Here is a 113,258-nt window from a genome sequence, read left to right on the forward strand (position 1 = left end):
CCGCGGCCGCGCTGTCGAAAACACTGAGCTGCGTGCGAATTCGTTGCAGCCGTTGCGGATCGGACTTCACGCGTTGCCTCATCCGGGAGGCCAGGATGGCGATGAGGACGGCCGCGACCCGCGCGGCGAGCCAACCCAGCGCCATCATCAGCAGGACGTTGAGTCCCATCCCGACCCAGCGCCCGAGGTGCAGGACCGATTCCAGCACCGCGTCATAGGCGCGTGCCATCGCCACGACGACTACCGCCACGGCGGGTGGCCTGCAGGCGTTGAGCCGGTCCAGGACATCGGAATCGGCCTTGCCGGCCGCGACCCGCCGTGCAATGAGCCGGTTGAGCACCCAGCCCAGTACCGAGGTCGCCACCACGATCGCTACTGCCGCGAGCGCCAATCCGAGCATGAGACCTCCGTGGGAGAGGGCAGAGTCGGTCCTCAGCATTCTTAATGCGAATCGTTCAGTTTTCATGGATTTCCGGGGCGCGCCCACCTCGCGCATCAACCGGCCGGGATCACCGCCGGGCGGGAAGAGTCAGCAGGGCAAGGGCGCCGGCCAGGATCAACATGCCGGCCCAGGAGGTGAGGGGGAGGCGTTCACCGACGACTATTACGCCGAGCATGGCCGCGACAGCGGGTTCGACGAGGGTGAGTGTGGTGGCCGTTTCCACGCTGGCGCGGCGCAGGCCGTACCCGAACAGGCGGTAGGCGAGGAAGGTGGTGACGACCGCCAGATGCAGGGCGACAGCTGCGCCGCGAGGCGTGGCGAGCCAACCGGTCCCGGCGGTGAGGACCACCGGCAGGACCAGGACGGCGGCAAGGCCGAACATGGTGCCCATCACGGTGTTCGAGGGGTGGTCGCGGACGATCAAGGTGCTGCCGATCAGGGAGTAGACGGCATAGGTCAGGCCACCGGCGGTGGCGAGCGCGACACCGAGCAGGTCGATCGAGGTCGCCGAGTCCCCGAGCTGCGGGCCGAGTACCAGCAGAGTGCAACCGATTACGGCGAGCAAGGTGGCCAGGCACCACCTCCGACCGGGCCTGCCGCGCCCCGTCAACCAGGCCAACAAGCCCGCGAAGACGGGAGCACTGCCGAGCGCGACGACGGTGGCCACGGCCACACCGGTCCGCGCCACCGCCGGATAGAAGGTCACCGGATACCCGGCCACCGCGCAGGCCCCCAGCACCAGTAGCCAACGTTCGGACATACTGGGCCGCAATCGATTTCCGCGCCCGGCCAGGTAGAGCAACGAACCGCCGAGAACGAGCCCCGCCGAACCGATGGCGGCGGCGGGAGTTCCGGCGGGAGCCAGGGACGCCGCGGTACCGGTGGTACCCCAGCACACCGAGGCGATCAGAATGGGCGCGCTACCGCGCCACGAGGTGAAATGAGCGCGCGCAGCGGCGCGAGAGGTCGTGCGATTGGACACTGTCGAGAACTCCGTCGTCGAATTCCGGTGGGGAGGAATCGAAACGGGCGCACGACGAGAACCTGACTGCCGAGAAGGTCAGCCGGAGATTGAAGCGAAGCTCAGCCGATGCGCCCGATCAGGCGGCCGGCGGCGGCGTGACAGTGTGCCAGAAAGTACCCACGCCACGAGCGTACAAGAAGGGAGGCCGAGCATGATGCCCTGACCTCCCTGCGAAGAGCGTCTCCGACGATCAGTCCAGATCGAACCAACCGCCTTGCACCGCACTCGTGAACCGATCCCAGTCGACAGAAGCGAAGACGAGCACCGGACTCGTATCGCCCAACTTCGAATCCCTGACCGCGACCCGGCCGCCGCCCAGATGCGCAGCCTCCACACAGTCCCCACCCGAACTGCTGCTGTACGTGCTCTTGAACCAGCGTGCCCCGGACAGGTCAATGTTCACGCTCTGAACTCCTCGACTATGGACAGGATGAGTTGCCTGGTTGTGTCCTGGTCCAACGCTACTCGCGCGATCTCCCCGAAGGCGTTGCGATATCGGTCCACTTCACCTTCGCGTTCCAGATACAGATCTCCGGCATAGCCCTCCACAAAGACCATGGGCGGTTCGACCAACCCGGTGACCGGAAGCTTCGGAAACTCCAGCAGGGCAAACGATCCCACGAGGGAACCGAGGTGGCCGGGAGTCCTGAACCTCACCGCCCGGATCGAGACATGGTCGAGTTGCGAGAGGTCGACGAGCCGCTGCAGCTGATCGACCATCACGGCCGCGCCGCCGATGTCGTCGCGAAGCACCATCTCCGACAGCACAACGTCGACGGCGAATTCCTTGTCTTCCAGGCGGGTCTGTCGCCGGATCGCCATTTCGATGCGCTTTTCCAGCTGGTCGGTCGGCATCGCCGGATTTTCCGTCCAGGCCATGGCGCGGCGATACTCAGGCGTTTGCAGCAGGCCGGGGATCATCGCGAGCCGCCAGATGGCGAGCCGCCGAGCCGCCCGCTCCAGGACCACGTAGTGGTCGAATCCGGGGTTCATTTCGTCGGCGTAGGCACGCCACCAACCACCGCCGCGTTCTCGGGACGACCGGACCTCCTGGAGCAACCCGAGCAAGAGCTTCCGCTCAGAGTCGCTGGCACCGTACACATTGCAGAGCGCATTGATCTGGAAGGACGTCAATCGGGTGGACTGACCTTCCTCGGTGCGCGATATCGACTGCGGCGAGGTCTCAGCGGCCCTGGCGGCTTCGGCCTGGTTCATCCCCCGAGTGATCCGTAGCCGGCGCAGCTCTCGCCCCAAGGCCCGACGCGCGAGAGTGCTGCCAGAAACACCCATTTCGTTCGCCTCTCTTACGAGTGACACGATTTCTGGAGCCTGCCAGTTGGCAGCATCCAATTGATTCCTGCCGTACTGAAAGTACGCCGGAAACCGGTGGCGACGGAGGCATTGGCAATTCCGGATCATCTTGCTGGCGTGTCTACTTGGGGCATGTCGCACCTTCCGATCACGGATCATCGCGAATTGCCGGTCATGACAATCGAATACGCGCATTTGATTATGCAAAGGCACCGGAATTGTCTGGTTTCGGTGTGCGCGGTGAAGAACCAGGCCAAGCGGCGGCTGGTCGAGTGTGGCGCGCTCGTGCCTGCCGACGCTCCTCATGTTGGGAGTTGAGTTATGAAGCGAGCTTTCGGGCATGACATGCCGGATCATCCCGTGCTGAATCTCGAAGTGGCGCAGCGGGCTCTGGGGGAGCATGCCGAATGTGGTGATGAGTGCGAGGCGAAGCGGTACTTCGCGCGGCAGGTGCCCTATCTGGAAGGAGCTGCTCAGCCGGAGCGGACACGCGGCGGGACCAGCTGGAATATCTGGGGAGGGCAGTGATGGCGGGCCGGGGCGGCCCTGTGAATCTGCTGAAATCTGTTGTTCGGGTGCCTGATTCGATATTGGTTGTCGGTGGTGGGGCGTACCGTCGTCCGGAGAATCAGGACTGCTGATCCGCACGTCGGAGGGAGCGGGGCATGAAGGCCATTCGCACGCATGATTCGTCCGCGGGTATCGCGGGGCTCGTCTATGAGGATGTGCCCGATGCCAAGGCGGGGTTGTGTGAGGTGTTGATCAAGGTTGTCGCGTGCGGGATTACGCACAACGAGCTTGATTGGCCGATTTGGACGTGCCGGGCGGGGCATCGGCGGGAGGCGATCATTCCCGGTAACGAGGTGTCGGGGGTGGTGGCCGCGGTCGGGTTCGGGACGGCCGGGTTCGCCATCGGAGATGAGGTCTACGGGCTGAACGATCAGTTGCGGGACGGGGCGGCCGCCGAATTCGTCGCTATCGAGGCACGCAATCTGGCTCGGAAACCGGTGTCGCTGGACCATATTCACGCTGCGGCGGTGCCGCGCGCGGGATTGACGGCCTGGAAGGCGCTCTTCGATCACGGGAAGCTCGAGAAGGGGCAGACCGTGGTCATCCACGGTGCCGGCGGGGCGGTCGGGTCGGTGGCGGCGCAGTTGGCGCATTGGGCCGGTGCGGAGGTGATCGGGACCGGGCGGGAACACTCACGGGAACTGGCCGCCGGACTCGGGGTCGATCGCTACTTGGCGCTGGACAACGGTGAAAAGTTGGAAGACGTTGCCGGACAGGCCGATCTGGTGGTCGACACGGTCGGCGGTGAGGTGCTCACCGGGTCGTCGGTGCTGCTGCGGCCCGGTGGCATCCTGATCACCATCAAGGCCGCCAGTGAGTTCCCGACCGATCGCGACGATATCGCCAAGATCGTTTTCGTGCAGCTGCCCAACCGCGATCAGCTCGCCGAACTAGCCCGCCTGATCGATGAGGGCGTACTGAAACCCCAGGTCGGCGCGGTGTATCCGCTTGCCGAGGCAACCGCAGCGTTCACGACGAAAGCCGCGGGCGGTGTCCCGGGGCGGATGATCCTGCAACCCTGACCCGACCGGTGAAGATTTGTCCGATCTCGCCCTGAAGGGTGAAGGATCTTCTGTACAGTTCGATCATGAAGAAGGTTCCTTCGACACCGAATGGGTCGGGTGGGACGGCGCGACCGGTGCCGTTGGATGCCATCGACCGGCTACTGCTCGACGAACTCGCCCGCGACGGCCGCATGACCAACAATGCCCTGGCCGCGGCAGCGGGCATCGCACCCTCCACCTGCTTGGGCCGGGTGCGGGCGCTGGTGGAGCGCGGGGTGATTCGCGGGTTCCACGCCGATATCGATCCGGCGGCGCTGGGCCGGGATCTGCAGGCGATGATCGCGGTCCGCGTGCACGCCACCGCGCGCAGCCACCTGGCCGAATTCGGGGACCAGATGGCGGCGCTGCCGGAGGTCGAGAACGTGTATTTCATTGCCGGAGCGGATGATTACCTGGTTCATGTCGCCACGGCCGATTCCGGCGGGTTACGGACGTTCGTGCTGGAGCATCTCAGCGCGCACCCGGCCGTCGCGTCGACGGAGACCATTCTGATCTTCGAACATGTGCGGCCGGGGCATCACGGCGTGTCCTGAACTCAGGCGGCGAGCGGATGCGCGGCGTAACCGTGCGCTGCCGCAACCGATTCCGAGAGCAGCTCACCCTTGTGGGTGCTGAGCCCGGCGGCCAGGCCCGCGTCCGCCGCGACGGCGGCGCGCCAGCCCTTATCGGCCAGGGCGACCGCGTACGGGAGGGTGGCGTTGGTCAGGGCGACGGTCGAGGTGTGGGGGACAGCGCCGGGCATATTGGCCACGCAGTAGAAGATCGAATCGTGCACCCGGTAGGTGGGGTCGGCGTGCGTGGTGGCGTGCGAGTCGGCGAAGCAGCCGCCCTGGTCGATGGCGATATCGACGAGCACCGAACCCGACTTCATCTGGGCGACGAGCTCGTTCGACACCAGGGTGGGCGCCTTCGCGCCGGGCACCAGGACCGCGCCGATCACCAGGTCGGCCTCGCGAACCAGGTTCTCCACCTCGAGCCGGTTGGACATGACCGTGCGGACCTGACCGTGGTACAGGTCGTCGATCTCGCGCAGGCGGGCGATGTTCAGATCCAGGACGGTGACGTCGGCGTGCATGCCGTGCGCCACGGCGATCGCATTGCGGCCGGACACACCCGCACCGAGCACGACCACGCGAGCGGGACGCACCCCGGGGACGCCACCCATGAGCACGCCACGGCCACCGCCGCTGCGCATCAGATGGTAGGCACCGGCCTGCGGGGCGAGCCGCCCGGCGACCTCGCTCATGGGGGCCAGCAGCGGCAGGGAACCGTCTGCGGCAGTGACGGTTTCGTAGGCGATCGAAGTGATGCCTGAGGCCAGCAGCGCGTCGGTGCAGTCGCGGGAGGCGGCCAGGTGCAGGTAGGTGAACAGCACCTGATCCGCGCGCAGGCGCGAATACTCCTCGGCCACCGGCTCTTTCACCTTGAGCACCAGATCGGCGGTACCCCAGACCTCGTCGGGGGTGTCGAGCACCTGCGCGCCGGCGAAGCGGTAGGCGTCATCCTCGAAGGTGGAACCGACGCCCGCGCCGGTTTCGAGGAATACCTCGTGTCCGCGCGCGACGAGTTCGTGTACACCGGCGGGCGTGCAGGCCACCCGGTACTCGTGGTTCTTCACCTCGCGGGGAATGCCGATCTTCATGCCACTCTCCTGATCTCTCGACTGGTCGGGCGGGATCGCCACCCGGGAGAAATCATGAAGATAGTGCGAGATCATGTCCAGAGACCTGAAGATAATTCTCGCATTGACGATAGAGATAGCTAGATATTCAGAACTTCCGAATGCGAGCTGGGTCACACCGAAGCATCTTCGGCAGCCGAGCATCGACGCGGGCTGCTCGTCGCGGCCCGGCGTCAGTTGCGGAGCCGAATCAGGCCGACGGGATCGCTGCTCCGAGGGCGAGATGGCTGGCCCACTGGGAGACGGATCGCTGGCCGGCTCGAGCCGACGCTCGCTCTATTGCGCGGATTCCGGCCAGGTGTCGTCGACGGGCCAGCCGCCCGCGCGAAGTTGCGCGCGCACGCGGTCCAGGTCGGAGTCGCGGGGCATCTCGTCGGTGAGCTTGGTGATGAGGACGCCGACGTCGGCACGGTCGGCGGGTAGCGCGCCGAGCAGTATCAGCTCGGCGGCCACCTCCCGCACCTGGTCCTCGGTCAGCCGCCGGGCCAGTACGGCCAGCAGCGGCAGATAGTCGGTGTCGGGCACGCCCTGCGGATAGCCGGCGCGCAGCCACGCGACAATCCTGGCGAGCAGTTCGGACAGTGCCATGCGTTCGGAATTCCCCGTCTACCAGGGGTTCACGCCTCGGACGGGTGGGCCAGTGGCCACCCGCCCGCGGCCAACCGGGCCGCGACCCGGTTCACGTCGTCGGCGCCGGGCTTCTCGTGGGCGAGGCCCTGAATAGCGGTTTCGATAGCGGCGCGATCGAGCACGCCGTCGGAGGCGAGCAGTTGTTCGATCACCTCGTCGACTTCCTGATCGGTGAGTTTGCGGTGCAATACCGCGAACAGGGCCACGTAGTCCTCGCGGGGGACGCCGTGCGGATAGCCGGCGCGCAGCCATTCCAGGACGGCCGCCAGAATCGAACGATTGGTCGTCATGGCTCCTACTTCTTGGGAGGCTTCGCGCCGAACAGCTGGATGTCGAAGGTGTGGCTGATGAAATCCTTGGCGATGTAGAGGATTCCGGCCAGCACCACGATCGCCGCGGCCACGAAGCACACGTAGGCGAGCGTGGTGGTGATCGTATTGCGCTGCGAGGTCTGCGGACCGTCGGCGGCGGGTTCCAGTGCCCAGAACCGGATTCCGGCCGCGAAGATCACCGGGACCCCGACCCCGAGGACCAGTGCGATCAGCGTGACCTCGCCCAGGGACTTGGCGATGGCGTTGAAGGTGTGCACTTCGATTCCGCTCCTCAGGCCGCGGTCTTCTCACGCGGCTGCGACGGCGGGGTGAGCCCACTCTCCCAGTCGTCGTTGACGTTTCGGGTGTCGACGGGGTTGCGACGCGAACGCAGGTACATGTAGGCAGAGGCCGCGATCAGGATGGCCGCGACGATGACCACGCCCAGCAGGCCGCCACCGAGATCGGCCAGCCACCAGCAGAACGCGCCCACCAGACCGGCCAGCGGCAGGGTGAACACCCAGGCCACCGCCATGCGGCCCATCACGCCCCAGCGCACCTCCGCGCCCGGCTTGCCCAGGCCGGTGCCCAGGATGGAACCGGTGGCGGTCTGGGTGGTCGAGAGCGGCAGGCCGAACTGAGCCGAGGTGAGAATGATGGCGGCGGAAGAGGTTTCGGCGGCGAAGCCCTGCGGGGAATCGATCTCCACCAGGCCCTTGCCCAAGGTGCGGATGATGCGCCAGCCGCCCAGGTAGGTGCCCAGGGCGATGGCCAGCGCGCAGCAGACCTTCACCCACAGCGGGATGTCGTCGTTGTTGGTGTAGGTGCCGTGCGCGACGAGGGCCATGAAAATCACGCCCATGGTCTTCTGCGCGTCATTGGTGCCGTGGGCCAGCGAGACCAGCGACGCCGAACCGATCTGGCCCCAGCGGAAACCGGTGCTCACCTTGTCCTTCGGCGAGCGCTTGGTCAGCCGGTAGACGGCGTAGGTGCCGAGACCGGCCACCAGGCAGGCGACGAAGGGGGCCAGCAGGGCGGGAAGGATGATCTTGTTGATCAGGCCGGTCTTCTGATCCCCGGTCCAGATCACGCCGCTGGCGCCGAGGGCGGCCACCGCGGCCCCGATCAGACCACCGAACAGGGCATGCGAGGAACTCGAGGGAATTCCGAACAGCCAGGTGAACAAATTCCATAGAATTCCGCCGACCAAGCCCGCGAAAACTATGTGCAGCAAGGCCATATGGTGCACGCCGCTGATATTCAGCAGCCCACCCGAGACCGTCTTGGCAACCTCCACCGACAGGAACGCGCCCAACAGGTTCAGCGCGGCCGACAAGGCCACCGCCACCCGAGGGGAAAGCGCACCGGTCGCAATGGATGTCGCCATCGCATTTGCGGTGTCATGGAATCCGTTGGTGAAATCGAAGGCCAACGCAGTGAAAACCACGATCAACAGAACGAGAAGCTCAGCGCTCACACCCTCAGTGTCACAACGAGATCGCGCGGTTTGAATGGCTCTCGAGCGGAGTTCATCCGAAATTCAGGTGCATACCCCGGGACCGTCGCCCCGGGGTACCGCCGCTTACATGCCCGGACAGCAACCGGACATCATCGTGCACATCCAGCTGCAGAACATCGACCACGGGTCCATCGGCGATCACCTCCTCCCGCGTGATTCGGAGCCGACTCGCGGCGGGATGTTCAGCCGGGTGACGCGGTGCCGCCGAGGGCGCTACGCCGATAGTGAAATGAACGCGCGGGGATGGTGTTTCGTGGCGAGAATGGGGCGGTAGTTGAGGCTTCGATGTTTGTGGGAGGCGCTGGGAGATGGATGAGGTGCTGCTCACGCCGCCGGATGCCGCCGAGGTGCGGTTCGTGGCGCGGGGCGTGGTGAGTGCGGCGATCGGCGAGAACGGGCTGACGCCGTTGCAGGAGATGCTGATTCCGGCGATGTTCCTGTCGATGACAGGGCATTCGGTGGAACTGGCCGAAGTTAAGCCGATCGGGGCCGCGGAGTTCGCGCACGGGATGGCACGGCGCAATCGGATCTTCCGCGAGCGGGTGGTGCAGACCATGCTGCTGGCGGCGCTGGTGGTGCGGCCGCTGCCGGAGACGGTGGCGGATCGGCTGCGGGAGTTCGCCGACGCGCTGGACGTCGACGACGACATGATCGCGGTGGCGCAGCTGTATGCCGACGGCGCGGTGGATCTGGCGGCAGTCGACTTCTCCCGCAACGGGTATCTGGGCAATATGGACCACCTCCGGCTGGATGCGCTGCACTGCGAGGGGCTCGACAGTTCCTGGAGTGCGGTCACCGACGATCCGGCGCTGGCCGGGCGCTGGGGCGAGCTGTGGGAATTGCCGGTCGGCACCCTCGGCCGGGGCGTGGCCGACTTCTATCGCGACCGCGGGTTCGTCACCCCGGGTCTGGCCGGGTCCGCGCCGCCGCTGCTGGCCCAGCACGATTGGGTGCATGTGCTCGCCGGATACGGCACCACCCTGGAGAACGAGATCGAGGTGTTCGCGTTCATGGCGCGCGCCAATGACGATCCGCGCGCGTTCAGCCTGCTGGCCATGGTCATTTCACTGTTCGAGACCGGGTATCTGAAGGCCGGTGCGGGGCTCTTCGAGGCAGACGCAGGGCATCTGCGCACCAAGGGCATGGCCGAACGTCTCGGGGACGCGATGCGGCGCGGCGCACTCACCCAGGGCAGCCACGACTTCCTGGACCTGGACTGGTTCTCACTCGCCGATCGGCCGATCACGGTGGTGCGCAACGAGATCGGGCTGGTTTCGAAGGCAGACTCGGCGGTCGCGGCCGGTTCGGCGGGGCCGTGGCAGCCCGGCGGGATCACGGCCTACCAGCTGAATTCGTCGAAGGTGGCCGCCGAATCCGAAGGCCGCACACACATTCCCTGGCAACCGGACCCGAACCGGGACTGAACTGGCCTGCCCACGGCCGAGTTGGCCCGGGACCGAGATGGGCCGTTCCAACTCAGCGGGGACCGTGTCGGCACCAGCCGGGTCTCATCAGGCCGAGCCGAGCCACCGCGCAGTCGAACCCCGGCAACCACCCGCCTAGCCGAGTCCCACCCGCCTAGCCGAATCCCACCCGGCTAGGCCGCGCCATGTGCAACTCGGCCGCGCCACGTGTTACTCGGCCGGGCTATGCGCGGCCCGGGCGGGGCCGTGGGTGTGTCGGGCGAGTCGTGGCCGATCGAGCCACGTGAGGTCAGGCCGAGCCGAGTAGGCCGAGCATGCCGGAAACGGCTGCGGGCCAGGTGAATTGCTCGGCTCGGCTGCGGGCCGCAAGGCGGCGTTCCACCGGCGGGCGGGCCAGGACGTCGGTTACCGCCTCGGCGAAGGCACGGGGGTGGTCGGCGGCCACCGCGCCCGCCTCGGCGGTGACGATGTCGGCCAGTGCCGAGGAGCGGCTGGCCACCACCGGGGTGCCGGCGGCGAGGGCTTCCAGAGCGGCCAGGCCGAAGGTTTCGTGCGGGCCCGGCGCGAGGGAGACGTCGGCGGTGGCCAGCAGGGTGGCCAAAGCCGTTCTGTCGCTTATGAATCCAGCGAAGTGCACGGTGGGTCGACCGTCCGACAGCGGCGGGATCAGCCGGGCTTGGCGTTCGAGGGCGTCGCGGCGGGGGCCGTCACCGGCGACGATCAGTCGGGTGTCGAGGCCGCGGCGGCGCAGGGCACTCACCGCGGCAATGCTGCGGTCGACGCGCTTCTCCAGCGACAGGCGGCCGCAGTGGACGAGCAGTGGGTAGTCGTCGGCACCGAGGTCGGTGCGCAGGCGGTGATCGTGGCGGTCGGGGCGGAACATGTCGAGATCCACGCCGAGCGGGACCAGTTCGACGTTCTCGACATCGATGCGCTGGAATTCCTCGCGGGCGAAAGCGGTGGTGCACACGACGACGTCGTAGCTCTCCGCAGTACGGCGGTTGGCCACATCGGCGGCGCGGCGCGCCAACGGGCCGGGCAGGACCTGGCCGAGCAGGCGATCCAGACGCTCGTGGGAGATCATCACGCCCGCGATATCGCGGCGGCGCGCCCAACGGCCGAAACCACGCAACGTCAACCGATCCGACACCTCCAGGACATCCGGGCGCAGGCCCGCCAAGGTGTCGGCGACGCGCCGCGGGTCCGCCGCCCGATAGCCACCCGTCCACGGAATCTCCGGCGCGGGCAGCGTAATCCGCAGCACCCCACTCCCGAGCAACTCCTCGGACCGCTGCGTACCGGGCACGATGAGAACCACCTCATGTCCGGCGGCCACGTACCCCGCGCCGAGATGATGCAGCGCCGTGCGCAGCCCACCCGAGCGGGGACCGTAGAAGTTCGCCAACTGAACGATGCGCACGTGGCCGATCGTTCAGGGCAACGGGTTACCTCCGGGACCCCCGGCCCCAACGTCACATGAACACCCGCGAAAGAACCAGCGAACCCGACGTACCCGACACCCCGCAGCCACCGACCCGAACCTCACACCCCGAACCGTGCAGCCGAACATAACCAAGATCAAGGTGTAATCAGCGTGGGAAATCGGACAAATTTCCGCAGTGAGTACACCCTGATGTTGGTCACGCCCGGGGTCTTACGACGCCGACGGTCGAAATTGCGGCGACCGCTCATCCGGGCCCAAGCGCCCGCCTCGGAAGGATCGAGGCGCTACACGGTCGGTGGCACTATCTCCGAGCTGCTCGCCAGGATCGTCATGTGGCTGCGCACTTACCGCAGGGCGTGCCCCGACACCGACTGTCTGCCGCTACTGGCCGTACTGGCCAAGCTGACCGGAAGACCGGGTACGGCAGGTGGCCGCCGGGCTGAGACTGCGGGGGACAAGCGGTGCATCGGTCAGCAGCGTCCGCTCGACGAATCGTGCGTTCTGTCTGCTGCCGGTGCTGCGGGGATCAGATCTTGCCGGCGTAGCTTTCGGCGACTTCGCGGTCCTTCTTGAAGCCGCTGATTACGTTGGCGGCCTTGACCTGGTCGAGGTCGATCTCCGTGACGAGGAGGTCGTCGGTTTTGCCGGCGCGGGCGACGATCTTGCCGAAGGGGTCGATCACCATGCTGTTGCCGTAGAGCTCGAGGGCCTCCTGGTGGCCGCGGTTGTTGGCGGCGAGGACGTAGACCGAGTTCTCCAGGGCTCGGGTCTGCGGGAGCAGGTCCCAGGCGTGGGCGTATTCGGTGGGCCAGGCGGCCGAGAGGAGCAGGACGTCCGCGCCCAGCTCGACCAGGGCGCGTTGCTGTTCGCCGTAGGTGATGTCGGCGCAGGTGTTGAAGCCGAAGGTGACCTCGCGGCCGCTGTGCGGGAGGGTCACGGTCTGCACGACGAGGGTGCTGCCGTTGGTCTGCGGTTCGGCCTTGTGCACGGCGCTCGCACCGCCCAGGTATCGGTCCTTATCCGCTTGCGAGACAAAGGCATACGACTTGCCGTGCAAGTGGATCTTGTCGTAGCGGGTGAGGATGCGGCCGTCGGGGGCGAAGAAGACCGCGGTGTTGAACGGGAGGCCGCCGTCCGGGTTCTCCACCTGGAAGGTTCCGGCGTGCACGTACGCGCCGACCTTGCGGACGGATTCGCCGATGCGGGTGAAGGCCCAGCCGTCGAGGGTGTGCTGTTCGGCGAACTGGATGTCGTCCATGAACGCGCCGTCGAGCCATTCCTCGGGGAGCATGACCAGGTCGATGCCCTGGCCGGCCAGGGATTCGAGGCGCTCGCAGGCGCGCTCGAGCCGCTCCTTGATCGGGTAGTCGAGCTCGGGCAGGTGCTGGATGATGGCGATCTTCATGGTCTCTCGACCTTTCTGTCGGGGGATTGGTTCGAATCGGTTCTCCTCATCAGCGATCCACCAGCAACTTTACCGCGAACATCGGACAAATGTCCGATGTTCTTGGGTTGCGGTCATCACACCTCGGCGCGGGTAGCGAATCGAGGGGTGGTCAGGACTGGGGGAGGCCGCCGGTGATCAGGGTCCGGATGGCGCGGCGGAAGAAATCGACATCCTCGACGCCGCGGGGCCACGCCGAATTCTGCAGTGCCGCACCGTCGATGAAGGCCATGATCACTCGGGCCAGGAACTCGGCATCGTGCACGCCGAGGCGCTCGAGCAAGGAGGTGGTCGCCGCTTCGTAGGTGGTGATCAGCCTTTGCGCGATGGGGCGAAGCTGCGGGTCGTGGCGGCATTGCAGATACAGCGACAGCTGCGCGCGCTTGTCCGCGCCCGTCTCCCCGGTCTGCGCGGCATCGCCGATCAACAGCTCCAGATACCGGTCGATCACCTGGGACGGTGTGTCCTGCTCCGATACCGGGTCGAGAGCCAGGGCACGGATCTCGCCGATGAGCCGGGTCGCCGCCAGATCCATAGCCGCGGAGATCAATTCGTCGATCGAGGTGAAGAAGTAACTCGTCGACGAGAGTGGCACACCAGCCCGCGCGGCGATGGCCCGATGCGTCGCCGCCTTCACCCCGCCCTCGGCAATCACCTCCACCGCCGCATCCAGCACCTGCGCGCGGCGCGCGGCACCTGCGGCACGATGACTCTGCGGTCGCGGTGACATGCGGCGATGATAACCAGCCCGGGATACGCAACCGCCGCACCACGCGCGCCCCAACCCGCAAGGCGCACTGGTCTGGCCGCTTGACCTCCTGACCATCCGCCTTTAGCGTTCGAGCATGGCCTTCAAGCGGATCGACCGGCGGACGGTGCCCGATACCGTGTTCGAGCAGCTCGTGGGAGAGGTGCTCGACGGCGAGCTGCCGCCAGGCGCGGCCCTACCGGCCGAGCGCGCGCTGGCAGAGACGCTGGGAGTATCGCGGCCCACCGTACGGGAGGCATTGCAGCGCCTGGCCCACACCGGACTGGTGGAGGTACGCCAAGGCGGCTCGACCACAGTCCGGGACTTTCGACGCCACGCGGGCCTGGAGATGTTGCCCCGGTTGCTGATCCGACAGGGAGAACTGGACTACGACGTGGTCCGCTCGATCCTCGAAACCCGCCGCGTCCTGGGCCGCGAGGTAGCCGCACTCGCCGCGGAACGCGCCGCCGACGGCCTGGCGACAGCCCTGGACACGGCAGTGGAAACCCTTGGCGCGGAACGTGACCCGGTCGCCCGCCAGCTCCTGGCGATCACCTTCTGGGACCACCTCGTCGACGCCGCGAACTCCATCGTGTACCGACTGCTCTACAACGACCTGCGCGCAGTGTACGAACCCGCAGTCCACGCCCTCGCTACCTTGATGGCCAGCGAAGTCGGCAGCACCGACCGATACCGAGCGTTGGCCGCCGCCGTCATTGCCGGCGACGCCACCGAAGCGCGCACCACCGCAGACGCACTACTGGCAATCGCGGCCACAGAGTTCGAAGCCTTCAGCCAGCAACTGCGCCGGACCGGCAACTAAGAAGAACCGCCGCCAACAAGGATCCGATCGCCTATTGCCTTTCCTCGACTGCTCGCTATATTGGTCTGACCACTTGGCCATCAGGCCAAGATCATCGGGCGGATGAACGCCGCACGCAGGCATCGATCCACCGGGCCTGATCCACCAGGCATTGATCGAGACGGCATTCGAGAAGGCGGTACGGGCATGACGGACCTTCGGCAGAAACACCCCGACCAGGCCGGATCGCCGGGTGCACCGGCGGAGTCCGCGCAACCGCGGGTGGCGGCGGGGCCCGCGCAACCGGTCGCGACATCGCCCACCCGGACATTGGGCGCGAAGTCGCCGTCTGTGCAGCCCGGCGCGGGGTCACCAATCTCCCGCTCTGAGGCGAGATCGCAAGCAGGGCAACCAGACCCAGGGGCGGCATTCGGGCAACTAGACCCAGAGACGCCGGTCGGGAAACCAGCCCCGGGGACGCAAGTTGGGCAACTAGTCCTGGGGATGCCAGTCGGGGGTATGGAGGCGGCGGCGTTCGTGGATCGGGCGCGGGTGGCGCAGGTGGGGTGGGGTGCGCGGACTGTGGAGGAACGAGTGCTGGCGCTGGCGGGGTTGCCCGACCGGTTGTGTGAGCAGCTCGATCGGATCGTGCGGGTGATCGCCGAGGAGAACGGGAAGCCGGCGGCGGAGGCGCTGGCGCATGAGGTGGTTCCGGCCATTGCGTTGGCGCGCCATCACCTCGATTGCGCGGCCACCGTTTTGGGGCCGAGTCGGATTTCATCGGCGACCGCGCCGTATAGGCGGGGCATGCGGACGCATCGGCCCTACGGGGTGGTGGTCGCTATTGCGCCGTGGAATCTGCCGTTCTTGATTCCGTTCAGTCAGGTGTTGCCTGCCTTGATTGCGGGGAATGCGGTGGTGCTCAAGCCTTCCGAGCTGACGCCGGGGGTGGCGGAGGTGTTGGTCGAGGTGATCACCGCGGCTGGGCTGCCCGAGGGGGTGCTGCAGTTGGCGGTCGGGGACGGGGCGGTGGGGGCGGCGCTGGTCGAGGCGGGGCCGGACAAGGTGTTGTTCACCGGGTCGGTGGCTACCGGGCGCAAGGTGATGGCGGCTGCGGCGCGGTTTCCGATTCCGGTGGGGCTGGAGTTGGGTGGGGTCGATGTGGCGGTCGTGTTGGAGGACGCGGATCTGGAGTATGTGACCTCGGCGGTGGCGTGGGGGGCGAATTTCAATGGTGGGCAGGCCTGTTGCTCGATCGAGCGGGTACTGGTGCACGAATCGCTGCGTGCGGCGTTCCTCGTCCGGTTGCGGGACAAGGTGCGGCGCATCGATATCGAGCGGGATCTCGCGCCCGCCATCGACGAACGGCAGCAGCAGGTTTGGCGGCGGCACCTGGACGCGGCCCGGGACGCGGGGCTGGTGGTGAGTGGGGGAGAGCCGGTGCGGGGGCGGCATCTGATGCCCGCGGTGGTCAGCGGTGACGGCGTCACCGCGAGCGAGGTGTGGCGGGAGGAGACGTTCGGGCCGGTAGTGGCCGTGGCCGGATTCGCGAGCGACGACGAGGCGGTGGCGCTGCACAACGCGACCGACTACGGGCTGACCGCCAGTGTGTTCTCCGCCGACGTGACTCGCGCGCGGGCGCTGGCGGGGCGGCTGCGAGCCGGTTCGGTATCGGTCAATGATGTCGCGGCGACCATGTATTCGACTCCGGAGCTGCCGTGGGGCGGGGTCGGACGCTCGGGATTCGGGCGTTCACACGGGGTCGACGCGCTGCTGGACGCGAGCTGGGTGCAGGTGCTCGATCTGCCGCGCGGCCCGGCGTTCGGCCCCAAACGGCCCTGGTGGTTCCCCTACGACACGGGACTCGAGGACGCCATGCGCGCGCTGGCGACGAGCCTGGCCGCACCGCACACCACCGCGAAACTGCGCGGCTACGGGCAGGCCGGTCGATCCCTGCTCGGCATGCTCAGCCGTCGACCGAAACTCTGAGAGGGCGTGAATTGCTTTGCAGGACAATGCCATGACCGTTATCGCACAGAATGCTCCGCGCCTGCGAGCGGGCTCCGACCATGTCGAATCCTGGTTCGTGCGGGCCAATGACCCGCATTCGCCGCGCGCGGTGTGGATCAAGGCGACGGTGCTGACCGCACGCGACGGAACCGCGCTGGCGCAGGCGTGGTGCAGCGTGTTCGACGGGCAGCGCACGCACGCGTGGTGTCTGGATATTCCGTTGGCGGCGGCCCGGTTCGAGTCGCATCCGCTCGGGCAGGATATTGCCGTCGGCCCGCTGTCGATGCTGTTGAGCGGGCACGGCGGCAGTACCGGCGGCAAGCTGTCGGACGCGGCCCACAGCGGGGCGGCCGTGGCGCAGTCGCTCGAGGCGCAAACCGTGTCGTGGGACTTGAGTTTCACGCAGGTGGCGGGCCTGGGCGCTCCCATGTCCTTGCTGCCGACCGACCGGTTGCTCGATACCGCGTTGCCGAGCAACAAGCTGGTGACGCCGCTGCCGGTGCTCACGTGCACGGGCCGAATCGACTGGGACGGCGAGAGCTGGGATCTGACCGGCTGGCACGGCATGCAGGGCCACAACTGGGGCCGCGAGCACAGTCCCGAATACGCCTGGGGCCAGTGCGTATTCACCGACTCCCGCGACGGTGTGCCGTTCGCGGTGGTGGAGGCGGCCTCGGGACGTACCCGGCTGGCCGGGCGCACCTCACCGCTGCTGTCGATGCTGGTGGTGCGTCGCGGTGACGAGGAATACCGGTTCGACCGGGTGGTGGATCTGTGGCGGCAACGCCCGCACGTGCGATTCCCGGAGTGGACGTTGCGCATGCGCGGCCGGCACGGAACCGCGCAACTGCGCATGCAGGCCGCGCCCGAGCAGGTGGTGTGCCTGGCCTACCGCAATCCCGCGCGCGCCACCAGCTACTGCCTCAACTCCAAGACCGCCACGGTGTCGGTGCATGTCGCGCCGATCGACGGGAACGCCTTCGAACTGCGCAGCGAGCACGGCGGCGCGCTGGAATTCCTTGTCCCGCAACCGGTCGACACTGTGTCACCGATCGTGTGAGAGAGCCTTCGACATGCCTTTGACCTTCTTCGAAACCATGCGCGGCGAACTCTACGACGCCGACGGGCAGGCCCATCACGTGGCGATGGATCTGCGTTGCGAATCCGGGCATGCGCGCGGGTTCGTCACCAATGGCCGCGCCCGCATCACCGGCACGATTCGCGCCCTGCCGTGGGTGGACGGCGCGGCGGTGATCGGCACGCTAGTGGCGCTGCCGGTGACCAAGCGGCTGATGAGCTACGAGCTCGATTTCCGTGACGACGCGGGCCGCGCCTGGCATCTGCGCGGGCGCAAGGAAGTGCGCTGGGTGCGGCGTGCACACGCAAGCCTCACCAATCTCGACACCATGCTGTCGTGTGACGGCGAGCAGGTCGCGCAGGGGCGAATGCAGTTCTTCGCCAACGACTATCCGAGTTTCCTGCGCTCGTTCCAGCCGTGGGTGTCACTGCGCGGCGACCTGCCCGACGGCACCCGCCCGACCGGGGTGCTCGCGCCCGGACAGCTCGAGGCCCTGGCCGCGCTGGCGGAGGTGCTCATCGAACCGGGCGGCGCGGTGCCGCCGGTCGATGCCGCCACTCTCGAACGCCTGGATGGCTACCTGGGCAATATGACTCCGCTCATGCAGTCCGGATTGCGGGCGGCATTGCGTGGTCTCGACGCGGCGGCGCGGGCGCGCCACGGCCGCCGGATCGCGGCGCTGTCGCCGATGCAGCGCCGCGACCTGGTGACCTACGCACGCGGCACGACCGCGCTGGGTCATGCGGTGGAGGCGATCGACACTCCGTTGCGGATCGCGCATTTCGGTGGTCGTCGCTATCTCGACGCCATCGGTGCGCCCCGCTACGACGAACCGGTACTTGAGCAGCGGCCGGGTTGGATGGCCAATGTCAGCACCCCGGACCAGCTTTCGACCCGCGAGGTGCTCGACTGCGATGTGGTGGTGATCGGCACCGGCGCGGGCGGCGCGGCGGTGGCGGCCAGGCTCACCGAGCAGGGGCTGGGTGTGGTGATGGTCGAGGAGGGCGACTACGCCGGGCGTGACCGCTTCCGTGGCGATCCGGGCGAGCGCACCCAACGGTATTGGCGCGACGGCGGATACAACCTCGCGCTGGGCAACTCGGTGCTCGGGGTGAGCACCGGGCGGCTGGTGGGCGGCACCACCGCCATCAATTCCGGCACCGCGTTCCGCACGCCGGACACGGTATTGCGGGAATGGCTGGACGCGGGGTTCCCCAGCGATTTCACCCCCGAGGCGTTCGCGCCCTATCTCGATGAGGTGGCCGCCGAATTGGGTATCGCCACCGCCGATCCGCGCTACCTGGGCCGTGTCGCCGACATCATCGGCCGGGGCGCGGACGCGCTGGGCGTGACGCACGGGCCGCTACCGCGCAATGCGGTCGGCTGCGACGGGCAAGGGCAATGCGTGTACGGCTGCCCGACCGACGCGAAGCGCAGCAGCAATGTGAGCTGGGTGCCGCGCGCGTTGAAGGGCGGTGCGCAGCTCTACACGCGGTTGAGTGTCACCCGGATTCTGATGTCGGACAGTCGCGCGGTGGGGGTGCTGGCCGAGGGGCAGGACGAGCACGGTGCGCCGCGCACCGTGGAGATCCGGGCCCGGGCGGTGGTGGTGGCGACCGGGACACTCATGACGCCGTTGCTGTTGCGCCGCAACGGGATCAACCTGCCCGCGCTGGGCCGGAACCTGTCGGTGCATCCCTCGCTGGGCGCGGTGGCCATGATGCCGACGCCGGGAGCACCGTGGACGGGGATTCCGCAGGGCTATCAAGTCGAGGGCCTCGGCGATGAGCTGGTGACCTTCGAAGGTGTCGCCATCCCACCGCAATTCGCGGCCGGCGTGCTGCCCTTCCACGGAGCACGGCTGACCGAGTGGATGAACCGGTGGACGCATACCGAGCAGTTCGGGGCAATGGTCCGCGATACCGGGACCGGCAGTGTGCATCACGGCCCCGGCGGGCGCACCTTGATCCGCTATCACCTGACGCCGCGCGTGCAGGCCGCGCTGCAGCATGCGTGCGCGGGCCTGGCCGAATTGTTCCTGCGCGGCGGGGCCGAGGCGGTGGCGCTGCCGATTGCGGGGACTCCGCCGATCCGCACCCTGGATCAGGCGCGCACGGTCGCGGAGATCGCGTTGAGCCCGCGCCGGTTGCGCATGATGGGCCCGCATCCCTTGGGCACCGCCCGCATGGGCGCGGATGCCCGTGACGCGGTGGTGGACTTCGGGCATCGGGTGTTCGGCACCAGCGGGCTTTATGTGGCCGACGGTTCGGTGGTCCCGACCTCGCTGGGGGTCAATCCGCAGGTCACGATCATGGCGTTCGCGCTGCGCGCCGCGGATCTGATTGCAGCCGACCTCAATTGACCCGACCGGGCCTGTCGCAGGGCTGGCGCACCATCAGCGATCTTGGTAGAGATGGGTAGAGAACAAATGGGGTGATCCGGATCATTTCGGAGAATGGGGACGAATCAGTGGGTGCCAGAGCCGAACTCGAACAGCAATTGGGTGGCCCGCTGACCGCCCTGGACCTGTTGACCGACGCCGAGACCGCCGACCTGCTGGGCATCTTCCAGCAGGCCCAGCGCACCGAGACCACCGCCATGGTCGAGGCCGTCGACAAGACCGTCGGCGCGCTGCCGTGGCCGTTGCGCACGGCCGCCAAGAAGATCATGTTCGGCAACAAGCTCGGGTAGGGGCGATGAGCGATCTGGTGACCCGCGCGCAGATCACCCTGCTGTCGCGCACACTGCACGTGCCCGAGGAGCGGCTGGCGCACCTCGAGAAACTGGGCGCGGCCAACCTGCACGAACTGCAGGAGCGGATGGCGAAAGTGATCTTCGCCGAACACAATGCGGTCTTCTCGCGGCTGTCGCTGTTGGTGCCGATCATTCCGCTGTCCATCTCGCTGCCGATCGTGCAGCGCATGGTGCCGCCGATGATGGCCGGGCGTGCGGCCGGCGCGATCGGCGTGGACCATCCCAAGAAGGCCGCCGAAGCGGTCGGGATGCTCGATCCCGGGTATGCGGCCGAGGGCGCGCCCTACATGGATCCGCATGCCGTCGGGCAGCTGGCGGACATCGCGCCGCCGAAACCCGTCATGAAGATCATCAACGAGTTGCTGCGGCGCGGCGACTACATCACCGCGGGACCGTTCCTGGCCTACGCGACACCGGAACTGGTGCGCGCGGTCGAGGAAGACGTGCACGACGACGAAGGGCTGTTGCGCTCGGCGTCGTACTCGTACTCCGGGGAGAACATCAGCATCATCGTGCGGCATCTGCTGTCGGGTCCCGGCAAGCGGGTGCCGCGGTTGGTGCGCACCGTGCTGCAAGGCTCGAAGGATCTGCGGCTGGCTGCACTGTCGGTGTTCGCGCGCTGCGACGCGGATGTGGTGGTGGCGATCGGTGACATCCTGTTCGATCTGGGATCCGCCGATGAGATCGCGGACCTGGTCGAGACCTTCGTGACCGCCGGGGCGGTGCCGGAGACGCTGCAGTTCGCCGGGCAGTTGAGCCCGGCGGCGCTGGATCTGCTGGCCGCCAACCCGATCATCGTCGAACCGGACACCATCGCGGCGGTCACGGACGCGGTGAACGGGTGCACCCAGGACGCGGTGTGGCGGGGACTGCTGGAAGTGGCCGAACGCACCGAGGCGAGCGTGGCACGCCGATTCGCCGGGGCCATTTCGCATTTCGACACCGCGACCCTGACGCAACTGCCGACGATCGCCACCACGGCGCATCTGTGGCCGCCGCTGTTGAAGGTGCTGGCCACCGCCGAACCGGACGCGCAGTCACGGATCGGGGAGCTGTGGTCGGCGCTGCCTGTGCTCGAGCGCACCGAGATCGAGCAGCGCATCGCCGATCTGGGGTTGAGTGAGCCATTGACGGCATTTGCTGCCACCTTGCAGCTCACGCAATAACGCTCTGCCTGAAGTATTTTCGGCCCCCGCCATTGTCGATGGCGGGGGGCCGAACACATTTCGCGACGGTGCACGGCCCGGCCGCAGCGGGCCGTCAGTTGCCGCGCAGCGCCTCGATGGTGCGTGCGAAGGCGGCCGAACCGTGCCCGTCGGCGACTTGGTGATCCACCAGGTCGGCGAAACCGGCCAACGGTTCGGCGGTGATTCCGGCATCGGATGCGGACTGGCGCAACGTGTCCAGGGCGGTCTTGGTGAACACCAGGTCCTGCGACACCTCGCCGGTGTAGTCGCCGGAGTCGATGATGCGGCCGAAGGCGGGCAGCGATTGCGCCATGGCCGCCACCCAGTTCGATGCGCGCGCCGCGAACTCCGACGCCGACACACCCGCCGCGCCGACCAGTGCCGCGCCCTGGAAGAAGCCGCCGAACATGGTGTACATGACGGTCAGCAGCGAGAAGTCCCACTGAGCCGCCAAACCGGGGTCGCTGCCGAAGAATTCGGCCGAGCCGAGCAATTCCAAAGTCGGGCGGTGGGCGGTGAAGACGGTCTCGGAGCCGCTGTAGAGGATGCTCGAACCCTCCGCGCCGATCATCGCAGGGACCGCCATGATGCCGCCGTCGAGGAACTCGATGCCGTGCGCGGTCGCCCAGCCCGCCAACTCCCGCGACTGCTCGGGCGAGGTGCTGGTCAGATTGAGCAACTGCTTACCGGTCAGCTCTGCGGCAATCGGATCCAGCGTTTCGTGCACCGAAGCGTGATCGAGCAACACCACGACCACCAACTCCCCGCCACGCACCGCCGCCCCGGCCGTCGCCACCGAAACCGCCCCGGCCGCAACCAGTTCGGTGTCCTTACCAGGGCTGCGATTCCACACCGTCGTCACCACCCCGGCCTTGCGGAACGCCAGCGCCAGCGCACTACCCATGGCACCGAGTCCGAGCACCGTCACCGGGCCGTGCTGAGTGTTCGTCATTGCGGGACAACTCCTTCGCGATCAATGTCATTGCCGAGCGCGCGCTGCCAACGACATTGCCCCCACCCGATCCACCCCACAAGTACGCACTTCCCGGCCAGCGACTTACCCGAACGTTTGTCTCCAGCTACAGCCAGACATCCACCACGAAACCGATCGCCGAGTGGCACATTCCCGAGGGGATTTGCCCGAATTCGCCTCCAAAGTGTGCCACTCGGCGATCAGGCGAGGGCCGGCCAGCGGGTGAGGCTGTGGCGTAGCGGCGAGCCAGGTGGCACCCCGGCCGCAGGGGCAGGTCGGCCCATCCAGCGGGTCAGGCCGGGCCTAGCCAGCGGGTCAGGGCGACGTCCAGGCCGTGGGGGGTGGCGGAGGTCCAGGCGACGATGCCGTCGGGGCGGATCAGTAGGGACAGCGGGTCGCGGGGTTGGGCGGGCTTGGTGGTGAGGACGTCGAGGCGGTCGGACCAGGGGGCCGCGGTGGTGTGGAGGTCGGGGGAGTCGGTGAGGTCGAGGAGGACGGCCTTGCCTGCGGCGAAATGGTCGGAGAGGTGGGTGCCGTCGGCGAGGTCGAAGTCGGGGGTGGGTTTGCCGACCAGGGGGTCGGTGCTGTCGAGGTTGTAACGGTGTTGGACGCCGGCGAGTTTCTTGGCGACCTGGGTTGCGCCGTCGGGGGTGTCGAGGAGGTCGGTGACGACGGCGCGCAGGGCGCGGCTGCGGGGGTCGGTGCGCATCAGGGCGACCTGTGCGCGGGTCCAGTCCAGGACCCATTCGCCGACCGGGTGGCGTTCGCGGGAGTAGGTGTCCAGCAAGGATTCCGGGGAGCGGCCGCGGATGACGGCGGCCAGTTTCCAGCCGAGGTTGGCGGCGTCGCCGATGCCGAGGTTGAGGCCCTGGCCGCCGAAGGGGGAGTGCACGTGGGCGGCGTCGCCCGCGAGCAGGACACGGCCCTTGCGGTAGTCGGGGACCTGGCGAGTGTTGTCGGTGAAGCGGGTCGCCGAAATCACCTTGGAGATCTGGACTTTCACGCCGGTGACGCGTTCGAAGCTGTCCTCGAGCTCGGTGGCGGTGACGGGGTTGGTGCGGTCGGCGGGCGGGCCGTCGAGTTCGACGGTCAGGATGCGGCCGGGCACGGGGCCGTTGACGTAGGTGCCGGTGGGGGTCGTATTCCAGCCCAGCGGAACGTTTTCCGCGCCCGTCATCTCGACCAGGGCCTGGCGGCCGGTGATTTCGGGGTCCAGGCCGGGGAAGTCGAAGCCCGCGAGTTTGCGGACGGTGCTGCGGCCGCCGTCGCAGCCGATCAGCCAGCTCGCACGCACGGTGCGGTCGCCGACCTCGACCGTGACGCCGATGCCGTCGTCGGTGAAGGAGGTGACCTCGACGCCGCGGCGGACAGGGACGCCGAGTTCGGCAGCATGGTCGGCCAGCATGGCCTCGATCGCCTGCTGATCGACGAAGCGGTATTCGGCCGCCTCACCCAGATCGGCGAAGGCAGGATCCTCGGAGTCGACGTTGTCGCCGAACAGCATGATGCCGGCGAAGTGTCCGCCCGCGGGCTTGCGCTTCGGGGCGTTGCCGGGCTTGGCGTCACCGAACAAGCCGGCCATGCGGGCGATCGCCGCTTCGTGAGCCGCGCGCAGTTGCGGCAGCATGCCGCGCCGGGCCAGGGCCTGGGCGACGGGGGCGTTGATACCGCCCGCTTTGATCGTCATGTCCGGTTCGGTGAGTCGTTCCACCACGAGCACGTCCACGCCCGCCAGGCGCAGTTCGCACGCCAGCATGAGCCCGACCGGGCCGGCTCCGACCACCACCACATCTCGTGTCTCGTTCATGAGGACCACTGTGCCGAGCCTCGATTGCCGGGCGCTTGCGTGCGCTTACACACCGCTTGCGCGGGCGTTGGCGATCGCGCCGATCCCGCTCAGGGGTGGTTTCGAGGGCGGGCCGCGCGACCTCCCAGCCCGCCCAGCGTGGACCGGGGTCGCCGGCGGAGAGTGGCGCGGGCCCGGGTGAGCCGGGTTGCTGGCGAGCGGCGCAGGTTGCGCTTGGGGCCGTGTGTGTTCGGTCGGTCGGCTGCTGTCGTGCCGGCGCGACGGCGGGGATTCGGAAGTCTCCGGGAATCGACCGATGGGCCGAGCGGTGGACGCAGGCTGACGGTGTACAGGGACTCTGCACTTTTTGTACTTTTTGCCCCGTCGTCACCTCTATGATGGGCCCTCGACATCGGGAGGCCGAGCTCAGGTCGCCCGGGAATACGGGGAAAGCATGTCCGGCGCAGACCAATTCGCGGGTTGCCACGGGTGTACCACGCGGCCGGGCTTATGACCGACCTGGTGACGCGAGCCCAGCTGGTCCTGCTGGCACGCACGCTGCACGTGCCGGTCGAACGGCTCGCTCACCTCGACAAGCTCGGCCCGCACCGCCTGCACGAACTCCAACAGCGCATGGCGGGGCGACTGTTCGACCAGCACAATCCCGTCTTCGAGCGGATCGCCAAACTGGTGCCGCTCATTCCACTGAGCATTTCGCTGCCGATCGTGCAGAAACTGGTGCCGCCCAGCATGACCGGGCGCGCGGCCGGGGCCATCGGCGTGCAATATCCCGCCAAGGCGGTCGAAGCGCTGCTGCGGCTCGATGTCGGCTACGCCGCGGACTGCGCGCCGTATCTGGATCCGCGCACCGTCGGGCAGCTGGCCGACGACGCCCCGGCGGCACCGGTGGTGGCCATCGTCAACGAGCTGATGAACCGGCGCGACTACATCACCGCCGGGCCGTTTCTGGCCTACGCGACACCGGAACTCGTGCGTGCCGTCGAGGAAGGGGTGCCCGACGACGAGGGGCTGATCCGCTCGGCCGCCTACGCGTACTCGGGGGAATCGATCAGTGCGGTGGTGCGGCAGCTGCTCGCGGGCACCAGTCAGCGGCTGCCGCGGCTGCTGGGCACGGTTATCAACGGCTCCAAGGAATTACGGCTGGCCGCGCTGTCGGTGTTCGCGCGGTGCACGCCCGATGTGATCGCCGCGGTAGGCGACATCCTCTTCGAGGTGGCCCCGCCCTCGGCCATCGCGGACCTGCTCACCACCTATATCGCCGCTGACGCCACCACCGACATGCTGCGCTTCCTGGGGCATCTCAGTCCCAACGCGCTCACGCGGCTGGCGCTCAACCCGGTGCTGTCGGAGGTCGCCGAAACCCTCGTCGACGCCGTCGACGGCAGCAGCGATGTCGCCTCCTGGCGCGGCGTGCTGGAACCGCTGGCCCGCACCCCCGCCGAGGTCCGCCGCCGCGCGGGCCTGTGTCTGGCCCAACTCGACACCCCCACCCTCCTCACCCTGCCCGCCCTCGCCCAGGCCGCCCGCCTGTGGCCACCCCTGCTGTGGGTGCTGTCGGCCACCGACGTCGACGTCCAAGCCCACATCGGCGAACTCTGGGCCACCGCCACCCGCCTCGACCCCGAAGTCCTCGAACGCCGCATCGCCGACCAACGCCTCGAATCGTTGCTGACCACCCTCACCACCACCGTCCGCTTCCTGCGCTGACCACGCCCGGCGACGCACATGGATGAGCGCCGCAGCAGCGAATCCCATGAGGCCGTGGCGCTTCCGGCGGTCCGGCAGCTCGTCGGCGCCACCTCCGCAACTCCCTGTCCGACGGCCTGACCTGCCAAGGGCTCGACAACGTACAGCAACCACCGCGATGTCGTAGCGGGGACCTTGGCCGCCGCACCCGCAATGCGGACAGATCAGCGCTGCCGACCGCGTGCGTGGCGCTGGAACGATCGAGCTCGCCCGCCCATAGCCGCTGAGGGAGGCGCACAGATTGCTGGTTCGGAACCCTTGCGCGACGCCAGATTCCAATTGCCCGGTGTAGGGCGACCTGCGCTCGCTGGGCCGGGGTGGGCGGCGGCTGGGCGGGGTGGCGGCGGGAGGTGGTAGGAAAGGGGCGTGTCCGAAACCGCCGAAACCCACACCCCGCGTGCCGTGTCGGAAGTGGTGGACCTGGTCAGTGCGCTGATCCGGTTCGATACTTCCAATACCGGTGAATTGGAAACCACCAAGGGCGAGCGCGAGTGTGCGCTGTGGGTGGCCGAGCAGCTCGAGCAAGCCGGGTATGAGACCGAGTACGTCGAATCCGGCGCGCCGGGGCGGGGGAATGTGTTCGCGCGGTTGAAAGGCGCGGACTCCTCGCGGGGGGCGTTGATGATGCACGGGCATCTGGACGTGGTGCCCGCCGAGGCCGCGGACTGGAGTGTGCATCCGTTCTCCGGGGCGGTGCGTGACGGTTACGTGTGGGGGCGCGGGGCCATCGATATGAAGGACATGGTCGGCATGATGCTGGCCGTGGCCCGGCAGTTCAAGATCGAAGGCACGGTGCCGCCGCGCGACATCGTGTGGGCGTTCGTCGCCGATGAGGAGAACGGCGGGCGGTGGGGCTGCCAGTGGCTGGTGGAGAACCGGCCCGACCTGTTCGCCGGTGTCACCGAGGCGGTCGGGGAGGTCGGCGGGTTCTCGCTGACCGTGCCCAAACCCGACGGCAGCGAGCGGCGGCTGTACCTGGTCGAGACCGCGGAGAAGGGGCTGGGCTGGATGCGCTTGCGCGCCAAGGCCCGTGCCGGGCACGGCTCGTTCCTGCACGAGGACAATGCCGTCACCATCCTGGCGCAGGCCGTGGCGCGGTTGGGCACCCACACCTTCCCGCTGGTGGTCTCCGATTCGGTGGCCGAGTTCCTGGCGGCGGTGGCCGAGGAGTCCGGGCTCCAATTCGATCCGGCCTCACCGGATATCGAGGGCCAGCTCGCCAAGCTCGGCACCATCTCGCGCATCATCGGCGCGACCCTGCGCGACACCGCCAACCCGACCATGCTGAACGCGGGCTACAAGGCCAATGTGATTCCGCAAACCGCCGAGGCCGTCGTCGACTGCCGCGTCGTGCCCGGCCGGCAAGCTGAATTCGAGCGGGAGGTCGACGCGTTGATCGGGCCGGATGTGGAGCGTGAGTGGATCACCAAGCTCGACTCGTACGAGACCACCTTCGACGGGCACCTCGTCGACGCCATGAACGACGCCATCCTCGCCCACGATCCGGCCGGACGCACCGTGCCCTACATGCTCTCGGGCGGCACCGACGCGAAAGCCTTCGCCAAGCTGGGGATTCGCTGCTTCGGATTCGCGCCGCTGAAACTGCCGCCCGAACTGGACTTCACCGCCCTGTTCCACGGGGTCGACGAGCGGGTTCCGGTGGAATCACTCGAATTCGGCGCCCGCGTGCTGGAACACTTCCTGATGCACAGCTGACGAGTCGAAAGGACCTGACGTGCCGGATTATTCGTACAACCCGTACGCCGCGCTACCGCAGTTGCCCGAATTCACCCTCACCTCCGCCGATCTCAGCGACGGCAAGCCGCTGTCGCTCGACCAGGTCAGCGCTTTGGCCGGTGCGGGCGGGCGCGACATCTCCCCGCAGCTGAGCTGGTCCGGATTCCCCGCCGAGACCAAGAGTTTCGCGATCACCATGTACGACCCGGACGCACCGACCGCCTCGGGGTTCTGGCACTGGGTGCTGGCCAATGTGCCGGTCACGACCACGAGTCTGGAGACCGGGCAGGCCAGTGCGGGTGGTTCCCTGCCCGCCGGCGCGCTGCATCTGCGCAATGATGCGGGGCTGCACGAGTACACCGGAGCGTTCCCGCCCGCCGGGCACGGGGCGCACCGGTATTTCGTGGTCGTGCACGCGGTCGGGGTGGAACGCCTCGAGGTCGACGAGAACGCCTCACCCGCGTACCTGGGCTTCAACCTGTTCATGAACGCGATCGGCCGCGCCACCCTGATCGGCACGCACGAGCAGCTGTAGGCGTCCCACCCCCGAAACTCCTGTGGCCCCGAGCGATTCGCTCGGGGCCACACTCGTCACCCCTGCGTCCCATCAAGATCAAGGTGTACTCACTGCGGAAATTTGTCCGATTTCCCGCGCTGAGTACACCTTGATCTTGGTTACGACCTAGTGGAGGTCGGCGAGGGCGCGCAGGCCTGTGGTGAGGTCTTGGGGGGTGGGGGCGTGGTCGGGGTCGATGAGGTACTGGACCAGGAGGCCGCCGATGAGGGTTTGCAGGACTGCGCCGACGGCGGGGTTGTCGTTGCCGAGGTCGTGGGCCAGGCCGGAGCGCGCATCCTGTTGTGCCGCACCGATTTCGACGCGCAGGTCGGGAGAGTGTACGGCTTGGGCCAGGGCTTCGACATTGGCGATCCAGACTTCGCGGTCGGCGGCGAAGGAGTCGATGAGCCGGTGCCAGAAGGCGTCGAGGCGGGCGGCGGGGCCGGGGGCGGCGTCGCCGGGCAGGGAGTCGAGCATGCGGGTCACCGCGGCGGCGGTGGCTTCGATCATGGCCTGGTTGAGCAGCTTGTCGCGGGTGCCGAAGTGGTAGTTGATGGCGGCCAGGTTCGCACCGGAGGCGGCCACGATATCGCGGACGGTGGTGCGGGCGTAGCCGCGTTCGGCCAGGCACTGTTTGGCGGCTACGAGCAGGTCTTCACGGGTTCCCACGTGCCGAGGGTAGCAGCGGACCCTACGGACGTTTGTGACCGTTGTTTCAAACACTTGTTTTGAACGCTCGTATGAAACGTGTGTATGGTCGAGGGAGCATGATCCCTCACAGGAAGTACGAGCCATGACTCAGCAGCGGTTGTTGTCCCCCTTCGAAATCGGCTACTTCACCACCGACAGCCACCTGGGCAGCGTGCCCATCGGCGGGATGCCACTGTTCATCGGGAGTGTCGTGCGCGGTGAGCTCGACGCGGGCGTGCTGCGGCGGGTACTGGGCGAGCTCGCGGCCGGGCATGTGCTGCTGCGCAGCCGGGTGGCCACCGTGGACGGGGTGGCGCGGTTCGTGGCCGACGAGACGTATGTGCCGCCGCTCGAGGAGCGCGACGGGGAGACCGCGGACTACTGGACGCTGGTGAATACACGACCGGCGTTCGAGGACGGACTCTTCCACGCAGTACTGCTGCGTGGGGCGACCCAGTCACGGGTGGTGCTCGTCATTCATCACGGGATCAGTGACGGGCGTTCGGCATTCGCGTTGCTCGACGAGATGTGGCAGCGCTACAGCGCGCATGCGAGCGGAACCGCACTGCCGCTGCTGGATTCGGACCGCGAACTTGTCGGCGGGGTCGACGAACTACTCGCCCGGGTCACCAGCGACGCCGAAGTGGACGGCTTCCTGGCACAAGTGGAGGAGCTCGCAGCGAGCTTCGGAGCGGAGTCCGCAGCCTCGGGGGCAGAGTCCGCGAGCTTGGGGGCAGAGTCCGCGTCGCCCATGCTGCCCCGCGACGGTGACGGGGTGGGCGATCACAGCGGGCGATTCGCCTTGCGGCGCATCGAATTGACGGCGAGCCGGACCGCAGAGGTGGTCGATACCGCTCGCGCACAAGGGATCTCGGTCAACAGCCTGCTCGCCGGCGCGGCCCTGGCGGCAGTGCGCACCGAGGTCCCGGTGACCGGGCCGGTGCCGTTGATGTGCGGGCATGCCGCGGATCTACGCCCCGAGCTGTCGCCCCGCCTGCCGGCCTCGACCATCCTCAACTGTGCCTCCGGCGCAGGCACGCCAGCCGTGGTCGACCGGGACGCCGATCCGCTGGCGTTGGGCGCGATCGTGGACGCGAGTATGCGGGAATTGCTCGACACCCGCTTTCCGGCGCTGTTCATGCGCGCCTCGCATCGCCCGCTCGATCCCAGCGTGGCAGCGATGCTGTCGGCTCCGCCCGCGATCGCGCTGTCGAATATGGGCCGCATGGCCACGCATTCGCTGCCCCGGCACCTGGAGTTCGTCCGTGACGAGGTGTTCGCCATGGCCGCGGGGATGCCGCCGAAGATGACCATCTTCACGGTGGGGGACCGGCTCACGATCCAGGTCGAATACGACACCGCCGAACACAGCCACGCCCAGATGGGCCGCGTCGCCGAGGCGATGAGTGATCAGCTCGCCCGGGTGACACGCGTGAGCGTCGTCCGCGGCTAGCAACGAGCGGTTGCCGGGCGCCGCCGAGATTGGCGAACACTCCTGGCAGCGAGCCGGATTCGGCCACGGTGGCAACGTCGGTACCTAAGGGCCGTGTTCGCGCCGCGGGCAGCTCACCGGGCGCGCTCCGCCCGCCGACGTCGCCGCGGAGTCGACACCCGTTCGGCGAGGACTGTGGGGGGTTGCCTGCAGTCCGGCCGCGCTGTGGGCCGGGTATGAATGTGGGCCTGGACTGTCCGTCCAGGCCCACACTCGAGTGGATCGATACGGATCCGCTGCGGCGGCCATCTCCGCGCGGACCCGGCAGGTAGCCGGGGGTGGCCTACGGTCGGTGGCCCCGGGTGGCGACTACTTCATGTCGATGACGCCGTCCGGGGCCGGGGTCAGATACAGCGCGGCGATCTCGGTGGCGTACTTGGTGGCGATCGGGCTGCGCTTGAGCTTCAGGGTGGGGGTGAGTTCGTCGCCGCCGGGCTCCCAGCTCAGGTCGAGGATGGTGAAGCGTTTGATCTGCTCGACTCGGGCGAGTTTGGAGTTGGCGGTGGCGACGGCGGCCTTGATCTCGGCGACGATCTCCGGGTGCGCGGCAAGGGTTTTCAGTTCGGCGTCAGGGGTGCCGAGGGTCTTGGCGCGCACCACGGCGGTGTCGGGGTCCAGGACGATGAGCGCGGCGATGAACGGCTTGTTGTCGCCGATCGCAACCACCTGGCCGACCAGCGAGGACGCGGCCTTGACGGTGTTCTCGATATTGGTGGGAGACAGGTTCTTTCCCGCCTCGGTGATGATGAGTTCCTTCTTGCGGTCGACGATGCTGACGTAGCCGTCGCCGTCGATGGTGGCGACGTCGCCGGTGTGCAGCCAGCCGTCGGCGTCGATGGCCTCGGCGGTCTTGTCGGGCATCTTGCGGTAGCCGTGCGAGACGATGGCGCCGCGCACCAGCAGCTCCCCGTCCTCACCGAGACGGATCTCGAGGCCCTTCAACGGGACACCGACGGTGCCCGGCTTGGGCTTGGCCAGCGGGGTGTAGGTGCCGACGCCGGAGGTTTCCGACATGCCCCACACCTCGGTCACCGTGAAGCCCAGGCCCAGCAGGTATTCCAGGGTTTCCGGCGGGATCGCGGCGGCGCCGGAGGCGGCGACTCGCAGCTCGTCGAAGCCCAGCGCGTGGCGCAGCTTGCTCAAAACCAGTGCGTCGGCGAGCTTGTGCTGCACGTCCAGCAGTGCGCCGCGGCCGTTTCCGGCCAGATCGGCGCGGGCGGCCTGCGCGCCGACGTTGATCGCCCAGTTGGCGAGGGCCTTCTTGACCGGGCTGGCCTCGACGGCGAGTTTGGCGTCGATACCGGCCTTGATCTTCTGCCACACGCGCGGCACCCCGAAGAAGGCGGTGGGGCGGGCATCGGGCAGGGCGGCGGCGATCTCGCGCGCGTCGGGCACGCAGGTCATCTGCACGCCGGTGAACAGGTTGGCGCAGTGGCCCGAAATGCGGTCGGCCACATGGGCGGCCGGGAGGTAGGACACCGAGCGGTCGTCGAGGCCGACGGTCAGCGGGCCCTCGACCAGGCCCACGATCTGGGCGACCACATTGGCGTGCGTCAGCTCCACACCCTTGGACGGGCCGGTGGTGCCGGAGGTGTAGATCAGGGTCGCGATGTCCTCGGGCTGGACGGCCTGCCAGGCGGCGTCGAAGTCGAAGTCTTCCTTCGGCGCGGCCTCGACCTCTTCGAGAGTCAGCGTGCCCGCCGCCGAACCTTCCACCAGCACAATGTGTTCCAGCTCCACGCCGGCCCCGCGCACGGTGTCCAGGAACGCCGGCTCGGTGATCACGATCTTGTTCTCGGCATTGGTGAACAGATGCGCGATCTGCTCGGGCGAAGACGTGTTGTAGATCGAGAACGGCGTCGCCCCCAGATGCAGCGCCGCGGTATCGACCAGATTGAACTCCGGCCGATTGGTCAACATGATCCCGACCGTGTCCCCACGCCCCACCCCCAACCCCGCCAACCCGGCCGCGATGCTGCGCACCCGCTCCCCATACTCCCGCCAGGTGACCTGCCGAGTCCCCCCGACCGTCCGCAGTGCCACCTGCCCCGGCCGCAACGTCAACGTCTGCTGAAACGCCTGCGGAATCGTGTGAACAGTAGTGCCCGAAACATGCGCAAACCCGATGTCAGTCGTCATAACCCTTTTCCCGGTAGCCTCTCGCGGTACCCCGCCACCCGCGCGCCCACCGCGCGCCCCACCGTCGGACAGCCGACCAACCCCATCACGCGATAACCACGCGCCAGCTGTGGCGCGGCTCACTCATCGTAACCAGAATGTCTCGGTTGTGTCGCGGGCCGCAACGGTCAGGTTGATGGCCGAAATTACCGATTCGAGCGGGGGAGTTGCGAATAGGCGCTGCGGCGTTTGGCTTTCGCCGCCATATAGCGCGCGGCCCGCTCACTGCGGGGCTCGGTCTCGAGTGGCACCGCTTTGACGACCAACCCGGCGTTCTCCACCGCCCGGACCTTGTCGCCGTTGTTCGTCATCAGCCGGATCGACCGCAATCCCAGGTCGGCGAGCGCGGCCGCGGCATGGTCATAGGTGCGGGAGTCTTCGGGATGACCGAGAATCCGGTAGGCATCGAAGGTGTCAGCCCCGGTCTGCTCCCCGACGTGCAGGCCCATGGCCTTGAACTCCAGCCCCTCGCCGCGCCCCTCCTGCTCGAGGTAGATCATGACCCCTTGCCCGCCCTCGTCCTGGATCATGTCCATGGCCAGTGCGAGCTCGGGGCCGCAATCGCAGTCATCGGAACCGATGGCATCGCCGTAGAGGCAGCGCGAGTGAATACGCACCAGGCACCCGTCGCTCGGCTCCCCGAACACCAGCATGTGTCCGACCCCTGTTTCGTCGCGCAGTTCCTTCACCCACATCCGCAACTCGCGCCCTTTACGAAACAGCGAATGTGCAGTTGCCTGAAGCTCTTTCACGCGTACACCACCTGACCGCCCTGCCTCTGGCAATTATGGCCGAGCGGTCGATTTCAGGACACGAATTGTCCGAAGAGTCAGGACCCGAACAACCGATTCGAGACCAGGCGGGCGTGGGCGCGAAGGATGCGAGTGCGTTGCGGACCCCAGCGTCCAACCGCCAAACCCAAGATCGCCGCGACCGCCGCGATCAGGGGCACAGCCCACGCGACCCCGGATCCCGGATTGACCAAAACGGCTGCAGTAGCGCATATTCCGCCGAAGATCACCCCGAATCCCGCGCTGAAACCTGTGCGCACAACGCGCCGCGCGCCGTAGCTTTGTGGCAGCCGATGCCCTCGAAACTCTCGCTTGTCCCGAAGATACTGGTCTACCCAGGGATTGCGGGGCACGATGTGCAGTCGTACCGGTCGAACCGCAACGCCGGCGGCTCGCAACTCTGCCTCCTTGTCCGGGTTGTTGGTAAGCAGCCGGACCGACAGGAGACCGAGGTCCAGCAGCAGCTTCGCAGCGGCCGTGTAGGTGCGTGAATCGGCAGAAAAGCCGAGCCGCTCATAGCTGGCGAAAGTATTCAATCGTTCGCGCTGACTCAGCGAGTAGCCGCGAGCTTTGCCGACCAGTCCCGCACCCCGACCCTCTTGCTCGAGGTAGACCAGTACGCCACGCCCCTCGGCCTGGATCAGGTCCAGCGCAAGATCGAGCTCGGGTCCGCAGTCGCAGTCGTCGGAGTGCAGCGCGTCACCGTATAGGCACCGCGAATGGATTCGGACCAAGCAGTTCGGTCCGACATCGCCGAAAATCAGGGCGTGTCCGGGGATTCCGTCCGGATCGAGTGGAATCACCCGTACTCTGATACTGCGGCCGTGGCGTGTGAACACATGCTCGGTCTCGTCGTGCCGCAGCGGCACTTTCGCTGTCGTCAAGCGATCCTCCGGTCGGGGACGATAGGCACCGCATTTGCCCGCATCTATTGGTCACACGCCGGGCCGCGAGAATGCTATACCCAGGGGCCTCGCCATGAGTGGTTTCATGCCGTGTCATCCGATCTCGGCGCGTCAGCGTCCGGTTCACCGGCCACAATGGCGTCGATCCGGTCCGGTGAGGACAGCGTGTCCGCGACACTCCGGCCTCGGGGCGCCTGCGCAACTCGCCAGATCAGGTCCGCCATCGCCGCTGTTGCCCACTCGAAGTCATCGGTCTCCGCGTCACCGTCTCGGGTGACCACCCGATAGGTCAATGCGGCCAGGAACGCCGAGGCTGCGCCCGCGACCACGGGCAGCGGATTGGCGAAACGCGAAACCTCCTGGGTTCGGACATCAGCGCGATGGACTGTGCACCGAGATCGCTCCAGTACACAGACGGCACCGACGCCCCGCCGCAGCAGCCAGGAGACAACCGCATCAGGCGACAAGTCCGGACGCAGCGCGGCCAGTTCGTCCGGTGAGCCCACGAGATAGTCAATCGCGGACAGATAGACCTTCATCGCATGGGTCAGCGGACGCTGCGGGCGCACGTTCACGATCAACCAGGGCGCTTTCGACCGCGCCACGGCTTCCTTCTGCGTACCAACCACTTCCAGCGTCCGCTCGATGACCGGGACGCTCTGTTCGAAGGTCAGCAGGACCGCTTTGACATCGCTGATCGCTTGCAGGTTGGAGGCGCTGTCGAAATCAGCGGCGGTGAGCTGCGTCCGGCCCACCTTGGCTGCAATATAGGAAGAGTCGGTGCCGTCGTCGGTCTCGATCGCGATCGTCACCGGCGTACTCGCGCCCGGCATCATCTTGACCAGGCTGGTGTCGACACCCTGCTTCGCCAGATAGTCACGAATCTCTTTGCCTTCGCTGTCCTGGCCGATCGCGGTGAACAGACGCGTATCGAGACCCAATCCCGCTAGCGCCACAGCACGTTTGAGACCTTTTCCGCCAGGGCTTCGGCGGAAATCTCCCCACATATCCACCCCGGGGCGGGGGAATGCGTCGACTTCGACGATCATGTCCATGACGGCATCCCCGATGATGGTCACCGTCTGGCGGTCTGCCGCTTCCGGATCCGACTCGGAAGTGAGCAGGGTCGCGAGCGCGAGGAACGCTCTACGCTCCGGGGCATCACGAATAGCGCGCACGCTGCGCAGGGTAGGTATCTCTGTCGCACCCAGCGCCTCATGCAACGCACTCCAGTGCAATGTGAGGTAGCGACGTCGGTCCTGGAGATCCTTGTCGTACAACCGATCGAGATCGATTCCCGGCGGCGGATCCGCATCGAACAAACCGAGACACAGCTCGGAGTCGACGATCAGCCGGTCGGTGACATCCAGCTTGCAACCCGCATGCCGAAGCGCAACCAACAACGCTGCCTCCGGCGTGATGTCGTCCAGGTGTGCGTACCGCCTGACCACGCTGAGCCGCAACAGACTTCGGATGTCGATCGACGTCTTCTGAATCCGACCTGAGCGGAGGCCTGACCGTTTACGCAGGCTCATGAGGACCGTTGAGACAGCGATGACGTTGTCGGCTGGCGCCGCGATGTCGGAGTCAGCGCTGGAAGTAGTCTTGCCGGTTGTCATTTGCCTCAAGAATACCGCCGAACAGGTTTACTGAACAGCGAAAACGTCAAAACTGTTGGCGGAGCGACAAATGCCGTGGTCAATCGGCTAAAGACGATCAGCCCCGGCAAGTGCCATAATGGCATTGGCTTTTGCGCCCACCAGACGGTTTCAGGAGGTCCGGTGTCCGACGTGGTTCAGTTGATTCGACACATCCGCCGATGCAAGCGGTCGGTGGCGGCCAAGACCGAGGGCGAGCAGGAGATCGCGGTCGCCTAGCCGGGGCGGATCTTCAGTTCACCTCGACCGCTCAATCCCCCCGATGGCGTCACTGCGCCAGGGCGCGAACATCATTCGTTGACAGAGCCCACCGGCTGATCGGATATCGCGATCGGCCGGCAAGTGGCATCTCTCCGAAGAACACGCACTCCGACGGTGACGCCTCCGCTACTCCGGGAGGCCCTCCATGACCCTCTACCACGCACGACATTCCATCACCACGAGTCTCACCGGCGAGTGCGCCGAACATCTGCCCGGTCGTCCGGAACCGAACTGGCGGATCAGCTGGCTCGACGAGGAACTGCTGCTGACGCGTGAACAAGCCACGGCGGCAATGGAACTCACGGAGACACTGCTGAGCGTGCCGCTCGCTGTCGACGGGGCCTGGCGGCGGGCACTGGCCACTGCAGCCGAATTGGGAATCGATGCGGAACAGGCCCGCGCCGTGTTGGCGCGGCGACGGGCAGAACGGGGGGAGTCATGACGATATACACAACCGACGATTGGTGCATGACCAGCGATGTCACCGACGAGAGCGCGGTGCGGGTTGCCGATCGGTGGACGTTGGCTTGGCGCAGCAGCTGGTTGCCTGATCGGTTGCTCACGCGGGCACAGGCATTGGCGGCGATGGTGTTGGCCGAATGCGTCACCGACGGCTACCCCAGCGACGAGAAGGTGCAAGGCCGCATGATCGCCAGCGCCGGCGAGCTGGGGGTTCCGGTGGAACAGGCGGTATTCGTGCTGTTGAAGCGACGGTCGGCATGAGTACGCGAGGGGGTAGCCGGGGCCACGGCCTATTACTGCAGTGCCGAACGGGAGTCGGCGGCGAGAAGGAGAACAGGCAGCCCGGCAGTACGGGCGGTGGCGTGAGAGTCGATGAAATAGCTACCGTCCAGCATCCGATGAGGGAGCAGACAGCCCGGCGCGGGACATCGACCGCGACGAGCGCACCACAACGTGAGCGGGCAGCGATCCTGCCCGCCGCGCGCACCGCCCGAGGGAGGAACTTGCGATGATCGATATCACGGCGCGGGAGATGAAGAGTGACCTCAGTCCAGAGCGCGCAGTGCGGGTGAGCAGGCTCGGCCAAGAGGAGTGGCGGCTGAGTTGGCTACCACGCCAAGGTCTTTCGCGCGAGCAGGCGCAGGCCGGGATGGAGCTGGATGAGATCCTGTCCGATCCCAAGATCGTCTACGACGAGCAGGCACAGGCCAGGGCGGCAATCCATGCCGCCCGGTTGGGCATCGGGGTTGATCGGGCGGTCATTCTCCTTGCGGTGCGGCTGGCCGAACGACTGCATCTCGATCCGGCGCCGACGTACGGAGCGGATACTGCGGCGCCACAGCCCATTCCGCTGCCCGCCCAGGTCTCGGCCGAGCTGAGGACCGGCAGCCACCACATGGCGCACGCTGGCGCACGTCCACGGCACCGGTGGGCTTGAACACCTCCCTCGCGGCGAGTAATGGTCTCGGCGGCCACGATTCCGAGATCGTTCGACTGGATCGTGCCCAAGGGCGGATCGGCTTCGGGACTTCAGTCACGGCCGCCGAACTACGTTGTCCGACAGTCCATGTGAGAGCTCAGCGGTGCTAGGAGGCGTCCAACCGGCGATTGATCGCTTCGCGTGTGGGCATGGAGTCGGGGATGCTCTTCACCCCTGACTCACGAGCGGGAATCGCGGCGGCGGCCCACGCAAGGCAGTCGATACCGGCCCGGCGACGTGCGGACTGTTCAGTGGGACGGGGGTGAGTTATCAGGCGGGCTATGAAGGCTGAGACGAACGCCGACGACGCGCCGGGTGCAACGGGTCGATCGGATTGGGTGTAGGCACAAACGGGATCGGCTTCGGGTTGATCAGCCGAATACATCGCGCACCTCTGTTGGTCGAGAACCACGACGGAGCCGACACCGTGGCGCACCAACTGCCGTGCGCTCGTCGCCGGTTCGATACCCGGTCGCAGCCGTTCCAGTTCGCCGACCGACGCGATCAGGTAGTCCACGGTCCTCAGATATTCGGGTAGCTGCACCGGAAACGGTTTGGGCGGCGTGGCGCTCATGAACAGCCACGGCCGCTGCGGTCGATCAGCGATGGCGGCCGATACTGCCGCCAGCAGTTCCTCGTTCTGTTCGAAAGTCAGCAGAACCCCGTCGGCATCGAGGAGAGCACAGGTGATGGGAGCATCGGCGATGTCCCTGGGGGCGAACCGGATCCGGTCCTCTCCGGCGATCGAGGCGTTGCTGCCATCCACGCCGACGAGCACCGTCGCGGTCGGAGTCGGACCGCGCCGGGAGCGCACCAGGCTGGTGTCAACGCCTCGCTTTCGCAAGTACTCGACGATCTCACTACCCTGATCGTCGTCGCCCACGGCCGCGAACAGACGAGCGTCGACGCCCAGACGCGCCAAGGCCACAGCCCGGTTCAGGCCTTTACCACCGGCGTGGACGGAGAACATCCCGTACAGAGACTCACCGTCGCGCGGCAGCGCATCGACAAGCAAGATGCGATCCCATGCAGCGTCACCGACGACAACGACGGTCGGACGCGGTGTCGCCGAGGGAACTTCACTCATGGGAACAACTGATTCGAGGGTCATTTCACGCGCGAGCGCGGTGAAGGCGAGCTCTTCGAGCCGACCTCGCAACGCTCGCTCGCTGCGCACCTGACGGGTGACGGGTTCACCGAGCACCTCGTGTAGGTCCGTCCAGTGTTGGGCCAGGCTGTCTCGTCGCGAGCCCAGATCCGGTCCATAGAGGTGAGCGCCGATCTCGTCGGGCAGATCGGCGAGCATGCCGAGATTCAGTTCCGCGTCGACGATCAAGCGTTCCGCAGGAACGAGTTTGGTGGCGACATAGCGCAACGTGTGGAGTAGTGCTGTCTCGGGATCGTCGCCGCTGAGGTGGGCGTATCGCCGTACGACGACCAAGCCGAGCAGGGCATCGATATTGACCGGGCGCGGCTCGCCACCCATGCCGGTACGTTTGCGCAACTGCAGCAGGATATCGCGGACTGCCCGGACATCGTTGTCCTGCGAGGCCGAGTCGGCACCGCCGCTACCACCGAGGTTCTGCTGCATCGTCATTCGCACCAACCATAGAACCGGTCAGGTTGGTGCGTCCGACGAAACGGCAAGGCGATTCTCAGGGCGGCAGAATGCCAGGTGGACCCTCAGGCGCTGGTTTTGTGTTCTGCGCCTACGGCTTCGGAGAGGTTGGTGTAGCCGTGGGTGCGGAGCTTTTCGGCGAGGCCGCGGTGGATGTGTTTGGGCCACAGGGGGCCGCCGTAGATGAAGCCGGTGTAGCCCTGGAGGAGGGAGGCGCCGGCGAGGATGCGTTCCCAGGCTTGGTCGGCGGTTTCGATGCCGCCTACGGAGATCAGGACCAGTTGGTCTCCGACGCGGGAGTACAAGCGGCGCAGGACTTCCAGGGAGCGGTCGGCTACCGGGGGGCCCGACAGGCCGCCGGCGCCGATGGGTTCCACGGTGGTGGCGGGGGTGGCCAGGCCGTCGCGGCGGATGGTGGTGTTGGTGGCCACGATGCCGGCGAGGCCCAGTTCAACGGCCAGGTCGGCGACGGCGTCGATGTCCTCGTCCGACAGGTCGGGGGCGATCTTCACCAGGACCGGGACCGAGACCGTGTCCAGGACGGCCTGCAGGATCGGGCGCAGGGAGCTGACGGCTTGCAGGTCACGCAAGCCGGGGGTGTTGGGGGAGCTGACGTTGACGACCATGAAGTCGGCCAGCGGGCCCAGGAGTTTCGCGCTGATGGCGTAATCGCTTGCGGCGTCTTCGGGTTCGACGACCTTGGTCTTGCCGATGTTGGCGCCGATCGGGACGCCGCCGGGCAGCCGGGCGGCGAGGTGGCCGGCGGCTGCCGCGGCACCGAAGTTGTTGAAGCCCATGCGGTTGATGAGCGCCCGGTCGGCGGGCAGGCGGAACAGTCGCGGCGCGGGGTTGCCGGGCTGGGCCTGCGCGGTGACGGTGCCGATCTCGGCGTAGCCGAAACCCAGTGGCCCCCAGGCGTCGACGCCGTCGGCGTTCTTGTCGAAGCCGGCGGCCAGGCCCAGGGGCGCGGGGAAGTCCACGCCGAATACGCGGGTGCGCAGGATCGGGTCGTCGGTGCCGAGCAACGCGGCCGACAGCTTGCGGCCCGGGGTGAACCGGGTCGCCAGCCGCATGGCGGCGAAGGCCAGGTGGTGGATGGTTTCCGGCTGCAGCCGGAACATCACCTTGAGCAGCAGGGCGTACAGGCGCTCATACATAGGGGGTTACATCACCGCCTCGGGTGTCGGGGATAGCAGGGGAGTCTTGCGGCGGCGCAATAACACTCGGCGGGAACCGTCGGTGTAGGCGCGAACCCGCGACAGCTCCCAGCCGCCGTATTCCGCGTGGATGGACAGACGTAGGGCGGAGGTGACCCTGCTGACGCCGGGAGGCAGCCGCAGGGGCACGTATTCCCATTCGTCGCTGGATTCCTCCCAGCCGTCCGGTAAGGTGCGCGATTGGTGCGCCGATCGTGAGGCCCGAGGTGCCATCACTGCCCTCTCTTCCGCTGGTCCGCTCCGATCCGTTGCAGACCGTCGCCGGTCGCGGATCCCACGAACAGGTCACCGGTGCGGTCATCGACGGTGACCGAGTTGGGCTGGCGCACCGTCGGGTAGCGCCCCACCTCTACCGGTATACCCGTCGACAAGTCGTAGCCGACGACTTCGTTGCTGCCTGTCAGCGTCACCCACACGGTCTCGGACCGCTGATCGTAGGCGAGTGCGTAGGGAGAGGAGCCTACCGGGAAACGCTGGTGCAGGACCAAGGGATCAGCCGTGTAGACCAGCAGTTCCCCGCCGGCGGTGTCGGTAACCATCCGGCGGCCGAAATGGTCGCCGATCATGTTGGTCGCGCCGTCACCGGTGCGCAGGGAGAGGCCGAGTTTGCGGGTGCCGTCGAGTTGCACGAGGGCGGTCTGGCGGCGGTCGAGGACGACGACCGCGTCATCGGTGGTGTCGATCGCGTCGGCCGAGGACAGGCCCGAAATGGTGTGGCGCACAGTGCCGTCCGCGTCCGCCAGCAGGACTTTGCCGTTGGCCAGGCCCGCGACCAGCGAGCCGTCGGCGCGCAGTGCGGCCGAGCGGACATCGCCGTCGATCTTGACGGTGGTCATGGTGGCGGCCGCGACGTCGACGCGCACGATCGCGCCGGGCACCGCGACGAGGATCTCCCCGGGTTTGCCCGCGGCGAGGGCGGCGGCCTTGCCGGGCAGGGTGATCGGGCGGGTGACGCCCTTGTCGATGAGTTGCAGGGTGGTTCCGGAGTCGGTGACCGCGGCCAATACGCCGGTACCGGGCGCGTTCAGCAACATGCCGATCGGTGTGTGGGCGCTCACCTCACCGGCCGGGGAGACCGAGGCGGCCGGGGACACGGCCGCGACGGCCGGTTCGCGCGTGGCGTTGTCGGTGTTGCTCTCCTGCGAGGAACACCCGGCCAGCAGGGTCACCACCGCCGCCCCCGCGAGGGCCGACCGGATCCAGCCGCGACGGCGCATGCAGCGAACTCCTTAACCTGACCGAACTGACCGACGAAATCATGCGTGCTCTCTAATCTGACCATGGTCGCGTACGACGTGGCACAAGTGGGGGTCTTCCCGGCGGCGCGCCGCGATTGTGATCCGTGCATCGAATGCCGGTTTGCATGATGTGACATGGGGTTTCGGTGGCGGTGTCGGCGGGTGCGGTTACCGTGGAAGTCAAAAGCGGCTCGTATCAGGGAGATCTGTTGGTTGCCGACCACACTTCGGGCTTCACCGTCGAAGACGTCACCGTGGGCCGTTACGCGCACGGGTTCGGAATGACCGGTGACGGACGCTCCTTCGCGTTCCGCACCCATCGCGCGACGCTGCGGCTGGAGATCTATCGCGCGGATCTAGCCACGGCGGTACCTGCTCCCGAGGATGTCGACGCGGTCGCACTGGCCCCGGTCACCGATATCGATCTCGATGACGAACGCAGCGTGGTCGCCCTGGTGCGGGATCTGATTCCGCAGGCCACACCGGTGGCGGCGGCGGTGGCGCACGAGGCGACCACGGTGCGGGCGCTGCTGGGTCGCCTCGGCGCGGTACTGGAAGGACTGTGAGCAGCGACTCGCGGCCGTGCTGTCTGTGACACGGGAATCACTCGCGCGCAGCGTCCGTGACAGACTGGCGGCACACAACCGCAGTTCGAGCTGACGAGGATGTTGATGCGACTTCGACGACCGGCCGCCGCCACGCTGATATTGACCGTGCTGAGCGTGTCGATCGCCGCGTGCGGCGGGGGCGATGACGAGTCGAAGGTGGCCGCGGCCCGATCCTCGGCGTACGCGGCCTTGAGCGCGACTTCGGCGGCCGCGGCGGCGACCTCGAGCGCGAACAAGCCCGCGATCCCGACCGCGGCGCAGTTGGATGCGCAGCTCAAGTCGGCGCTGGATCCGAATCTGCCCGACAGTGATCGGACCGCGCTGATCCAGGACGGTGACGCGTTCAAGGACGCGATTCCGGACATGTACAAGGCGCTGCAGGATCATCCGCATGCGGTCTACGGGGTCAAGGATCCGGTGTTCGACAACCACGACGGCACCCTGACCGCGACGCTGAGCCTGGACAAGGACGGCAGCGGCTCGGATGTGCGCACGACCGTGGTGCATTTCGTGTTCGTCGACGGGCATTGGAAGATCTCGCGCACCGACCTGTGCGGCATTCTGCGTTCGGCCGACTACAAGACCGCGGCCTGCGGCTGATGGTCGAGGCCGGATCCCTACGGTGGGGGCGGCTGATCCACCGGTATCGATGGCTGGTGTTCGCCGGGTTCGGGCTGCTGGTGCTGGTGTCGGGATTCTATGGCCGCGACCTGGGCGATCACCTGACCCAGGAGGGTTGGTTCGATGATTCGAGCCAGTCGGTGGCGGCCTCGAAACTGGCCGATGACACCTTCGGGCGCGACCGCGACGGGGATCTGATCGCGATCTACACCGCCCCGGCGGGGATGACGGTCGATGACGAACCGGTGCGCAGCGCGGTGGCCGCGGAGTTGACGCGGTTGCGCAGCGCGTATCCGGATCGGATCGCGCGGATCAACTCGTATTTCGACGGCGCGCTCATGGGGCAGTTCGCCGACGCTTCACGCACGCACGCGTTCGCCAGTATCGGGTTGCGCGGGGACGGCGGTACCGCGACGGTCGCGGACTATATGGCGATCAAGAACGAATTCCACGCCGGCACACCGGGTTCGGGCCCGGGCGGGACGACGGTGCAGCTGGCGGGGATGCAGCCGGTGGTCGAAGGCATCAATACCGGGATGCAGGACGATATCCGGCGGGCGGAGCTGATCGCGTTGCCGCTGGTGGCGATCGTGCTGTATTTCGTGTTCGGCGGGGTGGTGGCGGCATTGCTGCCGGTGCTGATCGGCGGCATGACGATTCTGGGCAGCCAAGGCATCATGCGGCTGCTCACGAATCATCTGCAGGTCAACGTCTTCGCCTCGGCGGTGGTCACCTTGGTGAGCCTGGGGCTGGCCATCGACTACGGGCTGTTCGCGGTGACGCGCTTCCGCGAAGAGCTCGCTGCCGGGCGCAGCGTGGAGGAGGCGACGGCGCGCACGGTCGCGACGGCCGGGCGCACGGTGTTGTTCTCGGCGGCGATCATCGCGGTCAGTCTGGGCGCGTTGTTCATCTACCCCAACGGGGTGCTGCGCTCGGTGCCGTTGGGTGGCATCTCCTCGGTGCTGCTGGCGGCGGTGTTGTCGGTGACGGCATTGCCCGCGGTGCTGTCGATCGTGGGGCGGCGCATCGATCTGTGGGGTTGGCATCGGCTGGCCGGGATCCGCAGTGCCGAGCAGCTCGATGCCGGGTTCTTCTCGCGGCTGGCGGTCTTCGCGATGCGCAAGCCGTGGCTGGTGATCGTGCCGGTGCTGGTGCTGCTGCTGGGGTTGATCCTGCCGTTTCGGCATATCGAGTTCGGCGGGTTGAGTGAGCGTTATCTGGCCGCGGACAATCCGGCGCGGGTGGCGCAGCAGGATTTCGATCGCCTGTTCCCGACCTTCCGCACCGACCCGCTGAAACTGGTGGTGGTGGGCGCGAATTCGACCCAGCTGTCGGATCTGCGGTATGAGGCCGATCAGGCGGTGGGCGCGCAGATGACCGGGCCGTTCGATCCGGCCGCGCCGAGCAAGGATCAGGTGACGGTGCTGGCCAGCGGGTTACGCGACAAACGCGACGCGGACTCCGTGATCGCGGCGCTGCGTGCGCTGCCCGAACCGCCCGGCACGCATGTGATGGTGGCGGGAGTGCCCGCGCTGGAACGGGATTCGATCCAGGGTTTGATCAAGGGACTGCCGTTGCTGGCGGGCATCCTGATCGTGGCGGCGATCGCGTTGATGTACGCGGCGTTCCGGTCGCTGGTACTGGCGATCAAGGCGGTGGTGATGAGCGCGCTGAGCATGGGCGCGACGTTGGGGGTTTTGACCTGGATCTTCGTGGAGGGTCACGGGGCGGGGCTGTTCGACTTCACACCCGGACCGTTGATGTTCGCGGTGCTGGTGTTGATCGTGACGGTGCTGTTCGGGCTCTCCACCGACTACGAAGTGTTCCTGCAATCGCGCATGGCCGAGGCGCGCGCGGCGGGAGCGGACGCGCCGGAGGCCATCCGCTACGGCATCGCGCACACCGGTGGGGTGATCACCTCGGCGGCGGCGATCCTGATCGTGGTGACCGGGGCGTTCGGGTTCTCGGATCTGGTGCTGATGAAATACATTGCCTACGGCATGATCGCGGCACTGGTGTTGGACGCCACCGTGATTCGCATGCTGTTGACTCCTGCGGTGTTGAAGTTGGTGTGGCGATGAGCGTGCTCAAAGGCGCGAATCTGTTGGTGATGTTCCTGCTGGAACTGTGCGTGCTGGGTTCGGCCGTCTGGTGGGGTGCCACGGTGTCGGCGCCGGTGGTGATGCGGATCCTGCTGGCGATCGCCGCACCGGCGGTGTTCATCGTGGTGTGGGCGCTGTTCGGGGCGGCCAAGGATCCGCGCTTCCCCCAGAAGGGTTGGCGGCGAATCGCGTTGGAGGTGGCGTGGTTCGGAGCGGCCGCGCTGCTGCTAGGGCTGGCCTGGATGCCGATCGCGGGTGCGACGCTGTTCGCGATCTGGTTCGTCAACGGCGTCCTGCGGCTGGTGTGGGGTCAGCAGGAACTCTGATCGACGGCAATTCAGCGGTGGCGGGCCGGGTGAATATGTTCGGCCCGCAACGACTTCGGCGATATCCCCGTAGCTTCGGTGGTCGCGCAACGCTTTCGGTGTGTCAGCCGCGCACCGGCAGCACCAGTTGCGCGCCGGTCACCGGGTGGTCGAACACGTCGACGGGGTGCTGATACACGCGGGTGAGCAGCTCGGGGGTGAGAATCTCCCGTGGTGGGCCGTCGGCGGCGATGCGACCGGCTTCGAGGACGGCGACCCGGTCGGCGTAGGCGGCTGCCACCCCGAGATCGTGCAACACCACTACGACCGCGGTCCCGGCGTCGGCGCGCTCGCGCGCCAGTCGCAGGATCTGTTCCTGATGCCCAAGATCGAGTGCGGCGGTGGGCTCGTCGAGCAGCAGCGTGTGCGTGTCCTGGGCGAGCACGCGGGCCAGGGCGACGCGGGCGCGTTCACCACCCGACAGCGCGGGGAAGGGACGGGCGGCGAAGCGTTCGACGTCGGTGGCGGCCATGGCAGCGGCGATGACGGCGTCGTCGTCGAGCTGACGCGGGGTGCGCGCCCAGGGGGCCCGGCCCATGGCCACGACATCGCGGGCCATGAAGGGGAACCCGACGGTGTGGGACTGTGGCAGCACCGAGCGTCGGCGCGCCATGTCCAGGGGCGTCCAGTGGGTCAGGGAGTGCCCGTCGAGTTCGACACTGCCGCCGGAGAGTTCGAGTTCTCCGGCCAGTGCGGCGAGCAGGGTGGATTTGCCTGCGCCGTTGGGGCCGACCAAGGCCACGATCTGTCCGGCGCGTACGGGGAATTCGACACCGTCGAGGACGGTGCGGTCGCCGCGGCGCGCACTCACTCCGTGGGCGCGCAGGGTGATGGTGCCCGGTTCGGGGACCTCCGGCATGGCCGGGGTGCGCCGGAAGACGGTGGCCAGTCCGCGGACTCGGTTCATCCGGCGTGGTGCGCTCATGCCCAGCCTCCCGCGCGTGAGCGGGTGCGGCGCAGCAGCCAGAAGAAGAACGGGCCGCCGACCAGGGAGGTGATCATGCCCAGTGGCAGGTCGGCGTTGTGGACGAGGGCGCGTGCGCCGATGTCGGCGGCCACGAGCACGGCCGCGCCGAGGATGGCCGAGAGCGGGATGAGCACGCGATGTCCGGGACCGACGAGCATGCGCACCAGGTGCGGCACGATCAACCCGACGAACAGGATGATGCCGGTGAACGCGACACCGGCGGTGGCGAGGATGGCGACGACGACGATGATGTTGCGCCGCAACCGTTCCACGTCCACGCCCAGGTGTCGCGCGGCGGATTCGCCGAGGGCGAGCAGGTCCAGGCGCGGTGCCATCCAGATCGCGGCCGCGACACCGAGCAGGGTCAGCGGCCACACCACGTTGACCGCCTGCCAGGTGGCGCCGTTGAGCGAGCCCATCTGCCAGAACACCAGCTGGTCACGCGCGGCCGGGCTGGCTTTGAACAGTAGGAACGAGATCAGGCCACCGGCAAAGGCATTGATGGCGACACCGGTGAGGATCAAGGTGACCACTTCGGTGCGGCCACCCGAGCGCGAGAGCAGATACACCAGCGCAGTGGTACCGAGTCCGGCCACGAACGCACCCGCTGCCACCGACCAGGCAGCCGCGAACGCGCCACCGATCACGATGACGGTGCCCGCCCCGACCGCCGCACCCGCCGAGACGCCGATGACGCCGGGTTCGGCCAGAGGATTGGCGAACACACCCTGCAGCAGTGCGCCCGCCGTGGCCAACGCCGCACCCACGAGCACGGCCAGCACCACGCGCGGGAACCGGACTTCCCACAAGGTCACGTACCCGGCCGGGTGATGCGGCATCGGCCCCCAATCCAGGCCCATGCGGTGAAACACGCTGCCCGCGACCTCGGCGTAACTGGTGGGCACCTGTCCGATGGCCGCGGAGATCAACGCCAGCACTACCAGGCCCGCAAGCGCGCCCGCGAAGATCAGCGTGGTGCGCGAGCGCGTGCGCCGCGCCAGCGGAGCCGGATCCACGCTGGCCGGGAAATGTTGCGCGGCAGCCGATTCCAGCTCCGCTTCGGAGACCTCGACGACGGTGTCGCCCGCTTCCTCACGCCCGGTCGCAGGTGACTCCGACGGATGGGCCCGGCTGGTCGCTGCGGTGACCGCGGTCGTCCCGTTTCCGGTGGGCGAGTTGGCCGCCCGGACCGTCGACGGCGAGTTGGTGGCGGCGCTGGTGGTATCGGGCGTAGGTGGGTCGGGTTGCGGGGCTTGTGGATCGGTCATGCGTTGCTGGTTCCGTAGACGGCTTTGACGAGGGCGGTCAGGACGCGGCCGGTGTTGGGGCCGAAGGACAGTAGGACGGCGTCGGACATGTCGATGACGCGGCGGTCGCGGCCGGCGGGGGTTTGGGCGACGCCGGGGACTTTTTCGAGGCCGTCGACGCCGCCGACGGAGGCGAGGCCGTCGCTCATGACGAGCAGGACGTCCGGGGCGGCGGCGATCATGGCTTCGCTGGTGATGGGCAGGAAGTCCTGGGTGACGCCCGAGGCGGTGGCGGCGTCGATGCCGCCGATGGCGGCGATCAACGATTCGGCGCCGGAGCCGGGGCCGAAGATCATGGTGATGGCGGTGGAGCGCAGGTACAGGAACGCGATCTTGGGTTTGGTGTTCTGGTGCGGCACCGTGGCGGTGGCGGCGCTGATCTCGTCCTGGGTGCGTTTGGCCAGTGTCTTGCCCGCGTCGCTGACGCCGAGGGCGTCGGCGACCGCTTGGATCTGCGGGACGACGCCGTCGAGGGTGCGTTTGGAGTCGAAGTAGACGACCGTGATGCCGAGTGCTTTGAGCTGGTCACGCAGGGCGGGGGTGACGGCGGTGGTGTCGGTGAGGAACACCGTGGGCCGCAGTGCCGCAACCGCTTCCACGCTCAGGGTGCCCGAGCCGCTCGAGACGGTGGGCAGGTCGGTGACGGCGGGGAAGGCCGCGGAGTTGGAGCGGCCCACCAGGTTCGAACGCAAGCCGAGCGCGACGACGGTTTGGGCGAGGGTGCCGTAGCGGTCGGCGGCGATGATGCGGCTGGCGTCGGTGACGGTGACGTCGCTGCCGTCGAAGGATTTCACGGTGACCGGCAGCACCGGGGTGGGTGCGGGCGAGAGCGCGACGGGGTCGAGGTTGCCGACGGTGGCGGTGACCGGCCCCTTGGCGCCACTCGTGGAAGTGCTGCTGCCGCAGGCGGTGACGCCCGCGACCAGGCCGATCCCGAGCAGCATGATCAGCAGCGGGCGGACGGCCGAGCGGGCATTCACGAGACACCTCATGCGGGTAAGGTTAGCCTTGCTCATTCTGTGCGTGCGCTCACGTCTCCGAGGGCCGCGGCGATCGCCCGGGGCAGTTCCAGGGTTTCGGCGGCGAGGATTCCGGTCAGTTGCCCGATATCGCGCGCTCCCACCAGCATCGACGCCACCCCCGGTTGGTCGCGGATCCAGGCGAGCGCGACCGCGAGCGGGGAGGTGCCCAGTCCATCGGCGGCGGTGACGACCGCGTCCACCACGCGCAGCGCGCGTTCGTCGAGGTGTGCGGTGATCTCCGCGGCCGTCGCCTCGTCCGCGCCGCGGGAGTCGGCGGGCACGCCGTCGCGGTATTTGCCGGTGAGGATGCCCCCGGCCAGGGGTGCGGTGGCGACGATGCCGATGCCGTGATGCTGTGCGGCGGGCACGAATTCGTGTTCGACGCCGCGCGCGAGCAGTGAGTAGGGCAGATGCGTGGCCGTCAGCGGGGCGTGCGCGGCGAGGGTGGCCAGCTGCCAGCCGTCGTAGCCGCGGGCCCCGGCGTAGCGCACCCGACCCGAGCGGACCGCCCAGCTCAGGGTGTCGGCGATCTCCTCGAGGGGGGTGTGCGGGTCCCAGGCGGCGACCGACCAGATGTCGAGGTGGTCGGTGCCGAGTTGGGTGAGCGTGTGGTCGAGCTGGCGCATCATGGTGCGCCGGGAGGCGTCGACGGTCCAGCGCACGGCGGCGGGCGCTGCGGCGGTGGCGTCGCTGAGTATCGGTGTGTATCCGGCGTTTCCGCTCAGCACGAGGTCTTCGCGGCCGATCTCGGAGAGCAGTTCGCCCAGCATGTGTTGGGCGGCGCCGTCACCGTAGGCCGGGGAGGTGTCGATGAGGGTGCCGCCGGCTTCCACGAACGCCATCAGCTGGGCGGCGGCGTCCTCGGCGTCGGTTTCCCTGCCCCAGGTGTGGGTGGCCAGCCCGAGCCGCGACACCCGCAGTCCGCTGCGGCCGACCGTGCGTTGTTCCATCACCGCGCTTGCACTTTCGTCACAGGCGTCAGCCTAGGCGCAGCGGTGGCCGCTACCCGGCTACGGCCCGCCGGGTGCGCGGCGGGTCGGTGAATTCCGCGCGTGCATGTCCGAATTCGGACATTCCCCGGTAGGGTCGCTGCCGTGTTAGCGGCGCGGATGCGCCGCGCGCCCGTCCTCGGCGGCGGGCGTGGCCGGTGCGGTAGCGGCCGAATTATCTACCGGGCGTGCGTAATTCGGGAGTGGAGGGCGTGTTGGGCGAGTCGATGACGTGGGTGCAGGCGCTGATACTGGGTCTGGTGCAGGGTTTGACGGAGTTTCTGCCGATCTCCTCCTCGGCGCATCTGCGGATCACCTCGGCGGTGTTCTTCGGTGATGATGCGGGCGCGTCGTTCACCGCGGTCACCCAGCTGGGCACCGAGGCGGCGGTGCTGGTGTATTTCGCCCGCGACATCCGCCGCATCGTGGTCGCCTGGTGCACCACTTTGTGGTGGAAAGTCGCTGCGCCGCAGCGGGAATCGGTGCCGTTGGCCGAGCGGGCCACCACCCGGCTGCCGGTGCTCGACCGTGACGGGCGTTTCGCGCACGGCCCGGACCCCGATACGCAACGCGCCCTGGACTATCGGGTCGGCTGGTATGTGATCATCGCCACCGTCCCGATCGGGGTGCTGGGTCTGCTGTTCAAGGACCAGATCCGTACCGGCGCACGGAATCTGTGGCTGATCGCGACCATGCTGATCGTGTTCGCGCTCGTGATCGCAGCCGCGGAGTACTACTCGGGTAAGACCTACGGGCGTCGCCGGCGCCCGATCGAACTGCTCACCACCCGCGACGGCCTGATCATGGGCCTGGCACAGTGCCTGGCGCTCATCCCGGGCGTGTCGCGTTCGGGGGCGACGAGTTCGGCGGGCCTGTTCTGCGGGCTGACTCGTGAGGCGGCGGTGCGGTTCTCGTTCCTGCTGGCCATTCCCGCGGTGGTCGCCTCGGGGGTGTTCAGCCTGCCGGATGCGTTCGAACCCGCCGGTGAGGGCCTCAATGCGTCGGGCCCGCAACTGCTGGTGGCCACGATCGTGTCGTTCGTGGTCGGGTACGCGTCGGTGGCGTGGCTGCTGAAGTTCGTGGCACGGCATTCCCTGGACTGGTTCGTGGGCTACCGGATCGTGCTGGGTGTGACGGTGATGGTGCTGCTGGCGACCGACGTCGTCTCGGCGACGTGAGTCGGTAGGCTGTCCCGGTGACGGTGATCCTGTTGCGGCACGGCGTGTCCACGTCGAACATTGCCCGCACCCTGGCCGGCCGCAGCGCCGGTGTCGATCTGACCGACCGCGGTCGTGAACAGGCCCAGGGGTTGGTGCAACGACTCGGATCGCTGCCCATCGAGCACATCGTGTGCTCGCCGCTGCTGCGCTGTCAGCGCACCGTCGCGCCCCTCGCGGACAAGCTGGGCCTGGAACCCGAACCCGACGAACGCCTGCTGGAAGTCGACTACGGCGACTGGACGGGCAAGGCCCTCGCGGATCTGGTGAACGAGCCGCTGTGGAAGGTCGTACAACGGCACGCCTCGGCGGCGACGTTCCCGTCGGGAGAGTCCTTGGCGCAGGTCCAGTTTCGCGCGGTGTCCGCTGTCCGCGAACGAGATCGTCAATTCGCGGCCAAGCATGGTAGCGATGTGTTGTGGATTGCGTGCACGCATGGCGATGTCATCAAGTCGCTGCTGGCCGACGCGTTCGGTATTCACCTCGACGGCTTCCAGCGGATCGTGGTGGAACCGGCGTCGATCAGCGTCGTGCGCTACACCCCGACCGCCCCGTACGTGTGGCGGGTGAACGACACCGGCCCGGATCTGTCAGGGTTGGCGGCGATTTCACCGCGAACCGGCGGCGAATCGCGCTCGGGCCCGGTTCCCGGCGGTGAAACGGGTACCACCGACAGTACGGATAATGGGGTAGCGGAACGCCCCGATTCATCAGTGTGAGTGAACCGAATGGAGGTGCAATGGGCCGCGCAATCCATATCTTCCGCACCCCCGATCGTTTCGTCGCCGGCACCGTCGGCGAGCCGGGCGACCGCGCGTTCTATCTGCAGGCCGTGCAGGAGCCGCGGGTGGTCAGTGTGCTGCTGGAAAAGCAGCAGGTGAAGGTGCTGGCCGATCGGATGGGGTTGTTGCTGGACGAGGTGCAACGCCGTTTCGGCACCGAGGTGCCCCCGCAGGCCGCGGACGTGGCCGACACCGCACCGCTGCAAGCCCCCGTCGACGCCGAATTCCGGGTCGGCACCATGGGTTTGGGCTGGGACGCGGACGCGGGCGCGGTGGTGGTGGAGTTACTGGCGATCACCGAGACCGAGGTCGACGAATCGGTGGTGCTCGATGACACCGAGGAGGGCCCGGATGCGGTGCGGGTGTTCCTGACCCCGATCCAGGCGCGGGAGTTCGCGTTGCGTTCGGCGCGGGTGATCGCGGCCGGGCGGCCGCCGTGCCCGCTGTGCGGGGAACCGTTGTCGCCGGTCGGGCACATGTGTGTGCGCACCAACGGCTACAAGCGTGGTGACATCTTCGGCGCCACCACCGAGATCGACGACGAGGACGAGGACTGAGACGGTGAACGACCTGTTGCGCACCGCCGAGCTGACGGTGATCGGGCAGGTCACCACCGCCAGCAATGCCACGTTGGTGTGCGAGACCGACCCCGAGCAGACCGGTGAGCTGCTGCGGGTGGTGTACAAGCCGGTGCGCGGGGAGCGGCCGCTGTGGGATTTCCCCGACGGCACCCTCGCCGGCCGGGAGGTGGCGTCGTATCTGGTGTCGGAGGCGTTGGGCTGGGGGGTGATCCCGGAAACGGTGTTGCGCGACGGGCCTTTCGGGCCGGGCATGGTGCAACGCTGGATCGAGGTCGTCGAGGACGAGGCGGGCCCGGATCTGGTGGATCTGTGCCCGGTCGGGGAGATACCCGCCGGCTACCGGGAGGTGTTGCGCGCGTTGGATCCCGCCGGGCATCCGGTGTCGCTGGTGCATGCCGAGCATCCGCAGTTGGTGCGGATGGCGGTGCTCGATGTGCTGATCAACAATGCCGACCGCAAGGGCGGGCATGCGCTCGCGGGCATCGACGGACGCGTGTACGGGGTCGATCACGGGATCTGCCTGCACACCGAACCGAAGCTGCGCACGGTGTTGTGGGGGTGGGCCGGGGAGCCGGTATCCGACGAATTGCTCACCGACATCACGACTTTGGTCAAGGCGCTGCCCGGGGAGCTGGGTGGGCAGCTCGCGGCGCACCTCACCGACGCCGAGATCGAGGCCCTCGAAGCGCGCGGGCGGGCGCTGCTGCAAGCGCCGGTGATGCCGATGCCTCTCGGTCCGCGTCCGATCCCCTGGCCCGCGTTCTGAGTCCTGCTACGTCCCGCGTTGCGGGTCGTGCGCCCGGTGGCGGGCGGTGCGCGGGGCGACGTTCGCGTCGTCGTGATTGCAACCGTTGACACCGCCGCCGCAGTGACTAGGGTGCAGGTCGGCCCGTCCGGGGGCGTGTCGCGCGGCACACCGGTGCGGGGGCGGCGGGGGTGGGCTGCGATCTCGGCGTTAACCTCGATTCATGCAGTCCTGGTCCGATACCGCTGTCCCGACCGTCCCCGGATCCGGACCGGCGTTACGTTTGTTCGACACCGCCGACAAGCAGGTGCGCCCGGTGACCCCCGGCGCGACCGCGACGATGTACGTGTGCGGCATCACCCCCTATGACGCCACCCATCTCGGGCATGCCGCCACCTACCTGAGTTTCGATCTGGTCAACCGGATCTGGCGCGACGCCGGGCAGGACGTGCACTACGTGCAGAACACCACCGATGTCGACGATCCGCTCTTCGAGCGGGCGGCACGCGACGGGATCGACTGGCGTGAGCTCGGCACGCGCGAGATCAACCTGTTCCGCGAGGACATGGCGGCGTTGCGGGTGATTCCGCCGCGCGACTACATCGGCGCGATCGAATCCGTGCAGGAGGTGGTCGAGCTCGTCGACAAGCTGCTGGCGTCGGGGGCGGCGTATGTGGTGGATGATCCGGAATTCCCGGATGTCTACTTCCGCCACGACGCGACCGAGCAGTTCGGTTACGAGTCCGGTTACGACCGGGCGACCATGGAGCGGCTCTTCGCCGAACGCGGCGGCGACCCGGAACGGCCCGGCAAGCGCGACCCGATCGACGCGCTGCTGTGGCGGGCCGAGCGACCGGGCGAGCCGGCGTGGCCGGCACCGTTCGGGGCGGGACGGCCGGGCTGGCACATCGAATGCGCCGCGATCGCGCTCAACCGCATCGGCACCGAGTTCGACGTGCAGGGCGGCGGCAGCGATCTGATCTACCCGCACCACGAATACTCCTGTGCGCACGCCGAAGCACTCGTCAAGGGGCGGCGTTTCGCGCGGCACTACGTGCACGCCGGGCTGATCGGGCTCGACGGCGAGAAGATGTCGAAGTCGCGCGGCAACCTGGTGTTCGTGTCCAAGCTGCGCCGCGCCGGCACCGACCCGGCCGCCATCCGGCTCGGCTTGTTCGCCGGTCACTACCGTGCCGATCGGGAATGGTCGGATGCGGTACTGGCCGAAGCGCTTTCGCGGCTGGCCCGCTGGCGCGAGGCGACGGCCCTGGCCTCGGGCCCCGACGCCGCCGACACCGTGGCGCGGCTGCGCCGCCACCTCGCCGACGATCTCGACACTCCCAAGGCGCTGGCGGCGATCGATTCCTGGGCGCAGCAGGCGCTGGCCTACGGCGGCCCCGACGCGAGCGCGCCGGGGCTGATCCGCGACGCGGTCGACGCACTGCTGGGCATCCAGTTGTAAACCCCTCGCACCCGTGAGCTGATGCGCGCGAGCCCGATGCGGGCTCGCGCGTTCGCATTTCGGGCGTCGTCCGCGATGCGGGAGAGACTGCGTACGCCGGTGAAGGGGTGCGAAGTGCGGTAAAGCCGTGGCTGTGGGGGCGGGGTTCGCGCATGCTGGATGGCGGGTGTCGTGGGCTGTGAGGAGGAGTTGGCTGTGGGTGTTGCAGATTCCGGTGCGGTGTCCGGTGGTGTCGGGTTGCCTTTGACGGCGGCGCGGTTCGCGCGCGCGACCGACCGGTTGGTCGAGTGTGCGGTGTTCTATCGCGAGATTCTCGGGCTGGCACCGTTGTTCGAGTTCGCCGATCACGCCGAGTACAGCGGGTTCGTGTTCGGGTTGCCCGATGCCTCGGCGCAGTTGGAGTTGGTGCGGCTGGACGGGGCGGTGCCCGAGCGGGCGCCCGATGCCGAGGACGCGCTGGTGTTGTATCTGCGCGAGGACGCGGGCGCGTTGCGTCAACGGCTGGCCGATCATGGTGTGGCCGAGGTGGTTCCGGACAATCCGTGGTGGCCCGCGCTGGGGGCGTTCGCGGTGCTCGATCCCGATGGCTGGATGGTGATCATGGTGCCGCCCGCCGCCGCGGACGCGCCGCTGCTGGGGAATGTGGTGTGCGAGGAGTTCCTCGGCGATCGCGGGGAGATCGTGTTCTCCTTCCGGCTGGCCGAAGATTCCGAGCAGGTGCTCGCCTCCTATCTCGACCGGGGCCGGGTGTGGGTGGCGCGCACCGGGTCCGGGGCGGTCGTCGGGCACATCCAGGCCGCGCCGGAGTCGGATGCGGCGGTGTGGGAGATCGTCAATACCGCGGTCGCCGAGGCGTTCCGGGGTAGCGGGCTGGGGCGGCGGTTGATCGATGAGGTGGCGGCGGCGGCCACCGTGGCGGGGGTGACGCGGCTCGAGGTGGCCACCGCCACCGCCGATATCGGCAATCTGCGGTTCTATCAGCGGTGCGGGTTCCGCATGACGCGGGTGGTGGCGGACGTGTTCACCGAGGCCGCCGGGTATCCGCCGGGGCTGGAGGTGGACGGCGTGCCGCTGCGCGATCAGGTGTGGTTCTCCCGCGAGCTGTGAGGGATCGGGCGGTTCAGGCGGCGGCGGCGCGGGCGTAGGTGTCGGCGAGGGCGGGCCAGCCGCCGGGGCCGCTGACGGCTGCGCGCATGGATTCCCAGCCGGGGCCGTGGTTTTCGAAGCCGGAGTGTACGAGGGTGACGGTGGTGTGGGCGTCGTCGAGGGCGGTGAAGGTGACATCGACGCGGCTGGTGCGGGCCGGGTCGGTCTCGAGTTGCCAGTCGAGGGTGATGTCCCAGGAGAAGGCGAAGTGGGTGGGTGGGGTCCAGGCCAGCACGCGGCCCCACACGCATTCGGTGCCGTCGGCTTCGCGGCCGTAGAGGCGGCCGCCGAGGCGGGGTTCGACGACGGCTTCTTGCAGCGGCCCGGAGCCGATGTGGTGTTCGCGCGGCCACCAGCTGTCCATGCCGGTGGTGAAGACGCGGTAGGCCTGGTCGAGGGGTGCGTCGACGGTGAGTTCGAGGGTGACGGCGGGGATATCGGTGCGGCTGGTCATGGCTGCTCCTGGGAATGTTCGTGGCGAGCTGGATCTTGCTGGAGGGCTGGATCTTCTTGGCGGGCTTGGCGGTTGGCTTCCTCGCGAAAGGCCGACAGCGATGTCGACCAGAAGTGGGTGAAGTAGGTGCGCAGGGCGTCGATGCCGCGCGGGTCGAGCCGGTAGACGCGCCGGGTGCCGATGGCTTCGTCGCAGACCAGTCCGGCGGCCTTGAGCACCTTGAGGTGCTGGGAGACCGCGGGCCGGGAGACGGGCAGTTCACCGGCGAGTTCGCCGACCGCGCAGGGGCCCCGCCCGAGGCGTTCGAAGATGGCGCGCCGGGTCGGGTCGCCGAGGGCGTCGAGCGCGACGCTTTGGTAAGTACCCACGAACCGTAAGCCTACGCTTACGCGTTGGGGGTGGGTAGGGGTGACGTGAATTCGGTTGAAGGGGGTGCGAAGTCGGCCGATGAACGGTGTTCACCCTTTCGGTGGGCGGGTGGCGCCGATACCGTGAAGCGCGATGGTGTTTGGACCCTCAGCGAGGAGGTGGGCCGTGACCGCGGTGCCGGGAATGCAGCGTTTGCGTGCGGTGGTGGAGCAGGGGCTCGACAAGAGCGCCGCGGTGCGCAAGGGATTGCGTGCGGGCGGGGCGTTGCTGGGCAGTGTGCGCCGTGATCCCCGTATCGTGCGCGAGCTGATCGCCGGATTCACCGGGCAGGGCGGCGAATCGGTGGCGGTGGCGGCCGAACACGTGCTGCCCGAGGGTTTGTCGGCGTATCCGCGCACCGCGCACGCCCAGGCCGAGCTCGACACGGGCGCGGCGGCGACGCTGGCGTATCTGGTGCAGTTGCAGCGGCTTCCGGAGTGGGTGGTGTTCCATGCGGGCTGGCGGGGCGATCCGCCCGCGGTGGCCGCGGTGGGGGTGGAGTACACGCAGGTCGCGAAGTTCATGGGGATCCCCGCCGATGTGGCGTGGACGGTCACGCAGGTCGGTGACGGTGGTCTGGCGTTGCGCGGGGCCGGCCCGCAGGGTTTGGGGCTGGGGTTGTGGATCACGGTGGTGCCCAACGGGTCCGGGTCGATCGTGTATCTGGATGCGGGATTGTCGGGGCAGCCGATCGAGGGGCCGCTGGGGGCGACGGTGGCTCGCGCGCTGGGTGAGGCGTTGACCGAGTCCCTCGCCGCGCTGCCGCCGGTGCTGGCCGCCGCCCGCGCCACCGGGACACCGGAGGCGGGGCGGCCGCAGCGCAAGGCGGTGCGGCATCGGGCTTCCGGGGTGGTGCTGGCGCCGACGACGCCGGTGCTGATCGGGGTCGGTCAGGTGGTCGAACGCACTCCTGACGCCTCGTATGCCGATCCGGCGGCGCTGGCGGTGCGGGCGCTGCGCGCGGCCGCGGATGACGCGGGGGCCGGGCAGTCGTTGTTGGCGGGTGCGGACGCGGTGTTCGCGGTGGCGCCGACGTCGTGGCAGTACCGGGATCTGGGTGCGCTGGTGGCCGACGCGGTCGGTGCGCGCGGGGTGGACACGGTGCAGTCGAGTCCCTTCGGTGGTGACGGCGGGCAGTTGGTGCTCAACGAGGCGGCCGCGGCGATCGCGGCCGGGGACTACGAGCTGGTGCTGGTGACGGGCGCGGAGGCCGGGGCCACGCAGGCCGCCGCGCAGCGCGCCGGGATCGAATTGTCGTGGCCGGTGCAGGATTCGGCGGTGGCACCGACGCGCACGGTAGGGATCGACAAACCGGCCAACAATGCCGCGGAGTCCGCGGCCGGGTTGCAGGCCCCGATCAATATGTACGCGCTGCTGGAATCGGCGAACCGGGGCCGGCTGGGCCGGTCTGTCGGCGCGCACGCGGGCGCGGTCGCGCAGTTGTGGTCGCGTTTTTCGGCGGTGGCGGCGGGTAATCCGAATGCCTGGCAGCCGCAGGAGTTCTCGGCCGAGCAGATCGGGATCGTCACCGACGACAATCGGATGATCTCGACGCCCTACACCAAACTCGAGTGCGCGAATCTGAGTGTGGATATGGCCTCGGGCATCATCGTGGCCTCGGCGGCCGCGGCGGAGGCGGCGGGGATCCCGCAGGACAAGTGGGTGTTCCTGCATGCGGGCGCCTCGGGCACCGACGAGTGGTTCGTGAGTGAACGCACCGAATTGGCGGCCTCCCCGGCGATCCACGCCCTGGGGGCGGCGGTCTTCGATCATGCCGGGATCACCGCCGAGGACCTCACCCATGTGGACCTGTACGCGTGTTTCCCGGTGGCGGTGCAGATCGCGGCGCGCGAATTGGGTTTGCCGCTGGATGATCCCAAGCGGCCGCTGTCGGTGACCGGCGGGCTGACCTTCGGCGGCGGGCCGGGCAACAATTACGGCGGGCACGCGGTGGCGACGCTGGTGGGCCGGTTGCGGGCGGAACCGGACACCTTCGGGTTGGCGACCTCGCTGGGCTGGTATCTGACCAAACATGCCCTGGGCGTGTATTCCGCGACGCCGCCGCGGCACGGGTATCGGCATCTGACCCCGGTCATCGAGCATCCCCCGACCCGCCCGACCCGCACCGGCTACGAGGGTGAGGCGGTGGTGGAGGCCTACACGCTGCCGTATGACCGTGCCGGGAACCCCGAAGCCGCGATCCTGAGCCTGCTCACCCCCGACGGGGCGCGAGTACTGTTGCGCAGCAGCGATTCCGAGGTGTTGACGGCCTTGACCGAGAGTGACTGGCTGGGGCTGCCGGTCACGGTGTCGGGTGAATCGGTGAGTGTGCGCGGCAGCGAGGCGGTGGCATTGCCGCCCGCACCGCCCGCGCCGGTGCTCATCGAGCGCCGCGGCCACGTCATGATCATCACGATCAATCGGCCCAAGGCCCGCAACGCCATCGATCGGGCGACCGCGCTGGGTTTGGAGCGTGCGATCGACGCCTACGAGGCCGATCCGCACGCGCGCATCGCGATCCTGACCGGTGCGGGCGGATATTTCAGTGCCGGAATGGATCTCAAGGCTGCCGCGCGCGGCGAGGTCCCGGTCACCGAGAAACGCGGCATTCTGGGCGTGGTGTCGGTGCCGCCGCGCAAACCGTTGATCGCCGCGGTGGAGGGTCCGGCGCTGGCGGGCGGCTGTGAGCTGGCGTTGGCGGCTGATCTGATCGTCGCGGCCTCGAATTCCACGTTCGGGATCCCGGAGGTCAAACGCGGCCTGGTCGCGGTCGGTGGTGGCGTGCTGCGCCTGTCGCAGCGACTACCGCGCGCGATCGCGATGGAGTTGGCGTTGACCGGTGACCCGATCAGCGCGGCACGCGCCGCCGAGATCGGGCTGATCAACGAGGTCGCCGAACCGGGCAAGGCATTGGAGGCGGCCCTCGTGTTGGCCGAACGGATCGCGGTCAACGCACCGTTGAGCATCGACGCCAGCAAGCAGATCATCGAGCAGGCCCCGGACTGGTCGGTGGGTGAGGCGTTCGCCAAACAGGGGCAGGTCGCGGCGGCGGCGCTGTCGTCGCAGGACGCCGGGGAAGGCATGCGCGCGTTCGTGGAGAAGCGTCCCCCGGTGTGGAAGGGCCGCTGACCGAGATATTCCGCAGGACCCTACTTCCGGCAGGCACGTGTCCCCCTGGTCACGTGTTCCCGCAGGCGCGAAAGAGCGAGCATGACAGTCGATCTCACCGAATCCACGCTGACCCTCGACCGCGACGGATTGCGGTTGACCGCGCGCCGTTTCGGTGCCACCGACGCCCCGCTGGTGGTGCTCGTGCACGGGTTTCCCGACACCCCGCACACGTTCGACGGCGTGATCCCGGCACTGGTGGCGGCCGGGTATCAGGTGCTCGCGCCGTGGCTGCGCGGCTATACCGCCGGTTCGGCGAACCGTAGCGCCCGCTACGACCTGATGGCGGTGAGTGCGGATGTGGCGGCGTGGCAGGCGCAGATCGGTGCGCCGCACACGCATCTGGTGGGCCACGACTGGGGTGCGTTCGTGGCGATGATCCTGGCGCAGCAGGATCCGGGCCGGTGGGAGTCGTTGACGCTGTTGGCGATTCCCCCGTTCGGTGACGGCGTCGCGCCCGGCATGTGGCGGCAGTTGCCCCGGCAGATGTGGCTGTCGTCGTATATCCCGGTGATGGCCTCACCGTTCTCGCCCCGGTTGCTGGTGCGCGACAACGCGGCGTTCGTGCGCGCGTTGTGGCGGCGCTGGTCTCCGGGCTGGGCGTTCACCGAGGAGCAGTTCGCGCCGGTGGTTGCGGTGTTCGGTGATCCGGTGCGCGCGTGGGCGACGACGCGCTATTACCGGTCGCTGTTCGCGGTGGGCCACAGCGCAACTCGTGAGTTCAGCCGGATAGTGATGGCCGCCCCCGCCGCGTTGCCGACGCTCGCGCTCGCCGGGCAGCGCGACGGCTGTATGTCGCCTGCCCTGCAGCGGGTGCTGGCCGAGCATGCCGGGGTATCGCATGCGCAGCTCCCCGATTGCGGGCATTTCCTGCAGGCCGAGCGCCCGGATGCGGTGGCGGCCTTGCTGATCGCGCATCTGCGTGCGGCGGATCCGAGCAACCCCTCGGGTGCCGACAGCGGACACGACACGGCGTCGGGGCCCGACTCGGCCGGCTGACCCCGCACACGCTGCGTACGCGCAGGCGGCGGCCCCTGCCTACCACGGTGGTGGCGAACGCTGCGGCTCTGGTGCCACGTCGGTGGCCTGGTGGATTCGCTGTTCGCGGTGGGTGTCAGTGGCCGCCGTGTGTGCCGCCGCCCATCGGCATGTCACCCATGCCGGGGTCGCCGGTGCCCGCGTGATCCATCCCCGCGTGGTCCATACCCATCTCGCCCATGGGTGCGGGGACGTAGGCGGGTTGCTGGCCGGGGTCGAGGATCAGGAATTGGCCCATCATGCCCTGGTCTTCGTGGTGGAGCAGGTGGCAGTGGTACATGTAGGGGTGGGCGGGGTCGGCGGGGCCCGGGAAGTGCACGGCCAGTTCGTAGGTGCGGCCGGGTTCGAGGTAGACGGTGTCCTTCCAGCCCGCCAATTCCGGTGGGGGCGCGCCGTTGTCGATGGTGCGGACCTGGAATTGGGTGTCGTGGACGTGGAAGTTGTGTGGCCAGTTCTCGAGGTTGCGGACCGCCCAGATCTCGGTGGCGCCGGTGGTGAGGGTCATGTCGATGCGGTTCATGTCCATCTTGGCGCCGTTGATCATGAACCATTTGAGGTCGAAGCTGCGGGTGACGGGGAGCGCCGGGGCCAGGGGTGTGATCGTGGTGAGGGTGGCGGGCAGTGCGGGGGCGGATGCGGGACTACCGGTGGCGCGCAGGGTGAGGACGTCGAAGGTGTCGTCGAAGCCGAAGCGTTCGGGTCGGTCGATGCCGGTGCGGGTGGTGACCGGGTAGGCGCGCAGGGTCGTGCTCGTCGCGGGTGGCAGTTCGACGAGGATTTCGGCGCGTTCGCCGGGACTGAGTTGCAGCCGGGTCATTGGGACCGGGGTGGTGAGCAGGCCGCCGTCGGTGGCGATCAGGGTGAAGCCGTGGTCGTCGAAGCCGAGGTTGAACAGTCGGCTCGAGGAGCCGTTGAGCAGTCGCAGCCGGGCGCGGCGGGCGGGCAGGTCGTGATGGGCGGCGATCGCGCCGTTGACGGTGAGGGTGTCGCCGAGCAGTCCGTAACTGCTGGTGAGGGTTTCGTCGAGATGCCCGTCGGGGGTGAGACGGCGGTCCTGCAGCACGAGGGGGATGTCGTCGATGCCGTAGCGGCGCGGCAGGTCGAGGCGGTCGCTGTCGTCATCGTCGAGGTAGAACAGTCCGGCCAGCCCACGGTAGACGTGTTTCTCGGTGGCGCCGTGCGGGTGCGGGTGGTACCAGAGCGTGGCGGCGGGTTGATCGATGCACCATTGCGGTGTCCAGGTGCCGCCCGGGGCGATCATCTGATGCGGGCCGCCGTCACTGGCGGCGGGCACATGCATGCCGTGCCAGTGCACGCTGGTGGCTTCGGGCAGGGTGTTGGTGGCGGTGATCGACACGGTTTCCCCGCGTCGCGCGCGCAGGGTGGGGCCGAGGATGGATCCGTTGTATCCCCAAGTGGGCGTAGTGATTCCGGGCTTGATCTCGGTGCTGCCGGTTTGCGCGGTCAGGCTGAAGTGCCGGACCCCGGCGGTATCGACGTGCGAGTCGGCCAGTGGCGGGATCGGCAGCGGGCGCGGGCCGCTCGACCCGCTGGAGCGGGTGGGGCGGGTGCAGCCGGCGGCGGTCAGGGCCAGCGGGAGGGCGGCGGCGGTGACGAGCAGGCGTCGTCGCGAGATCACGGGTGCTCCTGGGGTCGGTGGCGCGGGCTCGGTCGGCGCGGGTCGCGGCAGGTTCGAGGCACGGCGGGTTCGAGTCGCGGCCGGGTTTCGGTCGCGGCAGGGTCGGTGTCCAGGCTTCCGGTTGTGCACGTGCCGCGATTCCTCCCCTGGGCCGCGTTCGGGGTGCGGATTGCGGCCACGGGAGTCTTGTGGCTGGGCAATTGTTGTGCTATCGCGACCCGTGTGCGGCGAGCGGGGTGCCGGTTCTCTACCGTGGAGGCGTGATCGACCTCCGCTCCCGGACCATCCGCTGGAAGGCCGCGCGTTTCCTGCCGCTGCTGCTGATCCCGGCGTTGTTGGCGGCGAGCACTTTTCCCGGCGAGTACCGCGTCCCGATCGTTTACTGGGTGCTTGCTGTGGTGGCGGGGGTGGTGTTCGCGATCGGTGATCGATGGCCGCCGGCGATGTCGGTGACACTGTCGGTGTTGGCGGTGCCGATGTTCGTGATCCCGGCGTGGGGTCCTTCGGAGTTGGTGCCGTATCTGGGTGCGCTGGCGGTGGTGGAGGCGGTGACGCGTGGGGGCCGCCGCGCGGCAGTCCTCGCGTCGGGGGTGTGGGCGTGCGCGTGGGTGGCCGGGCATTGGGGCGGGCACGCACCGGGGTTCTGGCGGGGCGCGACGTTCGTGGAGGCGGCCGCCTATGTCGGGTTGCCGGTGCTGCTGGGGTTGTATCTGCGCGGTCAGCGGGAGTTGACCGCGAGCCTGCGGGCGCGCGCCGCCGATGCGGAGATCCGTGCTCGCGCCGAGGAACGCGCCGCGCTGGCGCGCGAGCTGCACGATCTGGTGGCCCACCATATGGCCTCGATCGTGTTGCGCGTCAAGGTCGCTCGCCGGGTGCTGCGGGAGGTCGACCCGCGCGTGGGTGAGGTCCTCGACGATGTGGGTGATACCGCTTCGGGGGCGTTGACCGATATCCGGCGGCTGCTGGCGGCGTTGCGGGATCCGGGACTGGATGCGGTGCCCCTGCTGGACGCACATGTGGTGCGCGCCGAGATCGACGCGGCGGTGACGCGGGTGCGCCAGGGCGGTTTCGAGGTTCGTGCCGAGATCGACGCCGACCTCGACGGCCTGGACGCCGTCACCCGGTTGACGCTGTTGCGGCTGGTGCAGGAGTCGGCGACGAATGTGATGAAGCATGCCGACCGCACCGCCCCGGTCTCGATCGTGGTGGCGCGCAACGACTGCGGAGTGTGGCTGCGGGTGCGCAACCAGGTCGGCGCGGCGCGGGCGATCCACGGCCACGGGCTGGTCGGGATGCGTGAACGCGCCGAGCTCGCGGGCGGGCGACTCTCAGCCGCTGCCCGCCACCGTGAGTGGCTGGTCGAGGCGCAGTTGCCCGCCACCTCCGAGCCCGCCACCTCCGAGATGTCCGGAGGTGGGCGGTGATCCGGGTGTTGCTGGTGGATGATCAGCGGCTGGTGCGGGCGGGGTTGCGGATGCTGGTGGAGGCGGCCGCGGATCTCGAGGTGGTCGGGGAGGCCGCGGACGGGGTGGCCGCGTTGCGGGTGGCGGCGGAGGTGAGCCCGGATCTGGTGTTGATGGATCTGCGGATGCCGGGGATGGATGGGGTGGCCGCGACCCGGGAACTGCTGGGCCGGGGCGGGCCGGTGCCGAAGGTGCTGGTGTTGACCACCTTCGATGATGACGAGCATCTGTTCCCGGCGTTGGCGGCGGGGGCGAGCGGGTATCTGGTCAAGGACACCGATCCTGATCAGTTGCTCGCCGCGATTCGGCGGGTGATGGAGGGCGAGTTGTTGTTCTCCCCGCCGCTGTTGCGGCGTCTGGTCGCCCGCGCCGTGGCGTCCCCGGCCGAAATGCCTTCCCCGGCAGTCGATCTGACCGTGCGTGAGGTCGAGGTGCTGGAGTTGGTGGGTGCGGGTTTGAGCAATGGCGAGATCGCGGAGCGCCTGCATCTGGGGGTGACGACGGTCAAGAAGCATCTCGCCCATCTGATGGACAAGACCGGTGCCGACAATCGGGTGCGCCTGGCGGTGTTCGCGGTCCGCCGGGCGCGCTGAGGGTTTCGTTCAGGCGCCGGCCAGGGCTGCGGCGGCGTCGGCGAACATGACGGTCTTGATGGCGGCCAGGGTGGTGTGATCCTTGGCGCCGATCGGGGTGAGGATCGCAGTGGCGGCAGCGGTGAGGGTGTCGAGGTCGGCGGTGGCGTCGACGATGTCGTAGGCCAGCGCGTCCGCGCCGCCGAAGCGCCGCCCGGTGGTCATAGACGCGATCGCCGAGCGGGGGGTGAGTTTGGCTTGGATGAGCGCGGCCATGCCGCGGGAGAACGGGATGCGGATGTCGGCTTCGGGGAAGCAGAAGTAGCCGCGGTCGGCGCGCATGACGCGGTGGTCATGGGCCAGCGCGAGCATGGCGCCCGCGCCGAAGGCGTGCCCGTTGAGGGCGGCGGCGGTGGGCAGCGCGAAGGTGAGCATCCGCGCCAGCAGTGACTGCACCTGCGCCACATACCATTCGGCGCGCTCCGCGTTGGCCGAGAGCCAGTCCAGGTCCAGGCCGTTGGAGTAGAATTTGCCGGTGGCGGTGGTGAGCAGGGCTTGGCTGCCGTCGGTGAGCACGGTGTCGAGGTGGGTGTTGATCTCGGTGAGGGTCTCGGGGGTGAAACGGTTCTCGGTGTCGCCGAGGTCGAGTACGGCGATCTTGTCGAGGTGGGTCAGGGTGGGCATGGGTGGTCTCCTGGGGTGTTCAGGCGGATGCGGGGGGTGTTCAGGCGGGTGCGGGTCCGATGTCGAGGACCGCGCGGACGGCGGCGCGTAGTTGGTGGCGGGCAATCGGATTGGTGAGCCGGTCGCGGTCGAGCAGGATCGCGGTCGGCAGGTCGACCAGGCACAGGGTGAGGGTGTCGACGGCGGCGGCGTCCCCGCGATCCCACAGTCGCCGTGCGAGGGTTTTCATCAGGGCCACGAGGGTTTTCTGGGTGGCGGCCAGTTCGGCGCGCACGGCCTCGGGCAGGTCGTGCCCGAGCAGCTCGTCGCGGCGGACCCGGAAGAACAGCTGCGTGGAGGCGGGATAGACCGCGGCGAATGCGGCGGGTGCCTCGGCGGCGGCGATGACCGCCTCGATGCCGTCCCCGGCAGCCTCGACCAGTTCGGCCTGCAATGCCAGAAACCGGTGGGCGGCGCGAATCCAGGTGCGCCCCACCAGTTCCGCCCGGGAGCCGAAGCTGTGATACAGCGCCCCGTTGGAGACGCCGGTGGCGGTGGCGACCGCGCGGATGGTGACCGCGGCGGGGCCCGACGCCACGGCCAGGGCCTCGGCGGCGTCGAGCACGAGGTCCGGGTCGTGGATGCGGGGGCGGGGCACTCACCGACCATAACAGAGCAAGTGCTCTGTTATGAAGGGCCGGGATAAAGATAGGCCTTCGGTCACTGGTCTCGCCGCCGGGGTAGTACGCAGGCGATGATGCCCGCCACCACGGCGATGGTGATCGCGCTCGCCTGCCCGGGCGGCACGTGGAGTCCGATGAGCGCGCACACGAACCCGAAGCTCATCGCGACCAGTGCGAGCACGCTGATGCTCACCGGCCAGGTCCACGACGACGGCTCTCGCTGCGGCGGTTCATTGTCGGCACGATCGGCGTGGTCTGGTTGAGCGGTGTGGTCGGGGTCGGGGCCGGGGTGATGCGGCCCGGGGTTCGGCGGCGTCGGCGGGCCGGGCTGGATGGGCATGTGCGGCAGGCTTTCTCGTGTGTCGGGGTGTGTGGGCCAGTGGGTGTGTGGGTCAGTGGGTGTGTGCGCCGGTGGTGACGGTGTCGCGCGGGTGCAGGCCGTGCAGGCGGGCGGCGGTGCGGCCGGCGAGGGCGACGACGGCGTCGTGGACGTCGATGCCCAGGCCGGCGGCGGCGCCGAGGGCCAGGTCGTGGCTGGCGGTGTCGTGCACGAGGTCGAGGTTGGACAGCAGGTCGTCGAGCAGGACGCCGAGCAGGGCTTGGCGGTGGGTGAGGCGGCGGCCGGGCAGCCACGACAGCTGCCAGTCCTGGTTGTCGGCCGATCCTGGGGTGCGGTAGGCGAATTCGGGGGTGCGGTCCGAGGCGATGGCCTGGTCGCTGACGCGCAGCCGGTCGGCGTAGTGGTGGTGCAGGCGCGGGTCGGGGCCGTGGGCGAGGTTGTGGGCGCGTCGGGCCACGTGTTCGCCGTCGGGGGCGGGGGTCGCGGCGCGGACCGCGGTGGCGCCGGGTGTGCCGAAGGACGATTGCGCGAGGAGGTCCTCGATGCGGCGGCGGGGGCTGCCGCCGTGGCGGTGGTGGCTGTCGTAGAGCACGGTCTCTCCCGAGGTGCGGGGTTGTCGGTGGGTGGCCACGTCATCGTGGGGTGCGGCCCAGGCGCGCGATCCAGTCGTGCTGGGCCATGAGCGCCGACCAGCGGCGTTCGACGGTGCGGGGTCCGGATTCGCCGAAGATTTCGGCGATTTCGGCGTTGGTGTGTCCGGCGGCCTTGCCCCAGACGATGTTTCGGTCGCGTTCGTCGAGTTGGGCGAGTTGGTGGCGGAGGCGGTCGCGTCCGGTGAGTTCGCGCACGCTGTCGTGCACGGCGTAGTGGTCGGATTCGGGGCGGGCGGCTTCGTGGCGGGTGACGGCGTCGATGGTGCGCTGGTGGCGTTGCTGGGCGCGGCGGTGGATGCGCAGTTCGTCGAGGAAGGCGTAGAGGCAGCGCCGTGTCAGATAGGTGGTCATGGCGGCTTCGCCGGGCCGCCAGCCGTTGCCGAGCAGGGCGCGGCGGCGGAAGTCGTGCAGGGCGACCGCGACGGTGGCGTCGAGCAGGTCGTCGCGGAAGTGGTCGTCGATCGCGAGGCGGTGGATTTCGGCGGCGGTGAGGTCGGCGCCGCGGCCCACGGCACGCAGTTCGGCGCGGATGTGGCCGGTGGCCAGCCAGCCGCGCAGCACCCCGAGGCTGTAGCGGGCCATTTCGGTGCGGGCGAGCTCCCAGGCGGGTCCGGCGAAGCGTTCGGCGAGCAGCAGCGCGAACAGGGCGGCGTCACCGGCGGCGCGGCTGTCGGATTCGCTGGTGGCGTCGGGGATTTCGTCTGCCGGGCGGATGCGGTTCATGGTGGCCACCCCCTGGATGCGTCGCACCCGGCGGGTCCGCCTCGGGCACCGCGCCTACCGGTCCTCCGCCGGTGGGCGCCGTGCTGGTGCTGATATCCCGGTTATACGCACACCCGTCCCCGCGAATCCCGCACGGCGGCAGCGGGTAGCCCGATGTTACCGAGTCCGGTTGCGCGCCAGCATGTTCGGGGTGGCGAGGGCTCGGCTACCACCCCTGACACGGCACGCGGTGCCCCGGTGACCCGAGCAGGCCGGGTCAGGCGGTGGTGGTGTCGGGTTCGTGGACGCCCTCGCTGAGGGTGGGGGTGTACATGGCGTCGATCTGCTGGGCGTATTTGGTGGCGATGGGTTTGCGGCGCAGTTTCATGGTGAGGGTGACTTCGTCGCCGCCGGGTTCCCAGAAGACGGGCAGGATGGTGAAGCGTTTGATCTGTTCGACGCGCGAGAGTTTCGCGTTGCCCGCCGCGACCCCGCGCGCGATGTCGGCGATGAGGTCCTTGTCGGCGGCCAGCGCGGCCGCCGAGGAGTCGGGTAGCGCGTGTTGGGTGGCGTAGGGGGCGGCGGATTCGGCGTCCAGGACGATGAGTGCGGTGTTGTAGGGCCGGTTGTCGCCGATGGTGGCCAGTGCGCCGATGAGCGGGGTCGCGGCTTTGATGGTGTTTTCGATATTGGCCGGGGACATGTTCTTGCCGCCGGAGTTGATGATGAGTTCTTTCTTGCGGTCGATGACGCGCAGGTAGCCCTCGGCGTCCTCGGTGATGATGTCGCCGGTGGCCAGCCAGCCCTCGGCATCGAGGGTGGCGGCGGTCTTGTCGGGTTCCTTGCGGTATTCGCGCATGACGAGCGGGCCGCGCACGAAGTATTCGCCGTCCTCGCCGATGCGTGATTGCAGTCCGGGCAGCAGGCGTCCGACGGTGCCCAGGCGGGCTTGCCCGGGCGGGGCGACGCTGACGATGCAGGTCAGCTCCGACATCCCCCACACTTCGGAGATGGGGATGCCGAGGCCGAAGAAGAAGCCGAGGGTTTCCGGCGGGATGGGCGCGGCCCCGGAGAGCGCCCATTTGAGTTGATCCAGGCCGAGTTTGGCGCGCAATGCCCCCAGTACGGCGGCGTCGGCGCGGTCCCATTCGGCGGCTTGGACCTCGTCGAGGGGTACCCCCGCCAGTTGGGCGGCGGCTTTGCGGGCGGCGACCTCGAGGGCCCAGTCCAGGGCGGCGCGGCGGGCCGGGTCGGTTTCGGCGGCGACCGAATATTCCACGGCCGCTTTGAGTTTCTCCCACACCCGCGGCACCGCACCCCAGATGGTGGGGTGCACGTCGGCGAGGGCGGCCGGCAGTTGGGTGCGGTCGGGGACGACGGTGATCTGGGTGCCGAAGTATTGGTGCATGTAGAGGTTGGTGACGCGGTCGGCCATGTGCGCGGTCGGCAGGAACGAGGTGATGCGGTCGCCGTAGTCGACGGGCATGACCGAGGCGTAGGCGTGGCATTCGAAAGCCAGTGCGGCGTGGGTGATCTCGACGCCCTTGGGGTTGCCGGTGGTGCCGGAGGTGTAGCAGAGGGTGACGATGTCGTCGGGGGTGATCGCCTGCCAGGTGGCCTCGAAGTCGAAGTCGCGTCGCCCCAGTTGTTTGAGTTGGCCGACGGTCAGGGTGCCCGGGGCGGGGGCGTCGACGCACACGATGGTGCGCATCGGTACCCCGCTTGCGCGGATCTTGTCCACGTACTGGGCTTCGCAGATCACCACCTGGTTGCCGGCGTTGGCGAACACGTAGTGCAGTTGCTCCGCGGAAAGCGTGTTGTACACCGAGAACGAGGTCGCTCCGGTGTGTTGCGCCCCGACCTCGAGGGGGTAGAACTCGACGCGGTTGGCCATCATGAACGCCACCGTGTCCCCGCGTCCCACCCCGAGTGCGGCCAGCCCGGCGGCGATCTCCCGCACCTGGGCGGCGTACTGCCCCCAGGTGAGGCTCTCGCTGCCGCCGATATTGCGCACCGCGATCGCGTCGGGGTCGATCGCGACGGTCGCCTGGAAGGCGGCTGGGGACGTATCGGGTTGATTCATCACAGTTCTCGCTCCACTCACACCACTCGAGCCTTCTCAGACGGTAAGGCGCGCGGTGGGGTGCGCGGGCGGGATTGGCGTGGATCGCCGCGCACGGGGGTGATCGTCCTAAGGGAGCGTTAGGAATCGGGGTGAGGGGTTGGGGCGGGGGTGTGTCGGGCGACACAGTGGAGCCCGCGGAGGCGACGGCGCCACCGCGTCGCTGGTGAGGGAGAAGATCTGTGAGCAGGACCCACGCGTCCGGGGAAGCCCGGGTGGTCGCGAATGTGATGCGCGGTTCGATCGGCAATCTCGTCGAATGGTACGACTGGTACGTGTATGCGGCGTTCAGCGTGTACTTCGCGAAAACGTTCTTTCCCGACGGGGACGCGACCGCCCAATTGCTTTCCACCGCAGCGGTTTTCGCGGTCGGATTCTTGATGCGCCCGATCGGCGGGTGGGCGTTGGGTCGTTACGCCGACCGGTTCGGCCGCCGCAGCGCGCTCACGTTGTCGGTGACGGTGATGGCCGGTGGTTCACTGCTGATCGCGGTGACACCGTCGTATGCCTCGATCGGGTTGGCGGCGCCGGTGATCCTGCTGCTGGCGCGACTGTTGCAGGGGTTGTCGGTGGGTGGTGAATACGCCACCAGCGCAACGTATCTCTCGGAGGTGGCCTCGGCGGGGCGGCGCGGGTTCTATTCCAGTTTCCAGTACGTGACGCTGGTGGCCGGGCAGTTGATCGCACTCGGCGTGCAGATCGTGTTGCAGCAGGTGCTGAGCGCCGCGCAGCTCTCGGCGTGGGGGTGGCGGATCCCGTTCCTGATCGGGGCCGCGGCGGCGGTGATCGTGATGTGGTTGCGGCGCGGCATGGACGAATCCGAATCCTTCCGCGCCACCACGCAATCCGCGGGCACCGGTTCGGGTCAGGGGTCGTTGCGGGTGCTGGCACGGTATCCGCGCGAATGCCTGCTGGTGGTGGGGTTGACGCTGGGCGGCACGGTCGCGTTCTACACCTACACCACCTACATGCAGAAATACATGGTCAACACCTCCGGGATCGCGAAATCGACGGTGGCGTGGATCAATTTCGTGGCGTTGCTGGTGTTCGTGGTGCTGCAGCCGATCGCCGGGGCGCTGTCGGATCGGATCGGGCGGCGCAAGCTGCTGATCGGGTTCGGCATCGCGGGCACCCTCGGCACGGTGCCGATCATGACGCTGCTGGGTGACACCACCAATCCGTTCGCGGCGTTCGCGCTGATGCTCGGCGCACTCGTGGTGATCACCGGCTACACCTCGATCAACGCGATCGTGAAGGCCGAGTTGTTCCCGACGCGTATTCGCGCGCTGGGTGTCGGGTTGCCGTATGCGCTGACGGTCGCGATCTTCGGCGGCACCGCGGAGATGATCGCGCTGGCGCTCAAGAAGGCCGGGCACGAGTCGCTGTATTTCTGGTACGTGTCCGGGTGTGTGCTGATCTCGCTGGTGACGTATTTCTTCATGCGCGAGACCGCGACCGCCTCCACCATCGACGCCGAGGAAGCCGCCGCTGCCGCACCCGAGGCCGCGCAGGTCGCGCACCCGGCAGTCACCGAGCAGATCCCGGCGCGCTGAGAGTGGCTGGTACTGCCCGGGGTACGGGTCCGCGGGCAGCACACCCCCAGGGCGGGGACCGATCGGTTTGTCGTGGAGGAGAGAATCGGAGCCATGCGGTTGGCGGTGGTCGAGGACGATGACGGGGTCGGGGAGGCGCTCGTCGAGGCGTTCACCGTGCGCGGGCACCAGGCGGTACGGATGCGCCGGGGCGCGGATGTGCTGACCGCGCATCGCGGATTCGACGCCGTGGTGCTGGATCTGGGGTTGCCCGACGCGGACGGCCTGACGGTGTTGCGGCAGTTGCGGGAGGTCACCACGGTCCCGGTGGTGATCTTGACCGCGCGCAGTGACGAACGCTCGATCGTGCGCGGATTACGGGGCGGCGCCGATGATTACGTGATCAAACCGCCGCGCATCGCCGAACTGCTGGCCCGGCTCGAGAACGCGACCCGCCGCTCCCAGCCCGCCACCGCCGCCCCCGACGAGGCTCGCGTGGTGGAGTACGCGGATGTACGGGTGGATCTCACCGCGCGCCGCGTGCAGGTCGGCGGCGTCGAGATCGCGCTCACGGCCAAGGAATTCGCGCTGGTCGAAGTGTTGACGGCACGGCCGGGCACCGCGGTCAGCCGCCAGCAGCTGATGGACCGCATCTGGGGTGACGCGTTCGTGGCGGTGTCGCGGTCACTGGACGTGCACATGACCGGGTTGCGCGCCAAACTCGATCGGCCCGGCCTGATCACCACCATCCGCGGCTACGGCTACCGCTGGGGCGCGTGAGCCGATGCGCCGCCGTCTGCTGATCGCGTTGACCGGTTTCGCGGCGTTGGCGGTGCTGGCGTTCGCGGTACCGCTGTGCCTGACCACGGCCACCAGCCGCACCCAGGAACTGGTGTCGGGGCGCGGCGGTGACGCCGAACGGTTCGCGAGCCTGACACGCACCGCACAGGAACTCGGCGACCACCGCGCATTGAGCATGGAGGTGGCCGGGTTCCACGACCTCTACGGCGAAGCGGTCCTGATCGTGGACGCACGCGGGGCCACGGTGATCAACGCCGGGGTCGACGCGAGCGACCCACGGGTGGTGGCGGCGCTTGCGGCGGCACGCCGCAATCAACGGCCCGCCACCGTGACCCGGCTGCGGCCGTGGAGTCCCGACCCGCTGCTGATCGCGCGGCCGGTCGGCTCGGACATGCAGGTGGAGGGCGCGGTCCTGATCATCGCGTCGACGTCGACGGCCCGCGCCGACATCACCCGGGTGTGGCTGATCGTGGCGGCGGGCGCGCTGGCGGCGCTGGCGGTGTGCGGGGTGCTGGCATGGTGGCTGTCGCGGTGGGTATTGCGGCCGCTGGCCGGACTGTCGGTGGCGGTCGCCGAACTCACCGCTTCGCTGCCGCGACCGCGTGTGCGCGCCACCGTCACCCGCCGCCACGGCGGACCCCCGGAGTTGCGGGCGGTCGCGCAATCCTTCGATTCCATGGCCGCTGCCGTGCGTGATTCCGCGCACGCCCAACGCCGCCTGATCGACGACACCGCGCACGCGCTGCGAAATCCGCTGGCCGCGTTGACCATTCGACTTGATTCGCTGCAACCGGCGATCTCGGATGCGGCGGCGGCGACGTTTCGGGGCGCGACCCGCGAGGTGGAGCGGCTCACCGGGCTGCTGGATGGGCTGCTGAGTCTCGCGGTGGCCGAGGGCACCGATCTCGATCCGGTCACCACATCTGCCACCCAGCACTGTGACGCCATGGCGGTGGTCGAGGACCGTATCGACGCGTGGCGCACCGCCTTCGCCGAGGCGGGCATCGCTCTGACGGCCACCCCCACTCCAACCTCGGCCGTACACGCCTCGGCGGGCCCCACGACCGCCGAGCCTCTCACAGGTATGGCTACCGGCGCCGAGCCTACGGCGACCACATTCACGCATCCCGCGCCCGCGCCCGCTGCCCAAGTCGGCGCTGTTGCCGGTGCGACCCCGACCGACGCGCCTGCCACCCCGCAGACTTCGCCTGCGGCCGTGCGCGATTGCGTCGAGTCCACCTCCGGGCCGGGTGTCGCCGTGGCCGCGGTGAGCGCCGACATCCTGGCTCAGATCCTGGATGTGCCCCTGTCGAATGCCTGCCGCTATGCCGGGGCCGGCACCACGACGCGACTGACGGTGGCCGCGACCCCCGGTTGGGTGGGCATCACCGTGGCCGATAATGGGACCGGTGTTCCCGCTGCGGAACTCGATCAGCTCTCCACCCGTTTCTTCCGCGGCTCGAGCAGCAGCGGCCACACCGGGTCCGGGCTGGGCCTGCCGATCGCGGCCGCGCTGGCGAGCTCTCGGCACGGCAGTTTGTCGGTGCGAGCCGTCGACCCGCACGGTCTCGCGGTCGTCGTCCGCCTGCCCGCCGCGCCCGCGGAGAACGGGAGGATCGCATGATCACGCGGCGCCAGTTGCTCAGTGGCGCAACGGTACTGGCCGTGGCGGGGGTATCGGCCCTGTCGGCGGGGTGCGCGCGCGAGGGTGATGCGATGACGGTGCGATTGGCGGCCGGCGAGGAGGGCGGTTTCTATCATGCGTTCGCGGTGCTGCTGGCGCGGGAGGCTGCCGGGGCAGGGATCCGGGTGCACGTGCTCACGACGGCGGGGTCGCGGGAAAACTTGATGCTGCTGGCGGCAGGGAACGCCGATGTTGCGCTGGTGCTGGCGGATTCGCTGGCCGAGGACCCGCAGCGGCCACCCGCGATCGGGCGCGTGTATGAGAACTATCTGCAGTTGGCCGTCGCTCCCGACAGCACTTTTCGCGGGGTCGCGGATCTCCGAGGCGCACGGCTGAATTTGGGGGCGACCGGGTCGGGAGCGGCGGCGAGTGGGGTGAAGTTGCTGGCGGCGGCCGGAGTGGGAGTGGAGGAGGTGACGGTGACGCATCTGCCGTTGCCCGAAGCGGTATCGGCGCTCACACAGGGCCGTTCGGAGGCGTTGTTGTGGGCAGGTGGGGTGCCGACCGCGGCGTTGAACGGGTTGCGGCTGCTGGATCTCGGGCCGTTGGCCCCGGCGATGCGGGAACGGTTCGGCTACCTCTACGACCCGGTGCTGATCGCGGCGGGCACCTATCCGGGGATGCCTGCGGTGCACACGATCGGGGTGGCCAATCTGCTGGTCGCCTCGGCGAATCTGGCGGATTCGACGGTGGCGGCGTTGACCGAAGTGCTGCTCACACACGCGGATTCGCTGGTGCCCGCCGAGGCGGCGGGCACCCAGTTCCTGGACGCGCGCTCGTTGATCGGCACGGGCACGGTCGCGTTGCATCCGGGGGCGGCGGCGGTATATCGCCGCCACCACGGATGACGCTGCCGCCCCACGACCGCCGCCCCCACGACCGCACCCCACGAATGACGCCGCGCGGGTTGGATGACACTGTGCTGGTTGGGACTCCGGGTACCGGTTCAGGGGTTCGGGGTGTCGCGCACGGCGGCGACGATCTCCCGCAACTGGGTGACGAGACCGGCGAGGCCGGCCAGGCCGTTGCTGTCGCCGCCGATCTGCACCGATTTCAATTCGGTCGGGGTGGGCAGCGCTGCGACGATGACGGGCAGCGCTTCGATCAGTTGTGCCTGCACGGTGGCGGCGCTGCGCTGGTTGGTGTTGTCGATGCCGAGGCGGTCGCGTTCGAGCCCGAGCAGTGACGCTTCGTGCGCGGCGCGGGTCTTGGCGTGCGCGAGAGCGAGTTCGGCGTCGAGTCGCAGGCGCGCGAGTTCCTGCTGCAGCCGCGCATTCTCGAGCTGTTCGGCGTGTTTGTCGCGTTCGAGGCGCAGGGCGTGCAGGGCGGACTGCTGGGCGAGGTCGGCGACTTCGCGTTCCACATCGTGTTCGCGGCTGGTGCGGCGCAGGCGTTCCCCGGTGTCGCGGTCGAAGCGGGCAGCGTCGTTGCGGGCGCGCAGTTCGGCCAGTTCGCGTTCGTTCTCGATGCGGCGTTCCTCGCCGGTGCGGGCGGCCTCGGCTTCCCGGGTGGTGACGGCTTCCTGCGCGTCGAGTTCGGCCAGTCGCGCTACCCGGTTCTGCTGGCTGCGGTAGGGCTTCTGCAGGTTCTCCCACAGCGTGTTGGACGACACCACCGCCTCTTTGATCTGCACGGTCACGATCGCCAGCCCCAGCCCGCGATCCCCGCGCACCCCACCGTCCCCGCTGCCCTCGGCGACGGTGCGCAGCCGCGCGGTCAACTCCTCGATGATGGGCTGCTTGTCGGAGAGCACATCACGCACCGCCATCGTCGACACCTTGTCCTTGATGGCGGCCTCGGCCTGCTCACGCAACTGCACATTGACCAGACGCATCGGATCGGCGGGGTCGGCGAAGTCGAGTTTGCGGTAGGCGGTGGCGAAATCGTCGATGATCCACTGCACATACCCCTGCACCAGCACACCCTGCAGTTCCGAGCAGATGCAGTAGGCGTTGATCAGGATCGTCTGAATCGCGCCGGGCACCACCAGATACGAGTCGGTGGCCGGGTTGAACCGGAACGACACACCCAACCCGATATGCAGGGGCTCGGCGATGCCGCGGCGGGTGTGCACGACGAACGCGTTGGGCGGCACCAACACCGTGCGCCAACGCCAGAACCCGCTCACGCGCACCTCCACCGCGCCTTGCGGGGTGTGCTCGGGAGCCGGGCCGACCCGCCCGGCGCGTTTGGCCAGCGCGCCACCCGCCGGGGCGGTCGCCGACCGCGCCGGACCCGAACGCAGGTCCTCCTCGAGTTCTGCCTGCTGTGCCACGACCTGATCGAGATAGCTGTTGCTCTTCACCGCCATGGCGGGCACGCTACCGGCGAAACCCGGTTGCGCCCAGTGAAATTCGCGACCGGTCCAGGGATTGCGCCGGTGTCGGGGTCACTACTGCAGGCCGGGCCCGAAGGGGTTGGCAGCCTGCCCCGCCCCGCCCGGGTAGTCCGAGGCGCCAGGGTGGGTTCCGTAAGCCGAGTGACCCGGCGATCCCGGGTACCCGGGACTGCCCGAGTACCCGGGATCGCCCGAGTATCCAGGGTCGCTTGGGTATCCAGGGTCGCTTGGGTATCCAGGGTCGCTTGGGTGCCCGGGATCGCCGGGGTAAGCGACAGCGCCCGGGTAGGCGGGACTGTCGGGTGGTGCGGCAGTGCCGGGGTACGTGGGATTGCCAGGTTGTGCGGGATTGCCGGGGTATGCAGGGGTGCCGGAGTACGAGGGGACGGAGGGAACGGCGGGCTGCTGCTGCCAGGTCGGCGCTGTCCCGACTGTCCCGACTGTCCCGGCGGGCGCGGCGGGCGCGGCCAGCGAGAGGGCCTGCGAGGCGGAATACGGTTGTCCGGGTGCGGGATTCGTGCCGGTGGGGGAGCCGTATGGTGTCGCCGTGCGGCCGTCCGGGGTGGGGATGAGGACGGTGACGATGGCGATGAGTGCGCCCAGGGTCGCGGGGATGGTCAGCCAGTTGCCGTTGATGCCGAGGGAGTAGTAGCGGGCGTGTTCGAGGTGCAGCAGCAGGAAGCTGAGGTTGGTGATCAGCAGCAGTCCGGCCGCGACACCGGCGGCCGGGCGGGCGGCCCCGCCGCGCGCGACGAAGCAGGCGACGGCGGCACCCAGCCCGGACAGGATCTGCAGGGCGGGGATGACCGTCAAAAGACTGTAGGTGCCGCCGCCCCAGAAGAAGTGGACGGCAGTCGAGAGCGCGGCCAGTAGCAGCGCGAGGCCGGTGACGGCGGTGATCAGCGGTCGGGGTGCATGCGGCAGACCCGGATGCGACGGCCCGCGTGGAACTCCGGGCTGCGGTCGCCCGCCTACGACTCCTGCTTGTGGTGGACCGCCGATGTTTCCGGTTTGTGGTGGACCGCCGATGTTTCCGGGCTGTGGTGGCCCGCCCGCGGCTGCGGGCTGCTGCGGCCATGCGGGGGCCGGTGTATACCCGTGTGGCTGTGGAACGTTCATGTGATCAATCCCCTCCCTGGACGAACGACGCCGACCACCCTATGCCGGTTGCACGGCCTGTGCAGTGCGGGCGTTCGGCCGCCTGTGCCGCGGGTGCGGGGTTATCGTCGGGCCATGAGCGTTGACCCGAAAACCCTTGTGCGCACTTTCTATTCGATCACCGACGCCATCGCCGCGGGCACCGCGCCCGCCACGGCCCTCGACGAAGTGCTCGCCGAGTCGCTGGTGGTGCACCTGCCCGACGGCAGCAGTGTCGACCGGGAGGGATTCCGTGCGGTCGGTCGCGCCTTCGCCCAGGGCTTCCCGGGTTCGGTGCACACCGTCGAGGACCTGATCGCCGAGGGTGATCGGGTGGTGGCCCGGTTGAGTTGGCGGGGCACCCATTCCGGCGAGTTCCAGTCCGCGCCACCCACGGGCACGGTGATCACGCTGGCCGAGAGCGGCATCATGCGGGTAGAGGGGGACCGGATCGTCGAGTTCTGGCCGTTGTTCGATTCGCTGACACTGATGATGGGTGTCGGGATCGCGAAGATCTGAGCGCTGCGCGCGGATCCGAGGTCGGTTGGGGGTTCAGTCGGTGGGGCGTTGTCCGAGGATGCCGTAGAGCAGCAGGTCTTCCAGCGAGGCGGCGAAGCCGTCGAGGTCGTCGATATCGCGGATGCACATGGCGAAGAGGGCGGCACCGGCGATGGTGTCGAGCACGGTGTCGGGGTCGAGGCCGGGGCGGGTCTCGCCGGGCAGGTAGTCGCGCAGTTCCTCGCGGGTGGGGCTGTCGAGGCGGGCGGACAGTTTCTCGTAGAGGCCGGAGTCCTGGCGCATCTCGGCCATCAGGCCGGGCATGGCGGCGCGGGTCTCGGCGGAGCCGAAGAGTTGGATGGTGCCGCGGATGACCTTGCGGACCTCGCCGAGCAGATCCGGTGCCACGACCGCGGAGCCGACGTCGGGGAAGACGGCTTGCGCGATGAGGTGGGCTTTGGAGGGCCAGCGCCGGTAGATGGCGGGGCGGGAGACGCCGGCGCGGGCGGCGATGGCGTCGATGGAGGTGGCGGCGTACCCGATTTCGACGAGGAGTTCGCGGGCGGCGTCGAGGACCGCGGTGTCCACCGCGGGGTCGCGGTGCGGGCCCAGCCGGTGGCGTGTGGTCACGAAATCCGTCCTTGTCGCCGTGAATTCGAGTCGTTACAGTCTGTCACATCAAAGTCGTTACATTCTGTAACTGCTGAGGACTCGAGGAGGAGTCGTGTCAGCCGCATCCCATCCCACCCCCGCCGACACGTACACGCCGGTACCGCTGCTGGCGGGCAAGGTCATCGTCATCTCCGGCGTCGGTCCGGGCCTGGGCCATTCCCTCGCGATCGAGGCCGCCCGCATGGGCGCGACCCTGGTATTGGCCGGGCGCACCGAGAAACGGCTGCAGGAGTATGCCGACGAGATCGCCGCCCTCGGCACCACCGCCCTGGTGGTGCGCGCCGACATCACCGTCGAAGCCGACCGGGCCGCGCTCGCGCAGCGTGCGGTCGCCGAGCTCGGGCGCGTGGACTGCCTGATCAACAATGCCTTCGCCATCCCGCCCATGTACCCGATCACGCAGATCGACCTGGAGGCGTTGCGGGTGGCGAATGAAACCAATGTGTTCGCGCCGCTGCGGCTTTCGGCATTGTTCGCCGACGCTCTCGAAGCCAGCCGCGGCTCGGTGATCATGCTCAATTCGTGCGTGTCCTACAGCTCGCAACCGGAATACTCCGGCTACAAGCTCTCCAAAGGCACACTGCAACATCTGGCTTCGTCGCTGGCGACCGAGTTGGGGCCGCGCGGCATCCGGGTCAACTCGGTCGCGCCGTCGTATGTGTACGAGGACATCAACAAGGCCTACTTCGATTGGCTGGCCAGCCAGGCCGGGGTGACCCATGACGACATCTACCGGCAGAAGGCCGCACCCACGGATCTGGGCCGGCTCGCCGGACCCGATGAGGTCGCCCGCGCGACCCTGTTTTTGGCCAGCGACCTCGCCACCGCGGTCACCGGCCAGATGCTCACCGTCGATTGCGGGGAGTTCCACCGATGACATCAGGAGAGATCGTGACGAAGCGGATCGTGCTGTGGGGGACCGGTGTCGTCGGTTCCATGGTGCTGGCCGAGATCCTGCGCCACCCCGGGTATGAACTCGTCGGGGTCGGGGTCAGCAATCCCGCCAAGGTCGGCAAGGACGCCGGGGACCTGTGCGGTGCCGACGCGACCGGCATCCTGGCCACCGACTCGATCGAGGAGTTGATCGCCACCCGCCCCGACGCGGTCGTGCACTACGGGCCGACCGCTGCGTTCGCCGAGGAGAACATGCGGGTGATCGGTGCGTTCCTGCGTGCCGGGATCGACGTGTGTTCGACCGCGATGACGCCGTGGGTGTGGCCGGATACCGTGCCCGCGTTCTGGCGTGACCCGATCACCGCGGCGTGTGAGGCCGGGGGAGCGTCGTGCTTCACCACCGGTATCGATCCGGGTTTCGCCAACGACCTGTTCCCGATGACGTTGATGGGTTTGTGTGGTGAGGTGCGTTCGGTGCGCGCCTCGGAACTATTGGACTACACCGACTACGAGGGCGATTACGAATTCGAGATGGGCATCGGGCATCCGCCGGAGTTCACCGCCCTGCTCGAGCACCCCGACATGCTCGTGATGGCGTGGGGTGCAACGGTTCCCATGATCGCCAAGGCCGCCGGGATCGAACTCGACACCATCACCACCACCTGGGACAAGTGGGTCACCCCGGACGATCGGCCGACCGCCAAGGGTGTCGTCAAGGCGGGGACGGTCGCCGCGATCCGCTTCACCATCAACGGCGTGTATCGCGGCCGGGAGGTGATCGTGCTCGAGCATGTCAACCGGATCGGTCTCGACGCCGCCCCGGACTGGCCGGCCGGGACGAAGGATGACGTGTACCGGGTCGATATCGTCGGCAGCCCGTCGATCGCGCAGGAAACCTCCTTCCGGTTCACCGACGGGTCGGGCCGCACGCCGGCGGTGGCGGGCTGTCTGGCGACCGGGATGCGGGCGCTCAACGCGGTCGCGGCGGTCAACGCGCTGCCGGCGGGCTGGGTCACCGCGCTGGATCTGCCGTTGATCGGGGGCGTCGGCACCATCCGGTGAGGGTTGTCGGTTAGCGTGGTGCCCGGTTCACCCGATGCAGCTCGTCCATCCCAGGAGGAAGCCTTGCCCGCAGGTGTGAGTGGTGTCCGTGTCGTCGTGCTCGCCGCCGTGGCCTGCGCCGGGCTGCTGGGCGCCGCGCCGATCGCGGTGGCCGACAGTCCGATTCCGTTGGCGCCGGTGGTGCCGGTGAGTCCGGTGGATCCTGTCGTTCCGGGGGTTCCCGGTGCGGGGCAGATCATTCCGACCGGGAGTGCGAGTCAGACCTCCACGGAGACGACGACCGATTCCAAGACCGAGACGTTCACCGGCACCTGTACGACGACCGCCTCGGGCACGGTGACCACGACATGCACGGGCACCACGACGACCACGGAGACGTCGACGACGACTACGACGTCGACCACCACCAACTGGCTGTGAAATCACCCAAATCGGGCTGACGGCAACAACTTCCACCCTCCAGCCACCCCACCCCGATACGTCACTGTGACGCATCGGGGTGGGGTGTCCCGGAGTCGGGGGAGCGGACCCGGCGACGGCGATACTCGATCGATAAGCGCCGCTTATGGTGCGGCCGTTGAATTCTCGTTGATCCAGCGAGCCTCCGACATCGAAACTGTCTCGGTGACAAGTGAATTCCCGACCATGCCCGCCCGCGACGAACTCGACCGGCGCCTGGCCGCACTCCCGATCGGCTATCACGACCTGCATCCGGATGCCAGCGTCAACTATCAGATGAACCGCTTCTACAGCTGGGTCGGCGACCCCGCCATGCTGAGCGAGATGCGCGAAGCCGTCGCCGATGTCGCCGACTACCCGACCTTCGCGCAGATCTTCCTGGCCCTCGGCGAGAAGGCGCTGGCCGCGGGCAAATCCCTGCAGGGCGCCGCCTACATCCGGATCGCGGAGTTCTTCCTGCCCACCGGCGACGACCGCAAACTCCCCACCCGCACCCGTTTCCTCGACACCGTGCGCACGCACTACGAGGTGCCGCCCGAGAGCCACAGTCGCATCCCGTTCGGCGAGAGTTGGATGTCGGCCTACCGTTTCACCCCTGAGGCGCCGCTGGGCACCATCGTCGTGTTCGGCGGCTTCGACTCCTACATCGAGGAATGGTTCGCGGCCGGATTCGCCTTGCGCGACGCCGGGTACGACGTCGTCCTGTTCGAGGGCCCCGGCCAGGGCGCCACCCTCGAGGAAGCCCACATCCCGTTCCGCGCCGACTGGCAGCATCCCGTCGCCGCCGTCCTGGACTTCTACCACCTCGACGACGTCACGCTGATGGGCTTCTCCATGGGCGGCGGCCTGGTCCTGCGCGCCGCGGCCCACGAACCCCGCATCCGCCGCAGCATCAGCTACGGCGTCATGACCTCCTTCCTGGAGATCAACCTGCACGTCTTCCCGCACGAGGTGCGCACCCAACTGATGTCGTGGCTCGACACCGGTGACGCCACCGCGGTCGATGCCTTCATGACCCGCGCCGCCACCGGCAACCTGCTGCTGGAATGGGCGATCGAACAGGGCAAGCACACCACCGCCACCACCACCCCCTTCGCCATGTTCCAGACCTACCGCGAGTACGAAACCGCCTCCATCTCCGCCCAGGTCACCCAGGACGTCCTGCTCCTACACGGCAACGAAGACCACTACATCCCCAACCAGGTCCTCCTCGACCAACTGGCCCTCCTCACCGCCACCAATTCCCTCACCACCCGCGTCTTCACCCGCCACGAACAGGCCCAGAACCACTGCCAGGTAGGCAATTTCGGCCTGGCCCTGCACACCATCATCGACTGGCTCGACGCCCTCCGCCGCCGAGACGCCGCCCTGGCCTCCGCCTGACCCCCGAATTCACCCAAATAACCCTGACACCAACGACTTCCACCCTCCAGCCACCCCACCCTAATACGTCACTGTGACGTATTAGGGTGGGGAAACCCGGCGACAAGGGGAGTAGGGCGCAAGCCACGGAGGCCGAATCGGGCCAGATATCACCGATTCCGACCAACCGGCCGAAACAGGAAATTTTCCACCAAATAGCCAGTCCGGCAAAAGATTTCATTTCGACCGATGCGGCACCATCCAGGCGGCGAGTGTTCACGCGGCAGCCACCAAGAGCGAAGCCGAGCCGACCGGCCACCGCAGCAAGCGCAGTATGCGCGAACACCGCAGGTACACAACACCTTTCAAGATCAACTCCGATCTCGTAACCGCGCCGATAATCAACACTATGTAAAGTTGAAGTCGTGTCGGTGCCGTCTGACATCCTTTCGCTATGACGACTGCTTCCCCTACCCCGGACGAGCTCATTCGTTGTTCGCCATCCAAGGGTTGTGGTGAGTGGAAGCCCAGATCCGCGATGGCGCAGCCAGGTCCACGTGCCCCGTTGTGTTCGGCGTGCTATCAACGCGCGCGGAGGGCTCGGCAGGGTCCCGAGATCGCACGCCGCGCCAATCTCTGGTCCAAGTACCGAATCACAGTGGAGCAGTACGACTCGATGCGCACCAGCCAGGACTATCGGTGCGCGATCTGCGGGGTTCACGAGTCCGAGGTCGATATTTCCCGTGTCGGCGGGCGGCCTCGGAAGGACGGCCGGGCGCTGGAGAAGATGCCGCTCGCAGTCGATCACGACCATCGGACGGGTGAGGTCCGCGGCTTGTTGTGTCCTGGATGCAATGCGGGGCTCGGGAATTTCGCTGAGGACCCGAGCCGGCTGTGGTCCGCCGTCGCCTACCTGGAGAGGTTTCGCACAACGGGGTGAGCCGTTCTTCCGCTGTTCGGAGTGTGGTGTTCAGTGTTGGGGGTTCGGAAAGGTCGGGTCGGTACAAAGCTCCTGCATTGCAAACCACGGCGAACATCGTTGTGGTGGGAGGAGTTTCGGAAAATGCGGGTTTGGTCGGCTTTGGCCGGGATCGTGGCGATGGTGGGTGCGGTCATGGCCGCGCCTGCCGCGCAGGCGCAGACGAGTAGCGGCAATCTGATCGTCAATGGGGATGCGGAGGCCGGGTACTGCACGACGGACTGGAATGCCGCTACTACCCTGCCGGGCTGGAGCATCACGTCAGGGAGCCCGGATGTGATCTGCTCGTCGGCAGGGTCGTTCACGTATCCCTCGAGTCCGACACCGGGTAAGGCGTTCTTCGCGCCGGGTAATCAGGGTGATGGGGCGATCGCTCAGACGGTGAATGTGGCGTCGGCGGCGAGCGCTATCGATGGTGGTGGGGTCACCTACAACCTCGAGGGGTGGCTGGGTGGTTGGGGCAGCTATGCCGGGCAGGCGCAGGTGGCGGTGACGTTCCTCAACGGTTCGGGGCAGTCGGTGGGTAGTGGTGCGCTGCCGACGGTCAGTGCTTCGGATCGGAAGTCCAAGAACGCTTTTCTCGATCGTAAGACTTCGGCGGCGGTGCCGAAGGGGACGCGGTCGATCGCGGTGCAGGTGAAGTTCGTCAACAGTGCGCATGAGGCGGGGTATTTCGACAATCTGTCGTTGACGTTGTCGACGCCGGTGGCCGCGGCGGCGTTGACTCCCCCGGCCTCGACGGTGCCCGGTTACGACCACGTGTTCGTGATCATGATGGAGAACACCGATTATTCGGCGATCGCGCCTGACACCACCGATATGCCGTACTTCCACGGGTTGCTGGGCAAGGGTGCGTCGATGACGAACTATCACGCGGTGTATCACCCCAGCGACGAGAACTATATGGCGATCGCGGGTGGCGACACGTACGCGGTGGGTGCGACGTATTGGCCGAATATCAAGGACCCCAACCAGAATCTCGGTGATGAGCTCGAGGCGGCGGGTAAGGGCTGGAAGGCCTACGAGCAGGGCATGGGTGCGCCGTGCAATGCGAGCGCGGCGACCGAGCACAACAAGGATCAGTACTACGCGCCCGATGACGCGCCGTTCATCAACTTCACGAACATCTCCGGTAATGCGGCGCGTTGTGCGGCGCATCTGGTCGATACCGATCAGATGGCGACCGATCTCGCTTCGACGGCCACCACGCCCGCGTTCTCGTGGATCGGTGCCGATGACTATTACGACGGTGAGTCGGCGGGCAACGGTAATGCGGCGAGCCGCAAGGTTCAGGACGGCTGGTTGCAGCAGACGATCGATCCGATCCTGTCCTCGCCGGCGTGGACTCAGCAGCGTTCGCTGTTGATCGTCACCTGGGATGAGGATCTCAGCGAGGCCGACAATCATGTGGCGACGGTGTTGGTGGGTTCGCAGGGCACGGTTCCGGCGGCGATCACCAGTAATGCCCGCTATGACCACTACAGCACCGGTCGCACGATCGAGGCGGCGTTGGGTCTGGGTGCGTTGACGGCGAACGACAAGTACGCGACGCCGATGAACGACGCGTTCGCGCACTAGTCGATCGTTCCCGGTTCGGGGGTCCGCTCCCCCGGACCGGGATTGGCGGACTGCTAGGCCGGGGTGACGGCGCGGACGACGAGCATGCGTTGCGGGCTGGGGCAGATGAGGCTGTCCCAGGGCAGCCACATGGATTCGGTGTTGTCGGGCGGGTAGACGCGCAGGGTGTTGGTGCGTAGCGCGTTGCAGTCGTTGACCTGTTTGGGGTAGGTGATGAATTCGAACTGGGCGGCGGCACCCGGGGTGAGGGTGACGGGGCTGGGGGTGGGTGCTCCGGGGCCCTGGTCGCGTTGGGCGGGTTCGCCGACGGGGTCGCCGGTGGCTCCGTTGGTTTGTGAGACGCCTGGGAAGCCTTGGATGACACAGGTTTTGGAGCTGTTGTTGATGAAGCGCAGGAACCAGTCCCCGCCGACCGGTCCCCCGTGTCCCTTGTCCAGGATGATCTGACCGGTCACGCATTTGGGGGGTGTGCCGTCACCGGCGACGGTGGTGATCGGTGCCCCGGCTCCGGGCCCGTCATGGTCGATGCCGCCGGCCGCGGTGGTGGTGATGGGTGCTCCCGCGCCGGGTCCGTCGTGGTCGATGCCTCCGGGGCTGGAGGCTCCCGGTTGGGTGGTTGGTGCGGCCGGGGTCGTGGTGGCGGGTCCGGCGGAGGTGTTCGGGTCGCATCCGCTGACGGAGATGGCGACGCCCGCCGCGAACGCGATGACGGCCATGGACTTGATCCGCATGAGATCCCCTCGAAGTTCGGTACTGCCTACCGTTCGTGTGCAAGCTCCACATCGAACCCTGTGAATCCCCGTTACGGGCCAGCGTGCACACAACTTTGCGTAATCGCCTGCGCTACAGCGTCCTTCGCCGTACTGTTGCCCGAAACGCCCAGTTCCGGGCATCTTCGGGCAAAGCGTTAACACGCTGACCCTGTCCCCGGTGCCCCAGAAAGTGGGGGCGGGTTGAACCCGGGCGCGATCGTCGTCGTGAGGCTGACGGGAATGTCTCCGACCCGAGCGATCAAGACTTGATTCATTCCAGAAAAACGGGCAGAGTGTGGGTCGTGCCCACGCCTACGGATTTCGAGCGCATGTTGCGCGGGGCCGCTTTGCGTGTGACCGCACCGCGGCTCGCGGTGCTGACTGCGGTACATGAGCATCCCCACTCCGATACCGACTCGATTCTCGGCTTTGTGCGCCAGACCCTGAGCGGGGTTTCGCACCAGGCCGTCTACGACGTCCTGCGGGCCCTGACCACCGCCGGCTTGCTGCGGCGGATCCAGCCCATGGGGTCCGTCGCGCTGTATGAGACCCGCGTCGGCGACAACCATCACCACGTCGTGTGCCGGTCGTGCGGTCAGATCGCCGACGTCGACTGCGCCGTGGGCGACGCACCCTGCCTGACCGCGTCCGACAGCCACGGTTTCGCGCTCGACGAAGCCGAGGTCGTCTACTGGGGCCTGTGCCCCGAATGCTCGAAAACAGCAGCAACACAACAGAAGTAGCGATCACAGTTCGTGATCGACAGCCCCGATCACCTACCTGGAAGGACGACACACCGTGTCCGAAGCCCACATCGACGCACCCGCCGAGACCGGCGGCTGCCCCGTCGCGCACGGCCGACAGACCGACCCGGCCGAGGGTGGTAGCGCCAACCGTCAGTGGTGGCCCAACCAGCTCAACCTGAAGATCCTGCAGAAGAACCCGGCCGTGGCCAACCCCATGGATGCGGGTTACGACTACCGCGCCGAGTTCAAGAACCTGGATCTGGCGGCCGTCAAGGCCGACATTGTCGAGGTCATGCACTCCTCGCAGGACTGGTGGCCCGCCGACTTCGGTCACTACGGCCCGTTCTTCATCCGCATGTCCTGGCATGCCGCCGGCACCTACCGGGTGCAGGACGGCCGCGGTGGCGCCGGCGCCGGTATGCAGCGTTTCGCGCCGCTGAACTCCTGGCCCGACAACGCCTCCCTCGACAAGGCGCGTCGTCTGCTGTGGCCGGTGAAGAAGAAGTACGGCAAGCAGCTCTCGTGGGCCGACCTCATCGTCTACGCCGGTAACGTCGCCCTCGAGGACATGGGCTTCGAGACCTTCGGCTTCGCCGGTGGCCGCGTGGACCAGTGGGAGCCCGAAGAGGACGTGTACTGGGGCCCGGAGACCGAGTGGCTCGGCGATGCCCGCTACACCGGCAAGCGCGACCTCGAAAACCCGCTCGCGGCGGTCCAGATGGGTCTGATCTACGTCAACCCGGAAGGCCCCAACGCCAACCCGGACCCGCAGCTGGCCGCGGTCGACATCCGCGAGACCTTCGCGCGCATGGCCATGAACGACGAGGAGACCGCCGCGCTGATCGTCGGCGGCCACACCTTCGGCAAGACCCACGGTGCCGGCCCGGCCGACAATGTCGGTGCCGAGCCCGAAGCCGCCCCGCTCGAGGAGCAGGGCCTGGGCTGGGCCTCGACCTACGGCACCGGCGTCGGCAAGGACGCCATCACCTCCGGCCTCGAGGTCACCTGGACCCCCACCCCCACCCAGTGGGACAACTCGTTCCTGGAGACCCTCTACGGTTACGAGTGGGAGCTGTCGAAGTCCCCCGCCGGTGCGCACCAGTGGGTCGCCAAGAACGCCGAGGCGATCATCCCCGACGCCTTCGACGGCCCGGCCAAGCTGCCGACCATGCTCACCACCGACCTGTCGATGCGTATCGACCCGGTCTACGAGCAGATCACCCGCCGCTGGCTCGAGCACCCCGAGGAGCTTTCCGCGGCCTTCGCCAAGGCCTGGTACAAGCTCACCCACCGTGACATGGGCCCGAAGGTCCGTTACCTCGGTGCCGAGGTGCCCGCCGAGACCCTGCTGTGGCAGGACCCGATCCCGGCCGTGGATCACGCGCTGATCTCCGACGCCGACGCCAAGGCCCTCAAGGCCAAGATCGTCGAGTCGGGTCTGACTGTCGCGCAGCTGGTTTCGACCGCGTGGGCGGCCGCGTCCTCCTACCGTGGCTCGGATATGCGCGGTGGCGTCAACGGTGGCCGTATCCGCCTGCAGCCGCAGGCCGGGTGGGAGGTCAACCAGCCCGACGAGCTCGCCCAGGTCATCCGGGTGCTGGAAGGCATCCAGACCGGGTTCGGCAAGCCGGTCTCCTTCGCCGACGTGGTCGTGCTGGCCGGTAACGCCGGTGTCGAGCAGGCCGCCAAGGCCGCCGGTTTCGACATCGAGGTCCCCTTCCAGGCCGGTCGCGCCGATGCCACCCAGGAGCAGACCGACGTGGAGTCCTTCTCCGCGCTCGAGCCCGCCGCCGACGGCTTCCGTAACTGGATCGGCAAGGGCACCCGCATCCCCGCGGAGTACCTGCTCATCGACAAGGCCAACCTGCTGACCCTCTCCGCGCCGGAAATGACCGTCCTGCTCGGTGGTCTGCGTGTGCTGGGCGCCAACCACGGCGGCTCGCAGCTGGGTGTGCTGACCGACAAGCCGGGCGTGCTGAGCACCGACTTCTTCGTCAACCTGCTCGACATGTCCACCAAGTGGGGCCCGGCCACCGCCGAGGACGGCACCTACGAGGGCAAGGACCGCGCCACCGGCAAGACCGTGTGGACCGCCTCCCGCGTCGACCTGGCCATCGGCTCGAACTCGCAGCTGCGCGCACTCGCCGAGGTGTACGCCGAGGACGACTCGAAGGCGAAGTTCGTCAACGACTTCGTCGCCGCCTGGACCAAGGTCATGGAGCTCGACCGCTTCGACCTCACCGGCGCGTAGTCACCGCGTGAGCTAGACCCTGCATGATCGATGCCCCCGGACCCTCGGTGCGGGGGCATCGCCCGTTTCCGGACAACGCACCGATCACCCTGTCGCCGAGCGGCGAACCGACTGTGCCGCACCGCCATTCGGTGGCCGCGAGCTACTCGGCTGTCGCGCGCACCTCGACGTGGCCGTGGTAGCGGCGGTCGATGTCGCTGCCGTCGTGGTTGTAGGCGTTCATGATGTCGGTGACCTCGGCGACCAGCTCCCGCAGCGCCTCGGACTCGGTGTACCCGTCGGGCCACCCCCACGCACGCGGCACCCCCTCCACCACGATGCGGATCCCCGCGTCGAAGGGCGTGTCCACCCGGTAGCCGACCGGTGCCGGTGCGTCGCGAACAGCGTTGCGGGTGACGAGTTCTCCGGGCACGGCGGCCTCGGCGAATACCCGGGCCAGGGCGAGATCCTCACGGATCATCTCGGCGATACGCGAGAGGCTCGCGTGCCGTCCCGGCCGGTCGTGGCGCGCCCCGTAGCTGCGATCACCGACCGTGGGGCGGGCGGTGACCAGTATCCGATCCAGCATGCGCTGCGCGGCCGCGCGTTCGGCCGCCCCGGTGCGCGGATGCTCGATCAGGCTGCGCAGCCGCTGGATTCGGCCCGCGTTCGCCACCATGCTCTCCCCTTCCCGACACCTACCCCACCGATCATGCCAGCGGCAGCAGCCGTAAAGCCAGGCGCGGACACAACCGCACCGCGTCCCGCGCGGCAGGCAGATCCGCAGGCGTGAGGGCGGTGTCGCGATGCTCGGTGGTCAGCGGATAACCCCAGTCGTCGCGGGTCAGCAACCCGGGCAGCAGTTCGGTGCACAGGCCGCGACCCTCACACCGTGTCCAATCGATGTGCAGGCGCGCAGGTTCGGCCATCACGCGACTCCCGTCCTGAGCCGGACATCGCCACAGCAGCGGCCGTGCCGATGCCGCTCGATCTCCCCGGCGAACACCGCCAGCGCCGAACGCACCAGCCGAGCGGTACCGTCGGGATGATGGCAGGCGCCCCGCCCGTCGACCAGTCCCGCAATCCGCGCAATCTCACCGGGATCACCCGGGCCGGCGACAAGTTCGGCGAATCGCGCGGCCAGCGTGGGCAACCCGAAGCGGCACGGACCGCACTGCCCCGCGCCCGCGGCGGCCAGGTAGGTGGTGATCTCGGCGGTGACCCGCAACCCGCACCGGCCGTGTGGCAGCACCCGCAGGACCCCCGCGCCGGGATTCGCACCCCAGCCGCGCAGCCCTTCCCCGGACAGGGCCGCCGTCTCGAGCGCTGCCCTGGGAATCCAACTGCCGTGCCAGCCGCCGACCAGTACCGCGGCTACCGAAGCCGGGTCGGTGCCGCCGGGACCGCCGACAATCTCGGCCAACCTGATCCCGGACGGGACTTCGAACACGCCGCCGATCCTGGTGCCCGACAGGCTGATCAGCCGCGTGCCCGGCTCCTCACGGGCACCGACGGCCCGAAACCACTGCGGGCCGTAGCGGGCGATCAACGCGATCTGCGCGAGCGTCTCGACATTCTGCACCAGCGTCGGGCGGCCGCCCAGCCCCGAGTGGGACAGACTGACCGTCCGATCCGAGGGCACGGGAGCGCGTCCGGCCAATGCGTTCACCACCGCCGACTTCTCCCCCGCCACAAAGGTATCCACCGCAGCGACCAGGGTGATCGCAGGTTCCCGATATCCGGCGGCTCGCCGCTCGGCCAACGCGTGACGCAGCGTGTCCAACGAGTCCTCGGGCACATAGCAGCGGCAGTCGCGGCTGCCCACGGCCGCCGCGGCCGCGACCAGGCCGTCGAACACCAGATGCGGTGCCCGCGACAGCAGTACCGCGTCCTTGTGACTGTCGGGCTCCCCCTCCGCGCCATTGGCCACCACGATCGGGCGGCCCCCGGCAGCGACCGCGGCCAGCTTGCGCGCGACCAGGAACCCGGCCCCCGCCCCGCCCGCGCAATCCAGCGGCCGCAACCGCGTCGATCAAACCGTGAGGGTGCTCGAACAATCCAAGGGGGTGGTACTCGGACAGACCGTAGCGGTGCTCGGCCCTGTGACCGTCGCTCGCACGCCGACCGGACCCGCCGCCACCGGCCGCGACATCGGTTGCGGCCGTGCGCAACCGGCCGTGGATCGCCTCATGACTCGACAGATCCGCGCGCGCTGCCGCCAGCAGCCGTGCCCCCGTCGCGGGCAGCGCTCCCGCAACCGTCGTGGCCTTCATCGCGGCACCCCGACCAGCGGGGTACGGATCTCGCTGAATCCCTGACTCATCCGCCATCCCACCGCCGCGACCACCGCGGCCGTGCACGCCACCAGCACCCCCAGCAGCCACGGCCGAAACGCGTCGGTGCCCGCACCCAGCGCGTGCACCACCGCCACCGGCCACAACACATACGTCGCCCAGTGCACCGCCCGGAACAAGTGTGGGCCGATGTGCCGGCGCAGTAACCCCGAAACCGTCACCGCCGCCAGCACATCCACCGCCACCGCTCCGAAACCGACCCACAGCGGCCGATACTCGCCGGTGAACGGCACCACCACATCCAGCAGTCGCAACTGTGCCCACGGATCCAGCAGCAGGCTCACCACATGCACGGTGACCAACCCGGTCGCCGTCAACGCCGCACCCCGATGGAACACCGCCATCCCGGTACGCGGCAACACCACCGCCCGTCCCGACCGTGCGACGATCCCCGCCACCACGGCCACCGTCAACAACACCAGCGCCATCACGCCGCAGCCGCGACCGAACGCCCACAACGCCTCGTCGAACCCGGCCTGCCCCATCACAGTTCACGCTCCGGCCGACCACCCGAGTCACCCTCCGGCCAGCCACCCAGGGCGAGCACCCGGCCATCGCGACGCACCAGCCGCGCCGGCAGCCCGCTGCCCCGCAAACCCGCCACCGCGTCCGTACCCCGCACGATCGCCGCCGTCGCGGCGACATTCGCGGCCAGACACGAAGAGGCCGCCACCGACACCGTCCGCCACGCCGGATCCGCCGCGACACCCGTGCGCGGATCGACGATGTGATGCACCAAGCTCCCGCCGCGCCACCAGCGGCGACGCAACGTGCTCGACGTCGCCAACCCCGCACCCTCGGGAAGCATGATCCGCGAACGCGGTTCACCCGGCCGATCCTCCACCAGCACCTGCCAGCCGTCAGCGGGAGCGGGACCCGCGGTGGCCATATCGCCGCCCAGGCTCACCAGCACACCGCAACCGAAACGATCGGCGACCAGCGCCGCACAATGATCAGCGGCCAACGCCTTCGCGGTCGCACCCAGATCCAGCAGCACACCTGCGGGCACGGTCAACACCTGATCGTGCAGAGCGATCGCCGTCCAATCCGCCCGCACGGCAGCCACCACCCGCACGCGCGACACGTCCGGCTCGTCCGCCTCGCGACGGACAGCCTCGTTCTGGCCGGCCTCGTTCTGGCCGGCCTCGCGTCGGGCGGCCTTGTCCTGGGCCGCCTGGCCATGGGCGGCCTGGTCCTGCGCGGCCTGGCCATGGGCGACCTGGTCCTGCGAAGCGTGGTCGTGGGCAGCATGGGCCTGGATCATCTTGTGCGGCTGCCGGTTCGAGGCCGCCGGGAGCAGCAGACTGAAGTCCCGGTCATAACCCAACCCGTTCATCGCCGCACCGACTGTCGGATCGACGTCGCCGCCGGTCTCACGCGCCGCGATCAGCGCAGCCCGCACATGCTCGGCCAGCAAAGCGCTGACGCCGACCGGTTGCCCCGCGCTGCGGGCGAGCGCCCGCACCTCCGAATCGGCCCGAAACCGGCTGCACGCCATATCCACCGCGGCCAGATGCGCCCGCACCAGCCCGCGCGCCGCACCCAGCACCGCCGCATCGGTCACCACCACCCGCGCCGAGGTACTCCACACCGGCCACTCCACAGCGGCTGTCCGCGCCGCGGCCGCGATCATGAGCCACTCGATCGCGCGTGCACCCGACCCGAACCCGACCGCACCGCCGGAGCCGACGTCGCCGCGGCCGCCGACCCATCCGGCGTCGCGGGCGTATCCACGCTCCCGGACGGCGTCGAACCACCACCGGATGCCGAATTGCCGTGCGAATCGGCGTAAGCCAAGGCGGTCGCGGTCAGGGTGCCCGCCGCGGTCACCGCCAGCAGCGTCGCGGTCGCGGCCCGCCCCGCCCGCAGCCTCGAATGTGACGACATGTGCTGATCCTGTTCGCTCCCAATCCGGCGCGATCCCGCCGGATTCGAACCTCAGCATGCGCACCGGGTCTGGGAGCCCGCTGTGAACCACACGCCCGGATGCTGCGAATACGCCGGGAGCCCCGAACAGCTCCCGGCGCACCACCCGATCAGGCCGGACGCGCCTCGTGCGCGATACCCGCATGCTCTTCGCCCCGGCGGAAACGCAGCAGCCGCAACGCATTCGCCACCACCAGCAACGTCGAACCCTCGTGGATGAACACCGCCGGACCGATCGGCAACCCGATCAGCGTCGCCGGGACCAGACCCGCCACGATCACCAGCGCGACGATCAAGTTCTGGCGGATGATCGCCGCACTGCGGCGGCTCAACGCCACCGCGAACGGCAACCGCCCGATGTCATCGGTCATCAACGCCACATCCGCGGTCTCCAACGCCACCGCCGAACCACTCGCACCCATCGCGATACCGACCGACGAATTCACCATCGCCGGAGCATCGTTGACGCCGTCACCGACCATCGCGGTGCCGCCGCGCGCATTCAACGTCGCGATCATCGACACCTTGTCCTCCGGCAGCAGACCACCGTGCGCGCCATCCAAACCCAGACCGTCCGCGACCGCGTCGGCCACCCGCTGATTGTCACCGGAGATCACCACCATGTCGGTGATGCCCAGCGTCCGCAGCTGCGCGATCACCGGACCGGCCTCCGCGCGCGGGGTATCCATCACCCCGATCACACCCAGGTACGTGCCGCCCAGGCGCACGATCATCGTGGTGCGGCCCAGCAGATGCAGGTGCTCCACCGTCGCGGCGACATCGTCGGGCACCCCGTAGGGGTCCAGCTCGGTGAACATGGTCAGATTGCCGATCTCCACCGACACCCCGTCCACCACCGCCGTCACACCCCGCCCGGTCACCGAGTTCACGTCCGTGGCAGCCAGTTCCGCCCCGACCGGCACCTCGAGCGCCAGATCACGGGTGATCGCGGCCGCCAACGGATGATCACTGAACGACTCCACCGCCACCACCGTGGAAACCAACAACTCCCGCAGCTCCGGCCGGACCGCCACCACATCCGTCACGCGCGGCTGACCCCACGTGAGCGTCCCGGTCTTGTCGAAGGCGATCGACTTGACCCGGCCCAACGACTCCAGCGGGCCGCCGCCCTTGGCCAGCACCCCCGCCTGCGCCGCGCGGGCCACCCCCGCGAGCACCGCACTCGGCGTCGCGATCGCCAGCGCACACGGGCTCGCCGCCACCAGCACCACCATGCCGCGATAGAAGCTGTCCGCGAACGGTTCCGACAACACCAGCACCCCGAATCCGATCACCGCCAGCACACCCGCGATCACCGCGGGCACGTACACCAGCTGGAAGCGGTCGATGAACCGCTGCGTCGGCGACTTCTGCGTATCGGCGTCACGCACCATGGCGATCACCCGCGCCAGCGTCGAATCCTCCGCACGGCTGGTCACCAGCACCTCGAGGGCACCCGAACCATTGAGCGTGCCCGCGAACACCCGATGCGCCTCCGGCACCGGAGTGCGCGCCGTGAGCGCGGCGCTCGCGTCGGCCACCGGCTGCTTCTCCACCGGCATGCTCTCCCCCGTCACCGACGATTCGTCGATGGCGCTGAACCCGGCGACCACGATCCCGTCGGCGCTCAACCGCGAATTCGGCAGCACCACAACGGTATCCCCGACCCGCAACTCCTCGATATCGACCTGGTCGACCCGATCGGGGCCGCGGCGTACCAGCGCGGTGCGCGGCGCCAGCTCACCCAGGGCGGAGATGGAACGCTGCGCGCGGCTCATCGCGTACTCCTCGAGCGCGTGCCCGAGGCTGAACAGGAACAGCAGCACCGAACCCTCGGCCCACTTGCCCACCGCGGCCGCGCCGGCGGCGGCCACCAGCATCAGGAAGTCGACCTCGAAGCGGCCGCGGCGGATGGTCTGCACCGCCGAACGGATCGTGAAGAAGCCACCCAGCACATAGGTGGCCAGAAACAGTGTGGTCGGCACCCAGCCCGGGGTGTCGAGCAGATACTTCGTCGCCATACCGGCGGTGTAGGTGATGCCGGATCCGACGGCGGCGGCCATCTCCGCACGCGGACCCAGCAGGCCGTGACCGTGGTCGTCCTGGCTGTTCTTCCGGGTGGTGTCCATACCGATGAGATTAGCTTAAATACATGCGCATGTCTGCATGTGACTATCTCTCATAACTCCGACCTGGAGATCGGAGCCCTGAACTGAAACCTGTTCTACTGTGGTGGCGTGGATGTCACCTACGAGAACACCCGACGCGAGATCGCCACCGACAAAGGCGTCCTGCGCTACCACGAGGCCGGCGACGGCCCTCCCCTGATTCTGCTGCACGGCTCCGGAATCGGCGTGAACGGCTGGCGCAACTTCCGCGGCAACCTCGGCTTCTACGCCGACCACTTCCACTGCTACGTCCTCGAATTCCCCGGCTTCGGCGTCAGCGACCCCGTCCCCGGCCACCCCGTCCTGACCGCCGTGGACGCCGTCATCCGCTTCATGGACGCCCTCGACCTCGACTCCGCCGCCCTGCTCGGCAACTCCATGGGCGGCGTCGTCGCCGTCATGGCCGCCATGCAACACCCGCAACGGGTCGAGAAACTCATCGCCATCGGCGGCATCGGACACAGCCTGCTCGCCGCCAACCCCAGCGAAGGCACCCGGCTACTGGCCGAATTCGCCGACAACCCCACCCGCGAGGGCCTCGACCGCTGGCTGCGCTGCATGATCTACGACCCCAAGATGATCACCGACGAACTCGTCGAGGAACGCTGGAACGCCGCCGCCGACCCGGCCTCGCACGCCAGCCTCAAAGCCATGTACGGATCCGAAGCGCTTGCGCAGCAACAACAGTTCATGGCGAACTCCCCCACCCCGCCCTACTGGTCCATGCTGCACAAGGTCAAGAGCCCGGTCCTGATGACGTGGGGCGCCGACGACCGGCAATGCCCCACCGACATGGCGCTCATCCCCCTGCGACAAATCCCCAACGCCGAACTGCACGTCTTCCCCAAGTGCGGGCACTGGGTCATGTACGAGGCCAAGGAAGCCTTCGAACGCGTCACCCTCGAATTCCTGCACCGCTGAAACGGATTCGAACACCGCAGCTCGAGCGCCGCCCCCGCGCGGGTTCGAGCTGCGCACACCACCCGGGTATGCGACCCTCACCGCATGCTCGAACGCGCCGCCACCTCCCCCAATCTCACCGACCGCGGTCGGATCCCCGCTCTCCTGCGCGTCCTCACCGAGCTCGTCGGCTGGATCACCCTGCCGTGGGGGCTGTTCCACTACTCCGTGGTCTGGTCGATCCTGGCGGTCATCGTCCTCATCGCCCTCCCCGGCGTGTTCGCCACCCCCGGCGACAAGGAACAGATCCCGGTCCCCGTCCACGGCACCGTGACCATCGCGTTCATGCTGCTCGAACTCGGCGGTGCACTCTGGGGCGCGATCCTCGTCCTGCCGGTCTGGGCAGTCGTTCTCGTCGCCGTCCTCGCCGCGATCACCGTGGTCACCGAACTGCCGCGCTGGCGCTGGCTGCTCACCGCACCAGCACGGCCGCACTCTCAGCGGGAGCCGAAAACCACAGCCTGACAAGACGTCAGCAGGCCGGCGAGCTCCTCGCCCTCCTTGTCCTCGAGCACCGCGAACGCGGGTGCGATCAAATCGTCGGTGATCGACTCCGCCTGCATCCAACGGCCTTTCAGCTCCGCGGTGATCTCACCGTAGGGCTCCGGCCAGCCGAAACTGCGGGCGTGATCATCACCCGACTCCAGCGGCGAACCCGCGATCAGCACCGCCTGCAACGGCGTCAACCCACTACCCAGCACACCGACCAGGTGCAACCCGCCCCGCAACTCCCGCAGCACGTGAATCAGCTGCAGCACCAGCCCCGGCGCATCCTCGGCCTGCGGCAGCGCCCGCCAGCCCGCGAACAGCGGCGCACCCACCGGATCCGTGGCCGCCACCACCCGCTGTAGCAACTCCGCCAGCCGCGCCGAATCCTCGAAACCGGCCAGCTTGCGGCGGCCGAAATCCTGACACACCTTCAAATAGCCCAGCGCCGCCGACTCCGCCGACATCGCCGACGTCGCCTCCCACGCCGCCCGCACCGTCTCCGGCCGGAAGAACCCGAACGCCGAACTCACCACATCCGCGTCCACCTCACCCAGCACCCCGCCGCGCCCGCGCGTATACCCCGGCAAGAACCCCGGAACACCGGTGCTGTCGGAGAAGGCTCGCGCTTCCCGGGAGAACATGAATCCCCCACCGATCTGCTGAATCTGATCCTTCACCGCGGACGCAACCGACATGCCCGTTCCTCTCTGAACCGGAAAGCTCAATCGCTCCGAGACTATTTCAGCGCTCCGACCGCCCGCGCTCGGGCACCCGGAAAGCGACATGGAACACACCCGGCCTGTACGCGATGCCAGTTCATCGGCGAATTGTGTTGTCCCGAACCCGTATTCACGCCACGCCGGAAGCACTCGACGGAATCGGCTGCCGGGCAATACACCTCGGCACGCCATTCGACCGTAAAGACCTGTCAGCCGCATCCGCTAACCTCCAAGCGGTGCTAGGACATTCACATGCGACCAGCGGCGCGCTCGCGTGGTCGGCGGCGGCCGCGGCGTTGCCGTTTACCGTTTTGACTTATCCCGCAGTGGAATCCGGGGTCATCCGCCCCGTCGATCTGGTGATGGGGACGTTCCTCACCGCGGGAGCCGCGTTACTGCCCGACGCCGATCACCCTAACGGCACCATTTCTCATGTGCTGGGGCCGATCTCGCATTACGCCTGCAAGGGCATCTCGTGGGCCTCCGGTGGACATCGCCACGGGACGCATTCGTTCGCGTTCGTCGCGCTCGTCACCTACGGCACCTGGGCCGGTGAGCACTTCCTCGGACGGTACTTCACGCTGTCGCTGGTGTTCTTCCTGCTCGCGCTCGCCATCAAGGCGCTCGGCTTCGCGCCCAGCGGCGAGGGACTCAAGTCCTACGGGACCGTCGTGCTGCTGGCCGTGTGCGGGACCTTCGCCATCGATCACTGGATCAGCGACAAACCGCTCTGGCTGCCGTTCTCCGTCGGCCTCGGCGCGCTCGCCCACCTCATCGGCGACTGCCTCACCGATCGCGGCTGCCGCCTGCTGTGGCCGCTGCAGATCCGCACCCGGGTGCCGATCATCGACCGCACCGGCAACAAGGTCGAAACCATGATCCTGGTTCCGCTCTTCGCACTGGGCACCCTGGCCCTGCTCTGGTACACCCTCACCCACCATCCGTAAGATCCGAAGACCCACCGCCGCAGCCAGAACGGAGTCAGGCATGAGTGACCGCGAGGAACTGAGCTGGGAATTGTTCGGTGACGCCAGCCGCGATCTCGCCCAGGAGATCGCCGACGACGGCTTCGAACCCGACCTCATCCTCTCGATCGCCCGCGGCGGCCTCTTCGTGGCCGGAGCCCTCGGCTACGCCCTCGACGTCAAGAACCTGCACGTCATGAATGTGGAGTTCTATACCGGCGTCGATCAGCGCCTGGCCATGCCGGTCATGCTGCCGCCGGTGCCCAATGCCGTCGACCTCACCGGCGCGACCGTGCTCGTCGCCGACGATGTCGCCGACACCGGCAAGACCCTCAAGCTGGTGCGCGACTTCTGTTCCGCGCACGTCGCCGAGGTGCGCTGCGCGGTCATCTACCAGAAGCCGCACTCCGAGGTGGACTGCGAATACGTGTGGAAGCGCACCGACCAGTGGATCAACTTCCCCTGGTCGGTACTGCCGCCCGTGGTCACGCGTGAGGTCCGCGTCCTCGACGCCTGAAACGCCTTACGTAGCAACGACAACGGCCCGGAACCCCATGGTTCCGGGCCGTTCGTCCGCTAGGGCGAGGTGGTTCAGACCAGCTCGGCGGACAGGATGGTGATCGGCTCGACCGGCACGTCGCCGTGGCCGGCCTTGTTGGCGGTGCGCACGGCACCGATGGTGTCCACGACGGCCTCGCCGTCGACAACCTTGCCGAACACGGCGTAACCCCAGCCGTCCTGGCCCGGGTAGTTCAGGAAGTCATTGCCGCTGGTGTTGATGAAGAACTGCGCGCTGGCCGAATGCGGGGCCGAGGTACGCGCCATGGCGACGGTGTACTTGTCGTTCTTGAGGCCGTTGGCGGCCTCGTTCTCGACCTGGTTCGGGGCCGGCTTCTGCTTCATATCGGCGGTCATGCCGCCACCCTGGATCATGAAGTTCGGGATCACCCGGTGGAACACGGTGTCCGCGTAGTGGCCCGCCTTGACGTAGTCGACGAAGTTCGCGACGGTCTTGGGTGCCTTGGCCTCGTCAAGTTCCAGGGTGATGTCCCCGGCGGAGGTCTTCAGGAGCACTTTGGTCATGCGACCCATCGTATGGGAGCCCGCAATCCGACAACCCGGCGGCATCGAATAGCCGCTCCCCTCTTCGTGGTTGGTGGGTGATGTGTGAGGTAGTGAGGGTGCGCGTGATCGTGAGAGCCGGAGTCTTCCTCGAACGCAACAACATGCGTCGATGCGCATAGTTCCATTTCCTAATGTTCGGGATCGACATCCGGGCCGGATGTCGATCCCGCTCAGACCTCGTACAGCTCGATCGGCAGATCGTCGGGATCGGCGAAGAAGGCGAACCGCTTCCCCGTGTACTCGTCCACCCGAATCTCCTCCACCGCCACTCCCCTCCCCCGCAGCTCGGCCAGCGCCGCCTCCACGTCCGCGACAGCGAACGCCAGATGCCGCAGCCCGGCAGCCTCGGGTCGGGACGGTCGCGGCGGGGGCGACGGGAACGAGAACAGCTCCAGCTGTCCACCGTCCGGCAGCGCGAGATCCAGCTTGTACGAACGCCTTTCGGCCCGATAGTGCTCGGCGATCACCCGCAGCCCGAGCACCTCGGTGTAGAACTCCTTCGACCGCTCGTAGTCGGTGGCGATGATCGCGACGTGGTGAATCCGCTGCAACTGCACTCCCCCGACATTAGTGCAGGTCGAACGGGCCAGTTCTGGTCCAGACCGAATAGCCGTGCACCGACGGTCCACCTGGGTTAGAGGCCGGTGGCGGTCCGGAAAAGACCTGAGGAATTGACTACGCACGCCATTGTGCCCATTACCGGTCTAGACCACGATCACTCCCGACTGTCACAGACGGTCGGAGTCACGGAAAGGACTGTCCATGAATCGAATTCGCACTTTCGGGCGAATACAGCGCTCGCTGGCGATGGCGGCGGCGGGTATGTTCGTCGCGGCCTTGGCGACCGCGGTCGGGGCCGGGCCCGCGGGCGCGGCGACCAGCGCGAATCTGATCGTCGATCCGAGCGGTAACGATGTCGCGCAGTGTTCGCCCACCGGGCTGGACGCGATGACCGTGCCCGGTTGGGTCGTGCGCAACGGCTCTGCGGGCGTGGTGTGTTACGGCGCGGCGGGCGGCTATCCGACGCATTCCACGACCGGCGCGTCGGGCACCGATAAGGGTTTCTTCGAGGGCGGTGGCACCGGCGACTCGCAGCTCGAGCAGGATGTCGACGTGTCGGCGGTCGCATCCCAGATCGACGGCGGCAGTGTGCCTTTCACGCTGTCGGGCTGGCTGGGCGGGTACGCGTCGCAGAACGATCGGGTCGCGTTGAAGGCCACCTTCCGCAATGGCTCGGGCGCCGCGATCGGTACCGCGACGCAACTGGGCCCGGTCACCGCGTCCGATCGCGGTAACAACACCGAGTTCCTGCACAAGACCGGTACCGGCAAGCTGCCCGCCGGTACGCGGACGGTCGAGGTCGATCTGCTGTTCACCTACGCCGCGGGCGATTCGATCGACGGCTATGCCCATGATATTTCGCTGACCGTCGGCGCGAATCTCCCGACGCCGGCCCTGGTGGCGCCCGCCTCGCAGGTGCCCGGGTTCGATCACGTCTTCCTGGTGTACATGGAGAACGAGAACTACGAGAACATCATCGGCAATACCGCACAGGCTCCGTATATCAACGGTCTGCGCTCGCAAGCCACGACGCTGTCCGCTTCGTATGCGACCACTCATCCCAGTGACCCGAACTATGTGGCCTTCGGCGCGGGTGCGCTCTACGGGCTGACCGGTAACAGCATTCTGACCACGACCATCGATGCTCCGCATGTCGGAAACCGGGTCGAGGATGCGGGTAAGAGCTGGAAGGCGTACGTGGAGAACCAGAGTGGCAACTGCGATACGACCGCGCACGGGCACTATTACCCGGACGATGTGCCGTTTTGGTACTTCAAGAACATGAAGACGAATCCGTCGTATTGCCAGGCGCATTGGCAGCCGCTCCCGCAGATGGTGTCCGATTTGAAGAGTGCGGCGACGACGCCGAATTTCGTCTGGTTCGCGGCCGACGGCTGCGATGACATGGAGGATTGCGGTATCGCCGCGGGCGACACGTGGTTGAAGAACACTTTGCCCGCGATCTTCAACTCGCCCGCTTGGACTCAGCAGCGTTCGCTGTTGATCCTGACTTTCGACGAGGGCGCGACGAAGGCGTACGGGCCGAACTACCCCAACCGTGTCCCGACGTTGTTGCTGGGCTCCACTGGCACGGTCAAGTCCAACTTCACGAGTAGTCAGCGCACCGATCAGTACGGCTTGCTCCGTATGACCGATCGCGCGCTCGGCCTGAAGCCGCTCACCGCCAACGACTCTTACGCACCGACGGTCAACGACGCCTGGGCCACCGTGCCGGGTACGCCGTAATCGTGGGCGGGTGGTTGCGCTGCTGTGGGCAGCCACCCGCTATTCGAAGGGGCCTTTGTTCTGCTTGCAGACGGTGTCCGGGGCCGGCAATGCGCCGTTGATGAGGTAGTCGGCGATGTGGGATTGGGCGCAGGCGCTGGGGTTGAGGAGTTCGGTGTGGCCGTAGCCGTCGACGGTGAGCAGGCGGGCGCCCGGGAGGGCGGCGGCCATGGCTTTGGAGCTGTCGTAGGCGGTGGCGGGGTCGAAGGTATTGCCTATCACCAGGACCGGGGTGGAGGCGGCGCGGTCCCATGGTCCGGTGTAGGTGTTGTCCTCGTGCACGGTCCAGCCGAGGCAAGTGGCGCCCCATGGCCAGGGGGTGTAGCCGGCGCGGGTGTAGGAGGTGTGCGCGCCGCGTAGGTAACCGTCGACGGTTGCGGGGCTGGGGCTTTCGCCGCAGATGACGGCGCGCTGGCGGCCGATGCTGGTGGTGTAGGTCGAGGCGGCGGCGGGCGGCGGTGTGGTGGCGCTCGCGCTGGGTGTGGTGGCCGACGGCGTGGGTGCCGTGGCTGACGGCGTAGGTGTTGTGGTGGGTGTGCTTGCCGGGGTGTTGGTTCCGCTGGCTTGCCAGGCTTGCTGGATCATGTCGCCGACGGCGGGCCAGCCGGGGAAGCGGCCGAAGCCTGGTAGTGGGGTGGTGAGGTAGAGGGCGCTCTGCGCGGAGGTGAGTAGTGCGAGGTTGTCGGCGGTGTCGCCGTCGAGGGTGATGGGGTGGGCGGCGGTGCGGCGCATGAGTTCGTCCCATTTCGCCTGGGTGGCTTCGGGATTCTCGGCGGCGAAGGCGCAGTGGGTGGTGCTCGCGAGGCCGCATTGGCGCAGGAATTCTTTGAAGGTGGCGGCCATGCCGAGGTCGGAGCGGGCGCGTAGGAAGGTGGTGAGGTCGGGGTCGGTGGTGTCGGTGGCCCAGGCGGTGGGGTCGATGGCGCCGTCGAGGACGGCGGCGCGGGTGTGGCCGGGGAACATTTGCAGGTAGGTGGCGCCGAGGAAGGTGCCGTAGGAGGTTCCGTAGTAGGAGAGTTCGTCGTCGCCGACGGCTTGCCGCAGCAGGTCGAGGTCGCGGGCGTTGTCGGCGGTGGAGACGTGGTTGGCGAGGTCGCCGGCGTGGGCGGTGCAGCGGGTGTTGAGGCGCTGCTGGAAGTCGACGAAGGCGCGCATCTGGTCGTCGGTGACGGGGAGGGCCTGTGGGGGTGCGCCGGTCATGAATTGTGTTTCGGCGGTGGCGGAGTCGAAGCATTGCAGGACGGGGGTGGTGCGTCCGCCCATGCCGCGGGGGTCCCAGCTGACGATGTCGAAGCGGCTCAGTACTTCGGCGGGGAAGCCGTTGATGGCGGCGGGCAGGTATTGGGTGCCCGCGTCGCTGGGGCCGCCGGGGTTCCAGAACAGGGTGCCGAGGCGTCGGCCGGTGTCGGTGGCGGGGTGCCGGATGACGGCGAGGTGGAAGTTGCCGCCGGCGGGGTTGCTGTAGTCGATGGGGACTTCGGCAGTGGCGCAGTCGAATCCCTGCGTGGTGGCGTTGCCGTCGGTGGCGGCCGGGCAGGCTTGCCAGGTGAGGGTGGGAACGGGGATGGCGGCGGGCGCGGTGTGGTCGCTGCCGCACGCGGCGACCACCGTCAGGCCGATGACGGCGAGGAGCGCGGGCAGGCCGTGTCGCCGCCGGACGGTGGAGGTCATGGTCGAACGGTAGTTCCACCGGGTGACCCAGCGCATCCGACGTTCGTCTGGTTCGCGGGTCGGGGTAGTCCCCCAGCCTCCCCGGCGTCGGGTAGTACCCGCACTAGGCTGATCGGGTCCACCGAATCCGGTGTTGGTCGGGCTTGCTCAGGCCCGGTGATGTTTGGGAGGGAACGACTTGTCCGAGCGTATTTTCCGTGCTCGCACGCGACTATGGCTGTTGCCGATCGCGCTGGCGGCGGTGGCCGCCGGTTCGATCGCGTGCAGCAGCACCACTGACGGCCACCCACAGGCGGCACCCGACACGGCGTCCCGTACGAGCACGCCGCGCAGCACCACCCTCGCTCCGACAACTACCGCACGGACAACGCCTCCCACCAGTTCGAGCGCCCCGGTCGCCCCGTACGCGGGCGATGCCGCGACCGTGACCTGTTCGCAGTACAAGGATTTCGACGAGTCCACGATGTCATCGGTCTTGAATTCCTTGGCCGCGACTTACGGCCCCGGCTGGAAGATCAACCCGTCCAACATCTTCATCGTCAAATCCCTGTGCAATATCTGGCCCGACAAGCTGGTGAAGGCGCTGATGTACGGCGGCTGATCAGCCCGCGAGTGCCGCGGCGGCGGCTGCGAGCAGCATGCCGCGGTAGGGGCCGCCGAAGAGGACGACGTGCACCAGCAGGGGGTGTAGTTGGTGCAGGGGGATGCGTTGTCGCCAGCCTGAGGCGAGGGGGGTGATCTCTTGGTAGGCGGCCAGAATGCGGTCGAGGTGGGGTGCGCCGAAGAGGGTGAGCATGGCGAGGTCGGTTTCGCGGTGGCCGCCGTGGGCGGCGGGGTCGATGAGCAGGGCGTGGTGGTCGGTCCAGAGGATGTTGCCGGACCAGAGGTCGCCGTGGAGGCGGGCAGGTGGTTCGGGTGGCCCGGCGAGGGTGTCGATGCGGTCGATGACGCGGTCGAGTAGCCGGATGCCGTCGGGGCCCAGTGTGGGTGCGGCAGCGGGTAGGTAGGGCGCGAGGCGGTGGTGGGCGTACCAAGTGGGCCAGTCCCCCGCGTTCGGGGTGTTGTCGAGGGGCAAGGTCGCGATGTGGCCGGGCCAGGGTGCGCCGTAGGTGCCGGGTCGGCTGGTGTGGAGGGTGGCGAGGTCGTGGCCGAGGCGTTCGGCGGCGGTGGGGGTGGCCGATTCGGTTGGCTGCCAGGGCAACACGAGCATGTGCGGGTCGGCGGCGAGCACGGGTGGGACGAGGTCGGGGTGTGCGGTGGCGAGCCAGCGCAGTCCGGCGGCTTCGGCGGTGAGGGCGCTGGAATGGTCGCCGTCCGTAAGGGCTTTAACGAACAGTTGGCGTCCGTCTGCGGTTTCGGCGCGGTGCAGGGTCCAGGCGTGGCTGTGGCCGAGGTGGTGCAGCCGGGTGATGGGTGTGCCGGTCAGTTGGGTGAGGTGCGCGGGCACGTCCATGGGCTCTCATTGTCCGGTACGAACCAGCCCGCGCGGACCGACTAGTCGGATGGGGCGGATTCGACCAATCGTTCCCGCAGGATCGCCGCGGTGGCGGCGTCGGCGGGGAGGAAGGCTTCGATGGCGAGTTCGGCGACGGTGACGTTCATGGGGGTGCCGAAAACGGTGGTGACGCTGAGGAAGACGAGTTCGTGGCCGTCGAGGCGCAGGCGCAGGGGGACGACGGCCTGGTCGGGTTCGGGGAGGCCGGGGGCTTCCTCGCCGCCGGGGTAGGCGCGCAGTTCGTGCAGCAGGGCGGTGAGTTCGGGGGCGCCGGTGACGTCGATCTGGCGTTGCAGGCGTTCGAAGAGGTGCCCGCGCCATTCGGCGAGGTTGACGATATGGGGTGCGAGGCCGTCGGGGTGCAGGGTCAGGCGCAGGGCGTTGACGGGTGGTGTCAGCAGGGCGGGGTCGATGTCGTGCAGGAACAGGGCGATGCCGGCGTTGGCGTCGACCATGGTCCAGGAGGCGTCGATGGCGAGGGCGGGATGGGGTTCGAGGCCGGTGAGGATGCCGCGCATCGCGTCACGGATGGCGGTCATGGCCGGGTTGTCGAGGGCGGGTTCGGCGTAGACGGGGGCGTAGCCGGCCGCGAGGAGCATGCGGTTGCGTTCGCGCAGCGGGATGTCGAGTTCGTCGGAGAGGTGCAGCAGCATGTGGCGGCTGGGGGTGGCACGGCCGGTTTCGATGAAGCTGAGGTGGCGGGTGGAGGTGTCGGCGCGTCCGGCGAGTTCGAGTTGGCTCAGTCGCCGGGTGGTGCGCCAGTGTCGGAGGAGGTCGCCTGCCGTGGGTGTCGCCATGTGCCGATCGTACGAATCGGGCAGTACTGCAAGCCATTACCTGCGGGGTAAATGACGGTACGACACCCTGTTACGAACTTCTCTCTGTTCATTCGAACATGAGGATGTTAGAACTGTGGGGTGGATGCCGCCGAACGCTTGGATGTGACACTGCGCCTGGTGCAGGGTGCCGACCGCGCCGCGGTGACGGAACTGGCCGCACGCCTGGGTGTTTCGGAGATGACGGTGCGCCGGGATCTCGACACGCTGGAGCGGCGCGGGCTGGTGCGCCGCGTGCACGGGGGTGCGGTCGCGACCCGGTCGCGCACCGGGGCAGGCGGTTTCGCCGATCGCGCGGACTGGTCGGCGGCGGTCAAGGACCGCCTCGGCGCGGCCGTCGCGGCGTTGATCGAACCGGGTTCACGAGTGCTGCTCGACGCCGGCACCACGACCGTCCATGTGGCCCGGGCGCTCACACAGCGGGTCCCGTTGTCGGTGACCGTGCTGAGTCTGCAGACGGCCGCATGCCTGGCCGATCAGCCGCAGATCGAACTGCTGATCGCCGGGGGCCGGGCGCGGCCGGGTGAACAATCCCTGGTCGGCCCGTTGGCTTTACGGACGCTCGAGGCGTTGGCGTTCGATGTGTTCGTGATGTCGATCGGCGGCGTGCACGGCGAGTACGGCTGGTCGGAGTTCTCCCTCGATGACGCCGCGGTCAAGCAGGCGGGCATCGCCCAGTCGGACCGGGTGCTCGCGGTCGCCGATGCCACCAAGCTCGGCGTGCGTGCCTTCAGCCAGGTCGCTTCGTTGGCGGCCGCCCACGAATTCGTGACCGACCGTTCGGCTTCCGACTCGGCGATCCATCCGGCCGGGCCACCCACCCTCGACGCCCTGCGCGAGGCAGGCGTCGTCGTGCATGCGGTGTGAACCGGATGCGCACTCACCCAGTACCGAAGGAGTTGCCATGTCCAATGCGCAGATGATCATGGTGGCGGGCCCGTACCGCTCGGGCACCGGCGATGATCCGGCCAAGCTGGCGGCGAATGTGGCCGCCATGAACGAGACCGCGCTGACCCTGTTCCGGGCCGGGCACCTGCCCGTCACCGGCGAAGCGCTCGCGCTGCCGCTGCTCGAGACCGCGGGCAGCACCCGGCACGGAGACCCGGTGTACGAGGAGATCTTTCACCCCATCGCCGAGCAGCTGCTCGCGCGCTGTGATGCCGTGCTGCGGATCGGCGGCCCCTCCGCGGGTGCCGACCAAATGGTCGCCTCAGCTCGTGCACAGGGTAAACGCGTCTATTCCAGCCTCGCCGAGGTTCCCACCCTCCACCGACCAGGCAGCTGAGCAAGGCCCCACAGCTAGCCGATACGTGGCACCTGAGTACCGCGCATAGCCGGGCGCCGCGATCAACCGGGCCGATCGCTGCTGCCCGGTCCCCTGTTCAGTGCACCGGCCGGTGGATGGCGAAGTCCGACAGGGTGATCGGCGGGTGTCCGCCGATCTTCTCGATCGCCGGGGTGACCTGGTAGAGCCCGGTGCCCTCACCGAGGACCCGGAAGATCTCCCACAGTTTCGACAGATGCTCGGCGGCATGGTCGCTGCCGTAGAACCGCACTGCCCACCGCTGCCAGGCATCCGGGTCATCGTCGCGGTAGGTGCGGCCCAGCAGCCGCGCGGCGGTGCCGATGGACACCACGTCACCGGTCAGCAGCAGCACTGGATCGGCCTCGAGTTGCGGCTCGGTCAGCAGTGCGGCGGCCACACGCGCTACATCCGAGGCGGCGACCAGCGGCAGTTCGGTGCCGGCCGGGCCCATCGGCAGGTTCAGTGTCGCGCCGGTGGCTGCGATGCGGGCCAGGTTCTCGTGGAAGACGGCCGCGCGCAGGTGAATCGCGCCGATGCCCGCCCAGTTCAGGATCTGCTCGGCCACCCAGTGCTGACGCATGCGCGGGGTCAGCGCTTGCGGTCCGGCGGCGAGCTGCGAGACCGCCACGACGCGTTCGACCTCGGTCTCGCGGGCGGCGACGGCGAACGCACCGGCCGCGTCGAGCAGGCCGTCGAGGACCGGGTAGGTGAAGTAGGCGCTGCGCGCCCCCGCCATGGCCGCCCGCAGCACCGCGAGGTCACGCACATCGCCGACGATCACGTCCGCGCCGAGGGCACGCAGCACGGTGGCACGGACGTCGTCGGTGTGGACAAAAGCGCGCACAGGGATGCCGCGGCCGAGCAATTGTGCGGTGAGGTGCCGGCCGGTGGATCCATCACGCCCCCCGGCGGCACCGGTGACCAGGACCGGCTCCATGAATCCACGGTACGGGTTGTGACCTTGCGCCACAGCGTGTTCACCGCCGGTGGCGGGTTCCGGCTACGAGGCGTCGGGTTCGCGCTGGGACGCGTCGGGCACCACCGCGCCGAGGGGCACCGCGAGGAAGCCGAGATGCCCGGGCTGCTCGGGATCCAGGACGATGTGCTGGTCGGCGATGCGGCGGGTGACGGTCGGGGTCAGGAAGTAGCGCGGCCAGCTGGTGCGGGCGACCGCGACGCGCAACCGGTGGCCGCTGCGCAGGATCGCCTCGGTCGGGGTGAGGTCGATGTCGAGGTCGTGCGGCACACCGGGTTTCACCGGCAGCACCGACTCGGCGGTGAGCGGGTGCGCGGGAGCGAGCAATGCACCGTCGTGGTAACCGCTGGCCGCCTCGTCCAGGGCGCGACGGGTCGAGCGCAGCGCACCCCGGGCCAGCACGGTGGAGGTGCCGTCGGGGCCGACATCGGTGACGGTCACCGCCCAGAAGGCTTCCGTTCCCGCGGCACTGGCGCGCAGGTGCAGATTGATCGGTCCCGAGATCAGCAGATCGTGCTCGAGGACATCGCCGGTGAAGGTGACCGCGGCCGCCTCGTGGGCGCGGTCGTCGATCGACCAGTCCCGCCCCAGCAGCGTGGGCAATCCCATCAGCAGCCAGGTGCTGGTTTGCGAGGCGATGCCGGGACGCTTGCGCGGCAACCGGATTCGCGCCGGATGCCGGTCGGGCCGCGGCCGCAGCGAACCGTCGCAGGCGGCGTGCGGGGCCGCGCCGCTGGGTTGCCGCGACAGATACCAGCGGTGTGCGCGGGCGGCCGGATGCGGGAACTGCGCGCGGCTGACCCAGCCGCCGCCGAGCTGGCGCACGGTGACCGGACCGTAGGCGTCGATCCCGTTGTCGATGCCCTTGACCCAGCGATCGAAGAACGCGCACTGCAACTCGTCGAGGCGTTGCGGATGATCGGCGGTGCCGAAGCCGGTGCCCGGACCGACGTGATAGCTGTCCTCCACCACGAGTTGCGCTGCGCCACCGGGCAATCGCAGCCGCTGATGCAGGCCGGTGGTGGAGCGGGAGAAGACGTCGTGCCAGCCCGCGTGGATCCAGGTCGCGGCGGTGACATCCTCGAGGCGTGGACAGCGGGCGCGCGCGTCCTCGCCGTAGAAGTGCTCCGGGTGCTGCTCGTCGACCATGACGGCGGCCATATCGGTGAACCGGGTGAACGGGCTGGCGAGGCGGTCACGCAGATAACGCGTCGCGGCACCGGATTTCAGCAGTCCCGGAATCGAGGGCAGCCATTTGCCGCCGTTGACCGCGGCCAGCCAGGCCAGGGTGAAGGTGGATTGGCTGCCGCCGGTGAGGATCAGATCGCGGGTGGGATCCTCCGAACCGACCAGGGCGAACACCGCTTTGAGGCCCTCGGGGCGATGACCGGCGGTCTGCAGGGCGGTCATCGCGAGGTAGGAGATGCCGGTCATGGCGAGATCCCCGTTGCACCACGGCTGTTCACGCACCCACGCCAGCACCTCGAGATGATCGCGCTGTTCACGCGCGGACATGAGCTCGAGACGTCCCGTGGAGGTGCCGGTGCCGCGCACATCCACCGCGACATGGACGTAGCCGCGGGCGATCAGAGTCCGGTTGGCGCGCACCGCTTCCAGCGCGCCGCCGCCGAGCGCACGCACCATCTCCCGGCCACCCGCGCGACCGTGCGCCGAGGGTGCGATGAAGCGATAGACCAGCGGTCCGGCGGCGGTGACGGCGTCGATGAGCGGGTTGGCGCGCGTCATCAGCGTCTTGTTGTAGGGGGTGAGGGTGATGACGGCGGGCAGCGCCTCGGTGACCGGCCGGCCGCGCCGATCGGCGGGGCGGGTGATGTCCGCGGACAGAATGGTGCCGTCGCTCAACCGGATTCCGACACCGCGATGCAGGTGCACGCGCGGATGGCGGGCGGGTCCGAGGTCGAAGCGCGCAGTGGGCGGCAGTCCGGGCGCGGAAGGTGCGGGCAGGGTGGAGAGTTCGTGCGGGTGCGCCATGATCGGCTCCTTTGCCGGGGACTGCCCGCCACCACGCGGGCGTCTGTCTCAGACGGTACGGGCCGGAGGGTGTGCTGTCACTCGGTATTCCGCACGAATTCACCGGTTCGGGTTCGTGCACCGCGACAGCTGTCACAGTTGTTGCGCGACAGTGTCTCTCACGAGATCAGCATCACGATCGAATGACCCGGGTGCCGCGACAGCACCGCCGGGGTGTGGCAGGCTGGCCGGGCATGAAGACCATGCTGATCACGGGAGCCACCTCCGGAATCGGACTGGCCGCCGCGCACCAGCTCGCCGCCGCGGGACACCATCTGCTCCTCGTCGGCCGCGATCACGAAAAGCTCGCCGCCGCCACCACTTCCGTGCGCGCCGTCGCAACCGCCGACATCGACGCGCTGCCGTGCGATCTGTCGCATCTCGACGAGGTCCGCGCGCTCGCCGACACGGTGCGCGCCCGCTACGACCGCCTCGACGTGCTGGCCAACAATGCGGGCGGCTTCTTCTACCACCGCACCGAAACCCCCGACGGGCTCGAGGCCACCTTCGCCGTCAACCACCTCGCCGGATTCCTGCTCACCGAACTACTGCTGGACCTGTTGCGCGACAGTGCCCCCGCCCGCATCCTGTTCACCTCCTCGACCATGCACCACGGCGCGAGCCTGCACCTCGACGACCCGCAACTGCGCCACGGCTACACCGGCGCGGGCGCCTACGGGCGCGCCAAACTCGCCAACATCCTCTACGTACGCGACCTGGCGCGACGGCTGAGCGGAACCCGGGTCAGCGCCAACGCCTTCCACCCCGGCGTCGTCGCCACCGGCATCTGGGATTCCGCGCCCTGGTTCGCCCGCCCCGCCCTCGCCGTCGGCAAACGCCTGCTCATGAGCACCCCCGAACAAGGCGGCCGAACCCTCACCTACCTCGCCGCCGACCCGGACGTCGCCGCCGTCTCCGGCTGCTACTTCCAACGCAACCGCGTCACCGCCCCCACCCCCGCTGCCCAGGACGACGCGGCGGCCACCCGCCTGCACCGCGTGTGCGCCGAACTCGTCGGGCTGCCCGAATAGCCGCGGCCGGTTCCGCCGCAAACGACGCATCCGGGACGGAAGCCGATACCGCGCCGGCAATGGTTCGACGCCAGCGCTGCCCCTTCGGTGGCCTCGGTGCGGGGGCCGGGGCAGGCGCGCGGCCGGACTCTCCCCACGCTCGGCCCCGCCCGGTCACAGGGTGCGGATGACGCGGGCGGGATTGCCTGCGGCGAACACCTTCTCGGGCAGGTCCCGGGTGACGACACTGCCCGCACCGACCACCGTGTGCGCGCCGATCGTCACCCCCGGGCAGACGATCACCCCGCCACCGAGCCACACATTGTCACCGATCGTGATGGGGGCGGCGGTCTCCCAGCGTTCGCGGCGCAGCTCGTGGTCGGTCATCGGGTGCAGGGCGGTCAGCAGCTGGGCGCGCGGGCCGATGGAGACATCGTCGCCGATGGTCACCGGGGCACAATCCATCACGATAGCGTCATAGTTCAGAAAACTGTTGCGGCCCAACCGGATCAGATACCCGTAGTCGCATTGGAACCGCGGCATGATCCACGACCCCTCGCCGATCTCCCCGAGCAACTCCTCGAGAATCGCGCGCCGCTGCTCGTCCTCCCCGGCGCGGGTCGCGTTGAACGAGTCCAGCAGGCGCCCGCAGTGCAGGCGTTCGGCGACCAGCTCGGGGTCATTGTCGCGGTAGAGCTCTCCGGCGAGCATGCGTTGCTTGTGTTCTCCCACCGGCCGATCCTGCCAAAGCCGCCCGCGCCGAATCCGGCCGGGACCGCGCGCTGCTCACCTGCCGGAACAATCGCCGTCGAGACCTTCTGGTAGGACGGGAAGGGTGAAAATCGGGTTCTCGCTTCCGCAGTACGGTCCGCAGGCTCGTGAAGGTGCGCGGATCGCGCACTACGCCGCCACCCTCGAACAGGCCGGGGCCGACAGCCTCTGGGTAGGTGAACGGCTACTCGCGGCCACCAATCCCAGCGTCGGATACGCCGGAAAAGACACCATTCCCGACGAATTCAACTCGGTGCTCGATCCGTTCCTGCTGCTGGGGATCGCGGCCGCGGTGACCGAGCGGGTGCAACTGGGCACCAATGTGCTCATCGCGCCACTGCACCGGCCCGCACACCTGGCACGCGCGCTGACCACCCTCGACGTGGTCAGCGAAGGGCGGCTGATTCCCGGATTCGGGATCGGCTGGTCCCCGGAGGAGTACGCGGCCGCAGGCATCCCGTTCACCCAGCGCGGGGCACGCCTGGACGAGACCCTCGATGCGCTGCAAGCCATCTGGACCACCGACCCCGCCGGATACACCGGACGATTCGTGCACGTGCCCGAACACCGCAGCGAACTGCAGCCCGTACAGCGGCCGCACCCGCCGTTCTACCTGGGCGCCTTCAGCCCGGCCGGACTCGCGCGCATCGGCCGCCGCGGCGACGGCTGGCTGCCCGTGGTCCCGGTGCCCGGCCCGCCCGGCTGGGGCAAGCAACTGCTGAGCCTGCGCGCGATCATCGACGAAGCCGCCGTGGCCGCCGGACGCGACCCACAGGCCATCGACACCGTGCTGCGGGTCAACGTGGCCGCGGGCACCGACCTCGAACTCATCGCCACCACCATCGAAACCGTCGCCGCCGACACCGGATTCGACGACTTCTTCATCGACCTGCTCTACGTCACCGACACCGTCGACGCCACCCTCGACACCGCTCTGCGGCTGCTCGAGCGCCTGCGCGGCTGAACCACCGACCCATCCGGGCAAATCCGACACGAGCTCCGCGCCGGAGCCGGGCCGGTGCGCCCGCCGAGGTCACGGAGCCGGGTGAGCGCGCCGCGCCGCCACCGGGCATACTCGATCCCGTTGTGCCGCAGGGCCGCCCGGATGATCCGTCCGGGACACCGGCCCGCGGAGGTATCGAAGGGAGTCCGGGCCGGTGGGGTTGCGGAATCCGGTCGCGTTGGCCGGAGTCGTCGGAGTCGGAATACCGGTCCTGGCGGCGGGGGTGGTCGCGGCGCTCACCATCAAACCCGGTGACAGCGGCCCGGACTCGGGCAGCGCCTCGCAGTCGGCTCCCGCCACCACGTCACAGGCGGCTGCCGGGGCCACCGCCACGCCCGCGCCGCCAACCCCGGCGGCTATCGCTGCCTCACCGGACCCGGTCGGCTTCCAACCCGAAGCCCCCTCCTTCGTCTCCAGCACCGAAGCTTGGCTCCTGGGCCACTCCTACCCGTGCGCGGCCCCGTCCTGCCTGCAGTTGCGCCACACCACCGACGGCGGCGCGACGTGGCAGCCCGCACCACTGCCCACGCCCTTGCGCGACGCCGGAACGAAGGAGGCATGGCTGCGCTACACCGATTCCCGCAACGGCTGGATCCGGGCGAACAACGCACTGTTCGCCACCCACGACGGCGGCACCACCTGGAAGCCGGTCGACCCCGGTATCGCCGGCGACTGGTCGGTGACATGGACCGACGACACCGTGTACCTCACCACCGTCGACACCGGCGATGTCGCCCTCTACAGCAGCCCCCTCGACCACGAATCCTGGACCGCGACCGCCGAAGTCCCCGTCAGCTACGGCGGCGGCCCCAA

At 68.3% G+C, this 113,258-nt stretch carries 111 protein-coding genes (2 of these 111 only partly in view); 55 read left to right on the forward strand and 56 right to left on the reverse strand.

The features are described 5' to 3' along the window. The 4 genes from ACFXHA_RS02250 to ACFXHA_RS02265 form a co-directional block, all read right to left on the reverse strand. On the reverse strand, window positions 1–400 hold the 5' end (the start) of the coding sequence (locus tag ACFXHA_RS02250; protein WP_379352188.1) for a mechanosensitive ion channel family protein. The gene continues 644 nt to the left of window position 1, outside the view; the window shows 400 of its 1,044 coding nt (coding positions 1–400); the start codon lies at window positions 398–400; its stop codon lies off the left edge, out of view. 109 nt (window positions 401–509) lie between these two features. After that, a complete protein-coding gene (locus ACFXHA_RS02255; protein WP_379352189.1) occupies window positions 510–1,424 on the reverse strand; it encodes an EamA family transporter in 915 nt (304 codons plus the stop codon). Window positions 1,425–1,656: 232 nt separating this feature from the next. After that, window positions 1,657–1,869: a DUF397 domain-containing protein gene (locus tag ACFXHA_RS02260; protein WP_379352190.1), complete on the reverse strand. Its 213-nt coding sequence runs from the start codon at window positions 1,867–1,869 to the stop codon at window positions 1,657–1,659. Next, window positions 1,866–3,179: a helix-turn-helix domain-containing protein gene (locus tag ACFXHA_RS02265; protein ID WP_379352191.1), complete on the reverse strand. Its 1,314-nt coding sequence runs from the start codon at window positions 3,177–3,179 to the stop codon at window positions 1,866–1,868. Before ACFXHA_RS02265 ends, ACFXHA_RS02260 begins: the two co-directional genes overlap by 4 nt. On the opposite strand from ACFXHA_RS02265, the gene ACFXHA_RS02270 reads away from it, so the two are divergent. The 3 genes from ACFXHA_RS02270 (at window position 3,099) to ACFXHA_RS02280 (ending at window position 4,944) form a co-directional block, all read left to right on the forward strand. Next, the gene (locus tag ACFXHA_RS02270; protein WP_379353487.1) at window positions 3,099–3,305 is read left to right on the forward strand and encodes a hypothetical protein; all 207 of its coding nucleotides are present in this window, start codon (window positions 3,099–3,101) and stop codon (window positions 3,303–3,305) included. The genes ACFXHA_RS02265 and ACFXHA_RS02270 overlap by 81 nt on opposite strands. 137 nt (window positions 3,306–3,442) lie before the next feature. Further along, window positions 3,443–4,369, forward strand: a complete 927-nt coding sequence (locus tag ACFXHA_RS02275) for an NADP-dependent oxidoreductase (RefSeq protein WP_379352192.1) — start codon at window positions 3,443–3,445, stop codon at window positions 4,367–4,369. A 65-nt stretch (window positions 4,370–4,434) separates the two neighbouring features. Further along, complete coding sequence (locus tag ACFXHA_RS02280; protein WP_379352193.1) at window positions 4,435–4,944, forward strand: Lrp/AsnC family transcriptional regulator; 510 nt, start codon at window positions 4,435–4,437, stop codon at window positions 4,942–4,944. Window positions 4,945–4,946: 2 nt separating this feature from the next. Here the strand turns inward: ACFXHA_RS02280 and ald are convergent, their stop codons facing one another. From ald to ACFXHA_RS02305, 5 genes are all read right to left on the reverse strand, one after another. Then, window positions 4,947–6,053, reverse strand: a complete 1,107-nt coding sequence (ald, locus tag ACFXHA_RS02285) for an alanine dehydrogenase (RefSeq protein ID WP_379352194.1) — start codon at window positions 6,051–6,053, stop codon at window positions 4,947–4,949. A gap of 315 nt (window positions 6,054–6,368) precedes the next feature. Next, window positions 6,369–6,680, reverse strand: a complete 312-nt coding sequence (locus tag ACFXHA_RS02290; RefSeq protein WP_379352195.1) for a DUF3349 domain-containing protein — start codon at window positions 6,678–6,680, stop codon at window positions 6,369–6,371. A 29-nt stretch (window positions 6,681–6,709) separates the two neighbouring features. Continuing rightward, complete coding sequence (locus tag ACFXHA_RS02295) at window positions 6,710–7,012, reverse strand: DUF3349 domain-containing protein (protein WP_379352196.1); 303 nt, start codon at window positions 7,010–7,012, stop codon at window positions 6,710–6,712. 5 nt (window positions 7,013–7,017) lie between these two features. Then, window positions 7,018–7,311, reverse strand: coding sequence for a hypothetical protein (locus tag ACFXHA_RS02300; protein WP_379352197.1), 294 nt, complete (start codon window positions 7,309–7,311; stop codon window positions 7,018–7,020). A 14-nt stretch (window positions 7,312–7,325) separates the two neighbouring features. Beyond that, window positions 7,326–8,510, reverse strand: coding sequence for an anion permease (locus ACFXHA_RS02305; RefSeq protein ID WP_379352198.1), 1,185 nt, complete (start codon window positions 8,508–8,510; stop codon window positions 7,326–7,328). Window positions 8,511–8,860: 350 nt separating this feature from the next. Between ACFXHA_RS02305 and ACFXHA_RS02310 the strand changes: the two genes are divergently transcribed. Next, window positions 8,861–9,976: a hypothetical protein gene (locus ACFXHA_RS02310; protein ID WP_379352199.1), complete on the forward strand. Its 1,116-nt coding sequence runs from the start codon at window positions 8,861–8,863 to the stop codon at window positions 9,974–9,976. Window positions 9,977–10,265: 289 nt separating this feature from the next. Here the strand turns inward: ACFXHA_RS02310 and ACFXHA_RS02315 are convergent, their stop codons facing one another. From ACFXHA_RS02315 to ACFXHA_RS02325, 3 genes are all read right to left on the reverse strand, one after another. Then, window positions 10,266–11,396 (reverse strand): glycosyltransferase, encoded by a 1,131-nt coding sequence (locus tag ACFXHA_RS02315; RefSeq protein ID WP_379352200.1) that lies wholly within the window; start codon window positions 11,394–11,396, stop codon window positions 10,266–10,268. Window positions 11,397–11,946: 550 nt separating this feature from the next. After that, complete coding sequence (locus ACFXHA_RS02320) at window positions 11,947–12,825, reverse strand: carbon-nitrogen hydrolase family protein (RefSeq protein WP_379352201.1); 879 nt, start codon at window positions 12,823–12,825, stop codon at window positions 11,947–11,949. 151 nt (window positions 12,826–12,976) lie between these two features. Next, on the reverse strand, window positions 12,977–13,594 hold the full coding sequence (locus ACFXHA_RS02325) for a TetR/AcrR family transcriptional regulator (protein ID WP_379352202.1): 618 nt from the start codon (window positions 13,592–13,594) through the stop codon (window positions 12,977–12,979). Window positions 13,595–13,709: 115 nt separating this feature from the next. Between ACFXHA_RS02325 and ACFXHA_RS02330 the strand changes: the two genes are divergently transcribed. The 6 genes from ACFXHA_RS02330 to ACFXHA_RS02355 all read left to right on the forward strand — a co-directional run bounded on the left by ACFXHA_RS02330 (window position 13,710) and on the right by ACFXHA_RS02355 (window position 21,422). Further along, a complete protein-coding gene (locus ACFXHA_RS02330) occupies window positions 13,710–14,435 on the forward strand; it encodes a FadR/GntR family transcriptional regulator (protein ID WP_379352203.1) in 726 nt (241 codons plus the stop codon). A 483-nt stretch (window positions 14,436–14,918) separates the two neighbouring features. Beyond that, complete coding sequence (locus tag ACFXHA_RS02335) at window positions 14,919–16,403, forward strand: aldehyde dehydrogenase family protein (RefSeq protein WP_379352204.1); 1,485 nt, start codon at window positions 14,919–14,921, stop codon at window positions 16,401–16,403. Between the two features lie 31 nt (window positions 16,404–16,434). Then, the gene (locus tag ACFXHA_RS02340) at window positions 16,435–17,484 is read left to right on the forward strand and encodes a hypothetical protein (RefSeq protein ID WP_379352205.1); all 1,050 of its coding nucleotides are present in this window, start codon (window positions 16,435–16,437) and stop codon (window positions 17,482–17,484) included. A 13-nt stretch (window positions 17,485–17,497) separates the two neighbouring features. Then, window positions 17,498–19,864: a GMC family oxidoreductase N-terminal domain-containing protein gene (locus tag ACFXHA_RS02345; RefSeq protein WP_379352206.1), complete on the forward strand. Its 2,367-nt coding sequence runs from the start codon at window positions 17,498–17,500 to the stop codon at window positions 19,862–19,864. A 107-nt stretch (window positions 19,865–19,971) separates the two neighbouring features. Next, the gene (locus ACFXHA_RS02350; protein ID WP_379352207.1) at window positions 19,972–20,193 is read left to right on the forward strand and encodes a hypothetical protein; all 222 of its coding nucleotides are present in this window, start codon (window positions 19,972–19,974) and stop codon (window positions 20,191–20,193) included. Between the two features lie 5 nt (window positions 20,194–20,198). Then, entirely contained in the window at window positions 20,199–21,422 is a 1,224-nt protein-coding gene (locus ACFXHA_RS02355) for a hypothetical protein (protein WP_379352208.1), read from the forward strand. 94 nt (window positions 21,423–21,516) lie between these two features. On the opposite strand, the gene ACFXHA_RS02360 is transcribed toward ACFXHA_RS02355, so the two are convergent. Next, window positions 21,517–22,395, reverse strand: coding sequence for an NAD(P)-dependent oxidoreductase (locus ACFXHA_RS02360; RefSeq protein ID WP_379352209.1), 879 nt, complete (start codon window positions 22,393–22,395; stop codon window positions 21,517–21,519). A gap of 313 nt (window positions 22,396–22,708) precedes the next feature. After that, window positions 22,709–24,223 carry an FAD-dependent oxidoreductase gene (locus tag ACFXHA_RS02365; protein ID WP_379352210.1) on the reverse strand — a complete coding sequence of 505 codons (1,515 nt, stop codon included), beginning with the start codon at window positions 24,221–24,223 and terminating at the stop codon, window positions 22,709–22,711. Between the two features lie 501 nt (window positions 24,224–24,724). On the opposite strand from ACFXHA_RS02365, the gene ACFXHA_RS02370 reads away from it, so the two are divergent. The 3 genes from ACFXHA_RS02370 to ACFXHA_RS02380 all read left to right on the forward strand — a co-directional run bounded on the left by ACFXHA_RS02370 (window position 24,725) and on the right by ACFXHA_RS02380 (window position 28,241). Further along, window positions 24,725–25,930, forward strand: coding sequence for a hypothetical protein (locus tag ACFXHA_RS02370; RefSeq protein WP_379352211.1), 1,206 nt, complete (start codon window positions 24,725–24,727; stop codon window positions 25,928–25,930). Window positions 25,931–26,335: 405 nt separating this feature from the next. After that, entirely contained in the window at window positions 26,336–27,685 is a 1,350-nt protein-coding gene (locus ACFXHA_RS02375; RefSeq protein WP_379352212.1) for a M20/M25/M40 family metallo-hydrolase, read from the forward strand. A 19-nt stretch (window positions 27,686–27,704) separates the two neighbouring features. Continuing rightward, on the forward strand, window positions 27,705–28,241 hold the full coding sequence (locus ACFXHA_RS02380) for a YbhB/YbcL family Raf kinase inhibitor-like protein (RefSeq protein ID WP_379352213.1): 537 nt from the start codon (window positions 27,705–27,707) through the stop codon (window positions 28,239–28,241). A gap of 147 nt (window positions 28,242–28,388) precedes the next feature. Here ACFXHA_RS02380 and ACFXHA_RS02385 read toward each other — a convergent pair whose 3' ends face one another. Continuing rightward, the gene (locus tag ACFXHA_RS02385; protein ID WP_379352214.1) at window positions 28,389–28,931 is read right to left on the reverse strand and encodes a TetR/AcrR family transcriptional regulator; all 543 of its coding nucleotides are present in this window, start codon (window positions 28,929–28,931) and stop codon (window positions 28,389–28,391) included. 124 nt (window positions 28,932–29,055) lie between these two features. Here ACFXHA_RS02385 and ACFXHA_RS02390 point away from each other — a divergent pair, with 124 nt between their 5' ends. Beyond that, window positions 29,056–30,405 carry a hypothetical protein gene (locus ACFXHA_RS02390; protein WP_379352215.1) on the forward strand — a complete coding sequence of 450 codons (1,350 nt, stop codon included), beginning with the start codon at window positions 29,056–29,058 and terminating at the stop codon, window positions 30,403–30,405. 348 nt (window positions 30,406–30,753) lie between these two features. Here ACFXHA_RS02390 and ACFXHA_RS02395 read toward each other — a convergent pair whose 3' ends face one another. From ACFXHA_RS02395 to ACFXHA_RS02410, 4 genes are all read right to left on the reverse strand, one after another. Then, window positions 30,754–32,583: an AMP-dependent synthetase/ligase gene (locus tag ACFXHA_RS02395; protein ID WP_379352216.1), complete on the reverse strand. Its 1,830-nt coding sequence runs from the start codon at window positions 32,581–32,583 to the stop codon at window positions 30,754–30,756. Between the two features lie 185 nt (window positions 32,584–32,768). Beyond that, the gene (locus ACFXHA_RS02400) at window positions 32,769–33,374 is read right to left on the reverse strand and encodes a GTP cyclohydrolase (protein ID WP_379352217.1); all 606 of its coding nucleotides are present in this window, start codon (window positions 33,372–33,374) and stop codon (window positions 32,769–32,771) included. A gap of 77 nt (window positions 33,375–33,451) precedes the next feature. Then, window positions 33,452–34,297: a GTP cyclohydrolase II gene (locus tag ACFXHA_RS02405; protein ID WP_379352218.1), complete on the reverse strand. Its 846-nt coding sequence runs from the start codon at window positions 34,295–34,297 to the stop codon at window positions 33,452–33,454. A gap of 104 nt (window positions 34,298–34,401) precedes the next feature. Further along, window positions 34,402–35,937 (reverse strand): carbohydrate kinase family protein, encoded by a 1,536-nt coding sequence (locus ACFXHA_RS02410; protein WP_379352219.1) that lies wholly within the window; start codon window positions 35,935–35,937, stop codon window positions 34,402–34,404. A 445-nt stretch (window positions 35,938–36,382) separates the two neighbouring features. Between ACFXHA_RS02410 and ACFXHA_RS02415 the strand changes: the two genes are divergently transcribed. From ACFXHA_RS02415 to ACFXHA_RS02425, 3 genes are all read left to right on the forward strand, one after another. Continuing rightward, window positions 36,383–36,679 carry a hypothetical protein gene (locus tag ACFXHA_RS02415; protein ID WP_379352220.1) on the forward strand — a complete coding sequence of 99 codons (297 nt, stop codon included), beginning with the start codon at window positions 36,383–36,385 and terminating at the stop codon, window positions 36,677–36,679. Window positions 36,680–36,705: 26 nt separating this feature from the next. Continuing rightward, window positions 36,706–36,960 carry a hypothetical protein gene (locus ACFXHA_RS02420; protein WP_379352221.1) on the forward strand — a complete coding sequence of 85 codons (255 nt, stop codon included), beginning with the start codon at window positions 36,706–36,708 and terminating at the stop codon, window positions 36,958–36,960. Between the two features lie 247 nt (window positions 36,961–37,207). After that, window positions 37,208–37,636, forward strand: a complete 429-nt coding sequence (locus tag ACFXHA_RS02425; protein ID WP_379352222.1) for a hypothetical protein — start codon at window positions 37,208–37,210, stop codon at window positions 37,634–37,636. Window positions 37,637–37,784: 148 nt separating this feature from the next. Here the strand turns inward: ACFXHA_RS02425 and ACFXHA_RS02430 are convergent, their stop codons facing one another. The 4 genes from ACFXHA_RS02430 to ACFXHA_RS02445 all read right to left on the reverse strand — a co-directional run bounded on the left by ACFXHA_RS02430 (window position 37,785) and on the right by ACFXHA_RS02445 (window position 41,730). Next, window positions 37,785–39,164 carry a PfkB family carbohydrate kinase gene (locus ACFXHA_RS02430; RefSeq protein WP_379352223.1) on the reverse strand — a complete coding sequence of 460 codons (1,380 nt, stop codon included), beginning with the start codon at window positions 39,162–39,164 and terminating at the stop codon, window positions 37,785–37,787. 197 nt (window positions 39,165–39,361) lie between these two features. Next, window positions 39,362–40,441 (reverse strand): quinone-dependent dihydroorotate dehydrogenase, encoded by a 1,080-nt coding sequence (locus ACFXHA_RS02435; protein ID WP_379353417.1) that lies wholly within the window; start codon window positions 40,439–40,441, stop codon window positions 39,362–39,364. An 18-nt stretch (window positions 40,442–40,459) separates the two neighbouring features. Further along, on the reverse strand, window positions 40,460–40,726 hold the full coding sequence (locus tag ACFXHA_RS02440; protein WP_379352224.1) for a DUF5703 family protein: 267 nt from the start codon (window positions 40,724–40,726) through the stop codon (window positions 40,460–40,462). Continuing rightward, on the reverse strand, window positions 40,726–41,730 hold the full coding sequence (locus ACFXHA_RS02445) for a YncE family protein (protein WP_379352225.1): 1,005 nt from the start codon (window positions 41,728–41,730) through the stop codon (window positions 40,726–40,728). The genes ACFXHA_RS02440 and ACFXHA_RS02445 overlap by 1 nt, the downstream gene beginning before the upstream one ends. A 194-nt stretch (window positions 41,731–41,924) precedes the next feature. On the opposite strand from ACFXHA_RS02445, the gene ACFXHA_RS02450 reads away from it, so the two are divergent. The 4 genes from ACFXHA_RS02450 to ACFXHA_RS02465 all read left to right on the forward strand — a co-directional run bounded on the left by ACFXHA_RS02450 (window position 41,925) and on the right by ACFXHA_RS02465 (window position 45,408). Beyond that, window positions 41,925–42,317, forward strand: a complete 393-nt coding sequence (locus tag ACFXHA_RS02450) for a hypothetical protein (protein ID WP_379352226.1) — start codon at window positions 41,925–41,927, stop codon at window positions 42,315–42,317. A gap of 105 nt (window positions 42,318–42,422) precedes the next feature. Beyond that, window positions 42,423–42,959 (forward strand): hypothetical protein, encoded by a 537-nt coding sequence (locus ACFXHA_RS02455; protein WP_379352227.1) that lies wholly within the window; start codon window positions 42,423–42,425, stop codon window positions 42,957–42,959. Next, window positions 42,959–45,061, forward strand: a complete 2,103-nt coding sequence (locus tag ACFXHA_RS02460; protein WP_379352228.1) for an MMPL family transporter — start codon at window positions 42,959–42,961, stop codon at window positions 45,059–45,061. Before ACFXHA_RS02455 ends, ACFXHA_RS02460 begins: the two co-directional genes overlap by 1 nt. Beyond that, entirely contained in the window at window positions 45,058–45,408 is a 351-nt protein-coding gene (locus ACFXHA_RS02465) for a YrdB family protein (protein ID WP_379352229.1), read from the forward strand. The genes ACFXHA_RS02460 and ACFXHA_RS02465 overlap by 4 nt, the downstream gene beginning before the upstream one ends. 103 nt (window positions 45,409–45,511) lie before the next feature. Here the strand turns inward: ACFXHA_RS02465 and ACFXHA_RS02470 are convergent, their stop codons facing one another. The 4 genes from ACFXHA_RS02470 to ACFXHA_RS02485 are packed head-to-tail and all read right to left on the reverse strand — an operon-like array spanning window position 45,512 to window position 49,693. Beyond that, window positions 45,512–46,372, reverse strand: coding sequence for a heme ABC transporter ATP-binding protein (locus tag ACFXHA_RS02470; RefSeq protein ID WP_379352230.1), 861 nt, complete (start codon window positions 46,370–46,372; stop codon window positions 45,512–45,514). Then, window positions 46,369–47,682 (reverse strand): FecCD family ABC transporter permease, encoded by a 1,314-nt coding sequence (locus ACFXHA_RS02475; RefSeq protein ID WP_379352231.1) that lies wholly within the window; start codon window positions 47,680–47,682, stop codon window positions 46,369–46,371. Before ACFXHA_RS02475 ends, ACFXHA_RS02470 begins: the two co-directional genes overlap by 4 nt. Continuing rightward, the gene (locus ACFXHA_RS02480; protein WP_379352232.1) at window positions 47,679–48,713 is read right to left on the reverse strand and encodes a hemin ABC transporter substrate-binding protein; all 1,035 of its coding nucleotides are present in this window, start codon (window positions 48,711–48,713) and stop codon (window positions 47,679–47,681) included. Before ACFXHA_RS02480 ends, ACFXHA_RS02475 begins: the two co-directional genes overlap by 4 nt. A gap of 20 nt (window positions 48,714–48,733) precedes the next feature. After that, a complete protein-coding gene (locus ACFXHA_RS02485; RefSeq protein WP_379352233.1) occupies window positions 48,734–49,693 on the reverse strand; it encodes an aldo/keto reductase in 960 nt (319 codons plus the stop codon). A 254-nt stretch (window positions 49,694–49,947) separates the two neighbouring features. Here ACFXHA_RS02485 and ACFXHA_RS02490 point away from each other — a divergent pair, with 254 nt between their 5' ends. From ACFXHA_RS02490 to ACFXHA_RS02515, 6 genes are all read left to right on the forward strand, one after another. Continuing rightward, window positions 49,948–50,910, forward strand: coding sequence for an undecaprenyl-diphosphate phosphatase (locus ACFXHA_RS02490; RefSeq protein WP_379353419.1), 963 nt, complete (start codon window positions 49,948–49,950; stop codon window positions 50,908–50,910). Window positions 50,911–50,927: 17 nt separating this feature from the next. Further along, complete coding sequence (locus ACFXHA_RS02495; RefSeq protein WP_379352234.1) at window positions 50,928–51,668, forward strand: histidine phosphatase family protein; 741 nt, start codon at window positions 50,928–50,930, stop codon at window positions 51,666–51,668. 20 nt (window positions 51,669–51,688) lie between these two features. After that, window positions 51,689–52,288 carry a DUF3090 domain-containing protein gene (locus tag ACFXHA_RS02500; protein WP_379352235.1) on the forward strand — a complete coding sequence of 200 codons (600 nt, stop codon included), beginning with the start codon at window positions 51,689–51,691 and terminating at the stop codon, window positions 52,286–52,288. 4 nt (window positions 52,289–52,292) lie between these two features. After that, the gene (locus ACFXHA_RS02505; protein ID WP_379352236.1) at window positions 52,293–53,078 is read left to right on the forward strand and encodes an SCO1664 family protein; all 786 of its coding nucleotides are present in this window, start codon (window positions 52,293–52,295) and stop codon (window positions 53,076–53,078) included. A 202-nt stretch (window positions 53,079–53,280) separates the two neighbouring features. Continuing rightward, window positions 53,281–54,519 carry a cysteine--1-D-myo-inosityl 2-amino-2-deoxy-alpha-D-glucopyranoside ligase gene (gene mshC, locus ACFXHA_RS02510; RefSeq protein WP_379352237.1) on the forward strand — a complete coding sequence of 413 codons (1,239 nt, stop codon included), beginning with the start codon at window positions 53,281–53,283 and terminating at the stop codon, window positions 54,517–54,519. 195 nt (window positions 54,520–54,714) lie between these two features. Beyond that, window positions 54,715–55,626, forward strand: a complete 912-nt coding sequence (locus ACFXHA_RS02515) for a GNAT family N-acetyltransferase (RefSeq protein ID WP_379352238.1) — start codon at window positions 54,715–54,717, stop codon at window positions 55,624–55,626. Window positions 55,627–55,639: 13 nt separating this feature from the next. On the opposite strand, the gene ACFXHA_RS02520 is transcribed toward ACFXHA_RS02515, so the two are convergent. Next, window positions 55,640–56,119: an SRPBCC family protein gene (locus tag ACFXHA_RS02520; protein ID WP_379352239.1), complete on the reverse strand. Its 480-nt coding sequence runs from the start codon at window positions 56,117–56,119 to the stop codon at window positions 55,640–55,642. Continuing rightward, window positions 56,116–56,487 (reverse strand): ArsR/SmtB family transcription factor, encoded by a 372-nt coding sequence (locus tag ACFXHA_RS02525; RefSeq protein ID WP_379352240.1) that lies wholly within the window; start codon window positions 56,485–56,487, stop codon window positions 56,116–56,118. Before ACFXHA_RS02525 ends, ACFXHA_RS02520 begins: the two co-directional genes overlap by 4 nt. 166 nt (window positions 56,488–56,653) lie before the next feature. Between ACFXHA_RS02525 and ACFXHA_RS02530 the strand changes: the two genes are divergently transcribed. Continuing rightward, window positions 56,654–59,656, forward strand: coding sequence for a crotonase/enoyl-CoA hydratase family protein (locus ACFXHA_RS02530; protein WP_379352241.1), 3,003 nt, complete (start codon window positions 56,654–56,656; stop codon window positions 59,654–59,656). 81 nt (window positions 59,657–59,737) lie between these two features. Further along, window positions 59,738–60,694, forward strand: coding sequence for an alpha/beta fold hydrolase (locus ACFXHA_RS02535; RefSeq protein WP_379352242.1), 957 nt, complete (start codon window positions 59,738–59,740; stop codon window positions 60,692–60,694). Window positions 60,695–60,809: 115 nt separating this feature from the next. Here ACFXHA_RS02535 and ACFXHA_RS02540 read toward each other — a convergent pair whose 3' ends face one another. Continuing rightward, window positions 60,810–62,372, reverse strand: a complete 1,563-nt coding sequence (locus tag ACFXHA_RS02540) for a multicopper oxidase family protein (RefSeq protein ID WP_379352243.1) — start codon at window positions 62,370–62,372, stop codon at window positions 60,810–60,812. Window positions 62,373–62,632: 260 nt separating this feature from the next. Between ACFXHA_RS02540 and ACFXHA_RS02545 the strand changes: the two genes are divergently transcribed. Together ACFXHA_RS02545 and ACFXHA_RS02550 are read left to right on the forward strand one after the other, a co-directional pair. After that, the gene (locus ACFXHA_RS02545) at window positions 62,633–63,796 is read left to right on the forward strand and encodes a sensor histidine kinase (RefSeq protein ID WP_379352244.1); all 1,164 of its coding nucleotides are present in this window, start codon (window positions 62,633–62,635) and stop codon (window positions 63,794–63,796) included. Beyond that, window positions 63,793–64,428, forward strand: coding sequence for a response regulator (locus ACFXHA_RS02550; protein WP_379352245.1), 636 nt, complete (start codon window positions 63,793–63,795; stop codon window positions 64,426–64,428). Before ACFXHA_RS02545 ends, ACFXHA_RS02550 begins: the two co-directional genes overlap by 4 nt. Before the next feature lie 9 nt (window positions 64,429–64,437). Here the strand turns inward: ACFXHA_RS02550 and ACFXHA_RS02555 are convergent, their stop codons facing one another. From ACFXHA_RS02555 to fadD11, 6 genes are all read right to left on the reverse strand, one after another. Next, on the reverse strand, window positions 64,438–65,091 hold the full coding sequence (locus tag ACFXHA_RS02555) for an enoyl-CoA hydratase-related protein (protein ID WP_379352246.1): 654 nt from the start codon (window positions 65,089–65,091) through the stop codon (window positions 64,438–64,440). A gap of 40 nt (window positions 65,092–65,131) precedes the next feature. Then, a complete protein-coding gene (locus ACFXHA_RS02560; RefSeq protein ID WP_379352247.1) occupies window positions 65,132–65,728 on the reverse strand; it encodes a TetR family transcriptional regulator in 597 nt (198 codons plus the stop codon). A gap of 62 nt (window positions 65,729–65,790) precedes the next feature. Beyond that, on the reverse strand, window positions 65,791–66,093 hold the full coding sequence (locus ACFXHA_RS02565) for a hypothetical protein (protein WP_379352248.1): 303 nt from the start codon (window positions 66,091–66,093) through the stop codon (window positions 65,791–65,793). Between the two features lie 52 nt (window positions 66,094–66,145). Further along, window positions 66,146–66,685, reverse strand: coding sequence for a hypothetical protein (locus tag ACFXHA_RS02570; RefSeq protein ID WP_379352249.1), 540 nt, complete (start codon window positions 66,683–66,685; stop codon window positions 66,146–66,148). Window positions 66,686–66,725: 40 nt separating this feature from the next. Beyond that, window positions 66,726–67,496, reverse strand: a complete 771-nt coding sequence (locus ACFXHA_RS02575; protein WP_379352250.1) for an RNA polymerase sigma factor — start codon at window positions 67,494–67,496, stop codon at window positions 66,726–66,728. Between the two features lie 229 nt (window positions 67,497–67,725). Further along, on the reverse strand, window positions 67,726–69,531 hold the full coding sequence (gene fadD11 / locus ACFXHA_RS02580) for a fatty acid--CoA ligase FadD11 (RefSeq protein WP_379352251.1): 1,806 nt from the start codon (window positions 69,529–69,531) through the stop codon (window positions 67,726–67,728). Window positions 69,532–69,800: 269 nt separating this feature from the next. Here fadD11 and ACFXHA_RS02585 point away from each other — a divergent pair, with 269 nt between their 5' ends. The 4 genes from ACFXHA_RS02585 (at window position 69,801) to ACFXHA_RS02600 (ending at window position 74,435) form a co-directional block, all read left to right on the forward strand. Further along, the gene (locus ACFXHA_RS02585; protein ID WP_379353421.1) at window positions 69,801–71,123 is read left to right on the forward strand and encodes an MFS transporter; all 1,323 of its coding nucleotides are present in this window, start codon (window positions 69,801–69,803) and stop codon (window positions 71,121–71,123) included. A gap of 93 nt (window positions 71,124–71,216) precedes the next feature. After that, a complete protein-coding gene (locus ACFXHA_RS02590) occupies window positions 71,217–71,882 on the forward strand; it encodes a response regulator transcription factor (RefSeq protein ID WP_379352252.1) in 666 nt (221 codons plus the stop codon). 4 nt (window positions 71,883–71,886) lie between these two features. Further along, window positions 71,887–73,527, forward strand: coding sequence for an ATP-binding protein (locus tag ACFXHA_RS02595; protein WP_379352253.1), 1,641 nt, complete (start codon window positions 71,887–71,889; stop codon window positions 73,525–73,527). Beyond that, window positions 73,524–74,435, forward strand: coding sequence for a TAXI family TRAP transporter solute-binding subunit (locus ACFXHA_RS02600; protein WP_379352254.1), 912 nt, complete (start codon window positions 73,524–73,526; stop codon window positions 74,433–74,435). The genes ACFXHA_RS02595 and ACFXHA_RS02600 overlap by 4 nt, the downstream gene beginning before the upstream one ends. Before the next feature lie 98 nt (window positions 74,436–74,533). On the opposite strand, the gene ACFXHA_RS02605 is transcribed toward ACFXHA_RS02600, so the two are convergent. After that, window positions 74,534–75,898 carry an SPFH domain-containing protein gene (locus tag ACFXHA_RS02605; protein ID WP_379352255.1) on the reverse strand — a complete coding sequence of 455 codons (1,365 nt, stop codon included), beginning with the start codon at window positions 75,896–75,898 and terminating at the stop codon, window positions 74,534–74,536. Window positions 75,899–75,979: 81 nt separating this feature from the next. Then, a complete protein-coding gene (locus tag ACFXHA_RS02610; RefSeq protein ID WP_379352256.1) occupies window positions 75,980–77,044 on the reverse strand; it encodes a hypothetical protein in 1,065 nt (354 codons plus the stop codon). A 114-nt stretch (window positions 77,045–77,158) separates the two neighbouring features. Here ACFXHA_RS02610 and ACFXHA_RS02615 point away from each other — a divergent pair, with 114 nt between their 5' ends. After that, entirely contained in the window at window positions 77,159–77,581 is a 423-nt protein-coding gene (locus ACFXHA_RS02615) for an ester cyclase (RefSeq protein ID WP_379352257.1), read from the forward strand. A 33-nt stretch (window positions 77,582–77,614) separates the two neighbouring features. Here ACFXHA_RS02615 and ACFXHA_RS02620 read toward each other — a convergent pair whose 3' ends face one another. Further along, the gene (locus tag ACFXHA_RS02620) at window positions 77,615–78,190 is read right to left on the reverse strand and encodes a TetR/AcrR family transcriptional regulator (protein WP_379352258.1); all 576 of its coding nucleotides are present in this window, start codon (window positions 78,188–78,190) and stop codon (window positions 77,615–77,617) included. Between the two features lie 94 nt (window positions 78,191–78,284). On the opposite strand from ACFXHA_RS02620, the gene ACFXHA_RS02625 reads away from it, so the two are divergent. The 6 genes from ACFXHA_RS02625 to ACFXHA_RS02650 all read left to right on the forward strand — a co-directional run bounded on the left by ACFXHA_RS02625 (window position 78,285) and on the right by ACFXHA_RS02650 (window position 84,566). After that, window positions 78,285–79,109 (forward strand): SDR family oxidoreductase, encoded by an 825-nt coding sequence (locus ACFXHA_RS02625; RefSeq protein WP_379352259.1) that lies wholly within the window; start codon window positions 78,285–78,287, stop codon window positions 79,107–79,109. Next, window positions 79,106–80,188: a dihydrodipicolinate reductase gene (locus ACFXHA_RS02630; RefSeq protein ID WP_379352260.1), complete on the forward strand. Its 1,083-nt coding sequence runs from the start codon at window positions 79,106–79,108 to the stop codon at window positions 80,186–80,188. The genes ACFXHA_RS02625 and ACFXHA_RS02630 overlap by 4 nt, the downstream gene beginning before the upstream one ends. 63 nt (window positions 80,189–80,251) lie before the next feature. Continuing rightward, a complete protein-coding gene (locus ACFXHA_RS02635; protein ID WP_379352261.1) occupies window positions 80,252–80,608 on the forward strand; it encodes a hypothetical protein in 357 nt (118 codons plus the stop codon). Window positions 80,609–80,812: 204 nt separating this feature from the next. Further along, entirely contained in the window at window positions 80,813–82,030 is a 1,218-nt protein-coding gene (locus ACFXHA_RS02640) for an alpha/beta hydrolase (protein WP_379352262.1), read from the forward strand. Window positions 82,031–82,547: 517 nt separating this feature from the next. Beyond that, window positions 82,548–82,949 (forward strand): endonuclease VII domain-containing protein, encoded by a 402-nt coding sequence (locus tag ACFXHA_RS02645; RefSeq protein ID WP_379352263.1) that lies wholly within the window; start codon window positions 82,548–82,550, stop codon window positions 82,947–82,949. Between the two features lie 123 nt (window positions 82,950–83,072). Then, entirely contained in the window at window positions 83,073–84,566 is a 1,494-nt protein-coding gene (locus tag ACFXHA_RS02650; RefSeq protein ID WP_379352264.1) for an alkaline phosphatase family protein, read from the forward strand. Between the two features lie 53 nt (window positions 84,567–84,619). Here ACFXHA_RS02650 and ACFXHA_RS02655 read toward each other — a convergent pair whose 3' ends face one another. Then, window positions 84,620–85,297: a DUF4232 domain-containing protein gene (locus ACFXHA_RS02655; RefSeq protein WP_379352265.1), complete on the reverse strand. Its 678-nt coding sequence runs from the start codon at window positions 85,295–85,297 to the stop codon at window positions 84,620–84,622. A 323-nt stretch (window positions 85,298–85,620) separates the two neighbouring features. On the opposite strand from ACFXHA_RS02655, the gene ACFXHA_RS02660 reads away from it, so the two are divergent. Together ACFXHA_RS02660 and katG are read left to right on the forward strand one after the other, a co-directional pair. Continuing rightward, window positions 85,621–86,061 carry a Fur family transcriptional regulator gene (locus tag ACFXHA_RS02660; RefSeq protein WP_379352266.1) on the forward strand — a complete coding sequence of 147 codons (441 nt, stop codon included), beginning with the start codon at window positions 85,621–85,623 and terminating at the stop codon, window positions 86,059–86,061. A gap of 55 nt (window positions 86,062–86,116) precedes the next feature. Next, window positions 86,117–88,315 (forward strand): catalase/peroxidase HPI, encoded by a 2,199-nt coding sequence (katG, locus tag ACFXHA_RS02665; RefSeq protein WP_379352267.1) that lies wholly within the window; start codon window positions 86,117–86,119, stop codon window positions 88,313–88,315. A gap of 142 nt (window positions 88,316–88,457) precedes the next feature. Here katG and ACFXHA_RS02670 read toward each other — a convergent pair whose 3' ends face one another. From ACFXHA_RS02670 to ACFXHA_RS02700, 7 genes are all read right to left on the reverse strand, one after another. Then, complete coding sequence (locus ACFXHA_RS02670; protein WP_379352268.1) at window positions 88,458–88,973, reverse strand: hypothetical protein; 516 nt, start codon at window positions 88,971–88,973, stop codon at window positions 88,458–88,460. A gap of 31 nt (window positions 88,974–89,004) precedes the next feature. Beyond that, window positions 89,005–89,223: a ferredoxin gene (locus ACFXHA_RS02675; RefSeq protein ID WP_379352269.1), complete on the reverse strand. Its 219-nt coding sequence runs from the start codon at window positions 89,221–89,223 to the stop codon at window positions 89,005–89,007. Beyond that, the gene (locus ACFXHA_RS02680; protein ID WP_379352270.1) at window positions 89,223–90,317 is read right to left on the reverse strand and encodes an NADH-ubiquinone oxidoreductase-F iron-sulfur binding region domain-containing protein; all 1,095 of its coding nucleotides are present in this window, start codon (window positions 90,315–90,317) and stop codon (window positions 89,223–89,225) included. The genes ACFXHA_RS02675 and ACFXHA_RS02680 overlap by 1 nt, the downstream gene beginning before the upstream one ends. Before the next feature lie 246 nt (window positions 90,318–90,563). After that, a complete protein-coding gene (locus ACFXHA_RS02685) occupies window positions 90,564–91,133 on the reverse strand; it encodes a ferric reductase-like transmembrane domain-containing protein (protein ID WP_379352271.1) in 570 nt (189 codons plus the stop codon). After that, entirely contained in the window at window positions 91,133–92,239 is a 1,107-nt protein-coding gene (locus tag ACFXHA_RS02690) for an FAD:protein FMN transferase (protein WP_379352272.1), read from the reverse strand. The genes ACFXHA_RS02685 and ACFXHA_RS02690 overlap by 1 nt, the downstream gene beginning before the upstream one ends. A gap of 38 nt (window positions 92,240–92,277) precedes the next feature. After that, the gene (locus ACFXHA_RS02695; protein ID WP_379352273.1) at window positions 92,278–92,535 is read right to left on the reverse strand and encodes a hypothetical protein; all 258 of its coding nucleotides are present in this window, start codon (window positions 92,533–92,535) and stop codon (window positions 92,278–92,280) included. A 149-nt stretch (window positions 92,536–92,684) separates the two neighbouring features. Then, a complete protein-coding gene (locus ACFXHA_RS02700) occupies window positions 92,685–94,703 on the reverse strand; it encodes a heavy metal translocating P-type ATPase (protein WP_379352274.1) in 2,019 nt (672 codons plus the stop codon). A 108-nt stretch (window positions 94,704–94,811) separates the two neighbouring features. Here ACFXHA_RS02700 and ACFXHA_RS02705 point away from each other — a divergent pair, with 108 nt between their 5' ends. Beyond that, window positions 94,812–95,663 (forward strand): alpha/beta fold hydrolase, encoded by an 852-nt coding sequence (locus ACFXHA_RS02705; protein ID WP_379352275.1) that lies wholly within the window; start codon window positions 94,812–94,814, stop codon window positions 95,661–95,663. Between the two features lie 84 nt (window positions 95,664–95,747). Beyond that, window positions 95,748–96,167 carry a hypothetical protein gene (locus tag ACFXHA_RS02710; protein ID WP_379352276.1) on the forward strand — a complete coding sequence of 140 codons (420 nt, stop codon included), beginning with the start codon at window positions 95,748–95,750 and terminating at the stop codon, window positions 96,165–96,167. Here the strand turns inward: ACFXHA_RS02710 and ACFXHA_RS02715 are convergent. Further along, window positions 96,140–96,886, reverse strand: coding sequence for a hypothetical protein (locus ACFXHA_RS02715; protein WP_379352277.1), 747 nt, complete (start codon window positions 96,884–96,886; stop codon window positions 96,140–96,142). The genes ACFXHA_RS02710 and ACFXHA_RS02715 overlap by 28 nt on opposite strands. Window positions 96,887–97,146: 260 nt before the next feature. Between ACFXHA_RS02715 and ACFXHA_RS02720 the strand changes: the two genes are divergently transcribed. Both ACFXHA_RS02720 and ACFXHA_RS02725 read left to right on the forward strand, forming a co-directional pair. Continuing rightward, entirely contained in the window at window positions 97,147–97,857 is a 711-nt protein-coding gene (locus ACFXHA_RS02720; protein ID WP_379352278.1) for a metal-dependent hydrolase, read from the forward strand. Window positions 97,858–97,897: 40 nt separating this feature from the next. Further along, on the forward strand, window positions 97,898–98,392 hold the full coding sequence (locus ACFXHA_RS02725) for a phosphoribosyltransferase (RefSeq protein ID WP_379352279.1): 495 nt from the start codon (window positions 97,898–97,900) through the stop codon (window positions 98,390–98,392). Between the two features lie 74 nt (window positions 98,393–98,466). Here ACFXHA_RS02725 and ACFXHA_RS02730 read toward each other — a convergent pair whose 3' ends face one another. Continuing rightward, on the reverse strand, window positions 98,467–98,958 hold the full coding sequence (locus ACFXHA_RS02730; protein WP_379352280.1) for a peptidylprolyl isomerase: 492 nt from the start codon (window positions 98,956–98,958) through the stop codon (window positions 98,467–98,469). 212 nt (window positions 98,959–99,170) lie between these two features. Continuing rightward, window positions 99,171–99,557, reverse strand: coding sequence for a VOC family protein (locus tag ACFXHA_RS02735; protein WP_379352281.1), 387 nt, complete (start codon window positions 99,555–99,557; stop codon window positions 99,171–99,173). Window positions 99,558–99,762: 205 nt separating this feature from the next. Between ACFXHA_RS02735 and ACFXHA_RS02740 the strand changes: the two genes are divergently transcribed. Continuing rightward, window positions 99,763–101,307 (forward strand): alkaline phosphatase family protein, encoded by a 1,545-nt coding sequence (locus ACFXHA_RS02740; protein WP_379352282.1) that lies wholly within the window; start codon window positions 99,763–99,765, stop codon window positions 101,305–101,307. Between the two features lie 39 nt (window positions 101,308–101,346). Here the strand turns inward: ACFXHA_RS02740 and ACFXHA_RS02745 are convergent, their stop codons facing one another. Beyond that, window positions 101,347–103,017, reverse strand: a complete 1,671-nt coding sequence (locus ACFXHA_RS02745; RefSeq protein ID WP_379352283.1) for an alpha/beta hydrolase — start codon at window positions 103,015–103,017, stop codon at window positions 101,347–101,349. Between the two features lie 178 nt (window positions 103,018–103,195). On the opposite strand from ACFXHA_RS02745, the gene ACFXHA_RS02750 reads away from it, so the two are divergent. Further along, the gene (locus tag ACFXHA_RS02750) at window positions 103,196–103,618 is read left to right on the forward strand and encodes a hypothetical protein (RefSeq protein WP_379352284.1); all 423 of its coding nucleotides are present in this window, start codon (window positions 103,196–103,198) and stop codon (window positions 103,616–103,618) included. Here the strand turns inward: ACFXHA_RS02750 and ACFXHA_RS02755 are convergent, their stop codons facing one another. After that, window positions 103,619–104,470: a fructosamine kinase family protein gene (locus ACFXHA_RS02755; protein ID WP_379352285.1), complete on the reverse strand. Its 852-nt coding sequence runs from the start codon at window positions 104,468–104,470 to the stop codon at window positions 103,619–103,621. A gap of 41 nt (window positions 104,471–104,511) precedes the next feature. Continuing rightward, a complete protein-coding gene (locus ACFXHA_RS02760) occupies window positions 104,512–105,309 on the reverse strand; it encodes a helix-turn-helix domain-containing protein (protein WP_379352286.1) in 798 nt (265 codons plus the stop codon). 120 nt (window positions 105,310–105,429) lie between these two features. Here ACFXHA_RS02760 and ACFXHA_RS02765 point away from each other — a divergent pair, with 120 nt between their 5' ends. Together ACFXHA_RS02765 and ACFXHA_RS02770 are read left to right on the forward strand one after the other, a co-directional pair. Further along, a complete protein-coding gene (locus ACFXHA_RS02765; protein ID WP_379352287.1) occupies window positions 105,430–106,215 on the forward strand; it encodes a DeoR/GlpR family DNA-binding transcription regulator in 786 nt (261 codons plus the stop codon). Between the two features lie 37 nt (window positions 106,216–106,252). Next, window positions 106,253–106,633 (forward strand): hypothetical protein, encoded by a 381-nt coding sequence (locus ACFXHA_RS02770; protein WP_379352288.1) that lies wholly within the window; start codon window positions 106,253–106,255, stop codon window positions 106,631–106,633. 97 nt (window positions 106,634–106,730) lie between these two features. Here the strand turns inward: ACFXHA_RS02770 and ACFXHA_RS02775 are convergent, their stop codons facing one another. After that, window positions 106,731–107,591: an NAD(P)H-binding protein gene (locus tag ACFXHA_RS02775; RefSeq protein ID WP_379352289.1), complete on the reverse strand. Its 861-nt coding sequence runs from the start codon at window positions 107,589–107,591 to the stop codon at window positions 106,731–106,733. A 63-nt stretch (window positions 107,592–107,654) separates the two neighbouring features. Beyond that, complete coding sequence (locus ACFXHA_RS02780; RefSeq protein ID WP_379352290.1) at window positions 107,655–109,622, reverse strand: CocE/NonD family hydrolase; 1,968 nt, start codon at window positions 109,620–109,622, stop codon at window positions 107,655–107,657. Window positions 109,623–109,855: 233 nt separating this feature from the next. Between ACFXHA_RS02780 and ACFXHA_RS02785 the strand changes: the two genes are divergently transcribed. Next, window positions 109,856–110,692, forward strand: a complete 837-nt coding sequence (locus ACFXHA_RS02785) for an SDR family NAD(P)-dependent oxidoreductase (protein WP_379352291.1) — start codon at window positions 109,856–109,858, stop codon at window positions 110,690–110,692. 153 nt (window positions 110,693–110,845) lie between these two features. Here ACFXHA_RS02785 and ACFXHA_RS02790 read toward each other — a convergent pair whose 3' ends face one another. After that, window positions 110,846–111,403, reverse strand: coding sequence for a sugar O-acetyltransferase (locus ACFXHA_RS02790; protein WP_379352292.1), 558 nt, complete (start codon window positions 111,401–111,403; stop codon window positions 110,846–110,848). A 103-nt stretch (window positions 111,404–111,506) separates the two neighbouring features. Here ACFXHA_RS02790 and ACFXHA_RS02795 point away from each other — a divergent pair, with 103 nt between their 5' ends. Continuing rightward, on the forward strand, window positions 111,507–112,406 hold the full coding sequence (locus tag ACFXHA_RS02795) for a TIGR03619 family F420-dependent LLM class oxidoreductase (RefSeq protein ID WP_379352293.1): 900 nt from the start codon (window positions 111,507–111,509) through the stop codon (window positions 112,404–112,406). Window positions 112,407–112,599: 193 nt separating this feature from the next. Then, window positions 112,600–113,258, forward strand: the 5' portion of a protein-coding gene (locus ACFXHA_RS02800) for a hypothetical protein (protein ID WP_379352294.1). It continues 553 nt past the right edge of the window; the window shows 659 of its 1,212 coding nt (coding positions 1–659); the start codon lies at window positions 112,600–112,602; the stop codon falls past the right edge of the window.

Source organism: Nocardia sp. NPDC059240, assembly GCF_042753865.1.
GTDB lineage: Bacteria > Actinomycetota > Actinomycetes > Mycobacteriales > Mycobacteriaceae > Nocardia.

Excerpts from the sequence above, each read along its gene's own strand:
- ACFXHA_RS02270 (WP_379353487.1), top strand. The coding sequence starts at position 3,099 with ATGAAGCGAGCTTTCGGGCATGACATGCCGGATCATCCCGTGCTGAAT.
- ACFXHA_RS02265 (WP_379352191.1), bottom strand. The coding sequence starts at position 3,179 with ATGCTCCCCCAGAGCCCGCTGCGCCACTTCGAGATTCAGCACGGGATG.
- ACFXHA_RS02275 (WP_379352192.1), top strand. The coding sequence starts at position 3,443 with ATGAAGGCCATTCGCACGCATGATTCGTCCGCGGGTATCGCGGGGCTC.
- ACFXHA_RS02280 (WP_379352193.1), top strand. The coding sequence starts at position 4,435 with ATGAAGAAGGTTCCTTCGACACCGAATGGGTCGGGTGGGACGGCGCGA.
- ald (WP_379352194.1), bottom strand. The coding sequence starts at position 6,053 with ATGAAGATCGGCATTCCCCGCGAGGTGAAGAACCACGAGTACCGGGTG.
- ACFXHA_RS02290 (WP_379352195.1), bottom strand. The coding sequence starts at position 6,680 with ATGGCACTGTCCGAACTGCTCGCCAGGATTGTCGCGTGGCTGCGCGCC.
- ACFXHA_RS02295 (WP_379352196.1), bottom strand. The coding sequence starts at position 7,012 with ATGACGACCAATCGTTCGATTCTGGCGGCCGTCCTGGAATGGCTGCGC.
- ACFXHA_RS02310 (WP_379352199.1), top strand. The coding sequence starts at position 8,861 with ATGGATGAGGTGCTGCTCACGCCGCCGGATGCCGCCGAGGTGCGGTTC.
- ACFXHA_RS02320 (WP_379352201.1), bottom strand. The coding sequence starts at position 12,825 with ATGAAGATCGCCATCATCCAGCACCTGCCCGAGCTCGACTACCCGATC.
- ACFXHA_RS02325 (WP_379352202.1), bottom strand. The coding sequence starts at position 13,594 with ATGTCACCGCGACCGCAGAGTCATCGTGCCGCAGGTGCCGCGCGCCGC.
- ACFXHA_RS02330 (WP_379352203.1), top strand. The coding sequence starts at position 13,710 with ATGGCCTTCAAGCGGATCGACCGGCGGACGGTGCCCGATACCGTGTTC.
- ACFXHA_RS02335 (WP_379352204.1), top strand. The coding sequence starts at position 14,919 with ATGCCAGTCGGGGGTATGGAGGCGGCGGCGTTCGTGGATCGGGCGCGG.
- ACFXHA_RS02340 (WP_379352205.1), top strand. The coding sequence starts at position 16,435 with ATGACCGTTATCGCACAGAATGCTCCGCGCCTGCGAGCGGGCTCCGAC.
- ACFXHA_RS02345 (WP_379352206.1), top strand. The coding sequence starts at position 17,498 with ATGCCTTTGACCTTCTTCGAAACCATGCGCGGCGAACTCTACGACGCC.
- ACFXHA_RS02355 (WP_379352208.1), top strand. The coding sequence starts at position 20,199 with ATGAGCGATCTGGTGACCCGCGCGCAGATCACCCTGCTGTCGCGCACA.
- ACFXHA_RS02360 (WP_379352209.1), bottom strand. The coding sequence starts at position 22,395 with ATGACGAACACTCAGCACGGCCCGGTGACGGTGCTCGGACTCGGTGCC.
- ACFXHA_RS02365 (WP_379352210.1), bottom strand. The coding sequence starts at position 24,223 with ATGAACGAGACACGAGATGTGGTGGTGGTCGGAGCCGGCCCGGTCGGG.
- ACFXHA_RS02390 (WP_379352215.1), top strand. The coding sequence starts at position 29,056 with ATGACTCAGCAGCGGTTGTTGTCCCCCTTCGAAATCGGCTACTTCACC.
- ACFXHA_RS02395 (WP_379352216.1), bottom strand. The coding sequence starts at position 32,583 with ATGACGACTGACATCGGGTTTGCGCATGTTTCGGGCACTACTGTTCAC.
- ACFXHA_RS02410 (WP_379352219.1), bottom strand. The coding sequence starts at position 35,937 with ATGACAACCGGCAAGACTACTTCCAGCGCTGACTCCGACATCGCGGCG.
- ACFXHA_RS02415 (WP_379352220.1), top strand. The coding sequence starts at position 36,383 with ATGACCCTCTACCACGCACGACATTCCATCACCACGAGTCTCACCGGC.
- ACFXHA_RS02420 (WP_379352221.1), top strand. The coding sequence starts at position 36,706 with ATGACCAGCGATGTCACCGACGAGAGCGCGGTGCGGGTTGCCGATCGG.
- ACFXHA_RS02425 (WP_379352222.1), top strand. The coding sequence starts at position 37,208 with ATGATCGATATCACGGCGCGGGAGATGAAGAGTGACCTCAGTCCAGAG.
- ACFXHA_RS02430 (WP_379352223.1), bottom strand. The coding sequence starts at position 39,164 with ATGGGTGGCGAGCCGCGCCCGGTCAATATCGATGCCCTGCTCGGCTTG.
- ACFXHA_RS02440 (WP_379352224.1), bottom strand. The coding sequence starts at position 40,726 with ATGGCACCTCGGGCCTCACGATCGGCGCACCAATCGCGCACCTTACCG.
- ACFXHA_RS02445 (WP_379352225.1), bottom strand. The coding sequence starts at position 41,730 with ATGCGCCGTCGCGGCTGGATCCGGTCGGCCCTCGCGGGGGCGGCGGTG.
- ACFXHA_RS02455 (WP_379352227.1), top strand. The coding sequence starts at position 42,423 with ATGCGACTTCGACGACCGGCCGCCGCCACGCTGATATTGACCGTGCTG.
- ACFXHA_RS02460 (WP_379352228.1), top strand. The coding sequence starts at position 42,959 with ATGGTCGAGGCCGGATCCCTACGGTGGGGGCGGCTGATCCACCGGTAT.
- ACFXHA_RS02465 (WP_379352229.1), top strand. The coding sequence starts at position 45,058 with ATGAGCGTGCTCAAAGGCGCGAATCTGTTGGTGATGTTCCTGCTGGAA.
- ACFXHA_RS02470 (WP_379352230.1), bottom strand. The coding sequence starts at position 46,372 with ATGAGCGCACCACGCCGGATGAACCGAGTCCGCGGACTGGCCACCGTC.
- ACFXHA_RS02475 (WP_379352231.1), bottom strand. The coding sequence starts at position 47,682 with ATGACCGATCCACAAGCCCCGCAACCCGACCCACCTACGCCCGATACC.
- ACFXHA_RS02480 (WP_379352232.1), bottom strand. The coding sequence starts at position 48,713 with ATGAGGTGTCTCGTGAATGCCCGCTCGGCCGTCCGCCCGCTGCTGATC.
- ACFXHA_RS02485 (WP_379352233.1), bottom strand. The coding sequence starts at position 49,693 with ATGGAACAACGCACGGTCGGCCGCAGCGGACTGCGGGTGTCGCGGCTC.
- ACFXHA_RS02500 (WP_379352235.1), top strand. The coding sequence starts at position 51,689 with ATGGGCCGCGCAATCCATATCTTCCGCACCCCCGATCGTTTCGTCGCC.
- mshC (WP_379352237.1), top strand. The coding sequence starts at position 53,281 with ATGCAGTCCTGGTCCGATACCGCTGTCCCGACCGTCCCCGGATCCGGA.
- ACFXHA_RS02520 (WP_379352239.1), bottom strand. The coding sequence starts at position 56,119 with ATGACCAGCCGCACCGATATCCCCGCCGTCACCCTCGAACTCACCGTC.
- ACFXHA_RS02535 (WP_379352242.1), top strand. The coding sequence starts at position 59,738 with ATGACAGTCGATCTCACCGAATCCACGCTGACCCTCGACCGCGACGGA.
- ACFXHA_RS02555 (WP_379352246.1), bottom strand. The coding sequence starts at position 65,091 with ATGCCCACCCTGACCCACCTCGACAAGATCGCCGTACTCGACCTCGGC.
- ACFXHA_RS02565 (WP_379352248.1), bottom strand. The coding sequence starts at position 66,093 with ATGCCCATCCAGCCCGGCCCGCCGACGCCGCCGAACCCCGGGCCGCAT.
- fadD11 (WP_379352251.1), bottom strand. The coding sequence starts at position 69,531 with ATGAATCAACCCGATACGTCCCCAGCCGCCTTCCAGGCGACCGTCGCG.
- ACFXHA_RS02585 (WP_379353421.1), top strand. The coding sequence starts at position 69,801 with ATGCGCGGTTCGATCGGCAATCTCGTCGAATGGTACGACTGGTACGTG.
- ACFXHA_RS02590 (WP_379352252.1), top strand. The coding sequence starts at position 71,217 with ATGCGGTTGGCGGTGGTCGAGGACGATGACGGGGTCGGGGAGGCGCTC.
- ACFXHA_RS02595 (WP_379352253.1), top strand. The coding sequence starts at position 71,887 with ATGCGCCGCCGTCTGCTGATCGCGTTGACCGGTTTCGCGGCGTTGGCG.
- ACFXHA_RS02600 (WP_379352254.1), top strand. The coding sequence starts at position 73,524 with ATGATCACGCGGCGCCAGTTGCTCAGTGGCGCAACGGTACTGGCCGTG.
- ACFXHA_RS02605 (WP_379352255.1), bottom strand. The coding sequence starts at position 75,898 with ATGGCGGTGAAGAGCAACAGCTATCTCGATCAGGTCGTGGCACAGCAG.
- ACFXHA_RS02610 (WP_379352256.1), bottom strand. The coding sequence starts at position 77,044 with ATGAACGTTCCACAGCCACACGGGTATACACCGGCCCCCGCATGGCCG.
- ACFXHA_RS02615 (WP_379352257.1), top strand. The coding sequence starts at position 77,159 with ATGAGCGTTGACCCGAAAACCCTTGTGCGCACTTTCTATTCGATCACC.
- ACFXHA_RS02630 (WP_379352260.1), top strand. The coding sequence starts at position 79,106 with ATGACATCAGGAGAGATCGTGACGAAGCGGATCGTGCTGTGGGGGACC.
- ACFXHA_RS02645 (WP_379352263.1), top strand. The coding sequence starts at position 82,548 with ATGGCGCAGCCAGGTCCACGTGCCCCGTTGTGTTCGGCGTGCTATCAA.
- ACFXHA_RS02650 (WP_379352264.1), top strand. The coding sequence starts at position 83,073 with ATGCGGGTTTGGTCGGCTTTGGCCGGGATCGTGGCGATGGTGGGTGCG.
- ACFXHA_RS02655 (WP_379352265.1), bottom strand. The coding sequence starts at position 85,297 with ATGCGGATCAAGTCCATGGCCGTCATCGCGTTCGCGGCGGGCGTCGCC.
- ACFXHA_RS02670 (WP_379352268.1), bottom strand. The coding sequence starts at position 88,973 with ATGGTGGCGAACGCGGGCCGAATCCAGCGGCTGCGCAGCCTGATCGAG.
- ACFXHA_RS02675 (WP_379352269.1), bottom strand. The coding sequence starts at position 89,223 with ATGGCCGAACCTGCGCGCCTGCACATCGATTGGACACGGTGTGAGGGT.
- ACFXHA_RS02685 (WP_379352271.1), bottom strand. The coding sequence starts at position 91,133 with ATGGGGCAGGCCGGGTTCGACGAGGCGTTGTGGGCGTTCGGTCGCGGC.
- ACFXHA_RS02695 (WP_379352273.1), bottom strand. The coding sequence starts at position 92,535 with ATGTCGTCACATTCGAGGCTGCGGGCGGGGCGGGCCGCGACCGCGACG.
- ACFXHA_RS02700 (WP_379352274.1), bottom strand. The coding sequence starts at position 94,703 with ATGGACACCACCCGGAAGAACAGCCAGGACGACCACGGTCACGGCCTG.
- ACFXHA_RS02710 (WP_379352276.1), top strand. The coding sequence starts at position 95,748 with ATGCTCGAACGCGCCGCCACCTCCCCCAATCTCACCGACCGCGGTCGG.
- ACFXHA_RS02715 (WP_379352277.1), bottom strand. The coding sequence starts at position 96,886 with ATGTCGGTTGCGTCCGCGGTGAAGGATCAGATTCAGCAGATCGGTGGG.
- ACFXHA_RS02725 (WP_379352279.1), top strand. The coding sequence starts at position 97,898 with ATGAGTGACCGCGAGGAACTGAGCTGGGAATTGTTCGGTGACGCCAGC.
- ACFXHA_RS02730 (WP_379352280.1), bottom strand. The coding sequence starts at position 98,958 with ATGACCAAAGTGCTCCTGAAGACCTCCGCCGGGGACATCACCCTGGAA.
- ACFXHA_RS02740 (WP_379352282.1), top strand. The coding sequence starts at position 99,763 with ATGAATCGAATTCGCACTTTCGGGCGAATACAGCGCTCGCTGGCGATG.
- ACFXHA_RS02745 (WP_379352283.1), bottom strand. The coding sequence starts at position 103,017 with ATGACCTCCACCGTCCGGCGGCGACACGGCCTGCCCGCGCTCCTCGCC.
- ACFXHA_RS02755 (WP_379352285.1), bottom strand. The coding sequence starts at position 104,470 with ATGGACGTGCCCGCGCACCTCACCCAACTGACCGGCACACCCATCACC.
- ACFXHA_RS02760 (WP_379352286.1), bottom strand. The coding sequence starts at position 105,309 with ATGGCGACACCCACGGCAGGCGACCTCCTCCGACACTGGCGCACCACC.
- ACFXHA_RS02770 (WP_379352288.1), top strand. The coding sequence starts at position 106,253 with ATGTCCAATGCGCAGATGATCATGGTGGCGGGCCCGTACCGCTCGGGC.
- ACFXHA_RS02775 (WP_379352289.1), bottom strand. The coding sequence starts at position 107,591 with ATGGAGCCGGTCCTGGTCACCGGTGCCGCCGGGGGGCGTGATGGATCC.
- ACFXHA_RS02780 (WP_379352290.1), bottom strand. The coding sequence starts at position 109,622 with ATGGCGCACCCGCACGAACTCTCCACCCTGCCCGCACCTTCCGCGCCC.
- ACFXHA_RS02785 (WP_379352291.1), top strand. The coding sequence starts at position 109,856 with ATGAAGACCATGCTGATCACGGGAGCCACCTCCGGAATCGGACTGGCC.